At 63.3% G+C, this 113,148-nt stretch carries 97 protein-coding genes, 2 tRNA genes and 1 pseudogene (2 of these 100 only partly in view); 39 read left to right on the forward strand and 61 right to left on the reverse strand.

The window, feature by feature from the left end; all coding sequences use genetic code 11:
* On the forward strand, nt 1–1,282 hold the 3' portion of the coding sequence (locus ACSQ3Z_RS08045; RefSeq protein WP_436170772.1) for an MATE family efflux transporter. 50 nt of this gene lie to the left of the window's left edge; only the last 1,282 of its 1,332 coding nucleotides appear in the window; its start codon lies beyond the left edge, outside the window; the stop codon is at nt 1,280–1,282.
* On the opposite strand, the gene ACSQ3Z_RS08050 is transcribed toward ACSQ3Z_RS08045, so the two are convergent.
* A complete protein-coding gene (locus ACSQ3Z_RS08050) occupies nt 1,279–2,355 on the reverse strand; it encodes a quinone-dependent dihydroorotate dehydrogenase (RefSeq protein ID WP_436170773.1) in 1,077 nt (358 codons plus the stop codon). The genes ACSQ3Z_RS08045 and ACSQ3Z_RS08050 overlap by 4 nt on opposite strands.
* Nucleotides 2,352–2,702, reverse strand: a complete 351-nt coding sequence (locus ACSQ3Z_RS08055) for a DUF952 domain-containing protein (protein WP_436171866.1) — start codon at nt 2,700–2,702, stop codon at nt 2,352–2,354. Before ACSQ3Z_RS08055 ends, ACSQ3Z_RS08050 begins: the two co-directional genes overlap by 4 nt.
* A gap of 104 nt (nt 2,703–2,806) precedes the next feature.
* Here ACSQ3Z_RS08055 and ACSQ3Z_RS08060 point away from each other — a divergent pair, with 104 nt between their 5' ends.
* Nucleotides 2,807–3,235, forward strand: coding sequence for a hypothetical protein (locus ACSQ3Z_RS08060; RefSeq protein WP_436170774.1), 429 nt, complete (start codon nt 2,807–2,809; stop codon nt 3,233–3,235).
* Nucleotides 3,236–3,454: 219 nt separating this feature from the next.
* Nucleotides 3,455–4,114 carry a response regulator transcription factor gene (locus ACSQ3Z_RS08065; protein ID WP_436170775.1) on the forward strand — a complete coding sequence of 220 codons (660 nt, stop codon included), beginning with the start codon at nt 3,455–3,457 and terminating at the stop codon, nt 4,112–4,114.
* Between the two features lie 11 nt (nt 4,115–4,125).
* Here ACSQ3Z_RS08065 and ACSQ3Z_RS08070 read toward each other — a convergent pair whose 3' ends face one another.
* Complete coding sequence (locus ACSQ3Z_RS08070; protein ID WP_436170776.1) at nt 4,126–7,608, reverse strand: PAS domain-containing hybrid sensor histidine kinase/response regulator; 3,483 nt, start codon at nt 7,606–7,608, stop codon at nt 4,126–4,128.
* 238 nt (nt 7,609–7,846) lie between these two features.
* Between ACSQ3Z_RS08070 and mscL the strand changes: the two genes are divergently transcribed.
* Together mscL and ACSQ3Z_RS08080 are read left to right on the forward strand one after the other, a co-directional pair.
* The gene (mscL, locus tag ACSQ3Z_RS08075) at nt 7,847–8,269 is read left to right on the forward strand and encodes a large conductance mechanosensitive channel protein MscL (protein WP_436170777.1); all 423 of its coding nucleotides are present in this window, start codon (nt 7,847–7,849) and stop codon (nt 8,267–8,269) included.
* A 106-nt stretch (nt 8,270–8,375) separates the two neighbouring features.
* Nucleotides 8,376–9,542, forward strand: a complete 1,167-nt coding sequence (locus tag ACSQ3Z_RS08080) for a pyridoxal phosphate-dependent aminotransferase (protein WP_436170778.1) — start codon at nt 8,376–8,378, stop codon at nt 9,540–9,542.
* A 13-nt stretch (nt 9,543–9,555) separates the two neighbouring features.
* On the opposite strand, the gene hemA is transcribed toward ACSQ3Z_RS08080, so the two are convergent.
* Nucleotides 9,556–10,833 (reverse strand): 5-aminolevulinate synthase, encoded by a 1,278-nt coding sequence (hemA, locus tag ACSQ3Z_RS08085; RefSeq protein ID WP_436171867.1) that lies wholly within the window; start codon nt 10,831–10,833, stop codon nt 9,556–9,558.
* Nucleotides 10,834–11,111: 278 nt separating this feature from the next.
* Between hemA and galE the strand changes: the two genes are divergently transcribed.
* From galE to ACSQ3Z_RS08100, 3 genes are all read left to right on the forward strand, one after another.
* Nucleotides 11,112–12,110: a UDP-glucose 4-epimerase GalE gene (gene galE / locus ACSQ3Z_RS08090; protein WP_436170779.1), complete on the forward strand. Its 999-nt coding sequence runs from the start codon at nt 11,112–11,114 to the stop codon at nt 12,108–12,110.
* A gap of 106 nt (nt 12,111–12,216) precedes the next feature.
* A complete protein-coding gene (locus ACSQ3Z_RS08095; RefSeq protein WP_436170780.1) occupies nt 12,217–13,467 on the forward strand; it encodes a D-amino acid dehydrogenase in 1,251 nt (416 codons plus the stop codon).
* A gap of 2 nt (nt 13,468–13,469) precedes the next feature.
* Nucleotides 13,470–15,296: an alanine racemase gene (locus ACSQ3Z_RS08100; RefSeq protein WP_436170781.1), complete on the forward strand. Its 1,827-nt coding sequence runs from the start codon at nt 13,470–13,472 to the stop codon at nt 15,294–15,296.
* Here ACSQ3Z_RS08100 and ACSQ3Z_RS08105 read toward each other — a convergent pair whose 3' ends face one another.
* From ACSQ3Z_RS08105 to ACSQ3Z_RS08135, 7 genes are all read right to left on the reverse strand, one after another.
* A complete protein-coding gene (locus ACSQ3Z_RS08105; protein WP_436170782.1) occupies nt 15,297–16,664 on the reverse strand; it encodes an FGGY-family carbohydrate kinase in 1,368 nt (455 codons plus the stop codon).
* On the reverse strand, nt 16,661–16,975 hold the full coding sequence (gene rhaM, locus ACSQ3Z_RS08110; protein WP_436170783.1) for an L-rhamnose mutarotase: 315 nt from the start codon (nt 16,973–16,975) through the stop codon (nt 16,661–16,663). Before rhaM ends, ACSQ3Z_RS08105 begins: the two co-directional genes overlap by 4 nt.
* Entirely contained in the window at nt 16,975–17,976 is a 1,002-nt protein-coding gene (locus tag ACSQ3Z_RS08115; protein ID WP_436170784.1) for an ABC transporter permease, read from the reverse strand. The genes rhaM and ACSQ3Z_RS08115 overlap by 1 nt, the downstream gene beginning before the upstream one ends.
* Nucleotides 17,973–18,950 (reverse strand): ABC transporter permease, encoded by a 978-nt coding sequence (locus ACSQ3Z_RS08120; protein ID WP_436170785.1) that lies wholly within the window; start codon nt 18,948–18,950, stop codon nt 17,973–17,975. The genes ACSQ3Z_RS08115 and ACSQ3Z_RS08120 overlap by 4 nt, the downstream gene beginning before the upstream one ends.
* The gene (locus ACSQ3Z_RS08125; RefSeq protein ID WP_436170786.1) at nt 18,947–20,488 is read right to left on the reverse strand and encodes a sugar ABC transporter ATP-binding protein; all 1,542 of its coding nucleotides are present in this window, start codon (nt 20,486–20,488) and stop codon (nt 18,947–18,949) included. The genes ACSQ3Z_RS08120 and ACSQ3Z_RS08125 overlap by 4 nt, the downstream gene beginning before the upstream one ends.
* Before the next feature lie 186 nt (nt 20,489–20,674).
* Nucleotides 20,675–21,670 carry a rhamnose ABC transporter substrate-binding protein gene (gene rhaS / locus ACSQ3Z_RS08130; protein WP_436170787.1) on the reverse strand — a complete coding sequence of 332 codons (996 nt, stop codon included), beginning with the start codon at nt 21,668–21,670 and terminating at the stop codon, nt 20,675–20,677.
* 55 nt (nt 21,671–21,725) lie between these two features.
* Nucleotides 21,726–22,535, reverse strand: coding sequence for a DeoR/GlpR family DNA-binding transcription regulator (locus ACSQ3Z_RS08135; protein WP_436170788.1), 810 nt, complete (start codon nt 22,533–22,535; stop codon nt 21,726–21,728).
* Between the two features lie 187 nt (nt 22,536–22,722).
* On the opposite strand from ACSQ3Z_RS08135, the gene ACSQ3Z_RS08140 reads away from it, so the two are divergent.
* The 3 genes from ACSQ3Z_RS08140 to ggt all read left to right on the forward strand — a co-directional run bounded on the left by ACSQ3Z_RS08140 (nt 22,723) and on the right by ggt (nt 28,080).
* Complete coding sequence (locus ACSQ3Z_RS08140; RefSeq protein ID WP_436170789.1) at nt 22,723–24,825, forward strand: bifunctional rhamnulose-1-phosphate aldolase/short-chain dehydrogenase; 2,103 nt, start codon at nt 22,723–22,725, stop codon at nt 24,823–24,825.
* Between the two features lie 121 nt (nt 24,826–24,946).
* Nucleotides 24,947–26,239, forward strand: coding sequence for an L-rhamnose catabolism isomerase (gene rhaI, locus ACSQ3Z_RS08145; protein WP_436170790.1), 1,293 nt, complete (start codon nt 24,947–24,949; stop codon nt 26,237–26,239).
* 101 nt (nt 26,240–26,340) lie between these two features.
* A complete protein-coding gene (ggt, locus tag ACSQ3Z_RS08150) occupies nt 26,341–28,080 on the forward strand; it encodes a gamma-glutamyltransferase (protein WP_436170791.1) in 1,740 nt (579 codons plus the stop codon).
* Here the strand turns inward: ggt and ACSQ3Z_RS08155 are convergent.
* The 3 genes from ACSQ3Z_RS08155 to ACSQ3Z_RS08165 all read right to left on the reverse strand — a co-directional run bounded on the left by ACSQ3Z_RS08155 (nt 28,077) and on the right by ACSQ3Z_RS08165 (nt 31,805).
* Nucleotides 28,077–28,421: a hypothetical protein gene (locus tag ACSQ3Z_RS08155; RefSeq protein WP_436170792.1), complete on the reverse strand. Its 345-nt coding sequence runs from the start codon at nt 28,419–28,421 to the stop codon at nt 28,077–28,079. The genes ggt and ACSQ3Z_RS08155 overlap by 4 nt on opposite strands.
* A 160-nt stretch (nt 28,422–28,581) precedes the next feature.
* Nucleotides 28,582–29,937 (reverse strand): sigma-54-dependent transcriptional regulator, encoded by a 1,356-nt coding sequence (locus ACSQ3Z_RS08160; protein WP_436170793.1) that lies wholly within the window; start codon nt 29,935–29,937, stop codon nt 28,582–28,584.
* Nucleotides 29,934–31,805 carry a sensor histidine kinase gene (locus ACSQ3Z_RS08165; RefSeq protein WP_436170794.1) on the reverse strand — a complete coding sequence of 624 codons (1,872 nt, stop codon included), beginning with the start codon at nt 31,803–31,805 and terminating at the stop codon, nt 29,934–29,936. Before ACSQ3Z_RS08165 ends, ACSQ3Z_RS08160 begins: the two co-directional genes overlap by 4 nt.
* Nucleotides 31,806–32,040: 235 nt before the next feature.
* Here ACSQ3Z_RS08165 and ACSQ3Z_RS08170 point away from each other — a divergent pair, with 235 nt between their 5' ends.
* Together ACSQ3Z_RS08170 and ACSQ3Z_RS08175 are read left to right on the forward strand one after the other, a co-directional pair.
* Entirely contained in the window at nt 32,041–33,372 is a 1,332-nt protein-coding gene (locus ACSQ3Z_RS08170) for a dicarboxylate/amino acid:cation symporter (protein WP_436170795.1), read from the forward strand.
* 111 nt (nt 33,373–33,483) lie between these two features.
* A complete protein-coding gene (locus ACSQ3Z_RS08175) occupies nt 33,484–34,065 on the forward strand; it encodes a histidine phosphatase family protein (RefSeq protein ID WP_436170796.1) in 582 nt (193 codons plus the stop codon).
* Between the two features lie 29 nt (nt 34,066–34,094).
* Here the strand turns inward: ACSQ3Z_RS08175 and ACSQ3Z_RS08180 are convergent, their stop codons facing one another.
* Both ACSQ3Z_RS08180 and ACSQ3Z_RS08185 read right to left on the reverse strand, forming a co-directional pair.
* Nucleotides 34,095–34,844 (reverse strand): pseudouridine synthase, encoded by a 750-nt coding sequence (locus ACSQ3Z_RS08180; RefSeq protein ID WP_436171868.1) that lies wholly within the window; start codon nt 34,842–34,844, stop codon nt 34,095–34,097.
* A gap of 129 nt (nt 34,845–34,973) precedes the next feature.
* Nucleotides 34,974–35,117 (reverse strand): hypothetical protein, encoded by a 144-nt coding sequence (locus tag ACSQ3Z_RS08185; RefSeq protein WP_436170797.1) that lies wholly within the window; start codon nt 35,115–35,117, stop codon nt 34,974–34,976.
* On the opposite strand from ACSQ3Z_RS08185, the gene ACSQ3Z_RS08190 reads away from it, so the two are divergent.
* From ACSQ3Z_RS08190 to ACSQ3Z_RS08200, 3 genes are read left to right on the forward strand one after another with little or no spacing between them, the layout of a single operon-like run.
* On the forward strand, nt 35,116–35,985 hold the full coding sequence (locus ACSQ3Z_RS08190; RefSeq protein ID WP_436170798.1) for an ABC transporter substrate-binding protein: 870 nt from the start codon (nt 35,116–35,118) through the stop codon (nt 35,983–35,985). The genes ACSQ3Z_RS08185 and ACSQ3Z_RS08190 overlap by 2 nt on opposite strands.
* A complete protein-coding gene (fhuB, locus tag ACSQ3Z_RS08195) occupies nt 35,978–38,017 on the forward strand; it encodes a Fe(3+)-hydroxamate ABC transporter permease FhuB (RefSeq protein ID WP_436170799.1) in 2,040 nt (679 codons plus the stop codon). The genes ACSQ3Z_RS08190 and fhuB overlap by 8 nt, the downstream gene beginning before the upstream one ends.
* A gap of 24 nt (nt 38,018–38,041) precedes the next feature.
* A complete protein-coding gene (locus ACSQ3Z_RS08200) occupies nt 38,042–39,046 on the forward strand; it encodes an alpha/beta hydrolase (protein ID WP_436170800.1) in 1,005 nt (334 codons plus the stop codon).
* Here ACSQ3Z_RS08200 and ACSQ3Z_RS08205 read toward each other — a convergent pair.
* From ACSQ3Z_RS08205 to ACSQ3Z_RS08260, 12 genes are all read right to left on the reverse strand, one after another.
* A complete protein-coding gene (locus ACSQ3Z_RS08205) occupies nt 38,980–39,420 on the reverse strand; it encodes a hypothetical protein (protein ID WP_120018438.1) in 441 nt (146 codons plus the stop codon). The genes ACSQ3Z_RS08200 and ACSQ3Z_RS08205 overlap by 67 nt on opposite strands.
* Nucleotides 39,421–40,582: 1,162 nt before the next feature.
* Complete coding sequence (locus ACSQ3Z_RS08210; RefSeq protein WP_436170801.1) at nt 40,583–41,698, reverse strand: hypothetical protein; 1,116 nt, start codon at nt 41,696–41,698, stop codon at nt 40,583–40,585.
* Nucleotides 41,699–42,520: 822 nt separating this feature from the next.
* Nucleotides 42,521–42,596 (reverse strand) — tRNA-Phe (locus ACSQ3Z_RS08215).
* A gap of 260 nt (nt 42,597–42,856) precedes the next feature.
* Nucleotides 42,857–43,054 (reverse strand): DNA gyrase inhibitor YacG, encoded by a 198-nt coding sequence (yacG, locus tag ACSQ3Z_RS08220; protein ID WP_120018472.1) that lies wholly within the window; start codon nt 43,052–43,054, stop codon nt 42,857–42,859.
* Nucleotides 43,051–43,677, reverse strand: a complete 627-nt coding sequence (locus ACSQ3Z_RS08225) for a Maf-like protein (protein ID WP_436170802.1) — start codon at nt 43,675–43,677, stop codon at nt 43,051–43,053. The genes yacG and ACSQ3Z_RS08225 overlap by 4 nt, the downstream gene beginning before the upstream one ends.
* Before the next feature lie 24 nt (nt 43,678–43,701).
* Nucleotides 43,702–43,920 (reverse strand): translation initiation factor IF-1, encoded by a 219-nt coding sequence (infA, locus tag ACSQ3Z_RS08230; protein WP_006200926.1) that lies wholly within the window; start codon nt 43,918–43,920, stop codon nt 43,702–43,704.
* Between the two features lie 87 nt (nt 43,921–44,007).
* Nucleotides 44,008–44,460: a low molecular weight phosphatase family protein gene (locus ACSQ3Z_RS08235; protein ID WP_436171869.1), complete on the reverse strand. Its 453-nt coding sequence runs from the start codon at nt 44,458–44,460 to the stop codon at nt 44,008–44,010.
* Nucleotide 44,461: 1 nt separating this feature from the next.
* The gene (locus ACSQ3Z_RS08240; RefSeq protein WP_436170803.1) at nt 44,462–44,947 is read right to left on the reverse strand and encodes a UPF0262 family protein; all 486 of its coding nucleotides are present in this window, start codon (nt 44,945–44,947) and stop codon (nt 44,462–44,464) included.
* Between the two features lie 5 nt (nt 44,948–44,952).
* Nucleotides 44,953–46,245 (reverse strand): histidinol dehydrogenase, encoded by a 1,293-nt coding sequence (gene hisD, locus ACSQ3Z_RS08245; protein ID WP_436170804.1) that lies wholly within the window; start codon nt 46,243–46,245, stop codon nt 44,953–44,955.
* Nucleotides 46,246–46,254: 9 nt separating this feature from the next.
* Nucleotides 46,255–46,689 carry a DUF2948 family protein gene (locus tag ACSQ3Z_RS08250; RefSeq protein WP_436170805.1) on the reverse strand — a complete coding sequence of 145 codons (435 nt, stop codon included), beginning with the start codon at nt 46,687–46,689 and terminating at the stop codon, nt 46,255–46,257.
* A 152-nt stretch (nt 46,690–46,841) separates the two neighbouring features.
* On the reverse strand, nt 46,842–48,134 hold the full coding sequence (murA, locus tag ACSQ3Z_RS08255; protein ID WP_436170806.1) for a UDP-N-acetylglucosamine 1-carboxyvinyltransferase: 1,293 nt from the start codon (nt 48,132–48,134) through the stop codon (nt 46,842–46,844).
* Between the two features lie 140 nt (nt 48,135–48,274).
* Complete coding sequence (locus tag ACSQ3Z_RS08260) at nt 48,275–48,451, reverse strand: hypothetical protein (RefSeq protein WP_436170807.1); 177 nt, start codon at nt 48,449–48,451, stop codon at nt 48,275–48,277.
* Between the two features lie 161 nt (nt 48,452–48,612).
* Between ACSQ3Z_RS08260 and ACSQ3Z_RS08265 the strand changes: the two genes are divergently transcribed.
* The 4 genes from ACSQ3Z_RS08265 (at nt 48,613) to ACSQ3Z_RS08280 (ending at nt 51,489) form a co-directional block, all read left to right on the forward strand.
* Nucleotides 48,613–48,687 (forward strand) — tRNA-Thr (locus ACSQ3Z_RS08265).
* A gap of 176 nt (nt 48,688–48,863) precedes the next feature.
* Nucleotides 48,864–49,892: a hypothetical protein gene (locus ACSQ3Z_RS08270; protein ID WP_436170808.1), complete on the forward strand. Its 1,029-nt coding sequence runs from the start codon at nt 48,864–48,866 to the stop codon at nt 49,890–49,892.
* 416 nt (nt 49,893–50,308) lie between these two features.
* Entirely contained in the window at nt 50,309–50,800 is a 492-nt protein-coding gene (locus ACSQ3Z_RS08275; protein WP_436170809.1) for an NAD(P)H-binding protein, read from the forward strand.
* Complete coding sequence (locus tag ACSQ3Z_RS08280; protein WP_436170810.1) at nt 50,719–51,489, forward strand: complex I NDUFA9 subunit family protein; 771 nt, start codon at nt 50,719–50,721, stop codon at nt 51,487–51,489. The genes ACSQ3Z_RS08275 and ACSQ3Z_RS08280 overlap by 82 nt, the downstream gene beginning before the upstream one ends.
* A 317-nt stretch (nt 51,490–51,806) precedes the next feature.
* On the opposite strand, the gene ACSQ3Z_RS08285 is transcribed toward ACSQ3Z_RS08280, so the two are convergent.
* Both ACSQ3Z_RS08285 and ACSQ3Z_RS08290 read right to left on the reverse strand, forming a co-directional pair.
* Nucleotides 51,807–52,070, reverse strand: a complete 264-nt coding sequence (locus ACSQ3Z_RS08285; protein WP_436170811.1) for a hypothetical protein — start codon at nt 52,068–52,070, stop codon at nt 51,807–51,809.
* A gap of 1,546 nt (nt 52,071–53,616) precedes the next feature.
* A pseudogene (locus ACSQ3Z_RS08290) lies at nt 53,617–54,449 on the reverse strand (ATP-dependent DNA ligase).
* Between the two features lie 482 nt (nt 54,450–54,931).
* On the opposite strand from ACSQ3Z_RS08290, the gene ACSQ3Z_RS08295 reads away from it, so the two are divergent.
* A complete protein-coding gene (locus ACSQ3Z_RS08295) occupies nt 54,932–55,117 on the forward strand; it encodes a hypothetical protein (RefSeq protein ID WP_436170812.1) in 186 nt (61 codons plus the stop codon).
* A gap of 361 nt (nt 55,118–55,478) precedes the next feature.
* Here ACSQ3Z_RS08295 and ACSQ3Z_RS08300 read toward each other — a convergent pair whose 3' ends face one another.
* The 3 genes from ACSQ3Z_RS08300 to ACSQ3Z_RS08310 all read right to left on the reverse strand — a co-directional run bounded on the left by ACSQ3Z_RS08300 (nt 55,479) and on the right by ACSQ3Z_RS08310 (nt 56,977).
* Nucleotides 55,479–55,643, reverse strand: coding sequence for a hypothetical protein (locus ACSQ3Z_RS08300; protein WP_436170813.1), 165 nt, complete (start codon nt 55,641–55,643; stop codon nt 55,479–55,481).
* Between the two features lie 828 nt (nt 55,644–56,471).
* Nucleotides 56,472–56,597 (reverse strand): hypothetical protein, encoded by a 126-nt coding sequence (locus ACSQ3Z_RS08305; protein ID WP_436170814.1) that lies wholly within the window; start codon nt 56,595–56,597, stop codon nt 56,472–56,474.
* Nucleotides 56,598–56,629: 32 nt separating this feature from the next.
* Nucleotides 56,630–56,977: a hypothetical protein gene (locus ACSQ3Z_RS08310; protein WP_436170815.1), complete on the reverse strand. Its 348-nt coding sequence runs from the start codon at nt 56,975–56,977 to the stop codon at nt 56,630–56,632.
* A gap of 1,088 nt (nt 56,978–58,065) precedes the next feature.
* Here ACSQ3Z_RS08310 and ACSQ3Z_RS08315 point away from each other — a divergent pair.
* The gene (locus ACSQ3Z_RS08315) at nt 58,066–58,269 is read left to right on the forward strand and encodes a hypothetical protein (RefSeq protein WP_436170816.1); all 204 of its coding nucleotides are present in this window, start codon (nt 58,066–58,068) and stop codon (nt 58,267–58,269) included.
* A gap of 176 nt (nt 58,270–58,445) precedes the next feature.
* On the opposite strand, the gene ACSQ3Z_RS08320 is transcribed toward ACSQ3Z_RS08315, so the two are convergent.
* Nucleotides 58,446–59,222, reverse strand: coding sequence for a hypothetical protein (locus ACSQ3Z_RS08320; protein ID WP_436170817.1), 777 nt, complete (start codon nt 59,220–59,222; stop codon nt 58,446–58,448).
* Between the two features lie 511 nt (nt 59,223–59,733).
* Here ACSQ3Z_RS08320 and ACSQ3Z_RS08325 point away from each other — a divergent pair.
* Nucleotides 59,734–60,123, forward strand: coding sequence for a hypothetical protein (locus ACSQ3Z_RS08325; RefSeq protein ID WP_436170818.1), 390 nt, complete (start codon nt 59,734–59,736; stop codon nt 60,121–60,123).
* 97 nt (nt 60,124–60,220) lie between these two features.
* Here the strand turns inward: ACSQ3Z_RS08325 and ACSQ3Z_RS08330 are convergent, their stop codons facing one another.
* The 3 genes from ACSQ3Z_RS08330 to ACSQ3Z_RS08340 form a co-directional block, all read right to left on the reverse strand.
* Nucleotides 60,221–61,225, reverse strand: coding sequence for a L,D-transpeptidase family protein (locus ACSQ3Z_RS08330; RefSeq protein ID WP_436170819.1), 1,005 nt, complete (start codon nt 61,223–61,225; stop codon nt 60,221–60,223).
* Nucleotides 61,226–61,491: 266 nt separating this feature from the next.
* Complete coding sequence (locus ACSQ3Z_RS08335) at nt 61,492–62,247, reverse strand: GGDEF domain-containing protein (RefSeq protein ID WP_436170820.1); 756 nt, start codon at nt 62,245–62,247, stop codon at nt 61,492–61,494.
* A gap of 195 nt (nt 62,248–62,442) precedes the next feature.
* Nucleotides 62,443–63,081 (reverse strand): thermonuclease family protein, encoded by a 639-nt coding sequence (locus ACSQ3Z_RS08340; RefSeq protein ID WP_436170821.1) that lies wholly within the window; start codon nt 63,079–63,081, stop codon nt 62,443–62,445.
* Between ACSQ3Z_RS08340 and ACSQ3Z_RS08345 the strand changes: the two genes are divergently transcribed.
* Both ACSQ3Z_RS08345 and ACSQ3Z_RS08350 read left to right on the forward strand, forming a co-directional pair.
* Nucleotides 63,071–63,295 carry a hypothetical protein gene (locus ACSQ3Z_RS08345; protein WP_436170822.1) on the forward strand — a complete coding sequence of 75 codons (225 nt, stop codon included), beginning with the start codon at nt 63,071–63,073 and terminating at the stop codon, nt 63,293–63,295. The two genes, ACSQ3Z_RS08340 and ACSQ3Z_RS08345, sit on opposite strands and share 11 nt — an antisense overlap.
* 52 nt (nt 63,296–63,347) lie before the next feature.
* Nucleotides 63,348–63,884 (forward strand): hypothetical protein, encoded by a 537-nt coding sequence (locus tag ACSQ3Z_RS08350; RefSeq protein WP_436170823.1) that lies wholly within the window; start codon nt 63,348–63,350, stop codon nt 63,882–63,884.
* A 97-nt stretch (nt 63,885–63,981) separates the two neighbouring features.
* Here the strand turns inward: ACSQ3Z_RS08350 and ACSQ3Z_RS08355 are convergent, their stop codons facing one another.
* From ACSQ3Z_RS08355 to ACSQ3Z_RS08400, 10 genes are all read right to left on the reverse strand, one after another.
* Nucleotides 63,982–64,554: a hypothetical protein gene (locus ACSQ3Z_RS08355; protein WP_436170824.1), complete on the reverse strand. Its 573-nt coding sequence runs from the start codon at nt 64,552–64,554 to the stop codon at nt 63,982–63,984.
* Nucleotides 64,551–65,135 (reverse strand): L,D-transpeptidase, encoded by a 585-nt coding sequence (locus ACSQ3Z_RS08360; protein ID WP_436170825.1) that lies wholly within the window; start codon nt 65,133–65,135, stop codon nt 64,551–64,553. The genes ACSQ3Z_RS08355 and ACSQ3Z_RS08360 overlap by 4 nt, the downstream gene beginning before the upstream one ends.
* Nucleotides 65,122–66,285: an AAA family ATPase gene (locus tag ACSQ3Z_RS08365; protein WP_436170826.1), complete on the reverse strand. Its 1,164-nt coding sequence runs from the start codon at nt 66,283–66,285 to the stop codon at nt 65,122–65,124. Before ACSQ3Z_RS08365 ends, ACSQ3Z_RS08360 begins: the two co-directional genes overlap by 14 nt.
* Nucleotides 66,282–66,917: a TadE/TadG family type IV pilus assembly protein gene (locus ACSQ3Z_RS08370; protein WP_436171870.1), complete on the reverse strand. Its 636-nt coding sequence runs from the start codon at nt 66,915–66,917 to the stop codon at nt 66,282–66,284. Before ACSQ3Z_RS08370 ends, ACSQ3Z_RS08365 begins: the two co-directional genes overlap by 4 nt.
* On the reverse strand, nt 66,917–67,435 hold the full coding sequence (locus ACSQ3Z_RS08375; protein ID WP_436170827.1) for a TadE/TadG family type IV pilus assembly protein: 519 nt from the start codon (nt 67,433–67,435) through the stop codon (nt 66,917–66,919). Before ACSQ3Z_RS08375 ends, ACSQ3Z_RS08370 begins: the two co-directional genes overlap by 1 nt.
* On the reverse strand, nt 67,435–68,940 hold the full coding sequence (locus tag ACSQ3Z_RS08380) for a TadE/TadG family type IV pilus assembly protein (RefSeq protein ID WP_436170828.1): 1,506 nt from the start codon (nt 68,938–68,940) through the stop codon (nt 67,435–67,437). Before ACSQ3Z_RS08380 ends, ACSQ3Z_RS08375 begins: the two co-directional genes overlap by 1 nt.
* Nucleotides 68,941–69,012: 72 nt before the next feature.
* Nucleotides 69,013–69,294, reverse strand: coding sequence for a hypothetical protein (locus tag ACSQ3Z_RS08385; protein WP_436170829.1), 282 nt, complete (start codon nt 69,292–69,294; stop codon nt 69,013–69,015).
* Nucleotides 69,281–70,663 (reverse strand): type II and III secretion system protein family protein, encoded by a 1,383-nt coding sequence (locus ACSQ3Z_RS08390; protein WP_436170830.1) that lies wholly within the window; start codon nt 70,661–70,663, stop codon nt 69,281–69,283. The genes ACSQ3Z_RS08385 and ACSQ3Z_RS08390 overlap by 14 nt, the downstream gene beginning before the upstream one ends.
* A 102-nt stretch (nt 70,664–70,765) precedes the next feature.
* On the reverse strand, nt 70,766–71,806 hold the full coding sequence (gene cpaB / locus ACSQ3Z_RS08395) for a Flp pilus assembly protein CpaB (protein ID WP_436170831.1): 1,041 nt from the start codon (nt 71,804–71,806) through the stop codon (nt 70,766–70,768).
* An 88-nt stretch (nt 71,807–71,894) separates the two neighbouring features.
* A complete protein-coding gene (locus ACSQ3Z_RS08400) occupies nt 71,895–72,158 on the reverse strand; it encodes a Flp family type IVb pilin (RefSeq protein ID WP_436170832.1) in 264 nt (87 codons plus the stop codon).
* 474 nt (nt 72,159–72,632) lie between these two features.
* Here ACSQ3Z_RS08400 and ACSQ3Z_RS08405 point away from each other — a divergent pair, with 474 nt between their 5' ends.
* Genes ACSQ3Z_RS08405 through ACSQ3Z_RS08425 form a run of 5 tightly spaced genes read left to right on the forward strand, consistent with a single transcriptional unit; the run spans nt 72,633 to nt 77,103 of the window.
* Complete coding sequence (locus tag ACSQ3Z_RS08405; protein WP_436170833.1) at nt 72,633–74,018, forward strand: CpaF family protein; 1,386 nt, start codon at nt 72,633–72,635, stop codon at nt 74,016–74,018.
* Complete coding sequence (locus ACSQ3Z_RS08410; RefSeq protein WP_436170834.1) at nt 74,018–74,989, forward strand: type II secretion system F family protein; 972 nt, start codon at nt 74,018–74,020, stop codon at nt 74,987–74,989. The genes ACSQ3Z_RS08405 and ACSQ3Z_RS08410 overlap by 1 nt, the downstream gene beginning before the upstream one ends.
* An 18-nt stretch (nt 74,990–75,007) precedes the next feature.
* On the forward strand, nt 75,008–75,958 hold the full coding sequence (locus ACSQ3Z_RS08415; protein ID WP_436170835.1) for a type II secretion system F family protein: 951 nt from the start codon (nt 75,008–75,010) through the stop codon (nt 75,956–75,958).
* Nucleotides 75,959–76,014: 56 nt separating this feature from the next.
* Nucleotides 76,015–76,554 (forward strand): tetratricopeptide repeat protein, encoded by a 540-nt coding sequence (locus ACSQ3Z_RS08420; protein ID WP_436170836.1) that lies wholly within the window; start codon nt 76,015–76,017, stop codon nt 76,552–76,554.
* A gap of 9 nt (nt 76,555–76,563) precedes the next feature.
* The gene (locus ACSQ3Z_RS08425; protein WP_436170837.1) at nt 76,564–77,103 is read left to right on the forward strand and encodes a prepilin peptidase; all 540 of its coding nucleotides are present in this window, start codon (nt 76,564–76,566) and stop codon (nt 77,101–77,103) included.
* Nucleotides 77,104–77,118: 15 nt separating this feature from the next.
* Here ACSQ3Z_RS08425 and ACSQ3Z_RS08430 read toward each other — a convergent pair whose 3' ends face one another.
* The 4 genes from ACSQ3Z_RS08430 to ACSQ3Z_RS08445 all read right to left on the reverse strand — a co-directional run bounded on the left by ACSQ3Z_RS08430 (nt 77,119) and on the right by ACSQ3Z_RS08445 (nt 89,282).
* Complete coding sequence (locus ACSQ3Z_RS08430) at nt 77,119–78,093, reverse strand: phosphatase PAP2 family protein (protein WP_436170838.1); 975 nt, start codon at nt 78,091–78,093, stop codon at nt 77,119–77,121.
* 243 nt (nt 78,094–78,336) lie between these two features.
* Nucleotides 78,337–79,524, reverse strand: a complete 1,188-nt coding sequence (locus tag ACSQ3Z_RS08435; protein ID WP_436170839.1) for an ABC transporter substrate-binding protein — start codon at nt 79,522–79,524, stop codon at nt 78,337–78,339.
* A 31-nt stretch (nt 79,525–79,555) separates the two neighbouring features.
* Entirely contained in the window at nt 79,556–79,924 is a 369-nt protein-coding gene (locus ACSQ3Z_RS08440) for a hypothetical protein (protein WP_436171871.1), read from the reverse strand.
* A gap of 76 nt (nt 79,925–80,000) precedes the next feature.
* A complete protein-coding gene (locus ACSQ3Z_RS08445; protein WP_436170840.1) occupies nt 80,001–89,282 on the reverse strand; it encodes a DUF5801 repeats-in-toxin domain-containing protein in 9,282 nt (3,093 codons plus the stop codon).
* A gap of 423 nt (nt 89,283–89,705) precedes the next feature.
* Here ACSQ3Z_RS08445 and ACSQ3Z_RS08450 point away from each other — a divergent pair, with 423 nt between their 5' ends.
* Nucleotides 89,706–90,596 (forward strand): transglutaminase-like cysteine peptidase, encoded by an 891-nt coding sequence (locus ACSQ3Z_RS08450; RefSeq protein ID WP_436170841.1) that lies wholly within the window; start codon nt 89,706–89,708, stop codon nt 90,594–90,596.
* Nucleotides 90,597–90,620: 24 nt separating this feature from the next.
* On the opposite strand, the gene ACSQ3Z_RS08455 is transcribed toward ACSQ3Z_RS08450, so the two are convergent.
* The 5 genes from ACSQ3Z_RS08455 to ACSQ3Z_RS08475 form a co-directional block, all read right to left on the reverse strand.
* The gene (locus tag ACSQ3Z_RS08455) at nt 90,621–91,262 is read right to left on the reverse strand and encodes a ribbon-helix-helix domain-containing protein (RefSeq protein ID WP_436170842.1); all 642 of its coding nucleotides are present in this window, start codon (nt 91,260–91,262) and stop codon (nt 90,621–90,623) included.
* The gene (locus ACSQ3Z_RS08460) at nt 91,252–92,541 is read right to left on the reverse strand and encodes an HlyD family type I secretion periplasmic adaptor subunit (protein WP_436170843.1); all 1,290 of its coding nucleotides are present in this window, start codon (nt 92,539–92,541) and stop codon (nt 91,252–91,254) included. The genes ACSQ3Z_RS08455 and ACSQ3Z_RS08460 overlap by 11 nt, the downstream gene beginning before the upstream one ends.
* 46 nt (nt 92,542–92,587) lie before the next feature.
* Nucleotides 92,588–94,720: a type I secretion system permease/ATPase gene (locus tag ACSQ3Z_RS08465; protein WP_436170844.1), complete on the reverse strand. Its 2,133-nt coding sequence runs from the start codon at nt 94,718–94,720 to the stop codon at nt 92,588–92,590.
* A 30-nt stretch (nt 94,721–94,750) separates the two neighbouring features.
* On the reverse strand, nt 94,751–96,208 hold the full coding sequence (locus ACSQ3Z_RS08470; protein ID WP_436170845.1) for a TolC family outer membrane protein: 1,458 nt from the start codon (nt 96,206–96,208) through the stop codon (nt 94,751–94,753).
* Between the two features lie 410 nt (nt 96,209–96,618).
* Nucleotides 96,619–97,389 carry an SDR family NAD(P)-dependent oxidoreductase gene (locus ACSQ3Z_RS08475; RefSeq protein WP_436170846.1) on the reverse strand — a complete coding sequence of 257 codons (771 nt, stop codon included), beginning with the start codon at nt 97,387–97,389 and terminating at the stop codon, nt 96,619–96,621.
* Nucleotides 97,390–97,591: 202 nt separating this feature from the next.
* On the opposite strand from ACSQ3Z_RS08475, the gene ACSQ3Z_RS08480 reads away from it, so the two are divergent.
* Entirely contained in the window at nt 97,592–98,908 is a 1,317-nt protein-coding gene (locus tag ACSQ3Z_RS08480; RefSeq protein ID WP_436170847.1) for an NAD(P)H-dependent oxidoreductase, read from the forward strand.
* Nucleotides 98,909–98,912: 4 nt separating this feature from the next.
* Here the strand turns inward: ACSQ3Z_RS08480 and proC are convergent, their stop codons facing one another.
* From proC to ACSQ3Z_RS08495, 3 genes are all read right to left on the reverse strand, one after another.
* Nucleotides 98,913–99,728, reverse strand: coding sequence for a pyrroline-5-carboxylate reductase (gene proC, locus ACSQ3Z_RS08485; RefSeq protein ID WP_436170848.1), 816 nt, complete (start codon nt 99,726–99,728; stop codon nt 98,913–98,915).
* A gap of 73 nt (nt 99,729–99,801) precedes the next feature.
* Entirely contained in the window at nt 99,802–101,121 is a 1,320-nt protein-coding gene (locus tag ACSQ3Z_RS08490) for an O-antigen ligase family protein (RefSeq protein WP_436170849.1), read from the reverse strand.
* Nucleotides 101,090–102,088, reverse strand: coding sequence for a glycosyltransferase family 2 protein (locus ACSQ3Z_RS08495; RefSeq protein WP_436170850.1), 999 nt, complete (start codon nt 102,086–102,088; stop codon nt 101,090–101,092). The genes ACSQ3Z_RS08490 and ACSQ3Z_RS08495 overlap by 32 nt, the downstream gene beginning before the upstream one ends.
* 171 nt (nt 102,089–102,259) lie before the next feature.
* Between ACSQ3Z_RS08495 and ACSQ3Z_RS08500 the strand changes: the two genes are divergently transcribed.
* The 3 genes from ACSQ3Z_RS08500 to ACSQ3Z_RS08510 are packed head-to-tail and all read left to right on the forward strand — an operon-like array spanning nt 102,260 to nt 105,152.
* Nucleotides 102,260–103,435 (forward strand): glycosyltransferase family 4 protein, encoded by a 1,176-nt coding sequence (locus tag ACSQ3Z_RS08500; protein ID WP_436170851.1) that lies wholly within the window; start codon nt 102,260–102,262, stop codon nt 103,433–103,435.
* A complete protein-coding gene (locus ACSQ3Z_RS08505; protein WP_436170852.1) occupies nt 103,432–104,226 on the forward strand; it encodes a WecB/TagA/CpsF family glycosyltransferase in 795 nt (264 codons plus the stop codon). Before ACSQ3Z_RS08500 ends, ACSQ3Z_RS08505 begins: the two co-directional genes overlap by 4 nt.
* On the forward strand, nt 104,223–105,152 hold the full coding sequence (locus ACSQ3Z_RS08510) for a DUF6492 family protein (RefSeq protein ID WP_436170853.1): 930 nt from the start codon (nt 104,223–104,225) through the stop codon (nt 105,150–105,152). Before ACSQ3Z_RS08505 ends, ACSQ3Z_RS08510 begins: the two co-directional genes overlap by 4 nt.
* Here the strand turns inward: ACSQ3Z_RS08510 and ACSQ3Z_RS08515 are convergent.
* Nucleotides 105,149–106,444: a lipopolysaccharide biosynthesis protein gene (locus tag ACSQ3Z_RS08515; RefSeq protein ID WP_436170854.1), complete on the reverse strand. Its 1,296-nt coding sequence runs from the start codon at nt 106,442–106,444 to the stop codon at nt 105,149–105,151. The two genes, ACSQ3Z_RS08510 and ACSQ3Z_RS08515, sit on opposite strands and share 4 nt — an antisense overlap.
* Before the next feature lie 201 nt (nt 106,445–106,645).
* On the opposite strand from ACSQ3Z_RS08515, the gene ACSQ3Z_RS08520 reads away from it, so the two are divergent.
* The 4 genes from ACSQ3Z_RS08520 (at nt 106,646) to ACSQ3Z_RS08535 (ending at nt 112,921) form a co-directional block, all read left to right on the forward strand.
* Entirely contained in the window at nt 106,646–109,042 is a 2,397-nt protein-coding gene (locus ACSQ3Z_RS08520) for a Wzz/FepE/Etk N-terminal domain-containing protein (RefSeq protein WP_436170855.1), read from the forward strand.
* Nucleotides 109,043–109,250: 208 nt separating this feature from the next.
* The gene (folD, locus tag ACSQ3Z_RS08525; RefSeq protein ID WP_436170856.1) at nt 109,251–110,150 is read left to right on the forward strand and encodes a bifunctional methylenetetrahydrofolate dehydrogenase/methenyltetrahydrofolate cyclohydrolase FolD; all 900 of its coding nucleotides are present in this window, start codon (nt 109,251–109,253) and stop codon (nt 110,148–110,150) included.
* A gap of 17 nt (nt 110,151–110,167) precedes the next feature.
* A complete protein-coding gene (locus ACSQ3Z_RS08530) occupies nt 110,168–111,166 on the forward strand; it encodes a GlxA family transcriptional regulator (protein ID WP_436170857.1) in 999 nt (332 codons plus the stop codon).
* Between the two features lie 90 nt (nt 111,167–111,256).
* On the forward strand, nt 111,257–112,921 hold the full coding sequence (locus tag ACSQ3Z_RS08535) for a vWA domain-containing protein (RefSeq protein WP_436170858.1): 1,665 nt from the start codon (nt 111,257–111,259) through the stop codon (nt 112,919–112,921).
* 53 nt (nt 112,922–112,974) lie between these two features.
* Here ACSQ3Z_RS08535 and edd read toward each other — a convergent pair whose 3' ends face one another.
* A protein-coding gene (gene edd / locus ACSQ3Z_RS08540; protein WP_436170859.1) for a phosphogluconate dehydratase crosses the window boundary here: on the reverse strand, nt 112,975–113,148 show its final stretch. 1,650 nt of this gene lie beyond the right edge of the window; 174 of the gene's 1,824 nt are visible here — the last part of the coding sequence; its start codon lies off the right edge, out of view; the stop codon is at nt 112,975–112,977.

Raw genomic sequence — 113,148 nt, forward strand, 5'->3', positions numbered from 1 at the left:
GGTGCTCGCCATCGCGGTGCCGATGACACTTGCCTATCTGACGACGCCGTTGCTCGGCATCGTCGATACGGCGGTGATCGGGCAGTTCGGCGATGCAGCCCTGCTCGGCGGCCTGGCGGCGGGTGCGCTGGTCTTCGACGTCGTCTTCACCACCTTCAATTTCCTGCGCTCCGGCACCACCGGCCTCGTCGCCCAGGCTTTTGGACGCGGTGACGATCTGGAGGAGCAGGCGGTATTCTGGCGCGCTGTGCTGATCGCGGTCGTCGCCGGCATCGCATTTGCAGCGCTTGCGCCATTGATCGCCATTGCCGGACAAAAGTTCATGGGCGCTGAACCGCGCGTCAGCGAGGCAATGGCCGTCTATATCCGCATCAGATTGCTCGCAGCACCGTTCTCGCTGATCAACTACGCCATTCTGGGCTACGTGCTGGGGCGCGGCGAAGGCGGACTGGGACTGATGCTGCAGGCGGTGCTGAACGGCATCAACATCGTGCTCTGCATCCTGCTCGGACTCGAACTCGGCTGGGGCGTCACAGGTGTCGCATGGGCGACCGTCACCGGCGAGTTCCTTGCCATGCTGCTTGGGCTGGCGATCATCATCAGGCGGTTCCGGGCCGCACCCCGGCTGCCACGCCATCGCATCCTCGACATGACGGCATTCCGGCACATGCTGTCGCTCAACCGCGACATCATGATCCGCTCGTTTTCGCTGCTCGCCGCCTTTGCGCTGTTCACCCGCCAGGGTGCGCAGTTCGGCACGGTGACGCTGGCCGCCAATGCCGTGCTGATGAACTTCTTCCTCATCGCCGGCTATTTCCTCGACGGTTTCGCCACCGCCGCTGAACAGCTTGCGGGACGGGCCATAGGCGCGCGCGCCGCCGCGCCCTTCCACCGGGCGGTGCGGTTGACCCTGTTCTGGGGCTTCGGGCTGGCGGGAGCGGCGACGCTTGTCCTGCTCACGGGCGGTGCCGGTCTGGTCGCCCTGGTCACCACGTCGCAGGATGTTCGCGCCGTCGCCGACACCTATCTGCCCTGGGCGGCCTTCACTGCGCTCAGCGGTGTGCTGGCCTTCCAGATGGACGGGGTCTTCATCGGCGCAACCTGGTCGCGCGACATGCGCAACATGATGCTTTTGTCGTTTCTCGCCTTCAGCGCCGCGCTGCTCACTTTGGCGCCGGCCTTCGGCAACAATGGCCTGTGGGCGGCACTGCACGTTTTCCTGCTGGTGCGCGGCTTCAGCCTGCTGGCGGTTTTGCGGCTGCGGGTGCGGACCGCCTTTTAGAGCGGCTTCGACGCCCATTTGTCGAGGCTGATGTCGCGCAACGCCCGGATCGATGTGAGGCGTTCTCTGTCGGCAAAACGGATTATGCCGGAAAGAATGCGGCCGGGCAGTGCAGGGCCGGCATAGATCATGCCGGTGTAGAGCTGGACGAGATCGGCGCCGGCGCGAATTTTCTCCAGCGCCGTCTCAGCGGAATCGACGCCGCCGACGCCTATGATGGCGCGGCCTGGTCCGAGCAGCTTGCGCATCTTCGCCAGCACGATGGTCGAGCGCTCGAACAGCGGCTTTCCCGAAAGCCCGCCGGCCTCGCCGGCGACACTGGCGCTGCGCAGCGCCGGCCGTGAAATGGTGGTGTTGGAGACGATGACGCCGTCCAGTTGCTTGTCGGTGACCTCGGCCGCGATGTCTTCCAGCTCGGCCTCGACCAGATCCGGTGCAATCTTGAGGAAGACAGGCGGATTCGCCGGAGCTACCGCCCGCGCGGCCATCACGCGGGACAAAAGTTCGCCGAGCTGCTCGCGTGCCTGCATGTTGCGCAAGCCCGGCGTGTTGGGCGAAGAGATGTTGACGGTCAGATAGCTGGCGTATTTGGCAAACCGGGCCACGCCGCGTTCGTAGTCGCCGATACGGTCGGCGCTGTCCTTGTTGGCGCCGATGTTGACGCCGACGATGCCGCCACGGCCCTTGCGCGCGGCAAGGCGCTTTTCCGCGGCCGCATGGCCCTCATTGTTGAAGCCCAGCCGGTTGATCACCGCTTCATCCGCCGTCAGCCGAAAGATGCGCGGTTTCGGGTTGCCCGCCTGCGGCAGTGGCGTCACCGTGCCGACCTCGGCGAAGCCGAAGCCGAGGCCAAGCAGCGCGTCCGGCACCTCGGCGTTCTTGTCATAGCCCGCGGCCATGCCGAGCGGATTCGGGAAATCGATCCCGCAAACACTGACTTTCAGACGTTCATCTCGTGGCGGCCGCCCGGCAACCGGCAGGCCGCATCGCAGCGCGGCGATCGACAGCCCGTGGGCTGCTTCCGGATCGAACGTGAACAGCAGTTTTTGGCCAATCCGGTCGAGCACGCTCATTCGGCCTCCAGCGCCGGCAATTGGTGCAGGCCGTCAGTGCCGAGCGGCAGCGGACGGACCCAGATTACCGCCTCGAGATCCAGCGGGGCGTAGAGGTGCGGGAACAGCGCGCCGCCGCGCGACACCTCGTATTTCAGCGCGTCGTTGAGCCGGCTATCGTCGATTGCAATCAGCAAAAGGTCGGCCTGGCCGGCGAAGTGTTTGGCCGCCGTCTCCCGCACCTGCGCGGCGGTGGAGAAGTGGATGAAGCCGTCGGCGATATCGATCGGCGCACCGGCAAAACAGCCGTTTTTCTCGGCCTCGCGCCACAAGGCTTCGGGCGCGATCTTGTAGATAATCTGAGACATGGTTGCGCTATAGTCCGAACCGATCATGCGGGGAAGGGCAACTCTTCCCCATTTACGGCGCAAACCTGTGATAGGGTGCGCCTACTGGCTCGTGGAGGTTGAACATGCGTCTGCAGCACATACTGATCCCCGCCGCACTCGTCTCGTTGGTCGCGGCGTCGGCTTGGTCCGAGGAGACCAACCGCTACAAACTGGAAAAGTCGGCCAACGGCTATGTCCGCATGGACACCCAAACCGGCGCCATGTCGATCTGCGAGGAGCGCGCCGGCCAGCTCGTCTGCAAAATGGCGGCCGACGAACGCGCCGCCTTCCAGGACGAGGTCGACCGATTGCAGACTTCGATGAAGGCTATGGACGAGCGTGTCACCAGGCTCGAGAACTCGCTGTCCGCCCGCCTCGAATCGAAGCTCCCCAGCGAGGAGGATTTCAACAAGACGATGAGCTATATGGAGCGCTTCCTGCGCGGCTTCATGGGCATCGTCAAGGATATGGAAAAGGACGACGGCGCCCAGCTCAACTCGCAAAAGACCTGAGTTGGCCCAAGCATTTTGCCGCCAAATGGAATCATTTGGCATCCGCATAAATGCGGCAGAACAGGCGATTGGAGCGGTCGGCGGTTCTATCAAAACCTGAACCGCTCCAAGGAAAAATCCGAGTCAGGGCTTTGCCGCTTGAAAACAGGGCGCATCACCGCATAATCGTTCCGGTCCCGTAAAAGCAGTCAATCAGCAGCGGGATTTGGGGAGGACTATTTGCCGTCGGGCTACACGTTCGTCATCGCCGACGACCATCCGCTTTTCCGCGGCGCCCTGAAAGAGGCGCTTGCCGGCATCGGCGATGTCGCCGCCATTCACGAAGCCGGCGATTTCGAAAGCGCCAAGGCGCTGGTCGTGGCCAATGAGGATGTCGACATGGTGCTGCTCGACCTGTCGATGCCGGGCGCCAGCGGCCTCTCCGGCCTGATCTCGCTACGCGGTGTTCACCCGGCCGTGCCGCTGGTCGTGGTGTCGGCGCATGACGACCCGGTGACCATCCGGCGCGCGCTCGATCTCGGCGCCTCGGGCTTCATCTCCAAATCGGCCAGCATGGAGGAGATCCGCGGCGCCGTGCAGTCGGTGCTGGCCGGCGACATAGCGGCGCCCGTCGGCATCGATCTCGGCGTCGAGCGCGACCCCGAAATATCGGACCTGATCAAGCGCCTGCAGGCGCTGACACCGCAGCAGACGCGCGTGCTCGGCATGCTGGCGGAAGGACTGCTCAACAAGCAGATCGCCTACGAACTCGGCGTCTCCGAAGCCACGATCAAGGCCCATGTCTCGGCCATTCTGCAGAAACTCGGCGTCGACAGCCGCACCCAGGCGGTGATCCGGCTGGCCAAGATCGGCGGCGATCCGCTTCAGGCTGCAGGCTGACCCGGGTCGGACTATTCGGCCGCCGATGCCACCGACCTGACCCTGGCCATCATCGACCGCAGCACGGCCGGTTTCAGTGGCTTGTTGATCACCGGCACATCAAGCCCGCCGGCAGCAGTGCGGACCTCTCTGGAGCGGTCGGCCGTGACCAGAACGGCCGGCAAGTCATGGCCGTGAATTGACCGCAACGTCTCGATGGCACCCAGTCCGGTGCCGCCGTCGAGATGGTAGTCCGCAAGCACGATATCCGGCCGGCGCATGCCGGATGCCGCCTCGACACCCGTGATGGTGTCGACGCTGCAGCCCCAGCCTTCGAGCAGCAGCCGCATCCCGTCGAGGATGCGGGCGTCGTTGTCGATGCAGAGTACACGCAATCCGGCCAGCGAATTCGTCGCGCGCACTGGCGTCTTCGCCTCGACTTCGCGCCGGGGCGCCTCGGCCGCCACAACCGGCAGGATCACGGAAAAGCGCGTGCCCTTGCCCGGGTTGGAAAAGATCCGGATTTCGAGCCTCAGCACGCGAGCGATGCGGTCGACGATGGAGAGGCCGAGGCCGAGGCCTTCGGCTTCGCGCGCGCCTTCGTCGAGCCGGGTGAATTCGTGGAACACCGTGTTCAGCTTGTCGCCGGCGATGCCGATGCCGGTGTCGATCACCTGGATTTCGGCCAGCTCCCCGCGCCGCCGCACACCGACCAGGATGCGCCCGTGGCGGGTGTATTTGATGGCGTTGGAGATGAGGTTCTGGATCAGCCGGCGCAACAAATTGCGGTCCGTCATCACGGAGAGCGACGACGGCATGATGGTCAGGCCGAGCTTCTTTTCAGCGGCGAGCGGCCGGAAATCGTTGCCGATCTGGCGTAGCAGCCCGTCCAGGCTGAAGGCGGTGTCGTCCGGCTTCATTGCGCCTGCATCAAGGCGGGAAATGTCGAGCACTGCGCCCAAAATGGTCTCGACCGATTCCAGCGAGGATTCGATGTTGACCGCCGCCTTGCCGGCTGGACCCTTGCCGGCCTTTTCGATCAGCGACGAGCAATAGAGGCGTGCGGCATTCAGCGGCTGCAGGATGTCGTGGCCGGCGGCGGCAAGGAAGCGCGTCTTGCCGAGATTGGCCTCCTCGGCCAGCATCTGCGCCTGCGCCAGCTCCTCATTGACGCGTGTCAGTTCGATGGTGCGCGTCTTGACCCGCTGCTCAAGCGATTCATTGGCCCGCTTCAGCGCCAGATCCTGTTCGACGCGCCCGGAAATGTCGGCATAGGTGGCGACGATGCCGCCGTCAGGCATCGGGTTGGAGCGTAGCTCCAGGATGCGGCCGCTGGTCTTCAGCTCCATCTGCCACGGGCTGACGAAGCTGGTCAGGCGGTTGAGCATCGCCACCCGCTGGTCGGACGGAATGTCGCCGCGCTGCGCGAGATGGTGCAGGATGCGGTCGAGCGAGACGCCGACCTGGCCCATCTCGTCGGGCAGGTCGAACAGCGCCCGGTACTGGCGGTTCCAGCAGATCAGGCGGAAATCCCGGTCGAAGACGGTGATGCCTTGTTCCATCTGGTCGAGCGCGATCTGCAGCAGGTCGCGGTTGTGCTGCAGCGCCTCGGTGGCGTCGTCGAGCAGGCGGAAGGCATCCTTGGATTCGCGGTCGTTGCGGCGGAAAAGCAGCGACAGGATCAGCCGCGCCGACGAGGAACCGACGGCGCTCGCCAGCAATTGCTCGGAAAAACGGATGACGTCCATGCTCGCCTGCTCGTTGCCGTGCAGCGTGGTGCCGTGGGTCTTTTCGAAGGACTGGAAGGAGCGCTCGGTGCGCTCGACACCGAGATAGCGCGAGATCGTGTCCTTGAGGTCGTTGACGGTGATGGCGGTGCGGAAGCGGCGCAGGCTGGGCATCGGGCCAGCCTCGCGCGGCACGAAGATCGAGGCCTGAATGCGTTCCAGCGGCACAGACGCTCGGGACAGCGAGCCTAGGACAAAGAACACCGCGTTGATCGACAGGCTCCACAGCACGCCGTGGTTCAACGGTTCGGCAACGGTGCCGAACAGAGCCTGCGGCCGCAAAGCCTCGAAGCCGAACAGGCCGTGGACGAGAATGTCGGCATCGGGTGAGGCAAGCGAGGGCAAAAGCAGGGTGTAGCCCCAAAGGAGGATGCCGGCGACCATGCCGAGCGCCGCGCCCCTGCCATTGGCGCCGCGCCAGATCAACCCGCCGATCAGCGCCGGCGCGAACTGGGCGATGGCCGCGAACGACATCAGGCCGATCGAGGACAGCCGCGCGCTGTTGGTGCTCTCGCGATAGTAGAGGAAGGCGATGAACAGCATGACGAAGATCGCGCCGCGCCGGACATTGAGGATCAGCGACGACCAGTCTTCGCTCTCGGAGGTGGTGGTCTTGAGCAAGCGGCGCACGAACAGCGGGATCACGAGGTCGTTTGAAATCATGATCGACAGCGCCACGCTTTCGACGATGACCATGGCGGTCGCCGCCGACAGGCCGCCGATGAAGGCGGCCATGGCCAGCACATCATGGCCGCTGAACAGCGGCAGCGACAGCACATAGAGGTCGCTGCTGGTCCTGGTCCCGACCAGCGACAGTCCGGCGAAAGCTATCGGCAGCACGAACAGGTTGATCGCGACGAGATAGAGCGGAAACACCCAGGTCGCGGTGCGAAGTTCCGCCTCGCCGCGGTTCTCGACGATGGTGACGTAGAACTGGCGCGGCAACATGATGATGGCAAAGCCGCTGAGGCACGTCAGCACCAGCCAGGTGGCCAAAGAGGTGTTGTAGCCCATCGCCTGCCGCACCTCGCCATTCTCAGCGAGCTTGTCGAACATGTCGCCTGGTCCGCCGAAGATCAGGAAGGTCACCATCAGGCCGATCGCCAGGAAGGCGGCGAGCTTGACCACGGTTTCCACGGCCACCGCCAGCACCAGGCCGTCCTGGTGCTCGGTGGCATCGGCATGGCGGGTGCCGAACAGCACCGCAAACAGCGCCAGCAGCATGGCGACGACCAGCGAGATGTCGCTGACGAACGGATCGAACGAGGGTGGCGATCCCGTGTAGTGCTCGACCATCAGGCTGACCGAGCCGGAGATCGCCTTCAATTGCAGCGCGATATAGGGCACCGCGCCGATGGTCGCGATCAGCGTGGCGATCGCCGCGACGGTGAAGCTCTTGCCATAGCGGGCGCCGAGGAAGTCGGCGATCGAGGTGATCTTCTCGGTCTTGGCCAGCCTGACGATGCGGTTGAGCAGCGGGAAGCCGAACACGAACACCAGCACCGGGCCGGTATAGATGCCGAGGAATTCGAGGCCGCGTTCGGAGGACAGGCCGACCGAGCCGAAGAAGGTCCAGGAGGTGCAGTAGATGGCGAGGCTGAGCGCATAGATGAACGGACGGGCGCGGTCAGGCCCTGCCGTTGCCGAGCGCCGGTCGCCAAGGCTGGCGATGACGAACAGCAGCGTCACATAAGCGATCGCGATGATGACGATGAACCAGCCCTGCACGGCCCGAAAGTCCTCCTGGTACAGACGCAATCACAGCTTGGAGGTCGAGTCCATCGCGGCTTTCGGCGCATGGCGCCCGGGTTTGTCAGCGTATTCGGCCAATGACCCAAGGTAAGGCGAAACCGGTGCCTTTGCCATTTTCCCCGTTTTGCAACCAAGGGTTTTTGTTATGGTGGATGCGGGCCGGCGCCGAAGGGACGGGTGGAGGCGGCAGCGCGGCCATGGCACGGAGGGTCGAATGCTGAAGGAATTCCAGGAATTCATTTCCAAGGGCAATGTGATGGACTTGGCTGTCGGCGTCATCATCGGCGCCGCCTTTAGCAAGATCGTCACTTCGTTGGTCGACGACATCATCATGCCAATCGTCGGCGCGATCTTCGGTGGACTGGACTTCAACAACTATTTTTTTGGGCTTTCCTCGGCCGTCAACGCCCCGACGCTGGACGCGGCCAAGGGGCAGGGCGCGGTTCTGGCCTATGGCAGCTTCATCACGGTGGCGCTGAACTTCCTCATCATGGCCTTCATCATCTTCCTGATGGTCAAGGCCGTGAACGATCTGCGCAGGCGGCTCGAGACAGAAAAGCCGGCTGCGCCTGCCGCGCCGCCGCCCGCCGATGTCGCTCTGCTGACCGAAATTCGCGATCTGCTGGCCAAGAGATAGCCGGAGCAACGTTTCTGGACCAAAACCCCGGTCGCTTGCGGCCGGGGTTTTCTGTTTTCGCCTGCCTCAAAACAGGCTAGCTGTCGCGAAACCAACGGACATTTGCATGACCCTGATCCAGAATTTACGCGCCGAGGCCCGCGCCGCGCCCGAAAGTGGTATCGTCGCCGTCGTCAATCACGGCCGGCTGCGCGACGGCCTGATCCCGCTCTGGGCCGGCGAGGGCGATCTGCCGACGCCTGCCTTCATCAGCGACGCCGCTGCCCGCGGACTGGCCGCCGGCGAGACCTTCTACACCTGGCAGAAGGGCATCCCGGAGCTGAGACAGGCGCTTTCTCGCTACTATGACAGGCATTTCGGCAAGACCTTTGCCGCGGACGAGTTCATTGTCACCGCCTCCGGCATGCACGCCATCCAGTTGGCCATCGACGCGGTCGCCGGCAGTGGCGACGAGGTCGTCTATCTGTCACCGGCCTGGCCGAATTTCGCCGCCGCTGCCGGTGTCGCTGGCGCCGTTCCGGTTGCGGTCACACTCGACCAGTCCGGCAATGGCTGGTCCTGCGATGTTGACAAGATCGCAGCCGCGATCACGCCAAGGACCAAGGCGCTGTTCGTCAACACGCCGTCCAACCCGACCGGCTGGACCGCCGACCGGGAGACGCTGCAGGCGATCCTCGACCTCGCCCGCGAAAAGGGCATCTGGATCATCGCCGACGAGATTTATGCGTTGTTCCACTACAGTCACGGCCGTGCGCCGTCCTTCCTCGACATCGCGACGGCGGAAGACCGCATCCTGTTCGTCAACAGTTTTTCCAAGAACTGGGCGATGACCGGCTGGCGCGTCGGCTGGATCAAGACCCATCCTGCCTTGCAGCAGGTGTTCGAGAACCTGATCCAGTATTCGACCTCGGGCGTTGCCCAGTTCATGCAGCGCGGCGCCGTCGCGGCGCTCGACGAGGGCGATGCCTTTATCGCCGAGCAGGTTGAGCGGGCGCGGGCGGCGCGCGATCTGGTCTGCGGTATCCTCGGTGCAACCGGCAAGGCGCGTTTCACCGTGCCGCAGGGCGCGTTCTACCTGTTCTTCACGGTCGACGGCATCACCGATTCCCGAACTGCCGCCTTCGACATCGTCGACCAGGCCAATGTCGGGCTGGCGCCCGGCACCGCCTTCGGCCCCGGCGGCGAAGCCTTCCTTAGGCTATGCTTCCATCGCCGCCTCGACCAGCTCGAGGAAGCCGCGCACCGGCTTGCGAAGTGGATGAGGACGGTTTGAGGTCAGACGCCCTTCAGCCGCCTGACTTCGGTACCAATAGAGGGATAATCCGGTCGCTCTTGGCGACCGCGGGGCGGCCCGCCGCACCATAGGGGATGCCGAGTGCGTCCCACGTCTCGACCAGGGCGTCCTGCAGTTCGGCGATCAGTTGATCGGAATGGAAGGGCGTCGGCGTGATGCGCAGCCGCTCGGTGCCGCGCGGCACCGTCGGATAGTTGATCGGCTGGATGTAGATGCCGTGCACGCCGAGCAGGCGGTCGGTGGCCATCTTGCAGAGTTCGGGATCGCCGACCAGCAACGGTACGATATGGGTCGGCGAGTTCATCACCGGCAGGCCGGCGGCGCCGAGAATCTCCTTGGTCCGCGACGCCTGGCGCTGCTGCGCGTCACGCTCGGCCTGCGAGCGCTTCAGGTGGCGGATCGACGTGGTGGCGGCAGCTGCGATCGCCGGCGGCAGCGCCGTGGTGAAGATGAAGCCCGGCGCATAGGAGCGCACGGCGTCGATGACGGCACTTGTGCCGGTAATATAGCCGCCGAGCGTGCCGAACGCCTTGGCGAGCGTGCCTTCGATGATGTCGATGCGGTCGGCGAGCCCTTCGCGCTCGGTGATGCCTCCGCCGCGCGGTCCGTACATGCCGACGGCATGCACCTCGTCGATATAGGTCATGGCGTTGTAGCGCTCGGCGAGGTCGACGATCTGCTTGATTGGCGCGATGTCGCCATCCATCGAATAGACGCTTTCGAACACGATCAGCTTGGCGCGCTCGCGGCCGGCCGCCTGCAGCAGGCTTTCCAGATGCGCAACGTCATTGTGGCGGAAGATCTTCTTTTCGGCGCCCGAGCGCCGCACGCCTTCGATCATCGAGGCGTGGTTCAGCTCGTCCGAAATGATCAGGCAGTTGGGCAGCAGCCGCGCGATGGTCGAGATCGACGCTTCGTTGGAGACGAAGCCCGACGTAAAGACCAGTGCCGCTTCCTTGTCGTGCAGGTCGGCCAGTTCCAGCTCAAGCTGGACCAGCGGGTTGCTGGTGCCGGAAATGTTGCGGGTGCCGCCGGCGCCCGAACCCATCTTGCCGGCCGCGTTCTGGAACGAGGCGATGACGTCCGGATGCTGGCCCATGCCGAGATAGTCGTTGGAGCACCAGACGGTGATTTCCTGGGCGCGACCGTTGGAACGCCAGATGGCGCGCGGGAATTTGCCCACGATGCGCTCGAGGTCGGCGAAAACGCGATAGCGCCGCTCGGCATGGAGCTGGTCGATCGCTTCCTCGAAGAACCGCTGATAGTTCATGTCGACGTCCCAAGTTTTGCGCGGGATCATAGTCATTGCCCCCTTTGGCGTCCACCGGACCTTTTTGGTCAAAATGCCACGCCCCGAACCTGTTCCTAACGACCACGGTTCGTGGCCTATTCCCTTGATGTGGATCAATTTTGTTTCGGTATCATGCCGCAGGCCGGAGCGACTGTTACCGATTTAACATTGAGGGTTTTAATGGCCTTGCGGCGGGCTTTCCAGTAAGGCGCTTGTTGAGACAGTTTCCGATAAATCAGAAGGTGCGAGGATTCGGGATGACGGTTTTGGTAACGGGTGGTGCCGGCTATATCGGCAGCCACATGGTCTGGGAGCTTCTGGATGCTGGCGAGAGCGTGGTCGTGCTCGACCGGCTTTCGACCGGCTTCGAATGGGCGGTGGCGCCCGAGGCGAAGCTCGTCGTCGGCGATGTCGCCGACAGGGAGCTGGTCGGTTCGATCATCAGGGAAAACAAGGTCGACGCGATCATTCATTTCGCCGGCTCGATCGTGGTTCCCGAATCGGTCGCCGATCCGCTCGGCTATTACGAGAACAACACCTGCAAGACACGTACGCTGATCGAGACGGCGGTGCGCGAAGGCGTGCCCAATTTCATCTTTTCCTCGACCGCCGCCGTCTATGGCGGCGCCGGGCTGGAGCCGGTGCGCGAGGACGCCAGCCTGGCGCCGGTATCGCCCTACGGCCTGTCCAAGCTGATGAGCGAATGGATGCTGCGCGATGCGGCGATTGCGCACGGGCTGCGCTATACGGCGCTGCGCTACTTCAACGTCGCCGGCGCCGATCCCAGGGGCCGCACCGGCCAGTCGACGCCGGGCGCCACGCATCTGATCAAGGTCGCCTGCGAGACCGCGCTTGGCAAGCGGCCCTTCATGCAGGTCTTCGGCACCGACTATTCCACTCCGGATGGTACCTGCATGCGCGATTACATCCATGTCAGCGACCTGGCGGCGGCGCATCGCTTGGCGCTGCAGCGGCTGCGCGCCGGGGGTGCCAGCCTGGTCGCCAATTGCGGCTACAGCCACGGTTACTCGGTGCTTGAAGTCATCGACAGCGTGCGCCGCGCCTTCGGCCACGATTTCGAGGTGAAGATGGGGGACCGCCGCCCAGGTGACGCCGCCGCCGTGGTCGCCAATTCGGAGCTTGCACGTGCGGAGCTCGGCTGGGCGCCGCAGCGCGACGACCTCGACCTGATCGTCGCCGACGCGCTTGCCTGGGAGCGGATCCTGAGCAGCAAGAACTCGGCGCGGCTGAAATAGCCAGCCTATAGACCAAGGGCTCGTCCCGCGCTCGCAGAAGCGCTATTGAAGGGCTTCGCGGCGGAGCGTGGAGGCGCTTTGGCCATATTTGATCCTTGGGGGCGGCATGAAGGTTTTGGTGCTTGGGGCCGGTGTTGTCGGTACGGCCGCCGCCTACTATCTGGCCAACGACGGCCACGAGGTGACGGTGATCGAACGTCATCCGGCGCCGGCGCGCGGCACCAGCCAGTCGAATGCCGGGCTGGTGTCGCCCGGCGACGCCACAGCCTGGGCCTCGCCCGCGGCGCTGAAAACGTTCCTGCGCGCGCTCTACAACCACGATCTCGGCATCAAGGTGCGGCTGCGCTTCGATCCGTATTTCCTGGCCTGGAGCCTGCGTTTCCTGCGCCAGTGCACGGTATCGCGCCTGCGCGCCAACAGTCAGGTCAAATTGCGCCTGGCGCTCTACTCCCGCGACTGCATCAACGCGCTCTCGGCCGATACCGGCATCCACTATGACGAGCGCAAGAAGGGCATCCTCTATTTCTTCCGCTCGCAGCACAGTCTCGACACCGGCACCGACAACTACCGGTTTCTCGCCGAACATGGCCTGCCGATCGAGATCGTCGGTCGCGACCGACTGATCGAGCTCGAGCCCGGCCTTGCCGATGCGAAGGACAAGATCGCCGGCGGCGTCTATTCGCCGATCGACCAGACCGGCGATTCCCGGCAATTCGTCGAGAAGCTCGCCGCCTACGCAGCGGAAAAGCTCGGCGTGAAGTTTCTCTACGGCACGACGGTCGAGGGTCTCGACGTCGAAGGCGACCATGTGCGCGCGGTGACGACGTCGGCCGGCCCAGTCTCCGGCGACGCCGTCGTCATCTCGATGGGGCCGGAAAGCGGCCTGCTTGGCCGCCGCTACGGCATCGACCTGCCGGTCTATCCGGTGAAAGGCTACACCGCGACCATTCCCCTGGAGGACGAGAGCAAGGGGCCGACCATGGGCGGCGCCGACGAGGACCAGTTGATCGGCTACTCCCGGCTCGGCAACCGGCTGCGGCTTGCGTCCACGGCCGAATTCACCGGCTTCGACCGCACATTTCGTCCCAGAGACTTCGCCGCCATGTTCAGGACCGGCAAGGAGCTTTTCCCCGGCGCCTTCGACGAGAAGAAGGCCGAGCTCTGGGCCGGCCTCAGGCCGATGATGCCCAACTCCGTGCCGGTCATCGGCCAGGCCCGCTACACGAACCTCTATCTCGACACCGGCCACGGCCATGTCGGCTGGACCATGGCCTGCGGCTCGGGGAAATTCCTTGCCGACCTCGTCGCTGGCCGTAAGCCCGAGATCGACCCGCAAGGGCTGGTCTACAGGAACTAGCGATGTCCGGACCGCAAGTCGCCATCGATCTCGGCCGCATCGAGCGCAACGCCCGCACCATCGTCGAGCGCTGCGCTCAGTCGGGCATCAAGGTCTTCGGCGTCACCAAGGGCACCTGCGGCATGCCGCAGGTGGCGCGCGCCATGCTGCGCGGCGGTGTTTCCGGCATTGCCGAGTCGCGCTTCGAAAACATCCGCCGCTTGCGCGACAGCGGTATCACCGCGCCGATCATGCTCTTGCGCAGCCCGCCGGTTGCCCGCGTCGAGGAGGTGGTGCGCAGCGTCGACATCAGCCTGCAATCCGAACTCACCATCATCCGCGAGATAGCCCGCATCGCCGAGCGCATGGGCCGCGTCCACGACATCATGCTGATGATCGATCTCGGCGATCTCCGGGAAGGCATCTGGCCGAACGATCTGGTGCCCACGGTCGAGCAGATCCTGGAGATGAAGGGCGTGCGCATCGCCGGCATCGGCACCAATCTCGGCTGCTTCGGCGCCATCATGCCGACCGAGGAAAACCTGGGCCAGCTCGTCGCCCACGCCTACACGACCGAGCGCCTGTCCGGCAAAAGCCTCGACTGGATCTCGGGCGGCGCCTCGTCGTCGCTGCCGCTGCTGCTCGCGGGACGGCTGCCCGCCGGCATCAACAATCTGAGAGTCGGCGAGGCGATCCTGCAAGGCGGCGTCGAAACCTTCCGCGACACGCCCTGGGATGAACTCGAACCCGATGCCTGCCGCCTGACCAGCGACATCATCGAGGTCAAGCTGAAGCCGTCGCGGCCGATCGGCCAGTCCGGCTACGACGCTTTCGGCAACCAGCCGGTGTTTCCCGATGAAGGCGACAGGCTGCGCGCCATCGCCAATATCGGCCGCGAGGACGTGCTGGTCGAAGGGCTGGTGCCTATTGCCAAGGGTATTCGCGTGCTCGGTGCCTCCAGCGACCACCTGCTGCTCGATGTGCAGGACGCCGATCCGCCGCCCGCCGTCGGCGACCGCGTCGCCTTCCGCATGAGTTATGGCGCCATGCTGCTGGCAATGACCTCGGAATATGTCGAAAAGGCCCCGATGCACGATGTCGAGGACTATTCCGGCCGCAAGATGGTGTCGATCTCGGCCGAGCCGGCGGCGGCCGGAATCGTGGCGCGCGAGGCGACCGGCGCCCGGCTGGAGGCGATGAATTTCGACGTCGTCGAGCTCGCCGATGTCGAACGGCCGCCATCCGGTCTGATCCGGCTGAGCGTCGGCGCCGACCGCCGCGTCGCCCACAAGGCCCTGGCGGCGACAGCGCGTGCCACGCATTCCTTCGGCCTGATCTGGATCGATTCCATTGCCGCGCTGATGCCGGAAGACGAGGAGGGCATCGACCTGCCCGAGGTCTCCGTTCTGGCGCGGACGCTCGGCCTCGACCACAAGCCCGGCGCCTTGCAGCCGCAGCTGTCGCCGGAAAACGTCGTCATTGTCGGCCTTCGCCATGCCGATCCGGCCGAGGCGCGGGTGCTGAACGATTCGCGCGTTTCCGCCTTCACCATGACCGACGTCGACGCCATGGGCATGCGCGACGTCATGCGCGAGGCCATCCACATCGCCTCCTCCGGCACGCAAGGTTTTCACGTCAGCTACGCGCCAACGGTGACCGAGTTCGCCGGCTGGGCGGCTGGTTCCGGCGGCATCACCGTACGCGAGACGCATCAGGCGATGGAGACGATCGCGCTGTCCGGTGGGCTGCTGTCGATGGATGTTTCCGGGCTGACGGCCGAACTCGAGCCGCGGCTGGCGACCGAAACGATCAACTTCGTCATGTCGGCTTTCGGCAAGCGCATTCTCTGATCAGCTTGCGTCGACCGCCGTATGCCACGCGCGCGCATAGTCGACCCAGGCTGGATCGGCCGGTGGCTCGGTCTTTTCGCCCCTGCTTCCGACCGCGCCACGATCAGTTGCTAAAAGCGCGGCGCCGATGCTGGTGCCGGTCGCCGCTTCCGAGGCAATGACCGGCCGCGCCGTCGCGGCGGCGAGCATCCGGGTGAAAAGCCGGTTGCGGGCGAACGGGCCCTCGACGATCGCCGGACCATCGCCGCCGATCAGGCCGAGGCAGGTCGCCGTCATCAGCGCTAGGTAGAACGAGATGGCGGCGAAGCGTTGGCCTTCGGTGATGTCCTCAGCCGCGAGCCACTGTGCGGCATGATGCGGATAGGGCCCCGAGCCTTGCTGGGTCGAGGGCAGCAGCAATGTCCTGCGTGCCAGCACGGCGGCGACATCGGCGTCGCTCCAGTCCTGCGCGGAGCCCTCTGTCAGCAGGGAAAACTCGCGGCCGCCCATGAAGCGCGCTGACGGAACGGGATCGCCGAGCGCGTTGACATTGACCAGCGTGTCGCGCGCCGCATCGAGCGCCACCTTGTCGCCGCCCACCGCCATCGACACCACCCAGGTTCCGGTCGAGACGACCGAGAAAGGCGGCGGGTCGGCAAGCAGATGCGGCAGCAGCGAGGCGTTGGAATCGTGCAGCCCGCAAAACACCGGCGTTTGCGGGTCCAGCCCGGTTTGTTGCGCAAGCGCAGGCAGGATCGGCCCGAGTCGGTCCTTCGCCGGTCGTACCGGCGCCATCAGCCGGCGCCAGCCCATCTCGTCGACCAGCTGCGAGTAATCCGCCTTCCAGGGATTCCACAGATCGGTGTGGCAGCCGAGCGATGTCACTTCGTTGGCGGCGACGCCGGTCAGCCGCAAGGCCCAGTATTGCGGGTACATCAGGATCGCCGCCGCTCGGGCGAATTCGGTTGGAAAATGCCTCTGCTGCCAGAACAGCTGGGCGCCGATGTTGAGGCCGGCGGGCAGGCGCGGCGTGCCGGTCTCGGTAAAGGGTGGACGGATCGCATCATAGTCGCTGGCAAGCGCGTCGGGTCCATCGAATTCATAGTCGAGCACCGGCAGTGCCAGTTTGCCTTCGGCATCGACCAGCACCGCTGTCGCGCCATGGGTGGTGATCGATATGGCGTCGATGCGCTGCTCGCGGTGGATCGCGGCGAGGCTGTCGAGGATGAAGGCCCACAGGGCTTCGACATCGTGATGAGGGTAGAGGCCATTAGTGGAGGCCGCGTTGGCGGTGCGGCGCAGCGCTGTCTCGTGCATGGACGCAAGATCGACCAGCGCCACCTTGGCGTTGGTCTTGCCGATATCGATGACGGCGACGTGGCGCATCATGCCATATGGAACATGGTTTCCAGCGGCACCGCCACCGGCTCGTTGTCCGCCTTGGTTTCCATGACATCGGCCATGTGTGCCCACCAGCGCTGCATCACAGGGTGCTTGGGCAGGTCGGCCATGCCGTGATCGTCGCGCCGCCACAGCACGCCGAAGAGGATGTTGGTCTCTTCGTCGAGATGGATCGAATAGTCGGACACCCCGGCCTGTGTCAGCAGCGCCACCAGCGACGGCCAGATCTCGTCATGGCGGCGCTTGTACTCGGCCTTCATGCCGGGGTTGAGCTTCATCTTGAAGGCGTATTTCTCCATCAGGCGAAGCGCCCTCCACGCAGCCGCCGCCAGACGATCGGCAGCGCAATGACGATGATCAGCAACAGCCCGATGAAGATCGACATGACGATGCCCGGCACGTTGAGCAGGCCGAGGCCGAAGGTCACCAGCCCCATGATGAAGGCGGCAAGCACGACGCCGAGAATGCTGCCGGCGCCGCCGAGGATGCTGACGCCGCCGAGCACCACCATGGTGATGGCTTCCAGCTCGTAGCCCTGCGCGATCGACGGCCGGGTCGAACCGAGCCGGGAGGTGATCAGCACCGCGGCGATGCCCGACATCAGCCCGGTCAGGCAGAACAGGATGAACTTGATGCGGTCGACGCGCACGCCGGAGAACTGCGCCGCCACCGGATTGTTGCCGATGGCAAAGACCCGACGGCCGAAGCTCGTCCGGTGCAGCACGAACCAGTAGATGACAGCCGCCACCAGGAACAGTGCCAGCTCGAACGACACCACCCACCAGACATAGCCCTGGCCGAAGAAGGCGAAACTCGCCGGATAGCCCTTGTAGGCCTGGTCGCCGAGCACGATGAAGGCAATGCCGCGAAACAGGCTCATCGTGCCGATGGTGACGACGATGGACGGCAGGCCGAGCTTGGTGACGAGCAGCCCGTTGAAGGCACCGCAGCCAAGCCCGACGGCGATGCCGATCAGGACAAGAACCGGCGTGCCGGCGCCGGCCTGCACGGCCATGCCCATCATGGTCGAGGCGAGCGCGATGATGGCGGCGACCGACAGGTCGATCTCGCCGGAAATGATCAACAGCGCCATGGCGAGCGCAATCAGCGCCTTTTCGGTGAAGTTGAAGGTCAGGTCCGACAGCGACCACGGATCGAGGAAATAGGGCGACGCAAAACTGTTGACGGCAAAGATCGCGACCGCGACCACGACCAGCAGCGCCTCCCAGGAGAAGATCGCCGAAGAGAGCGGCTTGTCGAGCCGGTCCGGGATGTGGCGCGGGGCAGGGGTGTCGGTCATGCCGCTTCCGCCTTTCTGAGGATGATGCGGCCCTGCCGGCGTTCGCCGCGCGCATTGAGCACCACAGCCAGGATGATGGCGCTGCCCGAAATCGCCATCTGCCAGAAGGGCGAGATGTTAATGACCGGCAGCGCGTTGGAGATGATGCCGAGGAACAGCGCGCCGAGCACCGCCCCGCCGACCGAGCCGATGCCGCCGGCGATCGAGATGCCGCCGATGACGCAGGCGGCGATGATGTTGAGCTCATAGCCGTTGGCGACCTCGACCGAGGCGATCACATAGCGCGAGATCCACAGATAGCCGGCGAGACCGCCAATCATGCCGGAAATGCAGAAGACGATGAATTTGGTGCGGCCGACGTCGATGCCGGCATAGACCGACGCGGTCGGATTGACGCCGATGGCATAGATCGAGCGGCCGAGCGCGGTGCGTGTCATCACCAGGAAGAACAGCGCGATGACGAGGAGCGCGATCCATGACAGCACCGGAATGCCGAGGAAGGCCGCGCGCTGCAGATTGATGAAGTCGGGGCTCATCTGGTCGGCATTGACCCAGGCGCCGCCGGAAATGACGAAAGTGGCACCGCGATAGATGGTGAGCGTACCCAATGTCACCACGATCGAGGGGATGTTCAGCCGCCACACCAGCAGGCCGTTGATGGCGCCGAGCACCAGCCCGACGAGGAGTGCGATGACGATCAGCAGCGGGATCGGGATGGCCGGATGCGCGGCGTTCAGCATCGCCACCACCATGCCGGTGAAGCAGAGGTTGGAGGCCATCGACAGGTCGATCGAGCGCGTCAGGATCACCACCATCTGGCCCAGTGCCAGGATCATCAGGATCGAGGTGTCGTTGAACACCTGGCGCAGATTGGCCGGGTCTGCAAAACCGGGGAAGCGCGTCGAGATCAGGCCGATCAGCACGGCGATGGCCGCAAGCAGCCAGATCTCGCGGTATTTGACGACGTTTTTCATGCCGCGATCCCCGCTGCTGTCCTCACCAGCGTCTCGGCGTCGAGCCCCCTGTTGTCGTGGACAGCCGCGATGCGGCCTTCGCGCATGACGACGACGCGGTCGGACATGCCCAGGATTTCGGGCAATTCGGACGACACCATGATCACCGACAGGCCTTGCGCCACCAGTTCGGCCATGAAGCCATGCACGGCGGCCTTGGAGCCGATGTCGATACCCTTGGTCGGCTCGTCCAGGATGATCACCTTGGGCGCCGTCGCCAGCCATTTGGCGATGACGATCTTCTGCTGGTTGCCGCCGGAAAGCGTGCCGACATCCTGGCTGAGCGAGGACGCGCGCAGATCGAGCCGCTCGGTGTAGGAGCGGGCCAGCGCGAATTCTTCCGCAAGCCGAAGCATGCCGGATTTGGACGTGCGCTTCAGCGAAGGCAGCGAGACATTCTGGAAGATCGGCAGGCCGATCACCACGCCCTGCTTGCCGCGCTCCTCCGGCACGTAGACGATGCCGGCTTCGATCGAATCCGCGGCCGACTTGGGCGCGATCGCTCTTCCTTCCAGCGTGATCGTGCCCTTGCTGGTGCGGGTGATGCCCGATATTGCCTGCATCACCTCGCTGCGCCCGGCGCCGACAAGGCCGTAGAAGCCCAATATCTCGCCCTTGTGCAGTTCGAAGCCGATGTCGTCGAACTCGGTCGGGTGCGACAGGCCGGTGACCGACAGCACCGGCGCGCCGATATCGGCCTTGCGCTGCGGAAAGATGTGGTCGACGTTGCGGCCGACCATCATGCGCACGATCTTGCCCTGGTCGGCGTCCTTGAGCAGGCCTGCGCCGACCATCTCGCCATCGCGGAACACGGTGTATCGGTCGGCGATGCGGTAGATCTCGTCGAACTTGTGGCTGATGAACAGGATCGCCTTGCCTTCGCTCTTGAGGAATTCGATGAGCAGAAACAGCTCCTCGATCTCCTTCATCGAAAGTGCCGCCGTCGGCTCGTCCATGATGACGATGCGTGCGTCGATCGACATGGCGCGGGCGACGGCCACGAGGTGCTTGTTGGCGATGCCGAGATCCTTCAGCCGCGTGTCGGCGTCGATATGGCCGGCGCGCATCGTGTCGAGAACCTCGCGGGCGTTCTTGCGCATCGTGCGCCAGTCGATGGTGCCGAAGCGGGTGCGCGGCGCATGGCCGAGAAAGATGTTTTCGGCAACCGACAGGTCGTCGAACAGCACTGTTTCCTGGTGGATGGCGGTGATGCCATGGCCGAAGGCGGCGTGCGCACTGTGCAAGGCGGCGGCTTCGCCGTCGATGCTGATCGTGCCGGCGTCGGGCTGGTAGATGCCGGTCATGATCTTGACCAGCGTCGACTTGCCGGCGCCGTTCTCGCCGATCAGCGCCGTCACCTGCCCGGGATAGAGCGACAGGCTGACATCATGCAGCGCGCGTACGCCGGGAAAACTCTTGGAGATGCCTGACAGCGTCAGGCGCGGGGCGGAGGGCTCGGGCCGTTCCGTCTCCAATTTGTGTTGGGCTGTCGTGTCCATATCCGTATCAGGCCCTGAAGCTAGAGCAAATCCAGGAAAAGTGTGAAACGGTTTTCCGTCCGGAATTGCATAAAAACAAATGCTTAGAGCGGGTCGGCGGTTCTATCAAAAGCTGAACCGTTCCAGGTCCGTTTGAAGATGCGGCGGAGCGTGAGCCCCGCCGCGTCAGCTTGAAGGACGCCAGGATCAATAGATCTTGGAGAACTTCTCGATGTTGGTCTTGTCGAACTGGAAGGGCGGAGCCATTGCAGCCGAATTGGTGTCGTCGAGCGTCACCTTGCCGACGCGGCCGATCGACAGCGTCGCACCGGGCTTGGCTTCTTCCTTCTTCACCGCCAGGTCATGGGCGAGGTAGATGGCCGAGTAGCCGAGGTCGATCGGGTTCCACAGCGCCACCGCCTTGCTGGAGCCATTGTCGATGAACTTCTTGAATTCGGAAGGCAGCGCCAGGCCGGTGACATTGACCTTGCCGATCAGGCCTTCGTCGGTCACCACCTGGGCGGCGGCAACGACGCCGACTGTGGTCGGTGCGATGATCGCCTTGAGGTTCGGATAAGACTTCAACAGGCCCTTGGCTTCGTCGGTGCTCTTGGCTGAGTCGTCATCGCCATAGACGGTGGCGACAAGGTTGATCTTGGGGAACTTCTCCGGCAGCGCCTTCTTGGCTGCCTCGATCCAGGCATTCTGGTTGGTCGCGGTGGACGACGCCGACAGGATGGCGACGTCGCCGCCTTCCGGCAGGTAGTCGGCGGCGAGCTTGATGATGGTCTCGCCGATCAGGCCGGTGTCGGACGGGTTGAGGTGAAGCTGGCGGCCTTCGGGAGCGACGCCCGAATCCCACGAGATCACGGTGATGCCGCGTTCCATCGCCTTCTTCAGCGCCGGAACCAGCGCGTCCGCATCATTGGCCGAAATCGCGATGGCGTTGACCTTCTGCGCGATCAGCGAATTGACCACCTCGATCTGCGCTTCGGCGGTCGCCTTGGTCGGGCCGGTGTAGATGACCTCGACATCGCCGAGTTCCTTGGCCGCTTCTTCGGCGCCCTTGTTGGCGGCATCGAAGAAGCCGTTGCCGAGCGACTTCACCACCAGCGCGATCTTGACGTTTTCGGCATAGGCGGCATTCACGAACATGGCGGCGGAAAAGGCCGCCGTAACCAGCAGTTTCTTCAAGAAGCTCATCGAATATCCTCCCTTGAGCGTTGCATTCCATCGCCGCTGCGGGCGCGAGTTGGCCTCAGGCCTGCAGTGAAGATTCTTCCTTGTTGCTTGCCGGTTTGCGGGCGACGATCAGCGTCACCCCGGCGGTTTCCAGCATCTTGGCTTCGCGGTCCTCGATGCCGTCGTCGGTGATCACCGTGGCGATGCGTGTCAGACCGCACAGGATCAGGCTGGAGCGCATGCGGAATTTCGAGGAGTCGACCAGCACCACAAGCTCGTCGGCCTGGTCGATCAGCTTCTGCTCCGCCTGGATCAGCAGCGGGTCGCCCTCCATCAGGCCGAGCGGCCCCAGCCCCTGCGCGCCCATGAACATGCGGCGCGCGTAGAAATTGCGCGTCACGTCATTGTCGAAGGGCGACAGGATGATGTTCTGCTCGCGATAGATGGTGCCGCCCGACAGCATCACCGTGTTCTTGGAATGCTTGAGCAGGTGTTCGGCGATCGGGAAGGAATTGGTGAAGATCGGCATGCGGCGGCCGGTCAGGAAATGCACCATCTGGAAGGTCGTGGTGCCGCCATTGATGATGATCGGCTCGCCATCCTTGCAGAGTTCCACTGCTTCCCGGGCGATCGCCCGCTTCTGCTGGGCATTCAGCGTTTCGTTGACGGAAAACGGCCGGCCGGCAAGGCCGATGAACTGCGGCGGCGAGATCGCCTCGGCGCCACCGCGCACACGGCGCAGGCGCTTTTGAACGTGCAAGGCGGCGATATCGCGCCGGATTGTCGCCTCGGACGAGTCCGTCAGGTCGACCATTTCCTGCACCGTCACCACAGGTTTTTCCTGGACGGCGGACAGAATGATCCTGTGGCGCTCTTTCTCGTGCATGGTTCCTCCCTGCTTGGGCATCTAGGCACCCAAAACGCGCAGTGTCAATCATTTCCAATCATAAATTTTCATTGTGCAGTGCAATATGATCGGAGTTGATCGTTTGTGATTGACAATCTCGCCGCTAGCGTAGACATTTGGCCAAGCTCGACCGCACTGTTCGCGTGTCTCACGGGAGGATATTCAAATGCTCGACAAGCGCTCCGGCTCGCGCCTTGCCAATCTGTGGGACGACGCCAAGGCGGCGTCGATGAGCGAACCGGAACGCCTCGTCTATCGCTCGAACACGCTCGGCTCCGACAAGCGCGTCACCAATTATGGCGGCGGCAACACCTCGTCCAAGATCTGGCAGAAGGACCCGCTGACCGGCGAGAGCGTGGAAGTCTTGTGGGTCAAGGGCTCGGGCGGCGACAGCGCCTCGATCAAGCTGGACGGTTTCGCCACCCTCTACATGGACAAATTGCGCGCGCTGAAGGGCCTCTATCGCGGGCTTGCGCATGAGGACGAGATGGTGGGCTTCTTGCCGCACTGCACCTTCAATCTCAATCCGCGCGCGGCCTCGATCGACACGCCGCTGCACGCCTTCGTGCCGAAGCCGTTTGTCGACCATATGCACCCCGATGCCATCATCGCCATCGCCGCGGCCAAGGATTCCAAGGCGCTGACCAAAGAGATCTTCGGCGACGCCATCGGCTGGCTGCCATGGAAGCGGCCAGGCTTCGAGCTTGGCCTGTGGCTGGAGAAATTCTGTCTCGGGCATCCCGCCGCCAAGGGCGTCATCCTCGAGAGCCATGGCCTGTTCACCTGGGGCGACACGCCGAAGGAATGCTACGAGACGACGATCGCGGTGATCAACCAGGCGATGGAGTGGTTCGAGCGCCGGTCCGAAGGCGTGGCGATTTTCGGCGGCGAGATCGTCAAATCGCTCGATGCTGAGGCGCGTCGCACCGTCGCCGCAAAGCTGATGCCGCGGATTCGCGGCCTGATCTCGGAGAAGAGCCACAAGCTCGGCCATTTCGACGATTCCGCCGCCGTGCTCGAATTCGTCAATTCCAGGGATTTGCGGCCGCTGGCGGCGCTTGGCACCTCCTGCCCGGACCATTTCCTGCGCACCAAGATCCGGCCGCTGGTCATCGAGTTCGATCCCGCAAATCCCGATGTCGATGCCGTCATCGCGCGTCTCGCCGACGATATCGCTGCCTATCGTGTTGGCTACCAGGCCTATTACGACAGCTGCAAGCATGCAGACTCGCCCGCCATCCGCGATCCCAATGCGGTCGTCTATCTGATGCCCGGCATCGGCATGTTCACCTTCGCCGGCGACAAGGCGACGGCCCGCATCTCGGGCGAGTTCTACGTCAACGCCATCAACGTCATGCGCGGCGCCTCGACCGTCTCGTCCTATGTCGGCCTGCCCCCACAGGAAGCTTTCGACATCGAATATTGGCTGCTCGAGGATCTGAAGCTGCAGCGCATGCCGAAGCCGAAGGCGCTGGCCGGCCAGATCGCTTTGGTCACCGGCGGCGCCGGCGGCATCGGCCGCGCCACCGCCAACCGCCTGCTGCGCGAAGGCGCCTGCGTCGTGCTGGCCGATATCGACGAGACGGCACTCGCCAGCGCCAATGAGGAACTGGCCAAGGCCTACGGCAAGGATTTCGTGCGTCCGGTGCTGATCAACGTCACATCAGAGGACCAGGTAATCTCCGGTTTCGCCGAGACCGCGGTCGAATTCGGCGGCATCGACATTCTGGTGTCGAATGCCGGCCTTGCCTCCTCGGCGCCGATCGAGGACACGACGCTGGCGCTGTGGAACAAGAACATGGACATCCTGTCCACCGGCTATTTCCTCGTGTCGCGGGAAGCCTTCCGGCTGTTCCGCGCCCAGAAGATCGGCGGCAACGTCGTCTTCGTCGCTTCCAAGAACGGCCTTGCCGCTTCGCCCAACGCCGCCGCCTATTGCACCGCCAAGGCGGCCGAAATCCATCTCGCGCGCTGCCTGGCGCTGGAGGGCGCCGAGGCGCAGATCCGGGTCAATGTCGTCAACCCGGACGCCGTGCTGCGCGGCTCCAAGATCTGGACCGGCGAATGGAAGGAACAGCGCGCTGCCGCCTACAAGATGTCGACCGACGATCTGGAAGAGCACTACCGCTCGCGCTCGATGCTGAAGCGCTCGGTCTTCCCCGAGGACATCGCCGAGGCGATCTACTTTTTCGCCTCCGACATGTCGGCCAAGTCGACCGGCAACATCATCAATGTCGACGCGGGCAACGCCCAGAGCTTTACCCGCTAGTCGATCGCCGAGGGGCGCCAACGCCGAAGCGCTTCCCTTCTACCCGTCTCTAGACGGGGAGAAGGTGCCGGTAGGCGGATGAGGGGCGGCGCCGGCAGAACGCATATTGGGAGGAATTGCAGTGTCCGAATCCATCATCTCCGCCGAAATCGTCGACAAGGACAACGCCGTGCGCAAGGCGAACCTCGAGCGCGACTATCAATCGCTCGGCGAGCGGCTCGATCGCTTCGGTATCGCCATCGACGCCATCCGCGACAAGGTGGAAAAATTCGCGGTGGCGATCCCGTCCTGGGGCGTCGGCACTGGCGGCACCCGCTTTGCCCGCTTTCCCGGCGCCGGCGAACCGCGCGACATCTTCGACAAGATCGAGGACTGCGCCGTTATCCGCCAGCTGACGCAGGCGACGCCGACCGTCTCGCTGCACATCCCGTGGGACAAGGCCGATCCGAACCGGCTGAAACAGGCGGCCTCGCGCTTCGGCCTCGGCTTCGACGCCATGAACTCCAATACCTTCTCGGATGCCAGGGACCAGAAACTCTCCTACAAATTCGGCTCGCTGTCGCATGCCGATGCCGGCACGCGCCGCCAGGCGGTCGAGCACAATCTCGAATGCATCGAGATCGGCAGGACGCTGGGCTCGAAGGCGCTGACGGTGTGGATCGGCGACGGCTCGAATTTCCCCGGCCAGGTCAATTTCGCCAGGGCGTTCGAGCGCTATCTCGACGCCATGAAGCACATCTATGCCGGCCTGCCGGACGACTGGAAGCTGTTTACCGAACACAAGATGTATGAGCCGGCCTTCTATTCGACGGTCGTGCAGGACTGGGGCACCAACTACATGATTGCCCAGGAACTCGGCGACAAGGCCTTCTGCCTGGTCGACCTCGGCCACCACGCGCCCAACGTCAACATCGAGATGATCGTGTCGCGGCTGATCCAGTTCAAGAAACTCGGCGGCTTCCACTTCAACGATTCGAAATATGGTGATGACGATCTCGACGCCGGCTCGATCGATCCCTACCGGCTGTTCCTGGTCTTCAACGAACTGGTCGATGCCGAGCTTTCGGGTGCCGAGGGTTTTCATCCGGCCCACATGCTCGACCAGAGCCACAATGTCACCGATCCGATCGAAAGCCTGATGCTGTCGGCGGTCGAGGTGCAGCGCGCCTATGCGCAGGCGCTGCTGGTCGACCGCAAGGCGCTGGAAGGTCACCAGGACACCAATGACGCGCTGATGGCGACCCAGACGCTGAAAGCGGCCTACCGCACCGATGTCGAGCCGATCCTGGCCATGGCGCGGTTGAAGACCGGCGGCGCTATCGATCCGGTCGCCGCTTATCGTGCTGCCGGCTACCGAGCGAAGGTGGCGGCGGAACGGCCGGCGGTAGCTGGGGGCTCAGGCGGCATCGTCTGACACACCTGACATCTGATTTGATCCAGCTGGTCACCGTTGCTGGTGGACTCGGCCGCCCCAACCGGCTCTTCTAGGCGCACCCCACGCCCCGGAGCCCCGCCATGCCCTTGACCCGCCGGACGCTGATCGCCGTCAGCCTTTCGCTTGCAATCGCCTTCACACCATCCGCGGCCGCCTTCGCAGCCTCGCCCACACCGGCGAAGGGCGAACACGGCATGGTGGTGACGGCCCAGCATCTGGCGTCTGAAGTCGGCGTCGAGGTGCTGAAGAAGGGCGGCAACGCCGTCGATGCGGCGGTCGCCGTCGGCTATGCGCTGGCCGTGGTGTACCCGAACGCCGGCAATATCGGCGGTGGCGGCTTCATGACCATCCGCTTCAAGGACGGCAAGTCGACCTTCCTCGATTTCCGCGAACGCGCGCCGCTGGCTGCGACCAAGACCATGTATCTCGACAAGGACGGCAAGCCGGTGAAGGGCGCCAGCCTCGACGGCTACCTTGCAGTCGGCGTGCCGGGCTCGGTCGCCGGCTTCGAGGCTGCGCGCGAGAAATATGGCACGTTGTCGCGGCAGGATCTGATGGCGCCGGCGATTGCCTACGCCAAGGACGGGTTCGTCCTCAATCAGGGCGATGCCGGCTTTTTTGCCCGCTACGCAGACCGGCTGGCGAAGGATCCGGCGGCGGCCGCCATCTTCCTGAAGCCGGACGGCAAACCCTATGGCTTTGGCGAGCGGCTGGTGCAGGCGGACCTCGCCGCCTCGCTGTCTGCGATCTCCGAGAAGGGGCCTGACGCCTTCTACAAGGGCGCCATCGCCGACGCCATCGTCAAGGCAAGCAGCGCCAAGGGCGGCATCCTGGCCAAGCCGGATTTCGAGCAATACGCGGTGCGCGAGCTGAAGCCGGTGACTTGCTCTTATCGCGGCTACGAGATCATTTCCTCGCCGCCGCCAAGTTCCGGCGGCGTCATCATCTGCGAGATCCTCAACGTGCTGGAAGGCTATCCGCTGTCCTATCTCGGCGCCGGTTCGGCCGAGACGGTCCACGCCATGGTCGAGGCGATGCGTTACGCCTATGTCGACCGCAACTCGGCGCTTGGCGACCCGGATTTCGTCGACAATCCGGTCTCGAAGCTGCTCGACAAGGGCTACGCCAAGGACATTCGCGACAAGATCGATCCATTCCGGGCCGGCGTCTCGCAGGATCTGATGCCGGAGGGTTTTGGCGAGAGCAAGGAGACGACTCACTATTCGATCATCGACAATGACGGCAATGCGGTCGCGGTCACCTACACGCTGAACGGCTCCTTCGGTGCCGGCGTCGTCGCCGATGGTACCGGCATCCTGCTCAACAACGAGATGGACGATTTCACCCAGAAGCCGGGCGTGCCCAACCTCTATGGGCTCGTCCAGGGCGAAGCCAACGCCATCCAGCCGAAGAAGACGCCGCTATCCTCGATGAGCCCAACCGTGGTGGCCAAGGACGGCAAGCCGTTCATGGTCATCGGCAGCCCCGGTGGCTCGCGCATCATCACCATCACGCTGGAAGCGATCGTCAATGTCGTTGACCACGGTATGAACATCCAGGAGGCGATCGACGCGCCGCGCATCCACCATCAGTGGCTGCCCGACACGGTCTATGTCGAGCCGTTCGGACTGTCGCCCGACACCGAAAGACTGCTGGCCGGCATGGGTTATCACCTCGATCTCGGCGACACGACTTGGGGCCAGGCTGCCGGCATACTGGTCGGCGGCAAGAGCCTGGCGGAAATCGAGAAAGGCGGCGGCGCCCGCTACAACGGCGCCATCGACAGCCGCGCTGCATCCGGCGAGGCGCTGGGCTATTAGACGACCAACGTTATGGTCGACGCAATCAGCAACACGGCCGCGATGCCGACGAACAGGGCATAGAGTCGCGGCCGGTCAAGCAGCAGCGCATTGCCCGATATCCAGGCCGAGGTGGCGCCGCCAAGCGCGAACAGGAAGCCGTTGCGGTGCCCGAAGGTCATCGAGGCGGCCATCAGCCCACCGATGATCAGGGCGCCGAACACGATGATGACGGCGACGGCATATTTCTCGAAATCGTTTCCGCTGCCCATTGCCGGTCCGATCGTGTTCAGATTCGGCAGGTCGTCCGGATCGAAGGGGTTGGCCGAGCCATATTCGTCTTGACCGATGGATTCGCGCATCACTCGTTCTCCGCTGAGCGGCAACAAACCATCAACGCTTGCCGAGCGCAACCGGCAACGCCACCGCGGCGATATGTTCGCCGCCCTCTGGTGCCAACGTGCCACGGTTTGCCAGCCAAGCTCAACGGTCAGATGGGCGATCTGGTTCCACAGGCTTGATCTATTTGGAGAAATCGCTGCGCACGATGCCGTGCCGCTGCAACTTGTCGTAGAAGGTCTTGCGCGGAATCCCCAGCGCCTCGATCGTGCGCCTGACATCGCCGTCATTGCGGCCAAGCGTCTCGCGGATGATGTCGGCCTCGTAGCGCTCCAGCCGCTCCGGCAACGGCATGGCGTCGTCCAGATCCACAGGCGCGGCGGCCTGAGCCCTGCTGCCTTCCTCCAGACCAAGCACGAAGCGTTCGGCAAAATGCGCCAGTTCCCGGACATTGCCCGGCCAGTCGTGCTCCCTGAGATGGCGCTGGACTGCGGCCGGCACCGCCGGCACCGAACGCCGGAACCGCGTGGCCGCACGCTCGGCGAAGTAGCCGAACAGGAGAAGAATATCGTCGCGGCGCTCGCGCAGCGGCGGGATCGAGATCGTCACCACGTTGAGGCGATAGTAGAGGTCTTCGCGAAAGGCGCCGCGCTGGCTGGGATCGCCGAGATCGACCTTGGCGGCGGCGACGACGCGCAGGTCGACCGGCCGCACCTCATTGGTGCCGAGTGGCGTCACTTCGCGCATTTCCAGCACCCTGAGCATCTGCACCTGCGTCGACGGCGACATGCTTTCGATCTCGTCGAGGAACAGCGTGCCGCCGCTGGCATGCTCGATGCGGCCGATCCGCTTCTTCTGCGCGCCGGTGAAGGCGCCCGCCTCGTGGCCGAACAATTCGCTCTCGATCACGGTCTCCGGCAGCGTGCCGCAATTCAGCGCGACGAAATTGCCCTTGGCGCGGCGACTCCAGCTATGCAGCAGACTGGCCACCACCTCCTTGCCGGAACCGGTTTCGCCGGTCACCAGCACGTCGACATCGGTGTCGGCGATTTGCCTGAGCGTGCGGCGCAGCCTTTCCATAGCCGGCGTCTGGCCGATCAGCGGCAGGCCGTCCTGCGCCTGCTCGGCCGCCTCGCGCAAGGCTCGGTTCTCCATCACCAGCCGGCGCTTTTCCGCCGCGCGCCACACACTTTGCGCCAGCCGGTCGGCGGCAAAAGGCTTGGTGATGAAGTCATAGACACCGTCCCTGATCGCCTTGACGGCCATGGCGATGTCGCCGTGTCCGGTGATCAGGATCACCGGAATGTCCGGGTCCAATTCTAGGATGCGGTCAAAAAGCTGCAGGCCGTCGATCTCCGGCATCCTGATGTCGGACACCACGACGCCGCTAAAACCGGCGTCGAGCTCGGCCAGCGCATCGGCCGCCGCCCTAAAGGCCGATACCGAAAACCCGGCCAGCTCCAGCGTCTGCCTTGTGGCCTTCAGGAGATCGACATCGTCATCGATCAGGACGACCGGTGCGGGATCGTTGCTGGTCATGCTGCTTTCGCAAGATGGATGGTGAAACGGGTGCCGCGGTCGTCGCTCGCAACCTCGATGCGTCCGCCATAGTCGGCGACGATGTCCTTCGAGATGACGAGGCCGAGCCCGAGGCCTTTTTCCTTCGAAGTGTTGAACGGCGTGAACAGCGACTTGAGGATTTCGGGCGGAATGCCCGGCCCGTTGTCCGACACATTAACGGTCACGCCGTCAGCCGTCTCCTCGGCCGACACCTCGACCCTGGCGTTCTCGCGGCCGTCAAGCGCCTCCAGCGCATTCTGGAACAGGTTGATCAGCACCTGTTCGAGCCGGATCCGGTTGCCCTTCACCTTGAGGCCCGGTGGTGGTGGCGCGATATCAAGCGCGTCGAGCCGGCCGGCAAAGCGGCTTCGAAGCAGCACCACCGCACCTTCGATGACGCCGCGCAATTCGACAGGCTCGGCCGCAGTGCGGCCCTTGCGGGCAAAGGCTTTCAACTCCTCGGTGATGGTGCCGATGCGTTCCGTGAGTGCGGCGATGGCGCCGAGATTCTCTTCGGCCGGTACGGTCTGCTTCCTGTCGAGGAAGACGCGGGCATTGTCGGCATAGGCGCGGATCGTGGCGACCGGCTGGTTGATCTCGTGCGCGACGCCGGCCGCGACCTGGCCGAGGATGGCCAGCCGGTTCGCCTGCACCAGCTCTTGCTGCACCACCTGCAGCTTCGCTTCTGTGCTGCGATGCCCGGTGATCTCGGCCTGCAGCCGGTCGCGGGCGCGGCTCAGATCCTCGGTGCGTTCGACGACGCGGCGTTCGAGCTCGATGCGTGCCGCCTGTTCGGCGGCGATCCGCATCTGGGCTGACTGCCGTCGCCACAACAGGTAGGCGGCGAGGCCAATGAGTGGACCGATAATGCCGAGTGCCAGAAGCCGCATTTCGCGCTGAGCCGCAGCAATCGGCGCCTCCGCCGGAACGAGATAGTCGAGTCGCCACGGCGTCGATGCGATCGGGGTCGAGAGCCTGAGATATTCAGCTTCGCTGCCGCCCGGCGTGATGGCATGGACGAGCGCGACGTCGTCGCTCAAGGCTTGCGGCCGGTTGATCGGCAACCGCACCAGCGGCGCGTCGCCGAACTGCTGGCTGTTGCGGATTTCGCCAAGCACGGGTTGGCCAAGCGGCGCGGTTGTCATGAAACGCCAGGACGGCACGCTGGTGATCAGCACGACGCCATGTTCGTCGCTGACATAGGCCGGGCGGTTTGCCTCGTGCCAGTCGGCCTCGAGCTGGTCGAATTCCATCTTGACGACGACGACGCCGAGCGGTGCCGCGGCGCTGCCGACGCGGCGCGAAATGTAGAGGCCTGGACGCTTGCTGACATTGCCGAGCGCGAAATACTCAGCGGTTCCGGTCTGCATCGCACCGGAGAAATAGGCGCGGAAGCGATAGTCGTTGCCGACGAAGCTTGTCGGCTCGCGCCAGTTGCTGGAGGCGATGGCCAGGCCGTCAGTGCCGGTGACGTAGAGCACCGAAGCCTTGGTGCCCGAGACCAGCCCTTCGAGCTTGCGGTTCAAAACGTCGATCGTCGCCGGGCTCCGCTCGGTCAGCGCGTCACGCACCTGCTGGTCTTCCGACAGCAGCAGCGGCAGCGCGCGCGGGTTTTCCAGCACCGCGCGCAGCAACGCGACCTTCAGATTGGCGTCGGTGCGCCCTTGCGCCGCCAGTGCCTGGATTTCGGTGCTGCGGCCATAGAGGCCGGCGCCGTAAAGAGCCGCCGCGGTGATCGCGAGTGCCACCGCCGCGAACAGCAGCCAGGCACGGCGCGCCCGCTTGCCGAGTTGCTCGGGCGACGAAGACAGGACTTGAGCTGGGGCAGCGGCGGGGCGTTGCAGCATGGCCTATCTGTGCATGATTTCGCACAAAGCACAATTCGACTTATGCGGATGGCCGCACGTCGCGATATGGCGATGCATCGATCGGACACAAAATATTAAACAAAATCAAACGGAAGAGCTCACAAGCAGAAACTGGCACGCCTGTTGCAAACACCATTGCAGCAGCCGCGAGGCTGTTGGAGGTCAAACTGCCCCGGGAGGTCGAGCTTTCGATCGGGGCGCAATGGAGGACGTCATGCAGACAGCATTCGCTGCCGCCGAACCGCGCGGCAAAGTTCCCTTTTACCGGCATCTCTACGTGCAGGTGCTTACCGCAATCGCCGCCGGCATCCTGCTCGGCCATTTCTATCCCGAATTAGGCGCGTCGCTGAAGCCGCTCGGCGACGCCTTCATCAAGCTGGTCAAGATGGTGATCGCGCCGGTGATCTTCCTGACGGTCGCGACCGGCATCGCCGGCGTTTCCGATCTGCAGAAGGTCGGCCGCGTCGCCGGCAAGGCGATGATCTATTTCCTGTTCTTCTCTACGCTGGCGCTCGTCGTCGGCCTCGTCGTCTCCAACGTCGTCCAGCCCGGCGCCGGCATGCACATCAATCCGGCGACACTCGACGCCACCAAGGTGACGACCTTCACCGAGAAGGCGCATGACACGACCATCGTCGGCTTCCTGATGAACATCATCCCCGACACCATCACCGGCGCTTTCGCCAAGGGCGATATCCTGCAGGTGCTGTTCTTCTCGGTGCTGTTCGGCGTTTCTCTCGCCTTGGTCGGCGATCGCGGCCGCCCGGTGGTCGATTTCCTGCAGGCGCTGACCACGCCGATCTTCCGCCTCGTCGCCATCCTGATGAAGGCCGCGCCCATCGGTGCCTTCGGCGCCATGGCCTTCACCGTCGGCAAATACGGCATCGCCTCGATCGCCAACCTCGCCATGCTGATCGGCACCTTCTATCTGACTGCTTTCCTCTTCGTGATTGTGGTGCTCGGCGCCGTTGCCCGCTACAACGGCTTCTCGATCCTGGCGCTGATCCGCTACATCAAGGAAGAGCTGCTGCTCGTTCTCGGCACCTCGTCCTCGGAAGCGGCACTTCCCGGTCTGATGGCCAAGATGGAGCGCGCCGGCTGCAACCGCTCGGTGGTCGGCCTGGTCGTCCCGACCGGCTATTCCTTCAATCTCGACGGCACCAATATCTATATGACGCTGGCCGCCCTGTTCATTGCCCAGGCGACCGACACGCCGCTCACCTTTGGCGACCAGATCCTGCTCTTGCTCGTCGCCATGCTGAGCTCCAAGGGTGCTGCCGGCATCACCGGCGCCGGCTTCATCACGCTGGCCGCGACGCTCTCGGTCGTGCCTTCGGTGCCGGTCGCCGGCATGGCGCTGATCCTCGGTGTCGACCGTTTCATGTCGGAGTGCCGGGCGCTGACCAACTTCGTCGGCAACGCGGTGGCGACGATCGTCGTGGCGCGCTGGGAAGGCGAACTCGACCAGAGCAAGTTCGCCGCCGCGATGGCAGGCGATCTGCCGGAAGAGGCCGATCTCTCGCTGCCGGGCCTGCAGCCCGCCTGATCCTTCAAGGCCCAGACTCTGCAGGCCGCAGCCGGTCACCGGCTGCGGCCTGTTCTTTTCGCCGGCCGGCGCATAGGTTGATCTCAACCCGCCATGGCGAAAGGTCCGTGAATGAGCAGCGCGTTTCCCGAAATCTACCTGGTTCGCCACGGCGAGACGGAATGGAGCGCGTCGGGCAAGCACACAGGCCGCACCAACATACCCTTGACGGCAGCGGGTGAAGCCGCCGCACGCGGCGTGGCGGAGCGCCTCAAGGGCCTGTCGTTCCAGGCAGTCTGGTCGAGCCCCTCGCAGCGGGCCTACAACACCTGCACTCTGGCCGGCTTCGGCGCGACCGGCGTCAAGAAAGACGATCTGCAGGAATGGGACTATGGCGCCTATGAGGGGCTGACCACCAAACAGATCCTTGCCGCACGACCCGGTTGGAACGTGTTTCGCGACGGCTGTCCGGGCGGCGAGATGGCAGCGGATGTCGGCGCCAGGGCCGACCGGATCCTCGGCGGGCTACGCGCGGTCGGCGGCAACGTGCTGGTGTTTTCGAGCGCGCATTTCCTGCGGGTGCTTACGGCGCGCTGGCTCGGCCTGCCGCCGCAGGACGGCGCCTTGCTGGTGCTGGACACCGCAAGCCTCAGCACGCTCGGTTACGAGCACGACCTGACCGAGCCGGTGATCCGCAAGTGGAACCAGAAATAGCAGGCTGACGGCAGCCGCGTGCCCGTAGCTCAGTTCGCTAGCATCGCCCGTTCCTCGGGAGTGAGGTGCCGCGCCTTGCCCTTGGCGAGATCGCCGAGTTGCAAGTGTCCGATCGCCACCCGCACCAGCCGCAGCACCTCGACATCGAAGGCGCCGAGCAGCCTACGGATCTGGCGGTTGCGGCCCTCGTCGAGCACGATTTCCAGCCATGCCGTGCGGCCGCCGCTGCGCAGCATCTCGATCGAGCCGGCCGTCAGCAGCTCGTCGTCGACGACCGCGCCTTCGCGAAACCGCGCCAGCATCGCCTCGTCTGGCTGCGTGCCGATCTGCACGTGATAGGTCTTGGCGACATGCGAGGCGGGATCGAGCAGGCCATTTCCCCAATGCGTGTCGTTGGTCATCAACAGAAGGCCTTCGCTGGCCTTGTCGAGGCGGCCGACCGGCGACACGAAGGGCAGGTCGAGCCCCGCCAGGCAGTCATAGACGGTGCCGCGATCCTCGGGATCGTCGCGCGTGGTGACCAGGCCGCGCGGCTTGTTGACCATCAGATAGACCTTGCGCTCGGCAACGACGCGCTCGCCGTCGACGGTGATGCGGTCGCGGCCGGGATCGACGCGCAGCGATCCGTTGCGCACCACTTTGCCGCCGACCCGCACCCGCCCCTCGGCAACCAGCACCTCGGCCTGCTTGCGCGAGCACAGCCCCAGCTTTGACAGCGCGCGGCAAAGGCTGACCCCGGCAGGAGGTGGTCGGCGGGCGATGTTGGGCGGCCGTGCCATGCGTTGGTGGGTGTTCTTCCCGGTGGTCAGCGACAGATGCCATGCGCGGCGATCGTTGCGCAACCCGCTCGGGGCGTACCGCGAGAGCGTCGCGCGATTCCACGTCGCGAAGATTGTTGGCCGGTTTGGTCATCTTAAATGTTGACTATGAAAATCAGGTTTAATAGTCAGCTTGGCACCGGCGGCTGCAAGCCGGGTTTGTAGGATCGCGGCGCAGAGGGAGAGCAGGATCGTGCCGGAGAATGACAGGCGGGCGGCCAGGTGCGGCAGCATGACCCGGCGCGGCGCGCTCGGGCTTTTCCTGCTGCCCTTCGCGGGCTCGCTTTCCGCCGCGCCGCGCCCCTTGCGCATCGTCTCACTGGACGCCGGGCTGACCGAGACCTTGCTGATGCTCGGCGTCAGGCCGGTCGCCATTGCCGACCGCGAAATCTGGGAGAAATGGGTGGTCGAGCCGCCGCTGGCGCCGGAGATTGCCGATGTCGGCACGCTGCTCGAGCCCAACCTCGAATTCCTGCAGCAATTGTGCCCGGATATCATCCTGGCCATCCCCTATCTGGATGGCATCAAGCCGCTGCTTGAGCGCGTCGCGCCGGTGACGACCATCGGCATCTACACCGAGGAGGGCCGACCCTATCAGCTTGCCGTCGAGGCGACCCGGCAGCTGGCGCGGCTTGTCGGCAAGGAGGAAGAAGGCGAAGCGCTGATTGCGGCGACTGAGGCCGGTTTCCTGGAGATCCGGCAGCAGCTTGCGCCGTTGTCGGCGCGGCCGCTCTACATCGTCAACTTCATGGATCCGCGGAATGTGCGTGTCTATGGCCGGCAGAGCCTGTTCCAGGATGTGTTCGATCGCATCGGCATCCGCAACGCCTGGACGGGCGACACCAACTATTGGGGCTTTGCCACGCTCGGTTTGGACGGCCTCGCGACGGCAAGCGATGCGCGGCTGGCCTATATGGAGCCCTTGCCCGAGGGCGCCGGCGGCACGCTGACCGAAAGCCCGGTCTGGAACGCCATGCCCTTCGTGCGCAACCGCTCGATCATGCGCCTGCCGGCCGTGCTGATGTTCGGCGCGCTGCCGTCCGCGGCCCGCTTCGCGCGCGTGCTGGCCAAGGCGATGACCGGAGATAATTCGCATGACTGACGATGCTGCTGCCCTGGGTGGCGCGCGCGCCAGTGGGACATGGCCGCGCCGCCTGTCCGCCGGCCAGCCGCTCGGCGCCATCCTGCTCTGCGTGGTGCTCTCGGCCGCGGCGATCGCCGCCACGCTCTCCAATCTTGCCGTGCAATTGCCGCCGGCGCTCTGGCTCGATGCGCTCGGCACGCCCGATGTCGCGGATATGCGGCTGGTGCTCGTCCACTATGCCTTCCTGCCCCGGCTGGCCGTCAGCCTGCTCTGTGGCGCGGCACTCGGGCTCGCTGGAACCGTTCTGCAGCAGGTACTGCGCAACCCTTTGGCCTCGCCGGAAACGGTCGGCGTCTCGGCCGGCGCCCATCTGGCGCTGGCGCTGGCGACGCTTGCCGCGCCGTCCTTGCTCGCCTTCGGTCGCGAATGGGTGGCGCTGGCCGGCGCCTTCGTCGCGATAGTCGCGGTTGTCGCTCTGTCCTGGCACAAGCGCCTGTCGCCGCTCTCCGTCGTGCTCGCCGGCCTGGTCGTCAGCCTCTATACCGGCGCCATCGGTGCTGCCCTCATCGTCTTGCGCCACGAATGGCTGGCCAGCCTGTTCATCTGGGGCGCCGGCTCGCTCGGCCAGCAGGACTGGACGACGACACTCTGGCTGCTGCCGCGCCTCGGTGCCGCTGCCGTCGCCATCGGCCTGATGGTCCGTCCGCTGACTTTGCTCGGCCTTGAAGACGAAGGCGCCCGCAACCTTGGCCTGCCGCTCGGCGTCTACCGTGTCGCCGGGCTAGGTGCTGCGGTAGCGCTCATTGCTTTCGTCGTTGCCGCCGTCGGCGTCATCGGCTTCGTCGGCCTGGCCGCCGCTACACTCGCCCGCATCGGCGGTGCGCGCCGCCTCGGCCAGCGGCTGGTCATGGCGCCGTTTCTCGGCGCAGTGCTGCTCTGGGCGGCCGATCAGGGCGTACAATTGGCGACCGGGCCGCAGGGCGATCTGCTGCCGACCGGCGCCATCACAGCACTTCTCGGCGCGCCGCTTCTGCTGTGGCTGCTGCCACGCCTTGCGCTCGCCTCCGAAGCCCCGGCGCTGACCGCCGAGCATCTGCCCCGAAGCCGCCGGCCCGGCCTGGTGCTGGCGGCGCTCGGCCTGTCCTTGGTTGTACTGGTCGGGCTCGCCTTGCTGCTGGGGCCGGGGCCGCATGGCTGGAGTTTTGCAATAGGCGATCAACTGCAGCCCTTGCTGTCATGGCGCTGGCCCCGCGTCACCGCAGCGCTCGCCGCCGGTGCCATGCTGGCGCTGGCCGGGCTGATGATGCAGCGCCTGACCGGCAATCCGATGGCCAGCCCCGAAGTGCTCGGTATCAGCGCCGGGGCAGCACTTGGCATGGTGCTGGCGCTGTTTTTAGCCTCCGATCCCGGCCGCCCTGCCCAGACCGCCGCCGCCACCGCCGGCGCCTTCGCCGCCTTGCTGGTTACGCTGGCGCTCGGCCGCCGCGCCGCCTATGCGCCCGAGCGGCTGCTCTTGGCCGGCGTCGCGCTGACGGCGCTGTTCGATGCGCTGGTTCTGGTGCTGACCGCCACGGGCGATCCGCGCGCCATGCTGCTGCTCAACTGGCTGACCGGCTCGACCTATGGCGTCGATGTGGGTTCAGCTTTGCTGACCTCGGCCATCGCGCTTTGCCTGTTCCTCGTCGCGCCCGTTTTCATCCGCTGGCTGGATCTGCTGCCGCTCGGCGCGCCGGCCGTTCAGAGCCTTGGCATCGACCTGCGCAAGACGCGGCTGCTGGTGTTACTGATGGTCGCCGCACTCACCGCCGCCTCGACCCTGATCGTCGGTCCACTGACTTTCATCGGCCTGATGGCGCCGCATCTCGCCCGCCGGCTTGGGCTGGCGCGCGCGCTGCCGCAGGCCCTCGGCGCGGTGCTGGCAGGCGCCCTGATCATGGTTTGCGCCGACTGGATCGGACGCACCGCAATCTTCCCGCGCCAGATCCCGGCCGGCCTCGTCGCCACGCTGATCGGCGGCCCGGTGCTGATGTGGCTGCTGCGCCGCCGCTGACTCTTTGCTCCTCGGGAGATCTCCATGTTCCAGTCGATCGCGACGCCAGCCTTGATCGCCGACACCTCAGTCCACGATTTCGTTCCCGCCACGGGCGGCGAGCCCTGGCGGGTCTTCCTGCATGTGCCGCCCGGTGAAGCCCCCGAGGCCGGCTGGCCGGTCCTCTACATGACCGACGGCAACGCCGTCATCGGCACCGCCGTCGATGCGGTGCGCGCGCAATCAGGCTATCCCTCGGGCACCAATGTCGAAGACGGCGTCATCGTCGCCATCGGCTATCCCGTCGCCGGCGCCTACGATCCGCTGCGGCGCTCCTGGGATCTTGGCCCGCCGCCGGGCAAGACCTATCCGCCGTTCCACGAAGGCGGCCCCGAGGTGCGGACCGGCGGCGCGGAACAATTCCTCGCCTTCATCGAGGACGAGCTGAAGTCGTTCGTAGCCAGCCGCGCTAGGATCGATGCCGACAGGCAGGCGCTCTACGGCCACTCCTTCGGTGGCCTGTTCGCGCTCTATGCGCTGTTCACCCGCCCGCGTGCCTTCCGCACCTGGATTGCGGCGAGCCCGGCGATCTACTGGGAAGACCGCGCCATCGACCGGTTTCTCGAAGCATTCGAGACCGCCGTCCCGGACGGCTTGAGCGCGCAAGTCACCCTCTCGGCCGGCGAATACGAGACCGAAAAACTGGCGCCGTTCCAGATCGGCGCCGCCGACGAGCAAAAGCGCCTGGAGCAGAAGAAAGTAACCCGCACCGACGAATTCGCCCGCGCAATGGCCGAGCGTCTAAACGCCATCCCCGGGCTCGCTGCCAGCTTCGAATTGCACGCCGGCGAAAACCACATGTCGATCCTGCCGGTGACGGTCAACCGCGCGGTGCAAGCGGCGTTACTGTGCGAGGGCAAACGTCCACTGCCGGCCCGACCAAGGCCCGCTAGGCTAGCAGCGTTTGCAACGCGCTGCGATTGCTACCCGCCGCGAGCCGGTGGCAGTTCGAACAGCGTAGCGCCATTCTCCTGGCCGCGTTCGACATAGCCGATGATCCGGAACCATTTGGCGACGTCGGCTCTCTGCAGCCAGCTGCGCGAGCGAATGGGGAGGTTGCCGGCGAGCGCCTGGATATGGCGAATGTGCCGCTTGCAGAAGCGGATGGTCGCGGCGCTGAAGAAACCCTCCTGCGCGGCAAACAGCGTATCGGCCGCGTCGCTATGCTCATGCCAGGCGATGATCGCCACCGTCTTTTCGCCCTCGACAAGGGCATGGGCGCGGCCTTCCTTCAAATTCATCATCAGATTGTCGTAGGCAACCTTGCTGTCCTTGCCGGCCGCCACATACTCGTCCGAGATCCGCTTGGACAGACCCCGGAAAACACCCTCGAGATCGCCGACCGTAGCTGCGCGTGCTCTCATTTCTCCTCCTGCAGCCCCGGCAGGCAGTTTGCCCTAGGAATAGGGGATCACCAAGCAAATCAAATCCGCCAATCGGCCGATGCGAGCAAAGGCGTTTCGCTTGGCGAGGCCGGCGAATGCGAGACGGAAAGGCTGGCACCGTTTTAGATCGGCGCTGCGGACGAGAAAAAGCGTCTGGAGCAGAAGAAGCTGACGCGCGCTGACAAATTTCGCCCGCGCAATGGCGTAACGCCTCGACGCCATCCCCCGGTCTCAGCGCAGGAAACCGTTGGGAATCAAGGGTAGCCGGTCGCGTACCTTGTCGATCCGATGGCGCCAGTCCGGGTGCAGGGTGGCTTACCTTGGCCGTGCTGAGGGTGAACGTATCCGCCAACCTGGCGCTTGGGTTCGCGCAATCCTATCCGCCGGGCGAGCGAATCCAAGGCCGAACATTATGTCAGCCTGATCACTCTGCCTGCAGCGTCGAGGTGGCATCTGATTCGCGCCTGCCGGATCTCGGCGCCACCTTGCCTTGCATAATGTATGCGAACTGCAATCGGGGCCGAGACTGCGCCTCGGCTCAGACGGCGTAGGGACCCTGCGCTCATCGCACGTACATTCACGACACCAAACGGGATAGCGGCCAACTCAATCGCCTCACGGCAGGCGCGAACCATTGCACTCGGCGTGCCCGGTATCGCTTCAATTGTCGTCACGGCCGATGAGCGACCGCTCCCGTAGGGCCAGAGGATGCGTGGCAGGACGATGGATTTTGGTACGCTTGCGGCCGCGGCCGCGGCCGCCGTGGCGGCGGGGCCACTGGGGTTATCGCTTGGAGGGGCGCTTGCTGCGCTACTTTCGGACGAGGCGTCTTCCCTGCTAAGTTGGCCGCTCGCTCCAACGCTCGCGCCGCCGAGTTGGCCGCTGGCTCCAACGCTTGCGCCGACCGAGCCGTTGCCAGTTCCGACCGAAGCTCCGGCGCCTGCTCCTCCTACGCTACCGACGTCCGCGCCAACACCGATTGACGCCCCGTTCTGGCCAACGCCCACACTGGCGCCAACCCCGACATTTCCGGCCCGAGCGCCAACTCCCGCCTCAAGGGCCATGGCAGGCTCGATCGCTATCGCAATCGAGAAAGCGGCTGCGAGATATTTGCGCATCGCAATCCTCCGTTCCCCGGCTGTCATTGGCGGAATCCCTCAGCCGGCGGCCGCGTGGGAAGCAGCGCGTCTGGCAGCACGATCGTCATCAGCCGAGCGGCTCGCGACTTGCGCACTTCCGCGCTGCCGACTTCCTGCTGCCCCGAGTTAGGCGACGATCTGCGCTGAGACGCGCGCGCTCTCGCGCGATCGATGGGGCGTGCCTTTGTTGCGTTTTCGACATGCGAGGTGCGACGCTCAGCCGAGCGCTCAAGGGCGTCGATGTCCTTGCGTGCCGAAGCGAGGTCGCGGGCCAGGCCAATGGTCTTTTCGCGCTCCTGCTCCCACGCCTCTTTGAACGCCGTCAATTCCCGCTTTGCCGCGTCGCGTTCCCGCCGAGCGGTTTCAAGATCGCTGGCAAGCGAGTTTGCTCTTTCGCGTTCCCGTGCGAGCGCCTCGCCAACTTGCCTTGCAGCAGCTTCGGCAAGCTGCCGGCCCTGGATGGCGCCGGCCTGCGTTGTCGCTGCCAGCTTCGCGCTTGCCTCCAGCACTTCGCTGGACTGACGGGCCTCGGCGAAACCACGCTCCAGGAGCCCGACCTTCCGGCGCTCCTCTTCAAGCGCCTGCCTTGTCCCGGCCAGAGACGCCTCAGCGGTATTGCGCGCCGCTTCGGCAAGCTGCCGGCCCTGGATGGCGCTGGCCTGCGTTGTCGCCGCCAGCTTCGCGCTTGCCTCCAGCACTTCGATGGACTGGCGGGCCTCCGCGATATCTCGCTCCAGGAGCCCGACCTTCCGGCGCTCCTCGTCAAGCGCCTGCCTTGTCCCGGCCAGAGACGCTTCCGCGGTATCGCGCGCCGCAACGGCCTCGGCAGCAAGTTCCTGGCGGGCCGCCGCCAGTTCGCGGGGCAGATTTTCCTTATGCGCGCTGCTGGTCTTGATTGCATCGATTTCCTTACGTGGCGTGAGGAAACTCTGTTCATTTGCTGCGCGTTCGCGTTCAGCCAGGTCGTGCTCCTCCTTTGCCAGGACTTGCGAGGCAAGCGCCTGGGCGCGGGCTGCCTCGAATTCCATGCGAGCGGCGCTCAGACCACGCCTCAACGCGTCGACCCAGGATCGCTCCCGCTCGAGGGCGCGCTTCTGTGCCGCCGCAGCAGGCTCCATCGGGATGCCATTCGGCTGCGAGAGTTGGACGCGAGTGACGGGAGGTTTCGTTTCTGGCGGAACGAGTGCGATTGCCGCAAATCCAAACAGCACCAGGCAAATCGGAATGAAGGGCAGCGGGGCAGCGCCCGACTGTTTGCGGCCGTCATGAAGCAACACAGCTATTGTCGCGTGTGCTCGGTCAGGAGAGTGGCCGAGGGGCGTGGAAGCCCAGTTGGATCTCCGCCCGTGATCCATTGCGGATCCTCCATGGGTCGACCGCACTGGTGAAACGCTTGCCTGTGGCGTCAGAGTCGACGCAAACCCGAGCGCCCCGCGCTACCGCGCCAGGCAACCCTCAGGCATGTCACTCAAGCTATCAAAGGCATGTAGGGGCAGTAAGTACCGAATAAGGGTAGGGGGGTTCCCAATCTTCTCGAAACTGTCCGCACAGGGTCTCCTAAAGTATTAACTGCCATGGGCTTCGACGATCTCCCTTGTACGGCACACACAATGTCAAACCCTCAGCTCCGACGATTGTCGAGGACATGCGCTGCGGTGAGCACGCCAAAAGCGTCGCCCGGCATCCTCACCAGGCTCCGCGATCCAATGCATTCCGGATCCTTGGAGTTGCTGATTGCGTCTGTGACCCGAAGAAGCCGATCACAGACGCCGCAGCCAGGTCGCCAGCGCCGCCACCATCCTCGGCGATGAAACTACGAGGCGCGTTCGATCGCAGCCAAGCCTCTTCCGAGCCGCCACACTTGCGGTTTGCAACATGGAAACAGGTATGGGTACACCGCACCTGATTACCAAAAGCGTTGATTTTCTTGAGGGAAGTGATGGTGCCCAGAGGCGGATTCGAACCACCGACACGCGGATTTTCAGTCCGCTGCTCTACCAACTGAGCTATCTGGGCCTCGCCGGCAAACGAGATGTCGCTGACCGGATTTCAGGAAGGCGCCGTGGGCGCCCCTTGAAAGCGCGTGGGTTATAGCACGGGAATTCCGCCTGTCCAGCGCTTAAGCGTTGATTTCCAGGGCAATTGCATCGGGCAGATGATAGCGCCCTCGATACGTGTAATTGTCGCCGTCGGCGCCGCCCCTCATCCGCCTGCCGGCACCTTCTCCACGTAAACGGGGCGAAGGGGATTGGTCGCAGCGCCGGCGCCGAACAGCCCTATTTCGGCCCGTCCGTGTCCGGCTCTTCCTCGTCGTCGCGGGCCGAGATGACATAGGCGCCCTTCAGCCAGCGGTTGAGGTCGATGTCCTTGCAGCGCGTCGAGCAGAATGGATAGGTTTCGCGCGCCGAGGGCTTGCCGCATTCGGGGCAGGGGCGCTTTGGGCGCAGCGGCGTCACCTTGTCGTCCAGGCTCATGGCCGCGCGGTGAGCCAGCTGGTGTGGACCTTGAAGCCCTCGCCGGAAAGCAGCGCCACCGTCTCGTAGAGCGGCAAGCCGACGATGTTGGTGTAGGAGCCGACCAGCTTGACGACGAAGGAGCCGGCCAGGCCCTGCACAGCGTAGCCGCCGGCCTTGCCGCGCCATTCGCCGGAGGCGACATAGGCGTCGATCTCCTCGCGCGGCAGCCGCTTGAAGCGTACCCTGGTCTCGACCAGGCGCAGGCGTTGCTTGCCGCCAGGCGTGATCAGGCAGATGCCGGAATAGACCCGGTGCGAACGGCCGGACAGCAAGCCCAGGCAGTTCACGGCGTCGTCGAGCGTCTCGGCCTTGGGCAGTATGCGCCGCCCGACGGCCACCACCGTGTCGGCGGCGAGCACGAAGGCGGGCGCATGGTCGTCCTCGCTCTGCAGCGAGGCCAGCGCCTTCTCGGCCTTCTCCTTCGACAGCCGCTTGGCCAGCGAGCGCGGATGCTCGGCGCGCAGCGGCGTCTCGTCGACATCGGCCGGCAGAACGCGGTCCGGCTCGATGCCGGCCTGCTGCAAAAGCTCGATCCGGCGCGGCGAACCCGAAGCAAGCACCAGCTTCTGCAAAATGCTCATCGCGATTCCGGCAGGCTCTTGATCTTACTTGAAACGGTAGGTGATGCGGCCCTTGGTCAGGTCGTAGGGCGTCATCTCGACCAGGACCTTGTCGCCGGTCAACACGCGGATGCGGTTCTTGCGCATGCGGCCGGCCGTATGGGCGATGATTTCGTGTTCGTTTTCGAGCTTCACCCGGAACATCGCGTTGGGCAGCAATTCCGTCACGACACCCGGAAACTCGAGGACTTCTTCCTTCGGCATTCGATACCTTTGCTTGGATGGCAGTTCCAGCGCGCCGGCCGGAATTTTGGCGGAACCTATATGATAATCGCCCGCTTGTGAACACGCTTAATCCGCGGCGTTTTTTGCCCGTGGCGCCAGGAAACGGCCGGATATCCGCGCCTTCAGCCGCTCGCGCACGTCGCGATAGGCAGCCATGATGTGCTCGCGCGTGCCACCGGCGCCGGTCGGGTCCGGCATCGGCCAGTATTCGACGTCGACGGGGAGCGAGCGGGTGAGTTCGAGCGCGGCATGGTGCGCCTCCGGCGCCAGCGTCACGATCAGGTCGAAATAGTCGTCCTCGAGATCGTCCATGGTTCTCGGCTGCCGCTCGCCGAGCGTGAGACCCTCCTCGGCAAGCACCGCATCGACGAACGGGTCGCGCTCGCCGCCGCGCACGCCGGCCGAGGCGACGAAGGTGGCGACGGGCAGCATGCGCCGCGCCAATTGCTCGGCCATCGGCGAGCGCACGGCATTCATGCCGCACAGGAACAGGATCGAACGGGGCAGAGGGGCAGGCAGGTCAACCTCGCCAGTGCAGCACACAGACCAGCGTGAACAGCCGGCGCGCCGTGTCGAAGTCGATGTCGATCTTGCCGGCAAGCCGGTCCATCAGCGTCTGCGAACCCTCATTGTGCAGCCCGCGCCGCCCCATGTCGATCGCCTCGATATGGCTGGGCGTCGAGGAACGGATGGCGTCGTAGTAGCTTTCGCAGATCAAATAGTAATCCCTGACGATGCGCCGCAGCGGCGTCAGCGACAGGATGTGGGTGACGACCGCAGCGCCATCCTCGCGCGCCACCGCAAACACCAGGCGCGACTCGGCCAGCGACAGCTTCAGCCGGTAAGGCCCGGCGCCGTCGTCATTGACCGGCAGGAAGCTGTTTTCCTCGATCAGGTCGAAGATCGCCACCGCGCGCTCATGTTCGACGTCGGGCGTCGAACGGCCGATCGATTCGTCGAGTTCGACGTCGATCAGCCTGGCGCGGGTTCGATCGTAGTCAGACATGGTTGCTACATGTTCAGCCTGATGGCGACGGAACGTCCATGCGCATCCAGCCCCTCCGCCTTGGCCAGCGCGATCGCCGCCGGCGCCAGCGCCCGGAGCTGCTCCGGCCCGAGCTTCAGGGTCGAGGTACGCTTCACGAAATCGAGCACGGACAAGCCTGAGGAAAAGCGGGCCGAACGCGCCGTCGGCAGCACATGGTTGGAGCCGCCGACATAGTCCCCGATGACCTCCGGCGTATGACGGCCGAGGAACACAGCACCCGCATTGCGCATCCTGGACAGAAAGGCCTCCGGCTCGTCGATGGCAAGCTCGACATGTTCGGCCGCTATGCGGTCGACCAGCGGCAACGAGGCCTCGATCGCCGGCACCAGGATCACCGCGCCGAAGTCGCGCCAGCTCGCCGCAGCCGTCTCGGCGCGCGGCAGGCTCTGCAACTGGCGCTCGACAGCCTGTTCGACTGCGCTGCCGAAAGCCGGATCGTCGGTGATCAGGATCGACTGCGCCGACACGTCATGCTCGGCCTGGGCCAAAAGGTCGGCGGCGATCCAGTCGGGATCGTTGCTGCCGTCGGCCACGACCAGCACTTCCGACGGCCCGGCGATCATGTCGATGCCGACGGTGCCGAACACCTGGCGCTTGGCGGCCGCGACATAGGCATTGCCAGGCCCGACGATCTTGGCGACCGGCCTGATCGTCTCGGTGCCATAGGCGAGTGCGGCGATCGCCTGCGCGCCGCCGACGCGGTAGATCTCGGACACGCCGGCAATATCAGCCGCCACCAGCACCAGCGGGTTGATGACGCCGCCGGGCGCCGGCACCACCATGACGATGCGCTCGACGCCCGCCACCTTGGCCGGCACGGCGTTCATCAGAACCGAGCTCGGGTAGCTCGCCGTGCCGCCCGGTACATAGAGCCCGACCGCCTCGATCGCCGTCCAGCGCGAGCCGAGCTCGACGCCGGCGGCATCGGTATAGAGGTCGTCCTTCGGCTTCTGCCGCTCGTGATGGGAGCGGATGCGGTCGCGCGCGAAGCTCAGCGCCTCGATCGTCGCCGGATCGGCATCTGCATAAGCCTTGGTGATGTCGTCCCTCGAAACGGCAATGCCGAGCTTGTTCAGGTCGGCCTTGTCGAATTTCAGCGTGTAGTCGATCAGTGCCGCGTCGCCCTCGGCGCGCAGGCGCGCGATGATGGCGCGCACGGCGGCATCGACGTCCTCCGACACCTCCCGCTTGGTCAACAGGAAGGCGGCGAAACGCTGTTCGAAATCGGTTTCGGACTGGCGGAGCGTGATGGCCATCTGATGCGATCAGGCCCTGTGCACGGGGCGCGAGGTTGCTTCCCAGGCGCCGCTAATGTCGGCAAGGCGGGCCTCGATGCACTCGACATCGAGCATGATCGTGCCACCGCCCGCAAAGATCAGTTCGACGATGCCGGCCGGCTTGCTGATTTCGACGAAGCTGATCGCCAGCAGCGACAGCACCTCGGCCGGTTTGTTTCGGGCAATGCCGTTGGTCTTGGCGCCGAGCACCCGGTCGAAATGCAGCACCGCCTGCCGCCGCTCATTGTGCTGGCGGAACAGGCCGGATTTCGCCTCCCAGACGAAGCGGTTCATGGTCAGCACGAAGCGCTTGGCCGCCGGCAGGAATTCAAGGTCGCCGACCTTCATCACAGCATCCTGGACATGGGCCGAGACGATGCTCAGATCCTGATCGTCGAGGGCGACAAGCTTGAGGGCATTCATGCGGATTTCGCACCTGAAAGTTGACTGTTCCGCCTTCTGTTAGAGCATGATCCCGAAAAGTGGAAACCGGTTTTCGGAAAAGAACATGCTCAGGCAGGAATCTGGAGGTCTTCCAGTCCGTCCGACCGCTCGCCAGGCCTTGCGAAAATCGCCTACCCCGAAATCCGCTCGATCACCGCGCCGCAGCCGGACAGCTTCTCCTCCAGCCGCTCGAAGCCGCGGTCGAGGTGATAGACGCGGTTGACCGTGGTCTCGCCTTCGGCGGCAAGGCCGGCAATCACCAGCGACACCGAGGCGCGCAGGTCTGTCGCCATCACGGGCGCGCCCTTAAGCTTCGACACACCGTCGACGATCGCCGTCTGGCCGGAGAGCGTGATGTGGGCGCCGAGCCGGGCGAGCTCCTGCACATGCATGAAGCGGTTTTCGAAGATCGTCTCGGTGATGCGCGACTTGCCCTTGGCCATCGTCATGAGGCCCATGAACTGCGCCTGCAGATCGGTCGGGAAGGCCGGGAAGGGCGCCGTCGTCACATCGACCGGCGCAATGCCGGCGCCGTTGCGCCGCACACGGATGCCGGAATTGGTCGGCGTGATCTCGGCACCGGTCTGGGCAATGACGTCAAGCGCGGTCTGCAAAAGCTCGGGACGGGCGCCCTCCAGCACGACGTCGCCGCCGGTCATCGCCACGGCCATGGCATAGGTGCCGGTCTCGATGCGGTCCGGAATGACCCGGACGCGGGCGCCGGACAGCACCTCGACGCCGTCGATGGTGATGGTTGGCGTGCCGGCGCTGGAAATCTTCGCGCCCATGGCGTTGAGGCAGTCGGCGAGATTGACGATCTCGGGCTCGCAAGCGGCGTTTTCAAGCACCGTTTCACCCTTGGCCAGCGACGCCGCCATCATCAGCACATGGGTGGCGCCCACAGACACTTTCGGGAACACATAGCGGTTGCCGACGAGGCGGCCGTTCTTGGTCTTGGCGATGACATAGCCGGTGTCGACGTCGAGATCGGCGCCCAGCGCCTGCAGGCCTTCGAGGAACAGATCGACCGGACGCGTGCCGATGGCGCAGCCGCCGGGTAGCGACACTTTCGCTTCGCCCATGCGCGCCAGCAGCGGCCCGATGACCCAGAAGGACGCGCGCATCTTCGACACCAGCTCATAGGGCGCGGTGGTGTCGACGATGTTGCGGGCGGAGAAATTGATGGTGCGCGAATAGCCTTCCTGCTGCTTCTCGCGGCGGCCGTTGACCGAATAATCGACGCCGTGATTGCCGAGAATGCGGATCAGCTGCTCGACATCGGCCAGATGCGGCACGTTCTCCAGCGTCAGCGTGTCGTCGGTGAGCAGCGAGGCGATCATCAGCGGAAGTGCTGCGTTTTTGGCGCCCGAAATCGGAATGCTTCCGGCAAGCTTGTTGCCGCCGACAATTCTGATGCGATCCATGGAAGAACGTCCCCTCGGCCGAAAGGCCGGTTTCAATCGTTTGAGTATCGGCCCGTCTAGACCATTGGCCGGCTTGGTTCAAGGAATAGGATTTCCACAGCCTTGGACCAAGTGTGGCCGGCCAGTGTGGCTGATTTGAGTTAATCCTTTCCAGTTTTGCCCGACGCCTGCAGCCCTTCAGGCCGCTCGTCGGCCGCGCCGGTTCGCCGCGAGCGCGACTGCGCCTTGCGTTTCTGCAGATTGGCGCGCAACTGCTCGGCAAGCCTGTCCTTGCGGCTCGCGCCACTCTTTTTCGGTGGAATTGTCTTGTCGTCCATCGACCCGTCCCGGCCGGCGACCCGCCAGCCCGGCATTCAGGGATAGCCAACATTGTGGCGCCGCCATGTCATCAAAAGCTATCCGGCAAAGGCTTTCACAGATGCGTTGCGCTTGGCCTTGCGCTTGCCGGTTCGATATGGCAGAAGCCCCGCCATCGGCGGCTGCGGTAGCTCAGTGGTAGAGCACTCCCTTGGTAAGGGAGAGGTCGAGAGTTCAATCCTCTCTCGCAGCACCAGCCTATCCCCTTGAAATTGCTGAAACCCTTGACATATAAGGCTTCCTGTCCAATCTGATGTTACAAATCATGTAACAAAAGGGAAGGAATCGATGGCGGGGCGAGTTCTACATCTCCTGAATCGAAAGGGCCGCTACTTTGCTCGACTGGTCATCCCGAAGGAGCTTCGGCCCTTCATGGATGGCAAGATCGAACTGCGAACGGCGCTTGGTCCTGACTATAAGACAGCACTGAGGGCCCTTCCAGGCGCGGTCGCCAACCTCCAGCATAAAATAGCACTTGGCGAGCGCCGTGCCGCGGAGGCGGGCAAACCTTCCAAGGTGGTCGGCCGCTATCCGCTGTCTTTCGATCAGATCGCCCTACGCAATTACAACGATCGGCTCGCGCAAGACGACGCGCTTAGGAATGCCGGCCCGCAATGGGCCTCTATCTCCATCAACGACCTCGTCGTTGCACAGTTGCGGCGTGGGATTGCCGGGCAACTAAATGACGCTGACCTTGCCGAACTAGTTGAAAATCGCATCGCACGTTTTCGGCAAATTGGAAACACAACGGCCGAATTTGGGTCGAACGAATGGCGCGAACTCGCGCGCGCCATTTGCATCTCGGAATATGAGGCTCTGTCCCGCGTTGCCGAGCGCGATGAAGGCGACTACACCGGAAAGCCAGCACATCCTCTTATCTCTGAGACTGCGCCAGTCACCGACGAGCTTACGCCAGTTCCGCTGAAAGGGTTGCTGGTCGACTACCTCGAGGCCCGCAAGGCTGTGGGGAAGGGTAGAGAAGCCGAGCGACGCTGGACGCCGGTCTTTGCCGACCTCGCCAAGTTCCTCCGCCACGATGACGCCAGGCGACTTACAAAGCAGAACCTTTTAGAATGGCGTGACGCGCGATTGAAGACGTTGTCGGCTAAGACGGTTGCCGACGTTCTTCCGTTGGTCGCGCCGAGTGGGTGTAGCCAAGGTCTCAATTCCCGAGGCGACGGAGCAGCGTGCTACCCCCGGAGCCCGCAAGTGTGTGGGAAGACACCGGGATCGATCCCAAGCGTTTGTCTACTACAGCCTTCCACGACCTTGCCTATAGGTTGGCTAAGTGCCCTTAGCGGCGTCCTCGATCAGCTCGGCTACCAAGTTACGGAACCGCTCATCAGACCTATCGCCGATGTTTCCCACATCTTTCGCCACGATCCCAGGCGCGGACACTGAGACTCCTCCACTCAACTGAACGCTGACAGTGAACGTCCTTCTGATCTTCTTCTCCGGTCCTCGTTTCCTGTGGATTTGGAACCGAATTGACGGCGTTGACGCTTTGACCTGGCGGCGTGGGGCGGTGTCTATGTCGACAGTTATCTCGCCTGCCACGTCAGCCTTGGCCGCTTCCAACGACGCAACAACGACGTCATTTAGCCAAGTCCTGGCTTGCGCGCCGAAGTCCGCCAAAGGGGCCCCGTGCTCCGCCTTCTCATCGCGGGGATACTCCTCCTGCTGACGGCGAGCTTCCTTTCCGCGCTCAAGCGCTTCTTTGAACTTAGGCATCCTGGTTGCCTCCGATCCTTGTCGCCGAGCCGTCTGTTAAATCGGCCATAGCTCCTCCATCGAGTAGAACGCGCGCAATCGGCATTATGTTGCGTAAGCAGAAAGAGGGCGGTGTGCGCGGCCAGCTTCGTTCGGCATTGGAGGCGGGCATCGGCGAAAATGCGAATGCCTTTGGGGCGCGGCCTGGCGCGGTAGCGTTCCCCCGCTGCTCAATTGCTTTCTGGAACAAAAGCATTCCTGTGTTGTTCTCCAGCCGCCCCGATATTCGACGGGTTGAATCATACGCAAGCCTCGCGGCAAGCGTTCGGCAGGAATGCGACAAGGGACGGCGAGCCATGGATCCTGACGATCCCAACAAGGAACGGATCGTCACTGTGTTCGGCGGAACAGGCTTTCTCGGGCGCAGGATTGTGAAGCGTCTCCTGGAAAGGGGTTTCACGGTCCGCGCCGCAACCCGCCACTCGGCTCGCGTGGGTCCGGTCTTTTCATCGAATGGATGGATGCCCGAAGCAGTCGAGGCGGATATATTGGATGCGTCCTCGATCGGCTCGGCCATTGCCGGATCAGAACGATCGTGAATGCAGTCAGTCTCTATGTCGAGCAGGGCGTCCAGACTTTCGAACGCGTCCATGTGAAGGCCGCGGCTGATCTCGCCGCCGCGGCGCGCGATGGCAAGGTCGACCAGTTCATCCAGATTTCGGGGATCGGCTCCGATCCTCAATCGGATTCGAATTATATTCGGGCACGTGGGCGCGGAGAAGCGGCCGTGGAAAGCGCATTTCCCGGCTCTTTCATTGTGCGCCCCTCCGTCATGACAGGACCTGACGACGCTTTCCTCACGACCATTGTGAGGCTGATACGCCTCCTGCCGGTCTATCCGCTGTTCGGCGATGGTGGCACACGGCTTCAACCGGTCTACGTGGCAGACGTCGCAGAAGCCGTGAGCCGGCTGATCGACGGCCGAAACCACAAGGGTTCCTCAATATTCGAATTCGGTGGCCCGCGCATCTACACCTATAAGGAACTGCTTATTGAGATCGCCCGACAGCTCCACACAAACATTAAGCTGATGCCGGTGCCGTTTGCGGTATGGAACGCCTTGGCTGGCGTCGCGGAGCTCCTTCCGGCGGCGCCCATAACGCGTAACCAGGTCGATCTTATGCGTCACGACAACGTGGCAGCAATCGACGTGCCTGGCCTGAAGGAACTCGACATCGTGCCAAGGGACATCGACGAGGTCATCCGCTTGATCGAACAGCGCGCGTGACGCGGCTGCGCGCTCGGCCGGTGGCTATACCGATACGGTTGGCCCCCGCCCAACGGGTGCCGGCCATCTTTCTCCTGAAATCATCAAGCCCGAACAGCTACTCTGCGGGCGGCGCGTTCGGGTCTGGACAATCAGGGTTTGGCCATTCCTCACACGGAGAGGGTCGATCGCCAACGCCGCCATTACGTTCCACGAGTTTTGCCAATCCGTAGGCGAAGGCGAAAAGAAGCGCCAGGATAACCGCTATTCGGACGGCCATTCGGAATCATAGCAGGATCTCGCTTACGATTTGACCATCTGCAGGTAGAGGCGAGCGCCTAGCGCCTCTTGTCCGGCGTCACAGTATGGTTTGTGAAAACCAGGTTGCGGTCAGGGCGCCCCGCGTCCCGGCACGGCTGGCAGAACAGCACCTTGATCAAATCCCAATGCATACATCCATGGTCGTCGCCCAGGCGCCGGGCTAGCGCCGGCACGTCGAGCACGACATGACGCCGGCACGTAATGCAATCGACTGACAGGCCGGTGCCGATCGCGACTTTCTTGCCGAGCGTGTCCTCGACAAAGGGGTATTTCATGGTCATGGGAAAGGCGATCTCCGTTGAAGGGGTCGCCGCAACGGGAGGATTATATTCCTGATATCGATGGTGCTGGCAAGGGCCGCAGAGGGCTCTTTGCACACACGTCAAAGTTGTGAGATGCTGACCTTGGCCGGCCGCTGGGTGTGCCTAGCGGTCATTCATCGTTTATGAGATAGTCCCGCATCAGCCGTGTTGAGGGACGGCCAATGCCATTGCGACACTACAGCGGAGTGTTCGATCCTGCTGATCTGGACTTGCTCCAGCGGGTGTTCGACCAACTTTGCATGGAGCGTCGCCTAGCCAAAAAAGACACGGAACAGAGGGAAGACCTCGCTGAGGAAATCGTCAGCGTTTTCCGGTGCGGGAGCACGGAGGAAGCGGACCTATTAGAGGCCCTTTCTAAGCGCCGCAGGGCCTGATCCAAGAACTCTCTTCTGCGAGTCGTCATAACCGTTAATTTCGGATCGGTCGTCAGGTTCCCGCCGAAACGAGAGATTCAATTCCGGCTCATCCGATTTGAGAGGCAGAGGAGCTAGCTCTTTGGTTTTACTAAATTAGAAAAGACGTTATAATGGGTTATGCCGACAAAATCCCCTCTCATGTCGGCTAGGCCCGGCGGCCGAAACACCGCACCCAACCGCACCCAACCGCCCTCGACCGCCGGACCGCTGGGTGTGCCTTTTTTAGCATTCCCTAACGTAAGAGCGTCTCTTGGACGGTTCGGGAACGGAAGCAGGCCCGGCCAGCCGGCACCCTATTCGCTCAACGAAAAACCCGCCACGGGAGGGACCACGCGGCGGGCTCAATCGGAGCGGCTACATTCCTGAGAAATCGACCGCTACTGCCATAAATGCACGATAGGCGGGACGATTCCAGACAACTTTAACGATGGGTTTATTATATTAGTGATCTCTTAACTAAGCGGCCGGCCGCGCGTCAACGACCTGTGAAAAGGCCGGTGCAGCGCCCTTGCCAAGCCCCAACTGCACCGGCCCTGCGAGACTAGAAACCCGCTCTGGAGGCATTTTATAGCAGATTAGCAATCTCTCAATTGAGACTGAGGGCCCCAAGATCACTGGGCACAAAGACGCAAGGCGAGCCAGATTACCCAGCCGTAGGGGGACGAAACCAAAAGGCCCCGGCGCTTGGATCTGCGCCGGGGCCTTTGGCATATACGAGCTACACCAGCATGTCCGCTTATGAACGTGCGCTAACATGGTGAAGGAAAGGTGAAGCGCCTCTTCGGCAGCCGCGCCCGCGCCCTCAAAGGCTAGCGGGGCGCGGGCCGATTGGGTCACCCCCAACATGCAGCACCGGTTAGAGGCGATGCTGCTATGTGAACAGTTGTTGATCCGCGCAATAAGTTCAACCGAGCCCGGGCTCATCCGATTTGAGGGAGCAGAACGTGCGCCTTTTGGCCAAATACCAATAAGGCGAGGACGGCCTATAGTTCGCCCGCCGGCGAACTACCCCGTTTTCCGGTAGGCCCGGCGGTCAAAGCCCAAGCCACCCCAGCCCCCCGGCCGTCGGGCCGCTGCTACTGGGCTGTTCAATCCTCTTCCCTGAAATCCTGCAACGACGCGTGCCGCAAATCTTCCTCGCCCCGCAGGTGCTTCACACGGCCGATCAGCCCCGGCTTGACCCATTGCGTCGCCGGCCGCTTCATGCCCTTGGGCGCGGCGCCCGCATGCTCCTGCACGCGCTCCCAGAGGCGTTCGCGCATCTCCCGGTTTAAGGTGATGAAGGCCGAGCCGACATAGCGCCCGGTCCCGCGCTCGGCCATCAGAGCGAAGGCTGGCTTACCGGCCTCGCGTTCGACGCCTAGCAACTCGTATTCGTCGATTCTGTAGCATTTCACCTTCAGCCAGTTGGTCGAGGGGCCGCTTCGATATTTGCTGTCTTTGCGCTTCGATACCATGCCCTCCAGACCGGCCTGATCGACAAGGTGGAAGATTGCCTTGGCCTCGCCCTGCAAAGCCTGACTGAACTGAATGCGACCACCTGTAGAGATCATGCTGACAAGAATGTCGCGACGGTCTTCCTGAGACATGTCGCGCAGATCGTGGCCGTTCAGGTGCAGCAGATCGAAGGCGACGAAATAGAGACGTGCCGGCGCCGCGTGATGGCTTTCCGCAGGGCTGCGAAATCGGACAGCCCCACCTCATTGGTGACAATGATCTCGCCGTCAACGATGGCGTTTTGGACGTTCAATTCTTTAGCCGCATCAACCAAGTCTCGATATTTTGCCGACCAATCCAGACCACGACGGGTGAAGATGCGAACGTCCGCGTCGTCGATGATGATCTGTGAGCGGTAGCCGTCGAATTTGACTTCGTGAATCCAGCCCTCGCCCTCGGGAGGTTTCTCGACCAAGGTTGGCATCAGCGGAGGAATGACGACAACCGGACCCCGCCGGCACGCTTACGCATGGAATGCCCCGCAACATCGAATTTGATTCAATATCGCAGAGCTGTTTCCGTTCCGTTAGCTTTTGCTGAATTAACCAATCGTAGACCGCGCTGTCCTATTCTGAGACAGCGCGGTCAACTACTACCCCTGGCTGCGCTGGCGGCTCCGGCAACCCAGCCCCCGCCGCACTGTCGGAGCCGCTACCACACTTCTCTAAAATACCAGCAATGGTTGAATCAACTGTTACCGCACGTCCTTTCTAGTGCGCTTTCCCGATCGTTAGACTTTGATGCAACCGCCACAAGGATGCCCGCCAGCGCGCGTTCTGCTTGAGATGCGCCTTGCGCCTCCTGACGCGTTCCTGTGGGCGAAAGCTGCCTGCCTGGCGGCGACTGGTGCCAAAGTGACGTGACAAGCCGGACGCCTATATGCTTCGGCGGAATAGGGGAGCCACAATGGCCTACACTGTCAGCTGGTATGGAAGACAGGGCATCGTCGATAAGATGACTTTCGACGCCGAGAAGGTCGCGAAAGACCATGCAATCTCCATGTTCCAGACTCGAAACGGCGACGATGGGATTGTGTCCGATGAAGTTCGCAAGGACGACGGCGCTGTCGTCTTCAGCCACGCGGAGAATTAGGAAGGCCCGCGTCTCGCGCGGCCTGGCGCACAAGCCATTTGGCAGTTCTTCGAGGAGGGCCTTGCCCTGTTTCTGCTGGTCGCGTGTTCGCTTGTTGCAAACCCCGAAAACATAAGCCGCTTGAAATGCGAAGGGAGAAAGCCCGCTGCCTGGGGGGTGGGCTGTTGGGGCGGCAGCGGGCTTCGTTGCTAGCAACATCGAGACCATGAGCCGGCGCTAATGCGGAAGACCTTAACGGAACCCGGACAATTTTACCGATCGGTCCGTCGCCTGTGGATACTGGGCAAACGCTGTGTGGCGACCGTCTAGAGCCGCTTGATGCCGTAGCCGGTCGGGCTGGTGTGGGGAGTGTAGATCGTCCCTAGCGGCGCGTCAGGCCCGAACCGACCAGCGGCTCGACACAGCGCGGGCTGATGACCCTACGATCCTTCTTGTCGTCGCAGCATTCATAGCCGGTGACCGGATCATGGTAGCCGGAATACCAATTATGAGCGACGGCAAGCGCGATCAAAAAGAGGCTTAACATGGCGGCTGGGTGGCAGGCCACAACCTGGGCTACCCCGCTCGGTTGCCGGGCCGCCTGAAGGCAGTTAGCTGAACGAAAAACCTCGCCGCTCCATTCGCGAAGCGGCGAGGCCCCCAACCGCCCCAATTGCCGGGCCCCAACACCCGGCGCTTCTGACACTGCAATTCTGGTGCCAGCGGCAAATGATCCATTGTGGGGCAGCCCGGCGCTCGGCTTCACCAGCGCGTCTTTGCTGGCCGCTGCCCTACGTCGCAGAAGTGCCTCGCGCGTCCTGGGGGTAGCGGTGGCGCACCTCGGGTCTTTGTGCCTAGCGACCGTGGGCCCTCAGTCTGATTTGAGAGATTGCTCATCTGTTATAAAGTGAGTTTAGAGCGGGTTTCTAGTCTCGCAGGGCCGGTGCAGTTGGTGCTTGGCAAGGGCGCTGCACCGGCCTTTTCACACGGCGCACCTTTCAGATTAGCGATTGCTAAATTTCGAGACAATTGGATTGCCGAGGCTTAACTGCCGCATGCCATGATCAGGCGAGTTTCCGACTGGAGATGGTGCGATGCGTGCTCGAACTTGGGTCAGGGATGTGCGGCTCGGCGAGGCCCTCGAACTGAGAAAGCACATAGCGGCCCTCGAGCGAGAGCTCATCGCGGAGTCATCTGGCTCTGTCGGAATGTTGAAACTCGCCGAACTTGGCCAACAATTGCGTAGGCACAAATTTCGGTTGGAGGTGCTGGAGCGGTGCATATCCGGGCTCTCCGAACGAGCGCGGCCCGCGGAAATGGCGAGTGATGCACGAAAAGGCGCCCGCGACCCGGGGGTAAGAGGCAGTTCCGCCTGCTAGCAGCGGCTCTCTCCTACATGTTCATCACCCATGATCTGGCGACGGTTCGCGCGATCGCGGATGACGTCGTTGTCATGCATCGTGGTGAAGTGGTCAGGCAAGGCGAGGAGCCCGTTTTTCATACAGCCTTTCCACGACCCTGCCTACAGCTCGTCTACGTGCCTTTGGCGGCGTCCTCGATCAGTTCGGCTACCAAGTTGCGGAACCGCTCGTCAGACCTATCGCCTATGTTTCCCACATCTTTTGCCACGATCCCACGCGCGGACACTGAGACTCCTCCACTCACCTGAACGCTGACGGTAAACGTCCTTCTTATCTTTTTCTGGGGTCCTTGCTTCCTGTAGATTTTGAACCGAATAGACGGTGTTGACGCTTGGTCCAGGCGTGGGGCGGTGTCTATGTCGACAGAAATCTCGCCTGCCACGTCAGCCTTGGCTGCTTCCAACGACGCAACCACAACATCGTTTAGCCAAGCCCTGGCCTGCGCACCGAAGTCGGTCACAGGGGCAACTTGCTACGCCGTCTCGTCGTGGGCGTGCTCCTCGTGCTGACGCCGAGCCTCCTTTCCGCGCTCAAGCGCTTCTTTGAACTTTGGCATCATGATTGCCTCCGTCTTGTCGCCGCCTGGAGGCCGTCTGTTAGATCGGCCATAGCTCTTCCATCGGTAGAACGCGCGTGATCGGCGATATGTTGCGTAAGTGTATTCGGAAAGGACCGCTGCGACGAAGAGGTGTGTGCGCTGTGCCGCGGACCGATCGTGGACAGCTCGCGCTCCGACCTGCAGATTTTCCTCGTGCGCTGCATTGATGCTTAGAGACGTTGTCGGCGTGCCGATAGAGCACTGAAGAAGACGCTCTCAACTCCCTGGCTGCTGAGATGAAGGCCGATCGGGATCTTATTCAGATTATGCTGAGCGAGTGGCTATCCGCCGGTGCGAACGAGGAAGCGAGATGGACGGAAGCGCCTAGCAATGTTCTGCGATCACACCATACGTGCAGTCGGCCTGTCTGTTACTGTCTGGCGGCGGACTTGATTGCCCGCCTGGCCGACGCCCTTTACCCAAAGCCCCCGCCCAACGGGCGCCGGCCATTTCCCGAAATCGGAGGCTACTCTGCGGGCGGCGCGTTCGGGTCTGGGCAATCCAGGTTTGACAACTGTGCACACGGAGAGGGCTGATCGCTAACGCCGCCATAACGTTCCACGAGTTTTGCAAATCCGTAGGCGAAGGCGAAAAGAAGCGCCAGGACAACCACTATTCGGACGGCCATTCGGGATTATAGCAGGACCGCGCCTAGGATTTGACCATCTGCAAGTAGAAGGTGAGCGCGGCTGGGCCGCTATTTGCAGCAATTTAGATGATCGTTGTTTCGCGAGTCCGCTGGGAGCCTCTCGACCTCCTGCCTATATCGGTTTGGCACGGCACCATTTACCCGACGGCGAGGCCGGCATTATCGACAACAACAGGATGTAGGCGGTGCGGAGTTTTATCGTTTTACACAATCCCCAGTTGCTAGACTTGCGTGACACACCGGGAGTTAATTTTGCCTCAGCGTCAGGAGGAAAAAGGGCGCGAACTGGGAGGTGTAGTCCATGACTGACGATTTCGGCATCGCCAATCAATCTGAAAATCAGCCATATGAAGTTATCTCTTTCGCCCAAAAGCATGGCCTGACGATTCCAGCCGCGGATGCGGTTCTTTTCGCCAAGGGCCCGTCTCGCACGGCGTGCGACGCCGCCGCAATGGCCTTCCTCTGTGCAGTCGCCCAATACGCTAAGAAACAATCGGCCCGCTAGCTTTCCACGCCCATTCTGCGCATGCCGAGCAAGCCGAATTCGCCGCCCACGTTGGCGCTTATCGAGGTCGACGGCATGGCGCACCCGAAAAAGCCCGCCGGCCGAAGCCAGCGGGAGGGTCTGAGGTAGCCAGAGTGTGTCTGGCAGATTGCCAACGGTCTGCAGGGGCATTTGTTTCAGGATTTGCTAAAGCGGCTATTGGCCCGCCGCAGCGCGACCGCAGCAAATGCGGCAGTTGCGCTTCCCGAAAACCTGGCCGTCACGGATTGACGGAAGGTCGATTTTTTTGATGCATGGATGCCAAGGAAGTCCTTACCGCAAAGACCGTTGAAGTCCTCGGTGACATTGCTCAACGAACCGGATGTGGTCCCGGGAGCAATCAGCGATATGAGGGCGACGCCCTTGTTCGGAATGGTGATGGAAATGCTGAAGTCCCTTCCTGCGGCAGCGCTCACAGCCGGTATCTCGGAAGCTCCAGTCACGCGATAGACTTGGGTCGTGATCGACGGGTTGCCGCCGTCGAAAGTGAACGCGATATCTACTGATATGGTGTTTTCCAAAGCATCGCCGGTCCCAGCGGAAACCATCCAGATCTCAGAATTGGCGCTATCGGGCACCTCGTTGCTGCGGACCAGGCGCCTTGCCGGAACGCCTCCAACCGTGACGGCATTCAGCTCTCGCTCTTCGTCGGAAAATTTCCAGCTAATTGCGAGCCAGATATCCCGATTGGCAGCGACACCGCCGAGGCTCTTCGAAGGCGCTGTAACCGTTGGGCCAGGAACGACACCGCTGGAATTGAAGGACGAGACAGCCGAGACCGTGATCCGCGGCGAGGCGCGTCGCGGCTTCTCAAAGCTAAAGCTAAAGATCGCCGCCGTGATCGCTAACGCCGCCAGCAGAAGGGCAACGGCCTTCCAAACAACTGACTGCCTTCGATTTCGTCCCGAACGCATGTCGTCACCATCTGGAAACATCATGGAGGCGATACAGTATTTTGTCGAATCCTGGCGGCCTCAAGCGCCCGATCCTCGACGACTACAAAGTCCCGCCAGCGGGCGTTTTCGTCGGCCAAGCGCTATCGCCACCGCTGTCATGGCGGCAAGTTCTTGTATCGCGCAAAACCGATTCCCGCCCGCGGCCTCGGATTTGCTCCACTGTTCCCACCCGAACTTTTCCGCTGCCGATCTTAAGACGTCTCGGCACGTTCATCCTTGAGGAAGCGAAGTCGGCATTCTACCGGATCGGCACCGGTCGTGGCCGAGCTCATACATTGTCGATTCGATGGCGAACAAGTTGGCGGAACAGCGGGCCCTCCTTGCGAGTTATTCCATTAGGAGTGTCTAATATGAGATTCGTGATCGTGCAGGAGCCGACCGACACTTGGGCCGTATTTGACACCTTCGTGGACGTGCCGGCGGATTTCGCTAACCAATGCCTCATAGGGTTGACGCGCGATGGCGCCGAATGGTTCGCGGCAAGGTGCAATCAACAAATGTCGCGAAGCGCTCGGCGCGTTCGGGACACGCCGCGAAGCGTTGTCTCATCGATGCCCAATGCAGAAGCGGTTCGTCGACAGGCCACATGATGACCGAAGAAGCGCTGGCAGCTGTTTTGGAAGTGAGGAACAAGGAAGCCCAGATCCTGGGTGTGTTCGATAGCACCAACAAAACCGAGGCCGCTATTGACGTTTGCCGTTTGGGTGAGGCCGTCCAGTTTGTCGCCAATGCTCCAATCTTGGGCTACGATGTGCGTGCCGCAATGGTTGTATACGGCGACTTGGGAACTCCAACTCTTCGAGCCAGAGATTGCGAGCAGCTGTGGGCCAAATACGGAAAGGCCCCGCTCGCGTCTTAATGAGATAAGATCAGATCTTGCACGGGATACCCGTGCCCTTATTGGCCGCTGGAATGCGCGCTGCAAACACGCGAGCGCCGGCGTTCCGCGTATTGCGCTACTGAGGTTGCTTATCTCCAGCCTCCGCCGTTTCACCCTTGAAGGTAACTTTTGTCCCCTTCTCCACCATAAAGGCGAGGTCTTCTGCATCCCAGTTGGTCAGCCGGATGCAGCCATGCGAGAAGGTCGTGCCGATCTTGCCAGGTTCGGGCGTGCCGTGAATTCCGTAGCTTTCGATTGAAAGGTCGATCCAGATCGATCCCACGGGATTGTTCGGCCCGGCGGCAATGGTGAAGGGCCGCTTGGTGTTCACTCCCTTGAAAGCGAAGTCGGGATCGTAATGATAGGTCGGGTTGTGCACCACGCGTTTGATCTCTGCCTGGCCGCTCGGCGCCGGCTTCTCGTCGCTGCCGATCGAGGCGGGGTAGACTGCAAGCGCTTTGCCGGAAGGATCGAGAACGCGCACCAGGCGGGCGCCTTTGTCGACCTCGACGCCGGCAGTGGCGGCGGGAGGATCGCCCCGACCAACATCCGGCACCAGCAACCTCGTGCCGACCTTCCTGAAGCGGATGCCCGGATTGAGCCGTCCGAGCATTTGTTCGCTGACATGGAAGCGTTCCGCCAGCTTCTCCGTCGCGTTGTGATAGCCGAGCCTCGGCAGGCGGGCCATCCTCTCCAAGCGAGCCGGAATACGTCTGGTGAAAGGTCCGCGCACATCTTTGCGCGTCAGCTCATAGGCTACAAGAACTGGGCTGGCGGAGGTTGCCATCAGCTTGTCCCAGGTCTCCCGCGTGAGCTTGCCATCGGATGGGAATCCGTTCGCCGCCTGAAAAGCCCGGACCGCCTTGGTGAAGTTCTCTGAAACGCGGCCGTCGATCAGGCCCGGCGAGAAGCGGGCGCGATCCAGAACAATCTGCGCCTTCAGTATGGCCGGGCTGACGCCTTTCGGTTCGCCGGCGCTGAATTGGGCCTGATTGACGGCTGTAGAGTCCAGCTTTGCTGCCTCTGTCCCGCTGCATGCCAGCGCGAGCGCCGCGGCGACGCACAGAACGAACCTAATCATCGATGTGACTCCACGAGAACCTGCTTCTATGACGCGGCAGGGTCTATCTGGTTCCGTCCCTGGCAGCTGCAGGACAAACCGACCAGGCGGGGCATTCCCAGCGCCGAAAAGGCTGAGTGAATACGAAGGTCTATCGGTTCATTGTTATGACCGTCACAATGTTACAAAACGTCACGTAAGCCATTGAAATTATTGAATGAGACTAGAGTTCAATCCTCTCTCGCAGCACCAGTTCTCTCAACCATGACTCGACCAGATCCGTCGCTTCAGCTGCGGTCGACGCCTATGTGCGACAATTCCAGTCCGTCCCGGGATTGCGACAAACGCTCCTCCGCCGACCGGAACATGTCCTCGAAGGCGAGTTCGTGCTCGAACACGACGCCGCCGACGCTGATGGCCAGCACGGCTTCCGCGCCCTTCGGCGCGAAATAGACCTGCGCGACGCGGGCTCGGATGCGCTCGCCGATGTCCTTCGCATCCTGTTCGGTCGCGCCGGGCAGAAAGACGCCGAACATCGACGTGCCGATGCGGCCGACGAGATCTTCCTTGCGCACCGACGATTGTATGGTCGAGGCGATGAGCCGCAGGGCCTCGTCGCCCCATTCCAGACCAAAACGCAGATTGAGCGACCTGAGATGCTCCGGGTGGATCACCAGGAAGGCGCCGGAGCGCGGGCCGCTCTGCGCTGGCCTCGATGCCCGTCTTTCGACCAGCGACGTGAAAACCGGCCCGTTCAGGCAGCCGGTCAGCCTGTCATAGGTCGCGGAACGGTTGAGCTCCTGCCGGTAGCGGCGAAGCTCGATCTGCTTCCAGCCGATCACCATGAAAAGCGGCAGGCCGATCGCCAGGGGCAGAAGCGCTGCCGTGATCATGCTGCGTGCGAACGGCGTCAGCCCTTCGCTGAACAGAAGCAGATAGTTGAGGCCCAGCGAAAGGCCGAGACAGCCGGCGGTTCCCAGAAGGGTCAACCACGCGACTTCTTTCCACGCATGGGCAGCGCTGGTCGTCATTGTTTTTGTCACCGGCCAATCTCCTGTCGAATGCGCTGGCATAAGGCCTGTGTGTTGCAATTTCAGTTTCGAGGAACCGTACAATTTGATGAATGGGCCAAATGACGCCCCTGCCCGAGCCAAAACATCAATCCGCGCTTGCTCCAGGGGGAAAACTGCGCCGCAACGGTTAACAAAAGAAATATCCGGGGCTTCGCGGCCGGCCGACTATTGCGGCGGTCCGAATATGCCCATGCCGGCAGTCCTGGCTCTAGCCTCCGCCTTGCCGTAGATACCGCCGGGCGCCGCCATCGCCCAGCCATTGGCCACCAGCCAGGCGCCGACATCCTGCTTGCCGAGCTTGCAGGGCGCGGCGATGGCGAAACGTTCGGTCTCCGGCGGCACGAAGCACTTCAGCGCCCGCCCGCGCAGCCAGGCATTGAAGGCCGCGCGGGCACGCTGACCGCAAGGCCATGCCGCCTCGCCAAACGAACAGCTTTGGTCCGGATCGACGCCCAGCGTGCCGCTGATGGCCACCGTCCTGCCCATGGCCTCGACAATCGCCGACGAAGTGGCGATCGGACGGTAGAGCAGGGTCTCCCGCCAGTCGTCCGGCATCGGCGTTTCCGGCCATGAGGCCAGACCAAGCTCGCCAAGTGGGAGGCGGGGCTCGATCCGCTCGATTGCCGATACTTCGAGCGGCGGCGGTGCAATGAGGTCCTGGGCGATCTTGCGTGCCGGCTGTTGCGGTCCCGCCTCGGGAGCGCGCGCAACGTCTGGGCTCGGTGGCCCGCCGTCGACAGCCTGTGCCGGCGCAAGATTGGGCCGGTCGACCGCGAGCAGGGCGCCCGCCCAAATGATCAGCAAGACCCCAGCCAGCAGCCCGACGGCCCCGAACGCGATCGCCGGCCCGGGCCTCTGCGCCAGACCCGCGCCGCTCATCGGCCTGCTCGCCTGGCTTGCCGCCAAAGCCGATATCGCCTGGGAAAACGGCATCGATCGTTCGCTGAACCCGTCCGCGCCGGCGATCCTCGCCGTCGGTGCAAGCATATCACAGGCTTTGTGGGCCTGCCGCCGTTAAGCCTTGTGAAATCTCTGCCGCCTAATCTGCGCCTCGGATCGTCGAGGATGACATGAAGCGCAAACCGGTACTGCTCTTTGCCTTCCCAGCCCTCATGCTGCTCATTCTGGCGGCGGAGCGAACGGCGACGTTCCTGCTCGGAGCCTATCCGTCCAGCCCCGCAATGTGGCGGATCTGGCTTGAACTGCGCCCATTGGCAACGATGTTCTGGCAGCAGGTCGGCCTTTATCTGGGTGGCTCGTTCGCGCTTGACGCCGCCATGCTGGCCAGTGCGTCCATTCTTTGCTGGATGGCCTGCCGGGCGAGGGGATCGGCCGCCTTCTTCCTGGCCAACCATGTCGCCCTGCTTTTCGCCGGGATGATGATTGCCGTCGGCAGTCATTCGGAAACGGCGAGCACGATTGCCTCATTCACCGCGCCGAGAGGCATGCAATTCTCGCTGATGGTCGACTTCACCTTGAAAAACAGCCTGGTACTGGCCCTCGGCGCTGCCGCATGCGCCTATTGCCATGTCGCCTTCCTCAGCGAGGCCAGGCAGCGCACCGAAGCGCGCGCAATCCGCATCATGGCCCTGCAGCGGGATCTTTAGAGCAATTCCAGGAAAAGCGTGAAACGGTTTTCCGTCCGGAATTGCGTCGAAACAAACGGATAGCACTCTGCGCCACCAGGCCGGGTGACCTCCGACCTCAGTTGATCTTCCGATAATAGACCTTGCCGTCCGCCTGCTGGATGCGCTGGTAGGCCGGATTTGGCGGCGGCGCGGCGGCCGGGGCCCGCTTTCTCGGCGGGCGCGGCATCTCGATCGCGTCCGGCTCCGCCATGTTTTCGGCAACGGCAGGGGCTTCCTCCGCGGTGCTTGTGGTGACCACCGTCGGCTCGGCGGCGCTCATGCCTTCGTCGCTGGCGGCAAGCGGCGGGTTCTGCTCGAGCCGGGCAATGCCGCGGTCGATCTCGTTGAAATTCGCCTGCAGGTCGCTGTCCAGTTTTTCGAACCGGCTCTGGAAGCCGTTGTTGATCGTATCGAGGCGGGCGCCGATGCGCTGCTCGAACTGCCCGAGCTGCTCCAGCCGGGTTTCGACGACGCGCAAATCGTTCATGCCGCGGTAGAGGTAGACGGCGGCCGTCAGGTTCACCAGGGTGACCAAAGCAGCGCCCGCGACGACGACGCCTATGGTGCCTTTGCGGCTTGGCTTGCCGGCGGCGACTTCCTGCGTGCCGAGTTCGATCGCCGGCATGTCCGGATCACTGATCATAGTCATTCCACCACCACCTTTGCGCCCACCGCGACGCGCTTGAAGAGATCGATCACATCGGTGTTGGTAAGGCGAAAACAGCCCGATGTTCCGTCGAAGCCGACCCCCTTGGGATCGTTGGTGCCATGGATGCGGTAGAGCGTGTCGCGCCCGTCCCGGGAGAGGTAAAGCGCGCGTGCGCCGAGCGGGTTGTAGGGACCGGCTGGCACCATGGCCGGCAGCTCCGGCTGGCGGGCGCGCATTTCCTTGGGCGGCCGCCATTCCGGCCATTCCGTCTTCGCGCCGACCTTGACGGTCCCGGTCCAGCCGAAGCCGTCGCGGCCGACGCTGATCTGATAGCGCAATGCCTGCCCCTGGCTGGTCACCAGGTAGAGCGCCTTCTCGTCCTTGCGGATGATGATCGTGCCGGCCTGTTCGCTGGTTGCGAAGGCGACCGTCTTGCGCAGGCTGGGCCCCATGGCCGGCAGCGGCGGGCGGTCCAGAAGTGCCGACCGGGCCTCGGCGAGACCGCAGGTCGACGCCAGTGCCAGGCCCATCATGCAGGCGCCGGTGAACCCTTGCGCGAAGCGGTGGCTAGCGAGCGGCATCGTCCAGCCGTTCCTTGAACATCAGCTTCAGATCCTTGTTGAAGCGCGCCCGCCTGTCCACCTCCAAAGGCAGGATAGCACGATTGAGCGCATCGGTCAGAAGCGCGTTGTCGAGCGCGACCGATTTGATGTGCGGCGCCTTGAAGATCTTTTCCAGTTCGCTGCGCGAGAAGTGGTTCCCGAACCATTTGCGCTTGTGCTTGTTGGCGACCAGCGTGATGCTCACCTTATTGCCGCGCAATTCCCGGATCTTCTTGTAGAGCCGCTTGCCCTGGCGCAGCGAGGCGACGTTGAGCTCGAAGACGATGAAGATCTCGTCGCTCGTCGACAGCACCGAATTCTGCCAGGGCGTCTCGATGTTCGGCAGGTCGATGACGATGTCGTCGAACCGGTAGGCGACGAGGTCGAGCAGCCTGAACACGAAATCGGCGCCCTGCGGCTCGAACGGCAGCTGCGGCCGCTCGAAGGAATAGAGCGTCAGGCCGGACGGGCGCGACAGCTTGATGACGTCCATCAGCTCGACGTCGAGCCTTTCCGGCATGCCGATGATCCCGGCCAGGTCGAACTGGTTGAACTGGTTGAGATAGGCGCCGCAATTGGCGCTCTGGAAGTCGAGATCGACCAGGCAGGTCGAAGCCGCGCGCTCGGATGATTTCGACGCCAGGAATTCCGCCGCCGACAGGGCCAGCGTCGTCGCGCCGGCGCCGCCGCTGGCGCCGATGAAGGTGATGATGCGGCTCTTGGTGCCCTGGTTGCCGGTGTCGTGGAAGGTGACGGCGTTGAGCAATTCCTTGGCGTCGAGCGGCTTGTGCAGCCAGTCCGAAGCGTTCATGCGCACCAGCGCCCGCGTCTGCTCCGACGTCAGTTCGTCGGAGACCGCGATCAGCGGCACCGATGCCCATTTGGCGCGCGCCTCGACGATGCCCGGCTGGCCGAGCAGCTCGCCATGGCCAAAGTCGAGGATGACGATGCCGGGGCGCGTGTCGGCGGGCGGCCCCTTGAGGAAGTCGCCCGTATCGGAAATCCTGACATCGTAGATCGCCAGCGCCTCGAGCCGGGTGGCGACATCGCGCTTGAAGTTCGGATCGGACGAGAACAGGGCGACCTGCTTGCGTTTTGTCGGAAGGACCTTGGTGTTGATGGCATTCATGACGCGGTACTCTTCAAATCTTCGCCCGTGACCGTACTCAGCATGGAGGGCATTGTGAGGTTTCCGTATCCGAGCCCGCCCAGAAAGAAGAACTGGAAGGTTATGTTCTGAAGATTGACAGTGATGGTCGGCACTGGGCCGCCCAGGCGGGTCTGATAGCCGAGGCCGGTAGCGGAGTAGGTCACGACGACGTTGCTGCGCAGCAAGCCAGGGAAGAAGTGACACATGCCGGGTCGCTGGTTTGCCGAGAGAGGCGGGCAGGCATCGTCGTTGGTGACTGCTGTGTCCCCGCGAAAGATGCGACTGAAATTAGTGGCGTCGAATGCGCCGCTGTTGGTGCAGGAGCCAGTGGCGCCGGCATAGCTGCAGGCGAACGGCCCATAGGCGCCGGCAACCACCGGAGCGCCCGGCGTCGTGGTCGGTGCGGCTGTCGCAAGCGCGGTTGCAACCGGATTGGAAATGGATGCAAGCCGGGCGCCGATCTGCACGGCCTTGGTCGCGGCATTCCACTGATATAAGGCATAGCCGAAATCGACGAAGCCGAGGGTCAAGGTAAGCAGCAGCGTCATCGCGATGGCCATTTCGACCATCGTCGCTCCGTCTTCCGATGTCACGAACCGCTTCATCATCATCAATATCGGATGAACCGCTCCTGATGGCTGGCGGTGAGCGTGATCGGGCCGATGCCGAGCAGAGAGAGCATGCCGATGCCGCTATACGCATAAGTGCCGGAAGCCGTCACAACGCAGACTTGAGATGTCGTCGAGAGGTAGAGAACGACCCCGTTGACGTCGACCGTGTTGTAGCAAGTAGAAGTGTTGATGGTCACGCTTAAACCAGGGACGCGCTCAGTGCCCGTGTTAGAAATATTGCCGCGCTCGGCAATGTTTTCTGCAACGGCGGCACAGTCAATTGTCAGATTGGCTTGAGTGTAGATTTGGCTGTTGCAACGCGCGGCGAAACGCGCTGCATCGTCAAGGCCGGCTTCCATCAACAGCTTGTCATGGATGAGATTGCCGAACTCGAACACGCCAGCCGACAAAAGCAGCATCAGCGGTGCAACTATCGCCATTTCAATAAGCACCGTGCCGCGCTGGTCGCGCCTAAATCTCCGGAGATGGCGAGCTATCAGCCGAACCATTGTCGTCATCACCGGTAAAGCTGCGCTTCGTCGCGCAGGAAGTTGTCGAGCGTTCCTTGTCCGCCGCGGCCAGTAACGTCGACCAGCTCGACCATGACCGAGGCATCGTCAGAAGGCGAAGATACCGGCTCGGTGAGGAAGAAACTGCCGAACGCTTCGACCGGCAGATCGGTGCTGTGGCCAGACAGGTCATTATCCTCTGAGAGCTCGCTGCAATTCAGGATCGCACCATAGATCAGGCGTCGATCGACCGTGGTAACCGGTGGCTGGCAGGAATTCGGCGGCGTTCCGACCTCGCCGCCCGTCGAAGCCGTTCCGACAAGTCCGTTCGCTATCTCGTGCCTGTAGACCTGGTATCGGGTCGGCTTTGTCGTATTCCAGGAAGACGGGTAGCTGGTGGAACCGAAATTGGTGCTCCAGTAGCCGGACAGGTTCCAATCTCCGTCACCCATCCGTCCGCCCATGTAGGGCGTGGTGGCATCCCTGGGCAGGCCCATGTTGCCCGTTTCATTGAACGTCAACTGGTTATACTGAGGGCATTGATTGCCATTTCCGTTCCCGGACGACGCACCCTTGCGGACGTTGGCGGCAGGGCCATATTCTGGGCTGTTGAAATGGCCACCGGCGCTAATCCCAAAACGGACGTTGAACGCATCCTGGACCGGACCGGCATTCTGACCTGTCTTGGTGGTGACCCCTTCCGCGGAATAGCAACCGATGGGCCTGGATGTGGCAATGGTCTGCGCAAGCGCCTGCGCACCGTTGCCGACACCCTCCGGCGGCTCGAGAAAGCCAAAATTGCCAGGACCGGCTGCAGCCCCGTTCCCGACCTTGCGCAGTTCTATAAGTCTCCGGTGTAGTTCAGGGTTGGAGACAGCCTCTTCGAGGGTATGTCCATCAGGATCGTTTTCATAAGGATTGCAGATGAAAACGGGGGTGTAGTCGCAGACGCCGGAGGTGAAACCGGCCACCGAGACGGTGCTGAGATTGTAGCTGGCGTCGGCAGCATTTCCCGAGGAGGCAATCGAAACGGGGAAAAACGGCGTCAAGGTCTCCGGATGTGCTGTTACCTGAATGAACCGGGTCACGATTGCCGATGCGGCATAGTTGGCTGACGTAATCGGGTCGGAGTCGTTTGCTGGAATGGAGGCGAGGAAGCACCATGAAATCTGCCCTTTCGACCGGCACGCCGAATAGGTCGAGTCCACAGTGGTGGCTCCGGTGCCGGTGGTCAGCGGTACGGTGCCTCCATCCGAGAACCTGGTGCTGTTGGAAACGAGATTGGTCAGAGCGTTCTCGGCGCGTGTCCAGGCGTCGGACCGGCCGTTCAGTTCGGCCGCGGCGGCAAGAGCCAGTGCGTCGGTGCCTTTCTGCAAGTCGTTGTGCAGATTGTTCATCCGGCTCGCGTCGATCGCCAACAGCGAGAAGCCGATGATCGCCGGCAGCATGACGCTGACGAGGATCAGCGCTATGCCGCGTTGATCGTTCCAGAACGCACGAATGGTCCCCAACATGACCTTACTCTTAGCTCCCCTGGCGCCAGAACCCCTCGTTCGCCTGGCGCGTATAAAACCGCATCCTTCTGTTCAATTCGTGTTGCCGACATTGACCGTGATGTTCGGCGCCGGTGGTGGCGGTGGCGGAATCTTGTACCTTTGCGCGACACCGGCGGCGCGCGCACCGTCGCCCTCGATGGTGGTGTTCTTCGAATTCGGATTGAGCGGGTCGACCGTCTGCAGCAGCGAGTTGAATTTCTGCGCATCACCGGCTGCCAGCGTCACCGTGTCGTAATTGTTCAGATAGTCGGCGGCGCAGCCCGTCAGCGCGCCGGCGCTCAAGAGGAGGATCAGGACGCTATTTCTTGACATAGAGCATCTTGTCCTTCGATTTGAGGTCCAGCATGTGGCCATAGGGGCCGGTCACGCCTTCGCCGAGTTCATATTTGCGAACCATATCCTTGGTCACTTCCAGCTGCCCGAGGATGAAGAATTCCGGGTCGTTGGCCGGCCGCGTCTTGTCGAACTGCGTCGCCAGCTGTTGGCCTGGTTTTACCGGCCGCACAAGATGCGGGGTGACGATGACGACCAGCTCGGTCTCTTCTTTCTGATTGCTCGAATTGCGGAACAGCGCGCCGACAACCGGCACCTGGCCAAGCCAGGGCACCTGTCGCTGGAGCTTGGTGTTCTTGCTCGACAAAAGCCCGCCGACCGCGAAGCTCTGGCCGTCGCGCAGTTCGACGACGGTCGACAATTTGCGGTTGGTGAAGATCGGATCGCCGGCGCTGGTGAAGCCGGTCAGGTCGCTCACTTCCGGCGCCATAATGATATGGATCTTGTCGTCGGCGAGCACGATCGGCGTGAACAGCAGATTGACGCCAAACTGCTTGTACGTGATGGTGACCCCATTATCCTGGGTGAGGGTGCGAACCGGCACTTCGCCGCCCGCGTTGAAGCTGGCGGGCTCGCCGGAAAGCGTCGTGAGATTGGGTTCGGCAAGGGTGCGCACCACGCCCTTGTCTTCGAGCGCCTCGATGATCAGGTCAACCTTGATGTTGCTGTCGATGATTTGGGTGATCAGCGCCGCGAACGGGTTGGTGTTCGACAGCAGGCCACTGGCCAGATCTCCGGCTCCGAGCACCACCTTGTCCTTGTCAACCGCGCCAATGCCGGTTGCAAACTTGGTTGCATTGCTGCGGCCCACGAACGATACGCCGAGATCGCGGCCGGCATTGCGCTTGGCTTCGAGGATGCGGACTTCCAGGTTGACCTGCTGGCTGTCGTCGACGATGACGGAGTTGATGATGGCGTCGGGCCCATATTGCTGGGCCACCTCCATGATCGAGGCCAGCGTCGCAGCGTCCTTGACGTGGCCACCAAGCCTCACCTTGCCGTTGATCGAACCGATTTCGATGCGCGACTTGGGCGCCACCTGACGGATCGCCTGCGCCATGTCGCTGACGTCGACCCCGACCTCGACCTGGATGACGCCAAGCGAACGCTTGTCTTCGGAAAACAGGTTGACGGTTGTGGTGCCGGCATTCTTGCCGATGACATAGAGCGTCCTGTCGGTCATCGGCTGGGCGTCGGCGATCTTCTCGTCGCCGACGACAATGTCGCCGAGCGTCGCGTTCACCTGGATCGTCACCGATTGCGACGTGGGTATGAAGACACGGTGGACGCTGGGGTTGGACACGTCGATGTTGCGGTCCGCGGCATGTGTCGCAAAGCTGAGTAGCATTGCAAAACAAGCCAAAGCGGTCGTCGCCAGTGGTCCCCAGAACGCACGCATCTACGCTACCCCCTACCGGCTGATTCGGATTCCTATCCTAATATGCCGGTATTATTTCTGTCGCGGCACATCGTATGTTTCGAGCTTTATACCTCGAAAGACACCGACTGTCGCTCGAGCCGGCGGTTCCGGCTGTACATATTTGACCACTTCCTTGACGATTTCCTTCACTTGCGGCGCAGATGCCACAGCCGGGGCCGGCTTGATCTTGCTGAGATCGTCGAGCCTGCTTCCTACCCGATCGACTGCCTGGGCCAGTCCGGCCAGCTTGTCGTCGGCGCGCTTTCGCTCGGCTGCCGCCTCGGCTTCCATAGCGGCCTGCCTGTCAAGTTCCGCCTGCCGTTTGGCGACATCCTCGGGCGTATCGCCGGTCAAGTCCGCGAGTGTGACGCGTTCTGTGGTTTCGCCGTTGCTGGCCGCAGCCTGGCGAAGCGCGAGCGACAACTGGCCTGCGCCGGCTGCCAATGTCAGCTTCTGTGCATCCTTGGTGCTGACTTCGACCGTCACGGCCTTGACCACGGTCGGGCTGTCCTTGCTCTCGTCGGCCACCTGGTCGACGGCAAGCACCTTGACGCTCTGCAGCAGCACGTCGACGAAACTCTTGTCCGCCCCTCCGTCGCTGCGAACAGTCCGTGTCAACAGAACATCGACACGATCACCGGGGAAGACGAAGCCGGCAACGCCAAGCACGTCGTTGACCCTGATCGAAACGGCTTTCATGCCCTCGCTCAGCACTGCCGATAGCGTGGCGCGCTGGCCGGGGCCGGTGATCTTGGTGGCGAGAACAGGTTCGTTGGCCCCGATAGCCTGCAATGCCTGTTTCGTGCCTTCGCCGGAAAGAAGATCTTTGGTTGTCTTGAATGCGCCGACCGGAACTGCACCCACCGGCCATGCGATTTCTCGCAACTTGTCTGCGGTCAGTGTGTCACCGAATTTGAGCGGTACGCTCGCCACAACGACAGTGTCGTGCTTGACTCCGTCGGACTTCGCCAGCGCACTGCGCTGATTTGCTAGCCAGATATTGGCAAGTACCACCGCCAGTACGCCGAACACGCCGGCGAGGACGATCATGATGATTGTATTGGCGCGCATAGACCCCAAGCCCCAAATCTAGTGAATCGCCCGCCCTGGGCGAAATAGGGCCCGGGCATTGCTGCCCGGACCCTGGATACTTCTGTGGTTAGCTACCAGTGCCGGTGAGGCCGCAGCTGCCGGGAACGCCGGCGCCATTCATGGCATTGCAAAGGCCGGTGAATCGTCCCGTCACCCACAACCCGATGCCGACGATGATCAGAATAGATGCAGCGGCGATGATGCCGATCAGGATGGAATATTCGACCATAGCAGCGCCGTTTTCGTCGTCGCGGAACTGCCGGGCCATCGTCATGAGCTTCTTCATGCCAATTTCTCCCTTTGGAGGTTTGAACCCGACGAGACGAGCCAAGGATGAACCCCATACCCAGCATCCCCCGTCGACTTGATCTAAGTCCCGACAAAAAGCGAAGTCAAACGGGATTAACAGTTCCTTAACTTTCGAATACCTGATCGGAAGCAAGTTCGATTTCGACAAGGGATTGATTCGCTTAATTTTTCAAGCGTTCTTAACCATTCGTTCACAATTGTGTCTCACCCATGGCGAAAGCCCCATCATATTAGGGTGTATGCATAGTCCTTTATATGTAAGGGTTTACCGGGGTTCGCGGGCGGCACATTCACACGTTGCAGAGCGAAACGTTTCGTGAGGCTCGAGTTGAGGTGTGCTCCCGGATGCACAGTCTCAAAATAAAACGATTTTTTCGGGGTCTTGTCTTAACTATGTTGTAAGTATTCGACCTTCTCGGCCACCCGCGGCGCTTGTGCCCTGCGTGGTTAACGCTTAGTTTCTGGCCTTGGGGATTCCAAGGGGGACTAGGGCGATATGTTAGGCCGCTTCATCAAGGGACCGAATGAGCCGCGGGCGTTGCAGCCGACACCCGTCGTGGCGGCGTCGAATGGAGCGGCAATCGTTCCGGTGGCAGAGGCTGAACCGTATGGCGATGATTTTCTGACGCTGAAGGTCGAGCTGCACCGCCATCTCATCGACCGGTTCAACCTGACCGCCCTTGAAAGTGCCTCCAAGGACGAAATCCTGAACGAGATCAGGCCGATCGTGCGGGAATTTGTCCGCGGTCGAAATGTGCCACTCAATGCGCGAGAGCTCGATCAACTGACCAGCGACACCGCCGACGAGATGCTTGGATTGGGGCCGATCGAACCGCTGCTCAAGGACGATTCCATCGCTGATATCCTGATCAACACCCACAACCGCGTCTTCATCGAGCGCCGTGGCGTGATCGAGGAAACCGCGATCCGTTTCCGCGACGAGGCGCACCTGCTGCGTATCATTAACAAGATCGTCTCGGCCATCGGCCGCCGCGTCGATGAATCCGCGCCGATGGTCGATGCCCGACTGGCAGACGGTTCGCGCGTCAACATTGCGGTGCGGCCGATTTCGGTGGATGGCCCGCTGGTCTCGATCCGCAAATTCTCCAAGAATCCCTATTCGCTCGAACGCCTTATGGCATTCAACTCGATCCGCCAGCCAATGGTCGACATGCTCAAGATCGCGGTGCAGGCGCGCAAGTCGATCCTGGTGTCAGGCGGCACCGGCAGCGGCAAGACGACCTTGCTCAACGCGCTGTCGAGCTACATCCCAGCCAGGGAGCGCCTTATCACCATCGAGGACGCGGCGGAGCTACAGTTGCAGCAGCCGCATGTCGGCCGACTCGAGACGCGCCCGCCCAACATCGAGGGCAAGGGCGAGGTTCGCCAGCGCGAATTGCTCAAGAATGCGCTGCGCATGCGCCCCGACCGCATCATCGTCGGCGAGGTTCGCGGCGAGGAAGCCTTCGACATGCTGCAGGCAATGAACACCGGCCATGAAGGCTCGATGACCACCATCCATGCCAACACGCCGCGTGATGCGATTTCGCGCCTTGAGCAGATGGTTGGCATGGCCGGCATGCCGATGACCCATGAGTCCATTAGGGCGCAGATAGCTTCGGCCATCGACATCATCGTGCAGACGCAGCGTCTTTCCGATGGCGGCAGGCGGGTCATCTCCATATCGGAACTGACCGGCATGGAAGGCAATGTCGTCCAGCTCCAGGAAATCTATCATTTTGTTCGGCGTGATGTCGGTGCCGACGGTACGATCATCGGAGATTTCCGGGCAACCGGTGTTCGCCCGCGCTTTGCCCAGGAGGCGGCGACGCTGGGGCATCATTTTGCGAAGGATGCCTTCAATCCGCAGGCTGCGCTGTAATGCTGACCGGACAGACGGCGCTCTATTTCATCTACGTGCTGGCTGCCGCTTCGGTGATCCTTGCAGTCGAGTCTCTCTACGTGTCGTACTCGGCGCGGCGTGTAAGGCTCGGTGTCATCAATCGCCGGCTCAAGCGGCTTGGAGAGGAGGGGCCGGCGGAACAGGCCTTACAAGGTCTTTTGCGCGAGCGAGGCTTGAGCTCCACCGGCGACTACCTTTTTGGAGCAATAGGTCTAAACAGGCTTTATACGCAGTCAGGCACCACTGGGAATCCGATCCTCTTTGCGGTGATCTTCCTGCTTGCGGGACTGGTTGTAGGACTTCTCGCTACACTGGTCTTCAACCTGCAGATGGTTGTCGGGTTCATTGCCTTTCTCGTCATCGGCTTCGTGCTGCCCTTGCTGGTTCTGCGGCGAGCACGCAATAAACGAATCCTCAAATTCGCCCGGCAACTTCCCGACGCTCTCGACATGATCGTGCGGTCGCTCAGGGCCGGCCACCCGGCATCGGTGGCAATCAGCTTGGTTTCACGTGAGATGCCTGACCCGATAGGAACCGAATTCGGCATCGTGTCCGACGAGATCACTTTCGGTCTCAGCCTGGAGCAGGCAGTGCGAAAGCTGTCGGAGCGGGTCGGCTTCGAAGGGTTGCATTTGCTGTCGGTGTCACTCTCTATCCAATCCAAGACCGGCGGCAACCTCACGGAAATCCTGGCCAATCTTTCGGGGGTCCTGCGTGAACGGCAAAAGCTTCGCTTGAAGATCAAAGCGCTTACGGCTGAAGGCCGAGTGTCGGCCTGGATCATATCCTTGTTTCCTGTGGTGATGTTCCTGATCCTTCAGCTGACCGCGCCCTCCTACTATGGATTAGTCTGGAACAATCCGCTGATGTTGCCTGCGTTTATAATTTTCGGGGGTTGGGCGCTGTTGGGCGACTTCATCATGTATCGCATGGTCAACTTCGATATCTAACGGGGGCGAAGCACAGAATTGTTCGCGAACTTGCAGGACCTGAGTCTACTCATCTCCATTGCGGTCTTTCTGACCGCGGTAGCGCTTTTCCTTTTCGGAGCGCTCATCATGCTGCCGGCGCTGCAGACGCGAAAACTGGTGACGCAGAGCCTGATTGCCGAAGGCATTCCCAATCGCCGGTCCCTGCTGGGACAGGAGCAGCTTGCTAAGATCGCTGCCCAACGTCCTATCCAAGCCTATTTCCGGACTGTCGAGAAGGAGCACGGCGAACCAAATGCGCTGGAAGCCAAGCTTTTCCGCGCCGGCTTCTATCAAGCCGGCGCGCCGGTGATCTACACCTTGTCGCGGCTCACTGTCGTGTGTCTGGGCTTCCTGGGTTGCTATGCGATTCTGTCGCAGGTTCTGCCGCCATATTTGCCGGCTTTCTTACCCTTCGTCGTCTCCGCTCTGTTCGGTCTCGCCTGCCTGGTGATTCCAAGCGTCATGCTCGACCGCTTTGAAAATGGACAGAAGAAGATCTACCGGCGCGGCTTTCCCGACTTCATGGACATGATGATCACCTGCGCCGATGCCGGCATGAGTCTGGAGGCGGCGGTCGAGCGTGTCAGCCAGGAACTGGCCGGCACCCACAAATGGCTGGGCATTCAACTCGCGATCATGAATCTGCAAATGCGCGCCGGCAAGCCGTTGCGGGATGCGTTGCGTGAACTCGCCGACCGCCTGGGACTTGAAGAGGCACGGGCTTTGGCGGTGCTTTTCAGGCAGTCGGAAGAACTTGGCACCAGCCTGACCGACGCTTTGCGGGTTTACAGCGACGAGATGCGAAGCCAGCGGATCCTGCTCGCCGAGGAGCGCGCCAATTCCCTGCCGGTCAAAATGATGATCCCTTTGGGACTTTGCGTTTTTCCGGTTGTGCTTATGGTAATTCTGCTGCCTGTAATCATCCGGATGAAGGGCGTTTTCTTCTAGTTATGCGTACACTTTGATTCTAATGTGGCGTCGGGGAATCCCTAGGGGAAGTCTATATGAGATGGCAAAATGCGGCCGCAGCCGGCCTATTGATCATGGCGATCGCCGGCTGCCAGACGGACGCCACCGACGGTGTCGTTCGCACCAACGAACCCTCCAAGGGTGACGTGACGGCTTTTGGCGATGCATTCGACGGGCTGAAGACGGTCAGCGATGTCGAATACTATGCCTCCGACCTGGCCGTCGCCGAAGCCAGGAACCAGTTCCGCGCGGAAAATTACGGCAATGCCGGCGCGCTGTTCTACAAGGCGACGCAACTGGCGCCCAATGACGGTGTTGCCTGGCTGGGCCTTGCCGCCTGCAGCGACCGCATCCGGCGCTTCGACCTTGCCGACCGGGCCTATAGCCGGGCGTTCAAGCTGATTGGCGGGACACCCGAATATTACAACAATGTCGGCTATTCCTATCTGCTGCGCGGCAAGCTGCAGGACGCGCGCACCAACTTCCTCAAGGCCTACGAGCTGGCGCCCAAGGATCCGACCGTGGCCAACAATCTGAAGCTCCTCGCCTCCAGCGTGCAGAACGTCGAGCGGTAGAGCGCCTCGATGTTGTTTGCCGCATCGCTGCTGCTGAAGGCGTTGGCGATCCCTCTGCTTGCCAGGATCGCCTGGCTCGACTTCACCACCCAGAAGATATCCAACAGCAACGTGCTGCTCCTGCTTTGCCTGGGCGCCGGCTCACTGCTGTTGTTGGCCCTACCGTCCGGCTCCTGGTGGGACATGGGGCTGAGCGCGGTTGCCGGTCTCTTGCTGTTTGTCGTGCTTTTCCCGTTCTGGGTCTTGCGCAAGGTCGGCGCCGGCGATGTCAAGCTGATGGCGGTCATACCGTTCCTTGTCGGCGGCAGCGGCCTCGTCGTGTTTTCTCTGCTGCTCATGGTGTTCGCCGTGGCCATGGCCGTGGTGATGAAAAACCCGTTTCTGCTGCCGGCAGGCGCTTTTCGCCTCTATGTCCAGCACATGGACCGCAAGGGCGTCGTGCCTTTCGGCGTGCCGATTTCGGCAGCTGCGACTGGCGCTATCGCCTTCCAGATATACGGGAGTTGGGTGCTGGCCAGCAGTTCTGGAGTTCTGCAGCAGCTCAACTAATTCTTGGCTGTTCGCTTAGACCCATCGCCCGCTATATCGCCAGATCATCACAGTTGCGACGATCGCCAGATAGCCGTCGGTGGCGTAGTGCCATCCGAAGTAGATCGAGCCGAACATGATAAGGCCTGCGTAGATCCAGGCGATCAAGCCGGCCCATCGGTTGAGGCTCCAGAGGAAAAGGGCGTTCAGCACAGCGATGGCAACGTGGAAACTCGGCATGGCCGAAATACCGGTACCGATCGACGCTTTGTGGGTCGTGTAGGACGAATAAAGATAGTCGGCGATGAGGAGGATGTCGGGGCCAGCATTGCTCGCCCTTAGCGACGCCATGAGGTCTTCGAACCTGTCAGACCCAAACATCCGGTCGTAGAAGATCGGCCCAGCCGAGGACGCGGCCAACCTCACGATCACGCCCAGCACAATCACCGTGGCGATGAGCGACAGGAAGTAGCGCTGACGCTTCGCTGCATCGTCAAGCCAGGCTGCGACGACAACGATGCCAGCAAGCAGAACGAACCACAGATGTGCATAAAGGACATAGAGCGCCCGATCGGCGAAGGCCGGAATTGGCAGGGCGCGCGCCCATTGCCAAGGATCGCCGAAATGCAAGGCCGCGTCGATGCTCGCCAGGATCTGATCGGCGAAGAACGGCACCATCTGCGAGAATTCGTGCTTGAAGGTTGTGAACGCAGCCAGACAAAGGATGAAGATTCCGAGCGTGCACGCCGCTCCGATGCCTCGTGACTTCAGCTTGTCCCGCAACCAGCTGAGCGGGGAGCGCGGCCGGTTGATGATGGCGGCAATGGCGAGGCCGAGCAATATCAGGAAGGGCAGCATGAGGTAGAGAAGTCTCAGCCTGTAGGTGCCCAGCGCCGCAAAATAGGTGTCGGGATAGAGGTAGGCCGCGAGCCCGGCATAGCATAGGCAGAACACTGCGAGCTTTGCGGAAGCAGAGAAGCGCGGTCGTTCTAGGGCTAGATCAGGCGCCATTTCCATTGCCGCACCGGCTTCTTCTTGACGATGGGGAGAGGCGGTGGTTCGCCGGAGACCGTCGGCCTCGGAGGCTCAAGCACCAGGCGTTCGATGAGCGCAACAGCACCTGCGCTGATCGCGCCAACAAGCGCCACAATGAAAAGCCGCCTGAGAAAGTCCAAATCAGACCCCGCTCCCGACCGGAGAATGCGACCGGTTGCACCAAAACGCAACCAACTTCCTTCGGCTGGCCCGGCCCCCTCAAAACCCCGACGTCGACTTCTCCACCAGCTTCAGCGCGCCCTTCTCGACCCGGTAGAACGGCATCGAGCGCTGGCTGGATCCATCCGCCCTGAACCTGAACAGGCCGGTCGATCCGCGGAAGCCGCTCGGGTTTTCCAGCACCTGCTTGCTGAAGCCGTCGGGACCGACGGCGCTGGCGATGCCGGCGGTCAGCGCAACCATGTCATAGGCGTAGGCGACGTTGACGTCGGGCTGGTAGTTGTATGTCGTCTTGAAGCGGTCGGCGATCGGGCCTGTCTCGCCCTGGTCGAGCGTGGCGATGTAGGCGCTTTCGAACAGCGGATCCATCGGGTGCTCCAGCCAGCGGTCCGTTCCGATGAGCTTCGTCGTCTTGCCCGGGATGCCTTTCGATTTCAGCGCGGCAAGCAGCGGCGCCGGGCCGGCGTCTCCGCTGGCGACGATGACGGCGTCCGGGGCTTCCACCAGCGAGCCCATGTCGGCAATCGCCTTGGCACCGCCGTCGGTCAGCGAATAGGGCAGGGTGACGGCGAGCGACGCGCCATAGATGCTGAGGCTGTTGGCGACCCGCTTTTCGACAATGCCGGCATTGGCGCCCGACGCAACCAGCAGCACGAATTTCTTGGCACCCTTGGCGGCAATGGCCGCGGCACCCGCTGCCGCGCTGTCGGCTTCGGTGAGCCGCACAGCGTAGACGCCGGGGCCGCCGGCGAAATTGTCGGCCAGCGCCAGCACCGGCGGCCGGTTCGAGCCCGACAGCTTGGCGATATGCTGCGCGGCCGGCAGTTCGCTCGGGCCGATGACGACCTTCGATCCCGTCGTGATCGCCTTGACCGCCAGGTCCTTGGCGTAGCCCGAGTCGCCGCGCGTGTCCTCGACGGTCAGCGTGAGGAGGTTGTTGCCGAGGTCGGTCATCGCGAGCCTGGCGGCGTCGAACATCTTGCGGCCGTCCTGTCCCGCGGTTCCCGGGGCCGACAGTGGCAAGAGCATGGTGATCTTCGTCGAGCCCGTGCCGAGCGACTGCGTCGCCTGCGGCGGGGCGGCAGCAGCCATGCCGGCCGGCGCATTTGGCACGGCGATCTGGGCCGGGTCGAGCGCTTCGGTCACGCTGCCTTTCGACTGGCAGCCGGACAGGGTCGCCGCGATCGCCAGCGCGATCGCCCCCGACAGCTTTTTCTTGGCTCTCATCGACTGCCGGCCGGTGTCCTGGCCTTTCCGGTCAGTTCATGTATTCGACCATGCGATCGTGAAAGCACTCGCATTTGTTGAGATAGTCTTCGTCGCGATAATTCGTCTTCAGGTAGCCATAGGCCTTGCCGCAGGCGACCTTGGCTTCCGATGCCCAGACGAAGGCCGGGCGGGCCGAATGGATCCACTCCGAGCTGTTGGCGACGGCGACCGATTCGTCCATCAGCTTGACCACCTGGGTCTTGAGATCGACGATGTTTTCGGTCAGCACCAGATTGGACGTGCCCACGACACGGCAATAATCGCCCGTCGGTCCGTCGATGATGTCGGCGGCAAAGCCCGTCGATCCGGCCAGCAACAGCGCCGCGGTGGAAACCAGTAGTCTTGCAGAACGCTTCATCATGAATGCCCCTCCATATCCCAAATATTGGACCGTGCTAATGCATAGCACGGTCCAATGGTTTAGCGCCACGCCGTTACACCAGATTTGCAGTGGTCGTGTGCGTGGTTGTTCCGTCGTCGTAAAGCAGCGTGATCGTATTGGCCGCGGGCAGGTTCTGCAGCGTCGCAACGTCGACGAAGTTGGCGCCGTTGGCCGTGCCGTCGGCATCGACGCTGAGCGTGCCCGTTCCCGCATTGTAGTTGACGAAGTCGCCGACATTGGCGCCGCCGGGGGCGGTATCGAACAGGGCCGACAGGTCGATCTTGTCGCCGTGCCCGCCAAGACCGCTGTAGTCGACAATGAGATCCTTGATGTCCAGGCCGTCGAGCTTGAACGTGTCGGCTCCCGTGCCGCCGGTCATGGTGTCCTGGCCGAGACCTCCGATGAGAAGGTCGTTGCCGTCGCCGCCGTTCAGAATATCGACTCCGGCAAACCCTTGCAGGATATCGTTGCCGCCGTTGCCGGTCAGCGTGTCGCCATTGGCCGTGCCCTGCATGGTCTCGGCATCAGCCGTGCCGGTATAGGTAACACCGTTGACCACGTGAACGTCCAGTTGTTGTGCCGGTGACGTATCGCCGTCCGCGTCTTTCACGGTGACGTTGAAGGTCAGATCGGCATTCTGGGCCGTCGTCGTGGTGCTGACCAGACCGATATCGGAGATCTTGAACCCAAGATCATTGGTATCGGAGCTCAGGTTTTGGGTTGTGGTGCTCGCCCCGCCGGCACCGATGGCGCCGTTGAGATTGATGGCTGTGCCTGTGATGCCTTCATCGGTCGGTGTGATTTGGGCGCCCACCAGCACGTAGTGCTGACCAGCAGTGTTGTAGTCATTCGATTCGATGATCAACAGGCCGTCATTGTTGTCGAGCGTTACGCTGGAGTAGATGCCCGGACCAGGGCCCGCGCCCCTGAAGATGTCGCCGTTCTCGACATACATTGCCTTGGTTGTATAGGTGCCGGCAACCGTGTCGTAGAGTTTCAGGATGACGATGAAGTCTTCGGAGTTCCCGATGCCATCGAACTTCAGGAACATCGAACCGACCTGGGCATCGGGTGCCAGGCCCGTAAATCCAGTCGGGTTCGTGGTGAAGAAGTCCATGTCAATGACTTCTCCCTTGCCCATTGTATCGCCGGCAACGCCGTTAGCTATTCCGGAGATGGACACGAATGCCGAACTCTGGGTGAGCAGTTCTCCGTTCACATAAGTAAGCGTGCTGCCGTCAATCGAACCCGATTGCAGGTTGTTGGCTCCGGTGCCAGCACCCGGTTCCGAATAGCCGGTGAACTGGATGAACAGGTTTGTATTGACCTGGGCCACCGCCACATCCGGCTGGCTGTTGTCAACCGTCGAGGATCCCGGCTCATAGCCGACGATAGAAGACGAATTGCTCACAGTGCTGATCGTTACCGCGGAGATCGGGTCGGCCAGGTCCACGGTGTAGGTTCCGGCCACCTTGTCGAAAGTGATGGTGCCCGTTTCCGCAGTCGACACTCCACCCGTGAGATAGCTGAAGCTGACATTGAAGACGGCCTCCGTTGACGTCTCGGAAGCCCAGGTTACGGTCGGCGACGTGATCGCGTTCCCGGCCACAGTGCCAGCCAATGTGATGGCGGCAAAGTCGGAATTGACGCTGCTGTACGTCGTACGTCCGTCAGCACCGATGGAGTAGTCGAACACACCGGTTCCGCTGACGGTCCCGCTGTTGGCGAAATAGAGATCCGTCTTGTCGAGAACCGTCGGGCCATCGTCGAGGAAGGTCAGATTCTGGCCGATGTTGAGCGTGGCCGCGGAACTGTCGCCGTCCTTGTCGGTGATGGTTGCCGTCAGCGTCACCAGATTGTCGGTGTTCAGGCTGATCGGTTCGTTCGGGTCCGACGTCGGATGGACGACCGCCCGCTGCTGGTCGAGCGTCACATTGCCCGAGGCATCGGTCGAGACCGTGAACACGATCGGGCCACCGATACCGGCGCGGCCGACCACCTGGCCGCTCTCCAGGCTGAGCGCGACCGCCTGGTTCGTCGCCGTGTCGACCAGCCCGGTCGACCCGGCATTGAAGCCCAGCGCATAGGTGATGGCGCCAGCGCCATCGGCGCCGAAGGCCGAGGTGAAGTTGGAAGCGAAGTTCGCCGTCGCATTCGTCGCAAGCACCGTCTCGTCGACCGTCAGCACCGGCTGTGCCGCTGCCGAGGGCGCCATCGAGGGGCCATCGTCCTTGAACACCAGGTTCCGGCCGATGTCGACCGAGGCCGACTGGCTGTCGCCGTCCTTGTCGGTGATCGTTGCCGTCACCTTGATCAGGCTGTCGGCGCCGAGGCTGACACTGTCATCAGGATTGGCGGTGTTGGGATGGACCACGGCACGGAGTTGATCGAGCGTCACATCGCCATTGGCGGTGTTGACGGTCAGCGTGAACACCAGCTCATTGCTGCCCGCCGTGCGGCCTTCGACGACATTGCCGACGAGGGCGATGTTGACCGCCTGGCCGGTTGCCGTGTCGATCAGGCCCGAAGGCCCTGCCGTCACGTTCAGCCCGTAGACCAGCGTGCCGGCGCCATCGGCGCCGAAGGCCGAGGTGAAGTTGGAAGCGAAGTTCGCCGTCGCATTCGTCGCAAGCACCGTCTCGTCGACCGTCAGCACCGGCTGTGCCGCTGCCGAGGGCGCCATCGAGGGGCCATCGTCCTTGAACACCAGGTTCCGGCCGATGTCGACCGAGGCCGACTGGCTGTCGCCGTCCTTGTCGGTGATCGTTGCCGTCACCTTGATCAGGCTGTCGGCGCCGAGGCTGACACTGTCATCGGGATTGGCGGTGTTGGGATGGACCACGGCACGGAGTTGATCGAGCGTCACATCGCCATTGGCGGTGTTGACGGTCAGCGTGAACACCAGCTCATTGCTGCCCGCCGTGCGGCCTTCGACGACATTGCCGACGAGGGCGATGTTGACCGCCTGGCCGGTTGCCGTGTCGATCAGGCCCGAAGGCCCTGCCGTCACGTTCAGCCCGTAGACCAGCGTGCCGGCGCCATCGGCGCCGAAGGCCGAGGTGAAGTTGGAAGCGAAGTTCGCCGTCGCATTCGTCGCAAGCACCGTCTCGTCGACCGTCAGCACCGGCTGTGCCGCTGCCGAGGGCGCCATCGAGGGGCCATCGTCCTTGAACACCAGGTTCCGGCCGATGTCGACCGAGGCCGACTGGCTGTCGCCGTCCTTGTCGGTGATCGTTGCCGTCACCTTGATCAGGCTGTCGGCGCCGAGGCTGACACTGTCATCGGGATTGGCGGTGTTGGGATGGACCACGGCACGGAGTTGATCGAGCGTCACATCGCCATTGGCGGTGTTGACGGTCAGCGTGAACACCAGCTCATTGCTGCCCGCCGTGCGGCCTTCGACGACATTGCCGACGAGGGCGATGTTGACCGCCTGGCCGGTTGCCGTGTCGATCAGGCCCGAAGGCCCTGCCGTCACGTTCAGCCCGTAGACCAGCGTGCCAGCGCCATCGGCGCCGAAGGCCGAGGTGAAGTTGGAAGCGAAGTTCGCCGTCGCATTCGTCGCAAGCACCGTCTCGTCGACCGTCAGCACCGGCTGTGCCGCTGCCGAGGGCGCCATCGAGGGACCATCGTCCTTGAACACCAGGTTCTGGCCGATGTCGATCGAGGCCGACTGGCTGTCGCCGTCCTTGTCGGTGATCGTTGCCGTCACCTTGATCAGGCTGTCGGCGCCGAGGCTGACACTGTCATCAGGATTGGCGGTGTTGGGATGGACCACGGCACGGAGTTGATCGAGCGTCACATCGCCATTGGCGGTGTTGACGGTCAGCGTGAACACCAGCTCATTGCTGCCCGCCGTGCGGCCTTCGACGACATTGCCGACGAGGGCGATGTTGACCGCCTGGCCGGTTGCCGTGTCGATCAGGCCCGAAGGCCCTGCCGTCACGTTCAGCCCGTAGACCAGCGTGCCAGCGCCATCGGCGCCGAAGGCCGAGGTGAAGTTGGAAGCGAAGTTCGCCGTCGCATTCGTCGCAAGCACCGTCTCGTCGACCGTCAGCACCGGCTGTGCCGCTGCCGAGGGCGCCATCGAGGGACCATCGTCCTTGAACACCAGGTTCCGGCCGATGTCGATCGAGGCCGACTGGCTGTCGCCGTCCTTGTCGGTGATCGTTGCCGTCACCTTGATCAGGCTGTCGGCGCCGAGGCTGACACTGTCATCGGGATTGGCGGTGTTGGGATGGACCACGGCACGGAGTTGATCGAGCGTCACATCGCCATTGGCGGTGTTGACGGTCAGCGTGAACACCAGCTCATTGCTGCCCGCCGTGCGGCCTTCGACGACATTGCCGACGAGGGCGATGTTGACCGCCTGGCCGGTTGCCGTGTCGATCAGGCCCGAAGGCCCTGCCGTCACGTTCAGCCCGTAGACCAGCGTGCCAGCGCCATCGGCGCCGAAGGCCGAGGTGAAGTTGGAAGCGAAGTTCGCCGTCGCATTCGTCGCAAGCACCGTCTCGTCGACCGTCAGCACCGGCTGTGCCGCTGCCGAGGGCGCCATCGAGGGACCATCGTCCTTGAACACCAGGTTCCGGCCGATGTCGACCGAGGCCGACTGGCTGTCGCCGTCCTTGTCGGTGATCGTTGCCGTCACCTTGATCAGGCTGTCGGCGCCGAGGCTGACACTGTCATCGGGATTGGCGGTGTTGGGATGGACCACGGCACGGAGTTGATCGAGCGTCACATCGCCATTGGCGGTGTTGACGGTCAGCGTGAACACCAGCTCATTGCTGCCCGCCGTGCGGCCTTCGACGACATTGCCGACGAGGGCGATGTTGACCGCCTGGCCGGTTGCCGTGTCGATCAGGCCCGAAGGCCCTGCCGTCACGTTCAGCCCGTAGACCAGCGTGCCAGCGCCATCGGCGCCGAAGGCCGAGGTGAAGTTGGAAGCGAAGTTCGCCGTCGCATTCGTCGCAAGCACCGTCTCGTCGACCGTCAGCACCGGCTGTGCCGCTGCCGAGGGCGCCGCCGTCGGGGCATCGTCATTGAAGGTGATGGTCAGCGTGCCCGGTGCCGTCGAGCCGTCGGCATCGGTGATGACGTAGCCCAGATCGACTGTTGCGTTGTTCTCGTCATTGGGACCCTGGGCCTGAAGCACGTTGTTGAGCAGCGTCACATGATAGGTGCCGGTCGCCGGGTCAGTGATCTGGACCTGGAACAGCGGGGTGCCGATGCGATCGCCGCTGGTGGTCGTCGCCGTCAGCGTGTTGTTGAGGGAGTTCCAGCTATAGGTGACGTTCTCCTGGCCGATCGTGCCGCCGGCGCCGTTCAGCGTCGCGAAGGAGAAACCATTGGCGCCGGCACCGTCGCCGCCGACACTGCCGCCCAGCGTGCCCGAGAAGCTTGCTTCGCTGCTGGCGGGGCCGTCGGCATCGCCGATATTGGCATTTATATCGCCCGTCGTGCTCGCCGGATTGCCGCCGGCAAGCGCGTCATCGTCGACAGAGGCCGCCGCGGTGCCGCTCGTCGGCGTATTGGCGTCGGTCACCACAAAGCTGATGCCAGCGGTCGCGGTATCGCCGTCGCTGTCCGTCACCGTGTAGGTCGCCGATGCCGCACCCGTGCCGGCAACCGGACTGTCGGCCGTGAACGAGTAGCTGCCGTCGGCCTTGACCTTGATGAAGCCGTCGCCGATGTCGATCGGCTGCGAGTAGTTGCTGTCAGCCGGATTGAACACCAGCGGCGTGCCGTCGATATGCGTCACCGTGGCGCCGTCGGCGCCGGCCACGAAGTCCAGTGTGCCGGTCAGCGTCGCGCCTTCGGCGACGTTCTGCGAAGCCTCCACGCTCGCCGTCGGCACATCATCGACGATGTTGACCGACAGCGTGCCGTTGACGCTCTGCGCGTCCTGGTCTGTGAGCGTAACGGTGAAGCTTTCGAACAGGCTGTTCTGACCGAGGGCATTGGCATGCGCCTCGTTGTCGACCAGCGTGTAGGTATAGCTCACCTCGCCTGTAGCAGGATTGTAGGCCGTCACCGACAGCGTGTTGCCGAGCGCCGTGCTAAAGGAGCCGGCGGTGAACACGCCGTTGGTGATGAAGGTGTGGCCGTCGATGGTCAGCGCGGCGATGCCGTCGGGCGAGGAAATAGTGAAGGTGCCCGCACCGGTTTCGGCCGTGCTTGCCGGATTGGAGCCGGGTCCGCCCGGCGTGCCGACATTCAATGCCTCTTCATCCACCGTTACGTCGCCGCCATTGGCTTCCGGCGTCAGGTCGGTGATGACGGGCGGCGTGTTGCCGATCGAGATGGTCAGCGTGGTGTGCGAGGTGTCGCCGTCGCCGTCCTTGATGGTGTAGGTGAAGACGTCGTTGACGCCGCCGGGCGTGCCGGCATCGCGCACATAGGAGTAGGTACCGTCCGCGGCGAGCGTCAGCTTGCCGTAGGTGCCCTGGACCTGCACGCCGAGCGTGGCGGCATTGTCGACATCGGCATTGGTGTTGCCGGCCGCGACGCCAACCACCGCCGCGCCATCGGCGCCCTTGGTATCGGCATTGCCGTCCGTTGCGTTGGCGTCCGCGCCATCGGTTCCGCCGGCAAGCACATTGCCTGTCGCCGGGCCGAACTGGCCGGCCGCGATGCTGTCGATGTCGGCGACCGCCGTCGGCACATCATCGACGATGTTGACCGACAGCGTGCCGTTGACGCTCTGCGCGTCCTGGTCTGTGAGCGTAACGGTGAAGCTTTCGAACAGGCTGTTCTGACCGAGGGCATTGGCATGCGCCTCGTTGTCGACCAGCGTGTAGGTATAGCTCACCTCGCCTGTAGCAGGATTGTAGGCCGTCACCGACAGCGTGTTGCCGAGCGCCGTGCTAAAGGAGCCGGCGGTGAACACGCCGTTGGTGATGAAGGTGTGGCCGTCGATGGTCAGCGCGGCGATGCCGTCGGGCGAGGAAATAGTGAAGGTGCCCGCACCGGTCTCGGCCGTGCTTGCCGGATTGGAGCCGGGTCCGCCCGGCGTGCCGACATTCAATGCCTCTTCATCCACCGTCGCGTCGCCGCCACCGGCTTCCGGCGTCAGGTCGGTGATGACGGGCGGCGTGTTGCCGATCGAGATGGTCAGCGTGGTGTGCGAAGTGTCGCCGTCGCCGTCCTTGATGGTGTAGGTGAAGACGTCGTTGACGCCGCCGGGCGTGCCGGCGTCGCGGACATAGGAGTAGGTGCCGTCGGCGGCGAGCGTCAGCTTGCCGTAGGTGCCCTGGACCTGCACGCCGAGCGTGGCGGCGTTGTCGACATCGGCATTGGTGTTGCCGGCCTCGACGCCAACCACGGCCGCGCCATCGGCACCCTTGGTGTCGGCGCCGCCATCGCCCTCGGCATCGCTGATCACATTGCCGGTGGCCGGGCCGAACTGGCCGGCCGCGATGCTGTCGATATCGGCGACCGCCGTCGGCACATCATCGACGATGTTGACCGACAGCGTGCCGTTGACGCTCTGCGCGTCCTGGTCTGTCAGCGTAACGGTGAAGCTTTCGAACAGGCTGTTCTGGCCGAGGGCATTGGCATGCGCCTCGTTGTCGTTGAGCGTGTAGGTGTAGCTCACCTCGCCTGTAGCTGGATTGTAGGCCGTCACCGACAGCGTGTTGCCGAGCGCGGTGTTGAAGGAGCCGGGGGTGAACACGCCATTGGTGATGAAGCTGTGGCCTTCGATGGTCAACGAAGCGATGCCGTCGGGCGAGGAGATGGTGAAGGTGCCGACTTGGGTGGTGCTTTCCTTCGAGCTGTCGGAGCCTGCGGATTCACCAGGCGCACGGATGGCCAGCAGGTCGTCCTCGTTGACGGTGACGTCGCCGCCACCGGCTTCCGGCGTCAGGTCGGTGATGACGGGCGGCGTGTTGCCGATCGAGATGGTCAGCGTGGTGTGCGAAGTGTCGCCGTCGCCGTCCTTGATCGTATACGTGAAGACGTCATTGACGCCGCCGGCGGTGCCGGCATCGCGCACATAGGAGTAGGATCCGTCGGCGGCGAGCGTCAGCTTCCCGTAGGTGCCCTGGATCTGCACGCCGAGCGTGGCGGCGTTGTCGACATCGGCGTTCGTGTCGCCGGCCTGGACGCCAACCACCGCCGCGCCATCCGCGCCCTTGGTATCTGCGCCGCCATCGCCCTCGGCATCGCTGATCACATTGCCGATCGCCGGGCCGAACTGGCCGGCCGCGATGCTGTCGATGTCGGCGACCGCCGTCGGCACGTCGTCGGTGATGGCGACGGCGAAAGTGGTGCTGGCCGAATCGCCATCGACATCCGTAACCGTGATGCTGAAATTGTCCGGAACCGTGTCGTTGGGGTCGAACCCGTTTGTTTGCACGGGATGGGTAACCGACTCGGTCACCGTGTAATTGTATTCGATAGCACCGGTGATCGGATCGAAGGACACGATCGTGATGTAGCCGAACTGGCCCTGGATCTGCTGGCCGACGCCGGTCACGGTGTCGCCGTTGATGACGATCGAGCCGATACCGTCCGGCGCAGTGATGTTGATCGTTCCGATGCTGGACGTTTCCGCGTCGCTCGGCGCGTCGCTACCTGGCGATTGGGCCGGACCCCCGTCCAGGCCGGTTTCGCTGGCCGCCTCGTCCGGGGCGAGCAACGACGTGGCCACCACCGAGACTTGCCTGTCGGCAATCGAGGGAAACAGCTCGCGCCGGTCCAATTGCCCAAACTGCAAGGCAGTCGGGGGCAGCAAGGCCGAAAGGTCGAACCCGTCGCCGATGCCGCCGGGGGGAACTGAGAAGTTGCCGCCGGCGCTGTTCGGGCCGTTGCCAGGTCCGGCCGAGATCGAACCGTCGGCACCGAAGGCGACGTCGACATGGCTTGCTTCCAGCGCCGCGATCAAGGCAACGCGCGGCACCTCGACATCGCCGAGGATGAAGGTTGGCACGTTCAGGGCGCCGTCCTTGATGACGATCACCGAACCGTCGGGCTGTTCAAGCACCAGATTGTGGCCGTCGACACGGATGTTGTCGATCGAGACATTAGCCGGAAGCTTCACGACGTTGCTGGCGTCGGCCACATAGTCATGCGGCTGAGCCGCCGCCGCGTTTGCCGCAGCAGGTGCGCCTTCCGCTGGTGGATTTGCCGCCGCTGCCGCGGGCACTTGCGGCTGCACGGGTGCCCCGCTGCCGACATCGACCGGAACCGGATCGGCGACTGCCGGGGCTGGCTGCCCGGTTGCTGCCTGGGCAACCTGCATCTCTGCCGATGCCGTCGTGGCGGTGTGGTCGCTGGAAGCCGAATGCTCGTTCCAAGAACCCGAAACGTTGTGCGACTCGATATTGGTGGTCATCTCTGAAACCCCTCCGGTATTTCCCGGAAAGAGACAGGGGCGGCCTCTGCTTTGCAACAGTCTCTCAATCTATTTAATATATTGGAATATACAGGCGTGCGCATTTTTTGCGCATGGTAAACTGCTGCCATATAGCCACCTATATCTTGCCCCTCGCGGATCCTTTTTGACGGTGGTCGGGCCGCGATCTCTCAGTAAATATAAGTATAAATTAAATTAGAATTTTAAATAAATTAGACAAAACCAATTTCTGGAAACTTATCTACCTTCCTTTCCAATAATTTGAGACGAGACTGGTAGCGTCCACAGTCAAAGGTGGGCGTTATGACAATAAAAAAGGCTTCTCCGGCATCAGCCCCGTTCAAGATTCTCCTGCTGGCAATCGGCCTTGCGGGCGTGCCGTGTTCATCTTTCGCGAGCCCTATGTCGGGTGATTCGGCGCCTGCTGGCGTGCCGCTCGAAAGGCTCCAGGCGCCGTTCAGCCTTGGCGGCGTATCGCTGGCGCGGCCTCAGCCTTGGCGGCCTGCCGCGCCCTACCGTGTCGGCTCCGTCTCCGGCAGCTATGCTCCTGCCGGGGCGGATGGCGCAAACACCTCTTCGATGGCAGAAGCCAATGCCGGCATCGACCCGATGCAGACCGCGGCGATCATTCCAGGCGTGTTCGGGTCGGTTGCCCTTTCGATGCGCAACTTCCCGGTCGCGGCCCGCTGGGCGCCTGTCTACAAGGCGATCGTCGGCTGTTCGGCGGGCAGTGCATGCGAGCGCAAGAGCACGGCGTTCGTCGCGACGGTCGACGCGGCCAAGGACAAGGGGTTCAGCGACAAGCTGGCCTTCGTCAACACCAGCATCAACCGCCTGATCGCTTACCGGAAAGACAGCGCCGTCTACGGCAAGCTCGATTATTGGGCAAAACCTTCGGAAATCCTCGAGCGGCGCGCCGGCGACTGCGAGGATTTCGCCATCCTCAAGATGACGGCGCTGCTACAGGCCGGCATTCCGGCGCAGAGCATGTCGCTCGTTGTCCTTCAGGACCGCAAAAGGAAGTTCTTTCACGCCGTGCTGTCGGTGAGCACGGCCAGCGGCGCCTTCATCCTCGACAGTCTTGGCAACGCCGTCAGGCGCGACAGCGATCTCCCCGACTATGTGCCGCTCTACTCCTTCAGCATGGATCGGTCCTGGATCCATGGTTCCAGAACTGGTGGCGCCGAGATGGCCGACATCACGGGTGGTTTCACGACGGTCGCTCCCGGCGAAGGCTTGCAGCCGGATATGGCTTTTGCGGACACGTTTTCGGCCCGCCTCGGCCCGCAGTGAGCGGCGCACTTTTCCTGGAATTGCCTAGCCGTTGAAGACGAACGCCATCAGCAATTCCGGTTCGGCCACCGGTGCGCGCACCGCGCTCAGCTGACCCCGGTAGCGGCGCTCGCCGGCGCCGATGACGAAGCCGGTCGCGACCGGCGTTTCGCCGTTGGTCTCGAGCCGCGCGAATATGTCGGCCACATTGAGGTCCAGCGCCAGCTTGAGGTCGGGCCGCGCATCGTCATTTGGTGCTGTTGGCAACTGCCGCTTGACCAGCTGCTGGAACGGCGCGTTGAAGCTCAGGATCTTCTTCGACGACGACAGCGCGAAGGCCGGCGACGGACAGGCGACCAGTATGGCGTTGATGGTCCGGATCGAAGCGAGCTTTCGCAGCGCCAGGTTTTCTTCCGCCAGGCCGCGCATGCAGGCGACGCGGATCGCCGACGTCAGGTTCCCCTGATCGGCATGGCTTTCGGCGATCTCGTCGACCAGCATGCCAATCGTGCATTTGCGGCTTTCGGCCATCTGCTTGAGCGACACCCAGAAGGCGCGTTCCAGGCGAATGCCGCGGCGTATGCCGCCGCGTGCGACGACCCGGAATTCCGGGCCGAAATCATCGGCCGCAAGCGGCAGGAGCGGCCGCTCGCCTTGGATGGCGGGACGGGCGGCGCTATCGCTCACTCATGGCCTCCTGGCGTGCTTTGTTGATCGGCTTCAACAGGTAGTTCAGGATTGTCTTGCGCCCGGTCTTGATGTCGACCGAGCAGATCATGCCCGGAATGATCGAATAGGCCTTGCCGTCCCTTTCCAGCGTCGACGTGTCCGTCGCAACGCGCACCTGGTAGTAGGGTTCGCCCGTCTTCTGGTCGACCAGGCTGTCTGCGGTGATGTTCGAGACCTTGCCTTCGATGCCGCCGAAGATCGAGAAGTCGTAGGCGGTGACCTTGATCAGCGCGTCCTGGTTCTCACGAATGAAGGCGACATCGCGTGGCGAAACCCGCGCTTCGACCAAAAGGGTCTCGGAAGTGGGCACGATGCCGGCGACCACCGCGCCGGGCTGCACGAAGGCCCCGACCGTGTTCAGCTCCATCGTGTTGACGATGCCGTCCACCGGCGAGCGGATGTCTGTGCGCGCCACCTTGTCGGTGGCACCGCGAATGGTTTCGTCCACCACCGAAAGCTCGGCCAATGCCTGGGTCAGGTCGTCCAGCGCTTCCTGCTGCAGCTGGAGACCGAGTTCGTCGACCTGCAGCTGCGCTTCGGTGATTGCCGCCTTGGCCTTCTTTATGGTCTCGCCGGCGAGGTTCAGCTGGCCGTTGAGTTCAGCCTGCTCCCGGTCGACACGGATCTGCTCGGTCCTGGCCATCAGGCCTTTTTTGACCATCGCTTCGACCAGTTTTGCCTCCTGGTCGCTGATGGCAAGGTTCTTTGACAGGCGGTCGGCGTTGGCGGTTGCTTCGTTCAGCTCCTTCTCGCGCTGGTCGAGGCGCGATTTGAGCACCGACAGCTTGTTGTCGAAATTCCCGCGCCGGGCGATGAGCAGTTTCTGCTCGTTGTCGCAGATTTCCGGGGCGACCGACTGGATCTCAGCCGGACACGGAAAGGGGCCGGAAAGGGTGCCGGCCTGCTCGAATTTGAGCCTCGCGATGCGCACCTGTAGCGCGCGCGCCTTGGCCTGCTGCTCGCCGAGGCTGGAGGTGTTGACCGTGTTGTCGAGCCGGATGATGAGGTCGTTCTTCTTGACGATCTGGCCGATCTTCACCGCGATTTCCTGAACCACGCCGGCCTCGCTGGCCTGGATGATCTGGGTCTTGGATGCGGGTATGACCTTGCCGTCGCCGCGCGCGATCTCATCGACTTCGGCGAAAGACGCCCAGCCGACGAACGAGACGAACAGCGCCCCGATGATGAATATGGACGCCGACGCAAACAGCGGTGGGCGGTCTTCCCTTGCAAGCATTTCCCACGTCCCATTATATTGAAATGGTTCAATATAATCCGGTTTGTCAGGCGCTGTTCTTCTGCAGCGCCTGTATGACTTGTTCCTTCGGCCCGTCGGCGACGATCCGGCCTTGATCGATGACGATGAGGCGATCGGCGAGTTCGAGCATGCTGAAGCGATGGGTCGACACGATCAGCGTCGTGTTCCGCTCGAAAGCCACTTTGAGCTGCCTGATCAGCTGCCGTTCCGAGGCAAGGTCCATCGACCCCGACGGCTCGTCCAGAAAAACGATCTTCGGCTTGGTCAAAAGCAGGCGCGCGATCGCCACCGCCTGTCTCTGGCCGCCCGAGAGATTGGTGCCGCGCTCGCCGACATTCATGTCGTAGCCACGCGGATGACGGGAGACGAATTCGTCGACACCGGCAGCCTTCGCGGCTTCGATGATCTCATCGTCCGTCGCTTCCGGGGCCGCCATCAGGAGGTTTTCCTTGATGGTTCCTGAAAACAGGTCGCCGGCCTGGGCGACGATCCCGACCGCGGCGCGAACCTCCGAAGGGTGGTATTGGCGAATGTCGATGCCGTCGAGCAGCAGTTCTCCCGAGGTCGGCAGGAAAAGCCTGCCGATCAGCCGCCCCATCGTCGTCTTGCCCGATCCGATGCGGCCGATGATGCCGACCCGCTCGCCCGGTTTGACCGAGATGTTCAGCCCGCTCAGAACCTCGTTCTCCGAACCCGGATAGACAAAGCCGACATTCTTGAAGACCATCGCGCCGTTGCGGATCGGGCGGTTGACGAAGCCGACCGTATCCGGCCGGTCCTCCGGTTGAGACATGATCGCGTTGACTATTCGCAACGACAGCATGGCCTGGCGGAACCTGGACAGCGTGATGGCGATCTGGCCAAGCGGCGCCACCGCCCGGCTGGCCAGCATGACAGTGCCTATGATCGCGCCCGTCGACACATAGCCCGCGGAAAAGGCGTAGGCGCCGGCCACGACCAGCGCGACGGTCACCAGCTGCTGGATGGATCCGGTGATGTTGCCGGCGGCGGCCGAAAGCTGCTTGATCTTTTCCGACGTGTTGGCAGCATTCTTGGAGTGCTCGCCCCATTTGCGCAGCAGATAGGCCTCGGCGCGCAGCGACTTGATCGTCTCGAGCGTCGAAATGGATTCGACCAGCAGGGCCTGGCGCTGCGCGGCCTCGTTCATCGAGGCGGCGACACGCTTGCCGATGCGGCGCTGCGTGATCAGGCCGACGATGACGGAAATCACAAAGGCCAGAGTCGGTATGATCACCAGCCAGCCGCCTATCGCGTAGATGACCAGCAGGAAGATGAAGACGAAGATCGTGTCGATGAAGACGCTGATGGTGTTGGAGGTGAAGAACTCCCGCACGAACTCGTACTGGGTCACCCGGTTTGCGTACTCACCCGTCGAACTGGGCCGCGCCGACAGTGACGAATTGAGCACTTTCTCGAACAGCAGATACGAAATCCGCAGATCCGCCTTGCGCCCGGCATAGTCGATGAGCGAGGCGCGGGCCGTCTTCAAGAGCAGGTCGAACACGATGACGGCGCCGATCCCGAGCGCCAGGACCCAGAGCGTCGCGACCGCCTTGTTCGGCAGGATCCGGTCATAGACGTTCATGGTGAAGATCGGCGAGGCAATGGCGAGCAGGTTGATGAAGACCGCTGACAACACAACCTTCGAATAGGTGCGCCAGAACGCGCCCATGGTTCCAGTCAGCCAGTGCCGCCTTTCTATCTTCGCCGCCGAACCGACCTTCATTGCCTCGGTGGTGTTGGCATAGGTGATCGAGAAAGAGGCGCCGCCGCTGATGTAGCTTTCGATCAGCTCGGATTTACCGATTGTGGTGCGGCCGTTTTCCTGCGGAGCGGTCAGATAGTCGCCGCCTTCGATCTCCGCGAGCAGGGCGACTGGCAACTGGCTGGCGCGAAAGACGATGGCCGGAAGGTCGAAGCGACCGCGCACGAAATCGCGGTGGTTGAATTCCGCGACCTCCAGGCCGATGCGCTCGGCCAGATGCCTGATGTCGCCGGCCTCGATGCGCGTCTCCGCGATCGGGACACCGGCGAACAGCACTGTCTCCGCGCTCGGCCTGCCGAGATAGGCGGCAATCGCCGAAAAGCAGGCTTTGAAGGCCTCTTTGGGCGACAGGATATTGGGCTGCTGGTTCACGATCCGCTCCCGAAGGACCCGCGATCGATCTTACATCGGCTGCTTTTTCCTGACAGGGGCGAGGATGTCGAACGGCAGATCGTTCTTCTGTTCCGACGGCGTCCGTGCATAGGTTTCGGTGTCGGCGGTTGCCGGCACGGCGAATTCGGACCGCGCATAGGCCGCGGCCTGTTTGGCCGGCTGGATGTTCATCGTCTTCAGCAACTGTCCCGTTGCCGCCAGCAGCCGATACTGGGCGAAAAGCGAGGCGTAGGATGCGGTATCCGCCAGCGTCGCCGTGTTGAACAGCGTGTTCTGCGCGTCGAGCACGTCGAGCAGCGATCGCTGGCCAACCTTGAACTGTTCGCGATAGGACGCGACCAGGCTTTCGCTGGCGGCAGCCTGTTGCCGCAGCGTCTTGGCCAGGTCGGCTTGCCGGAAGCGGCGTTCCCATGAGATCCGCACTGCTTCCTCGATCTCGCGCAGGACCTGATGCAGCGCTAGTCGTTGTTCGCTGGAGCGGCGGATCTGTTCCTGTTCGTTGGCCTTGTCGATGCCGCCGCGGTAAAGGTTCCAGCGCAGCACCAGCCGCGCTTGCAGGTCGTTGGTGTCGCCATCGTCGCCATCGATGTCGGTTCCGGCCCGGGCGAGACCTTCGGCGATGATCGAGGGTCCGAATTTCGCCCGTGCTGCATCCACAAGGGAGGCCGCCGCGTCGATGTCGCTGTTGGCCATGTGCACGCGCGGATTGCTTTCCCGCGCCAGCCCGATTGCTTCATCGAGCGACCTCGGCAGTGCTGCGGAGACATCGCCCGGCCTTGAAGAGTTGGTCAGCGGCTTTCCGACGGTCTTGAAGAAGCGTATCTTGGCCGCTTCCAGTTCCTCGGTGGCTTCCTGCATGCGCGCCTTGGCGGCGAACAACCGCTCCTCGGCCTGTTGCCGGTCGGCGTCGTTCAGCGCCCCGCCTTCGATGCCCTGCCGGATATCGCCGAGTATAGCCTGGTGGAAGCCGAGGTTTTTCTTGGCCTCGACAACGATCGAAGCCTGCAGCATATATTCCAAATAGTCCTGGACAACGGAAAGCCCGATGAATTCGGACCGTTCCAGAACCCGGAACGACGCGCCGTCGACGCGCGACGCCTGACGGGTCAGTTCGGCTCGCCTTGCGCCGCTGTCATAGAGCGTCTGCGAAATCGTAAGATCGGTTTCAACCGGATAGAGCGCGTCGTCCTCGATGGAAAGCGCGCGCCGGGATGGATTGTCGAGGCGCCGGGCGCCTGCCGACGCTTCCAGATCGACGCTGGGAAGGTAAAGACCTTTCGCCTGGCGCAGCTCGAATTCGATTGCTTCGCGGTTTTCAATCGCCTGGCCGATCTCCGGATTGGATTCGACGGCGACTGCCATTGCTTCTTTGAGCGTGAGTGCGCCAGCGCTTCCGCAAGCCAGCATTGACACCGTCACGGCAAGCGCAAAGCGCCAGCCGACGGTCACTTTACCCGTCCTGTTCATGTCTACCCCGTGACTTTCCCCGCGCCTCTATATTTTTTTACAGCGCTTATTGCCCAAGCCTGCCACCAGAGCTTGCGGCGAGTATCTATCAGATTTTTGAAAGATGTGAGCACTTAATGATCTAGACGCCTCTAAAACCCGGAGTTCTCGCCATTAGTCCCGGTGGATGTAGCAAAAATGGCACATAAGCCGTGCGTCGCCGCACTGCCATTCAGCGCGAACCGGGCCAGAAGCACGAGTCTCTTGGGAAAACTGCAGGCGCACACCCGCGAACCCGCCCGGTCGCCGTTACTGGCCACGCTGCAGCATTCGGCAGTAATGCACCCCGTTGGTAAAGAAGTCGGGAGTGCAATGCTTTCTCTCAACGTCAGCTCAGTCCTTTGAAACGATTGGCCTGCGAGCCTGTTTGTTCAAGCCACCGACCAGCCGCCATCGACCAGTATGTTGGCGCCGGTGATCATCGACGCGGCTGGCGAGGCCAGGAACACCACGGTTCCCGCGACATCGATCGGATCGCCAATGCGGCCAAGCGGAATGTGCCCCAGCACATGCGCGTGAAAGTCGGGCTCTGCGAGCGATGGCCGTGTTCCGTCCGTCCAGATGAAGGTTGGCGCGATGCTGTTGACGTTGATCCGGTGCTGTGCCCATTCGGCGGCCAGGCAGCGCGTCAGATGGTTGATCGCCGCCTTGCTCATGCAATAGATCGCTTCGCCCTTCAGCGTCACCGTGCCGGCCTGCGAGCTGATGTTGATGATGCGCCCGGATTTCTGCGCGATCATCAGTTTTGCAACTGCTTGCGTGGTGAAGAACGTGCCCTTGAGGTTGACGTTGACGGTGAGGTCGAAATCTTCCTCGGTGACGTTCTCGGCGAGGTTTTCCGGCCCGAGCCCGACATTGTTGACCAGCACATCGATGCGGCCGAAGGCGGCGTGTGCCTCGGCGACAGCTTTTCGCACCGTCGCCAGATCGGTGAGATCCATCCGCACCGCCAGCGCCCGGCGGCCCATGCGCTCGATCTCGGCGGTCAGTTCGGTCCCGTCGGTCTCGCTGCGCACGCCGACGATCATGTCGGCGCCGGAGCCGGCGCAGGCCAGCGCGCAGGCGCGCCCGATACCGCGCGAAGCGCCGGTGACCAGCACCGCCTTGCCGACCAGGTCGAATTTTGGTGTGACCTCTGCCATCTCGTCCTCCCTGGATGGAAATCTCCCTTCCCGAACATTAACCGGTCGCGCTGCGAAAGCCAGAAGCCTGCAAATCGCTGCGCAAATCTGTTCGGGTTCTGCAAAGCGCGCGCAGGAAATTGCCACGAGCGGCTGGTTTTGTTGGCAAAGCAGGGCGGTTCCCTGTATTGCGGGCCAAAAGCAAAAGCGTGGACGTTCTTGTATGACAAATGTCGCCCTGACCGGGCTTGCCCGCGACCTCGCCAGGCGCGCCACCGAGGGTAAGCCGGTACGCATCGGCGTCATCGGCTCCGGCGAGATGGGCACCGATCTGGTGACGCAGGGCATGCTGATGCCGGGCATTTCGGTCTGCGCGGTGTCGACCAGGCGTCCGCACACCGCCCGTGACGCCATCCGCATCGCCTATGGCGACGAGGCGATGGCGGTGGAAGCGGACACGGCTTCGAAAGTCACCGCCGCAATCGAGAGTGGAAAAATCGCCATCACCTCGAACGAGATGCTGGTGACAAATCCGCTGATCGATGTCGTCATCGATGCCACCGGCAAGCCCGGCGTCGCTGCCGATTTCGATCTGAAGGCGATGGAACACGGCAAACATCTGGTGATGATGAATGTCGAGGCCGACGTCACGATCGGCTGCTATCTCAAGCAGCAGGCCGACCGGCTGGGCGTCGTCTATTCGGTCGGCGCGGGTGACGAGCCGTCGAGTTGCATGGAACTGATCGAGTTCGCCGCCGCACTTGGCTACACGATCGTCTCGGCCGGCAAGGGCAAGAACAACCCGCTCAACCATGACGCCGTGCCGGACGACTATCGCGAGGAAGCGGTCCGGCGCAACATGAACCCGCGCATGCTGGTCGAGTTCGTCGACGGCTCGAAGACCATGGTCGAGATGTGCGCCATCGCCAACGCCACCGGGCTGGTGCCCGATGTTCCAGGCATGCACGGCCCGAAAGCCGACCGCGATGAACTGGCCAAGGTGCTGATCCCGAAGGCTGATGGCGGCATCCTGTCGAAAAAGGGCGTCGTCGATTACACGGTCGGCAAGGGCGTCGCGCCCGGGGTCTTCGTCATTGTCGAGGCGACGCATCCGCGCGTCATCGAGCGCATGGACGATCTCCATGTCGGCCACGGCCCCTATTACAGCTTCTTCCGGCCCTATCACCTGACCTCGCTGGAGGTGCCGCTGACCGCCGCCCGCATCGTGCTCTACGGCCGGCCCGACATGGTGCCGCTGCCGAAGCCGGTGGCCGAGGTTTGCGCGGTCGCCAAGCGCGATCTCGCCGCTGGAGAGACGTTCGATGCGATCGGCGAGACCTGCTACCGGTCCTGGACCATGACCGTCCAGGAGGCCCGCGCGCATCGCGCGGTGCCCGTCGGCCTGCTCGAGGGCGGCAAGGTGCTGAAGCAGGTCAGGAAGGGCGAATTGCTGACCGCCGACAACGCCGCGCCCGACCAGACGACCAGGCTGTTCGCCCTGCGCCGGCTGCAGGACGAGATGCTGTACGGGTCAAATTGAGGGGTTACTTTCCCAGCTCTATCGACCGCAGCCGCGCCGCGTCCACCGCCTCGGTGAGGAGTTTGGTCAGCCGCTCCTCGCCCATCAGCACGGCAAGGGCTGCGGCCGTGGTGCCGTTGGGGCTGGTGACTTGCTGGCGCAGCAGGCCTGGCTCCTCGCCGCTTTCGGCGGCCAGCGACGCCGCGCCATAGACGGTCTGCATGGCCAGCAGCTTGGCGGTGTTGGCCGGCAGGCCGGCCTTCTCGGCGGCAACCGTCAGCGCTTCGATGAAATGGAAGATATAGGCCGGCCCGGAGCCGGACACCGCCGTCACCGCGTCCATCAGGCTCTCGTCGTCGATGGTGGCCACTTCCCCGCTCGCCGACAGCAGGTCGGCGACGAAACGCCTGGCGTCGTCGGAAACCAGCGGGTTGGAGAACACCACCATCATGCCCTTGCCGATGGCCGCCGGCGTGTTCGGCATGCAGCGCACGATCGGCGCGCGATGGCCCAGGATTGCCTCGAAGGTGGCGACTGGTGTGCCGGCGGCGATGCTGACGAAGGTGGTGCGGCCGTCGCCAAAGCGCTTGTAGGCGGCGGTCACGTCACGGATCACCTGCGGCTTGACGGCGATGACGACAAGCGCTGGCACCGCATCCGCCGGAATGGCCGCGGCATCGGCCGCAGCACCGCAGCCCAGTGCTTCGGCACGCTTGCGCAGGTCGGCGTTGGGCTCGACCACGAAGACCGCCTCCGGAGGAAGCTTGCCGGATTTCAGCCAGCCCGAAAGCATGGCGTAGCCCATATTGCCGCAGCCGGCGAGAACGAGCCTGATCGTCATTGAAGGACCTCCGCGAAGATGGCTCTCAATAGACGCTCGCGGCGAGGTGGGAAAGCCCTTGCCGACGAAGCGATCAGGAGGGACGCCGAACCGCGATCGGCCGCAGCGACACTTGCCGCAGGCCAAGCACGCCGAGCACGAAGAACAGCCAGACCGGGTCACCGCGATGGAAGAAAAAACTTTCCAGGAAGGCGTTCAGCGCCGCGAACAGCACCACCATCATGAAGAAGTCGCCGAGGTAGATGTTCTCCTTGCGCAGCGGGATGCGCATGTAGTCGCGCAGCGGCGCAATAAGGAAGGTGTAGACCGCAACGCAGAGCGCCGGGATGCCCATCAGCACGGCAATGTCGAGATAGCCGTCATGGCCGTGCACGATGGTGCGGATGTCCCAGGGCCGGTCGAAGGGCTGGTCCTGATTGAGCAGCAGCGGCGTGCCCCAGAAGCTCTCGTAGCCGTAGCCGGTCCAAGGCTTCTTCGCCAGCATGTCGCCGGCGAACTCCCACAGTGTGGCGCGCCCGGTATAGGTCAGGTCGGGAAAATAGATCGCCGCCAGATGCTTCACCGGCGGCAGGAAGACGATGCCCAGCGTGCCGACCGCCGTGGCGATGATTGCTGCCGCAAACAGGATCGGCGTGCCGAGCCGCATGCCGATCAGGCTCGGCAGCACCACGATCAGGATCGAGAACGGCACCAGGCCTGCCGTCGTCTTGGAGCCGGTATGCAGCATGAAGATCATCGCCGCGCAGAAGATTGTCGCGCCCCACCAGCGTTGCCCGCGCCGGTAGAGATAGAGGCCGGCAAAGCTGAAGCAGGCCATGATCGGCCCGGCGATGTTCTTGTGGGTGAAGACACCGCGCCACAGGCCGGCATGCTCCGGCTCCTGCGAGTCGGCCGTGTGCATGGCCTCGTGCGGAAAGACGATGAGGCCAAGGTAGGAGAGGCCCATGACGACGATGGCGGTGAAGATGATGACTTTCGAGAAAGCCTCGCCGTCGCGCGGCAGCACCAGGATCGTCGCCATCGTCAGGATGCCGATCAACGTAAAGGACGCCGCGCGCATCGCCGACGGCGGATCGGTCGCCAGTATGACCGACAGCATGAAGCAGCCCAGCATCAGCATCCAGGACGGGCTGAGCAGCGAGCGCACCACGCGCGGGTCGGCGAAGGCCATCAGCGAGAAGATCGAAATCGCGCCGAGCGACGAGAAGCCGAGCTGGTTGACGATGTCGCCACCTTCGCCGGTGAGCTCGGCGCCGGCCGGCTGGAAGGGCCGGAAGGACACCAGGATCATGGTGAACAGCAGCGCCGCGATCGCCGTCGCCACGCCCTCGCGCGTGAACGCCGCACTGAGCGGCGCGCGCTCAGTTCTTCTCAGGCTGCCGGTATTGCTCATTGGCATATCCGAATTCCGCAAGCACGCGGCCGAGCGCGACATGGATGGGATAGAGCGCCGTCGCCGGCGATCCGGTTCGCGCCAGCCGGACCGCGCCGCGCAGCGGCGAGGCGGCAAGCAGTGCCAGGCTCTTCGCAAACACCTTCATGCCGGCAAGCGGCGTGCCGGCGCGTTTCTTCTTTTCGACCAGGGTCGAGATCACGCCGTTGCGCAGGCTGCGGGCGCGGATCCAGTCGGCCTCGACACGCCGTGCCGGCACGGTTTCGTGTACCTTGGCCTCGGCGCACCAGCCAAGAACGAAGCCTCTCTGCGCTGCCCGGCTGAGGAAATCGGAATCGCCGCCGCCCATGAAATTGAATCTGAGGTCGAGGAAGGGCGGCCCCATGGCGGTCAGCACGTTGCGTCCGACCAGCAGGTTGCCGGAGGAATAGAGCGCCGCAACACGTCCGGTCTCCCGGTAGGGTGGCGCGAAGACCGGGTGTTCCGCCCATCGCGCATGCGCCGGTTCGGCAAACACGGGCACTTGCGGGCCGCCGACAATGTCGGCGCCGAGCGTCTCGGCCGCACTGCACATGCGCTCCAGCCAATGCGGGTCGGCGATCTCGTCGTCGTCGATGATTAGCAGGTGCCTGAAGTCGGGGAAATGCACGATCGCGCTCTGCCAGCCGGCATTGTAGGCGCTGCAATTGCCGCGCTCATGCGCGACGATCACCATGCCCGCAATATCGCCGCGCTCGAACAGCGGCAGCGCCGCCTTGGCACCGTCGCGCGCCTCGGCCTCGTTCTCCATGACGATGACGGCGAATCGCCTGGTGGTCTGCTGCGCCTTGAGCGATGCCAGTGTCGCCAGCACCTGTTCGGGCCGTTTGAAGGTTGGCAGCGTGACGACCGCTTCGACGGTCTCGGCGGCGAGCCCCGGAGACCGTCCCGCGATCGATACCGAACCGTCCGATGGCAATGGGATCATCCGTGTCCAGCCGCCTGGTAAATCTGGTTTTTCGATAGCACCCCGGTGATAACGTTTCGTTAATCACCTTTTGCGGCGAAGCCCGCAAAACCGAGACTCCCGGCCCCGATTGCGTTCACTTAATCAAGGGTTCACCCCGCTTTGCTATCTGGGCTGCACTGGATAGGTGAGATGCATCTGCTGTTCGCCACATCGATCGTGCCCGACGGCGCTCTCGCTTCGGGCTACGAGATCGCCAACGCTGCGATCATCGCTGCTTTGCGGCGCGCCGGCGCGCGCGTCACCGTGATCGGCTTCACCTGGCCGGGAGAGCCTGCCGCCGATCCGGAAAACACAATCGTGCTTGGCGCCGTCGACGTGCGCACGGAGAGCGCCTCGCCACTGCAGAAGCTCGCCTGGGTCGCCAGGGCGGTGCTGTCGGGTCTCACCTTCGCATCGGTCAAGCTGCGCGTGGTCTCCGACGCGGAAGTCCGCGCCGCCGTGGAACGTGCCGGGCCGTTTGACGGCTATGTGCTCAACTCGGTGCAGTTCGCTGGCGCCTTCGAAAAGCTGTTCGGCGACCGCCCCTCGATCTTCGTCGCCCACAATGTCGAGCATCGGTCGGCGCAGGAGAATGCGGCCGCCGCGGGCAGCGCTTTCCAGCGCCTGCTGTTTCGCCGCGAGGCGAGGTTGCTCGAGACCATGGAAGAGCGGCTCTGCCGCCGCGCGCGCTTCGTCTTCACCTTGGCCGGGGAAGACCGCGCCGCGCTTGGCGTCGCCACCGATGATCGCTCGGTGGTGCTGCCGCTGGTGACCCGCGCCGATGCGCCGGCAGGAACAGGCCAGCGGCGCCGCATTGAATGCGACGCAGCGCTGATCGGCACCTGGACCTGGCAGCCGAACCGCATCGGGCTCGATTGGTTCCTGGACAAGGTCGTGCCGCATCTGAGACGCGACTTCCGCATCAGGATCGCCGGCGGCATGCCGTCCGGCATCACGTCCACGCATCCCGGTGTCGAATTCGTCGGCCGCGTGCCGGACGCACAGGCCTTCGTGCGCACTGGCGCCGTCATCCCGCTGATCAGCACGGCCGGCAGCGGCGTACAGTTGAAGACCATCGAGACCTTCGAGCTCGGCCTGCCCTCCGTCGCCACCAGCCGTTCGCTGCGCGGCATCGATCACCGGCCGGACAATTGCGTCGTGACCGACGATCCCGTCGTCTTCGCCGCGGCGCTCGAAGTTGCCGCATCCGCTGTCAGGGACGTCGACGGCGGCGCTTTCCATCGCCGGCAGGTGAAGGCGCTCGACGCCGCGATAAGGCTTGGCATGAACAAGCTTGGTCCGGTCAGACAGGAGGTGTTTGCATGAATATGCACACCGCCCGCGCCGCCATCGGGCGCGACACGTTGAAGACGATCCTCGGCATTCCGGTTCTCGCCATCCGTTGGGACGACGCCATCGCCCTGCTTGCACGGCTGATCGCCGAGCGGCGCTTCACCAAGGTCAGCTTCCTCAACGCGCACAACGCCAACATCGCCTTTAGCGACCCGGTCTTTGCCGAAGTGCTCGACGACTTTCTCATCCTGCCCGACGGCGTCGGTGTCGACATGGCGTCCAAGCTGCTTTACGGCGCGCCGTTCCCGGACAATCTCAACGGCACCGATTTCATCCCGGCCTTCCTGCAGGCATCGTCACGGCCGTTGACCGTCGGCTTGCTCGGCGCGACGCGCGTCAACGCCGAGGCGGCATCGTCCAAGCTTTCGGCGCTGGCCATGCAGCACAAATTCGTGGTCATCCATGACGGCTATTTCTCCGCCGCCGAGGAGCCGTCGATCGTCGATGGAATAGCGAAACTGCGGCCGGACGTGCTGCTCGTCGCCATGGGCGTGCCGCGCCAGGAATTGTGGATCGCGCGCCACATAGATCATCGCCATTGTACTCTGCCGATCGCTGTCGGAGCACTGCTCGATTTCCTCAGCGGCACGGTGCCGCGGGCGCCGCTGTGGATGCGCCGTCTGCGGCTAGAATGGCTGTTTCGCCTGTGGATCGAACCGGGCCGCCTTTGGCGCCGCTACGTGGTCGGCAACCCGTTGTTCCTGTGGCGCGTCGTCGGGCAGAAGCTCTCGGGCGCCGGAGCAGGCCCCGGAGCAAACCATTGAACAGCCGGTTCGTGCCTGACGCCACCGCAGGGTCCGATCGGTTGCGGCGGACACCGACGGCCGCGGTCGTGACAGCCAGCTATGCGCCGGATTTCGAACGCTGCCGTCTGTTGTGCGAAACGATGGACCGCCAAGTCTCCGGTGTCGCGCATCACTACATCCTGGTCGAGCACCGCGACGTTGCGCTGTTTCGCCAATTGGAGACCGGCAGCCGCACCGTCGTCGACGAGCGGGATCTCCTGCCGCGCTGGCTGCGGGTCGTCGACGATCCGGCAAGCCTGTTTCGCCGCCGCATCTGGCTCAGCCTGAAGACCCAGCCGCTGCGCGGCTGGCATGTACAGCAGCTTCGCCGCATCGCCGTCGCGGCGCATGCGAAGGAGGACGTGCTAGTCTTCTGCGATTCCGACGTAGCCTTCGTCAAGCCGTTCGATCTCAGCGCCTTCTGGCACGACGGCAAGGTGCGGCTGTTCCGGCGCAACGGCGTCCTGGCGATCGACGGGCATGAGGAACACCGCATCTGGTCGCGCAACGCCGGTTCGGCGCTCGGCATCGACAAATCCAAGGTTTCGACCCACGACTACATCTCGACGCTGATCGCCTGGCGCCGCGAGGCCGTGACGGCGATGTGCGCGCGGATCGAGAAAGCCCACGGCCGCAACTGGGTCGAGGTCGTCGGCTCGAAAAGAAAATTCTCCGAATGCATGATCTACGGTCGCTATGTCGACGAGGTGCTGGATGGTGCTGGCCATTTCCACGGTTCGGAAGAGTTCTGTCGCGTCCACTGGACCGGCGAGGCGCTGTCGGACGACGAGTTCCGCCGCTTCGTCGCTGCCATGGCGCCGCAACAGGGGGCGATCGGCATGCAGTCCTTCATCGGCACCGATATCGGCCGCATTCGCCGTCTGATCGGGCTGGATAAGTCTTAGATCGCCTTCGCCGGCCTGCGCATCGCCGAATAGGTGAGCAGCGCCGAGGCGAGATAGAGCAGCAGGAACACGATGTTGAGCGACAGCACCAGATTGGGCGTGTCGGCGATCGCGGTCAGCACATAGGTCAAGAGCACCGCCTTCAGCCCGGCCAGCAGGCCGAGGTTGAGCGCCCTGACCGCCGTCTGGCCGCGCGCGAACAGAAGCTCGGCCTGGTATTCGACCAGATTGCGCAGTCCCGGAACGCAGATCGCCAGCACCACCAGCGGCGCCGCCTCCGCGACATTCCTGCCGAGCGCATTGGGAAAGAAATGCAGCACGATGCCGAGTGCTGCCAGCGCCAGCGTCGAGACCAGGAACACGCCGCCCTCGATGCCGCTCTTGACCGCCAGCCGCGACAGCAGTTCCGGCGCACGCATCATCCGCTGCACCAGCATCATCGAGAAGGTGCGGATCGGGATCGCCGTCAGGTCGACCAGCCGCATGATGATGGCGTAGATGCCGGCAAGGTGCGGCCCGCCGATGGCCAGCACCAGCAGCTTGTCGAATTCCATCTGCAGGTAGAACAGCACCTCGGCGCCGGCGACGTAGATCGAATCGGCAAGCCGCCTGAGATAGAGCTCGGTGCGCAGCCTCAGCCGCTGGCGCGGATAGAAGAAGCCGAAGGCAATGATCAGCGAAACGGCATTGGCGCCGATATAGTACCAGGACCAGACGCCGACCGTGTGTTGCGCCGAAAGCATGAACAGCACGGCGCCGGCGGCCCGCAACGCCGTCGCCAGGATTGCCAGCACGGCGGCGCGGCCGAATTTGCCGAGGCCGTTGTTGACGATCAGCACCACCTCGACCGGCCGCCACAAAAGCGCCTCGGCGAAGACGATGGCCGCGAAGGCCGACAGCGGCACGGTGCTGGCAAAGAAGACCAGGTAGACGCCGTACGAGGCGGCGGCCAGCAACGGCAACGACACAACGCCAAGCAGCAGGAAGCCGGCGGTGAAGGTGCCGATCAGATTGGGCCGGATCGTGGCGGTGCGGTACAGCGCCGAGATGAAGCCGAAGGCGAGGATGCGCGACAGCATGACGCCGGCCGCCGATGCGGTGGCGAACATGCCGAACTCGGCGATGGACAGCGTGTTGGCCAAGGCGATGAAATAGGCGAGCGAGAACACCAGCCGCCCGCCGGCGCCGCTGATGGCGGAGACATAGTCGATGACGAGCTTGCGCCGTGCGGCCACGAAGGTGCCGATCCGGGCGAGGGTCCGCCTTTGCGGTATGTCGCTGGCTTGGGTCATGTGTCCGGCAGAACATAGGCCGGAAAGCTTAACGTGCGGTTCTGGACGCCCGGATTGCGCTCGACAGGCCTGCAATCAAAGCGCGAAAACTCTGCCTTCCCCATCCGAAAATTAACCATTTGTTTCCTATGCCTGTTTAGCGTGGCTTAACGATTGGCCGACCGCCTTTCCCAAGCCGCCGAACAGTAAAGCTCCAAGAAAATGGTCGACAGGGAAAACCGAGACGACTGGAGGCGCGAGCGCTCCCTGCTGGCGCTCGGTCAGGCAATGCGTGGCGAGGACGAGGCCGACGCGTCGCTGGTGTCGATCGGCGACCGGGCCGACCCGGCATGGCGCGAGGATGCGGCCGCCCGCCACCGTCTCGCCCGTTCGCAACGCGAGGCGCGATCGAATCCCCTTTCGGCCGCCGCGGAGCCTGGCCGGTATCAGGCCGTCGGCGAATCCGTGTTGGATGAGACCTTGCCCGACGACGATTGGGGGGCTCGAAGCAGCCACCCGCAGACCGCACCGCACAAAGCACCCGCCGGTCCCTCCCAGGGCTTTCGCTCTAAAGCCGCCTTCGACCCTCGATACGCCGGCGAAGAGCGGCGGCCTGCCGGGGACGATGACGACGGACAGGAATGGAAGCCGCTGATCGATCCGGTTCAGGTCGTTCGCGGCATTGCCCGTTCGAAGCTGCTGATCCTCTCGACGACGATACTGGGCGCGGCGCTCGGCGTCGGCATCGCCCTGTCGACGCCGAAGAAATACGAGGCCACCACCGAGCTGATCGTCGACCCGCGCGACCTCAAGCTCACCGACCGCGATCTCACCCAGAACGTGGTCGCGTCGGATGCGACGCTCGCCATCGTCGAGAACCAGGTTCGCGTGCTTACCTCCGGCACTGTCCTCAACAAGGTCGTCGACAAGCTCAATCTCACCAACGATCCCGAGTTCAATGGAACGGGCAGTGGCGGCCTCGGCGTCATGTCGCTCATCCGCTCGATCCTGTCGCGCAGCGATGCCGGCGGGGCAGCCGACGACGCGCGGCGCCGTGCGCTCGCCGTCGGCAATCTCGCCGAAAGCCTTTCGGTCGAGCGCGGCGGCAAGACCTTCGTCATCTCGGTCAGCGCGACCACCCAGAATGGCGAGAAATCGGCCCTCATCGCCAACACGATGACCGACGTTTTCCTGCAGACCTTCGGCCAGATCCAGTCCGACACCGCCGGCCGCGCCACCGACGAACTGACGGCCAGGCTTGACGAATTGCGCAAGGGCGTGGAAGCGGCCGAGCGCAAGGTCGAGGATTTCAGGGCCACGCACGATCTTGTCGACGCGCAGGGCCATTTGATCAGCGACGATCAGATGCTGAAGCTCAACGAGCAGCTCTCCGTCGCCCGCGCCCGCACGCTGGAACTCAACGCCCGGGCGGCCTCGGCGCGTTCGATCAACGTGAATTCCGTTCTCAACGGCACCTTGCCCGAAGAGATCAACTCCAACACGATGAGCGAACTGCGCTCGCAATATGCGACGCTGAAGCAGGAGGCCGATCGTGCCGCGGTCCGGCTCGGCCCGCGTCATCCCGAACGTCAGGCGCTCGGTGCCCAGCTTGACGGGTCGCGCGAACGCATCGCCGGGGAATTGCAGCGCATCGCCTCGTCGCTGCAGGTCGACCTGAAGCGCGCGGTCCAGCTCGAACAGGACCTCGCTTCGCGTCTGGCACAGGCGAAGGTCCAGAGCGGTGACGTCAACAACAATCTCGTCACCATGCGCGAGCTGGAGCGCGAGGCCGCCGCCAAGCGCTCCGTCTATGAACAGTATCTGCTGCGCGCCAAGGAGACCGGTGAGCAGAAGGACATCAACACCGCCAACATCAACGTCATCTCCAAGGCTTTTGCCCCGCTCGAGGCCAAGGGGCCGTCGCGCGCCGTGGTGGCGCTTGCCGGCCTGCTGCTCGGGCTGGCCGCCGGCATCGGCCTCGGCGGCATGCGTGGCGCCTATGAGAGCCTGCGCGAAACCGCGGCATTCCGGTCCCGGAGCAAGACCGACAAAAGCAGGCCGGCTTTCGAGGACGAGGCTTACCGGGCCGCGCCGCCGCCGGCTGCACGTCAACCGGCTGCACCGCCGCCGGCTGCACCGCCGATTTTGAGACCCCAGCTGATCAACGATGGAACCGAACGGTCCGGGCCGATCGGCGCTCTGCTTTCAGCTATAGGCGGGCTCATGCCTAGCAGACAGCCGAAGCCTGCGGCGGAGATGCGTGCCGACAAGACCGTCTCGCCCCCCATCGCCCAGGCGACAAAGCCGGTACGGGACGCAGATCCGCAACCGAAGTACCAGCAGGATACTCAGCGCCAGTCGATGTATCCGGCTCCTCGGGCGGAGGCCTACTCCGATGCCAGCCAGCCCGACTATCCGCAGGATAGGCATGCGCAGACACCGCCAGACGGCTACTCCAATCAACAGCCAGTGATGCCTCCGGTTGGGCAGGAACCCTATCCTCAGGAACCGGACGCCGATCAGCAGACCCGGATCGATGAAATCCGCGACAGCCTGCGCGAATTCCGCGATGCGGTGCGCGAATTGACCGAAAGCCGTTCAAACCGCCGCTATTTCTAAAACTCCCGGCAACCGATAAAAGCGGCCGGTTTCGAGTTTACGGCATGTGACGGCGTTTTGACGGGATTGCCCGCTGGAATTTTCGTGAAAATGCCGCGCTGCATGGTGCCCGAAACTGCAAGGCGTTTTCGGGTGCGTCGATGTGCAACCAGAGATCGAGCGTCCACGGATAGGCGCGCTCCAGGCAGAACAGTGTTGAAGGTGGTCCATGGCCGAAGTGATTGACGGAAAAAGCGTCGCCGAAGACGTGGTTCAGAAGGTCAAGGCCCTGACCGCGGAACTGGTGGGCAAGGGTGCGGAGAGGCCTGGCCTGGCAGTGGTGATCGTCGGCGAGGATCCGGCAAGCCAGGTCTATGTCGCCTCCAAGTCGCGCACCGCCAAGGAATGCGGCTTTCATTCGCTCCAGCACACTCTGCCGGCCGACACCTCCGAACAGGCGCTGCTCAAGATCATCGGCGAACTCAATGCCGATCAGGCCGTCAACGGCATTTTGGTGCAGCTGCCGCTTCCCGGCCATATCGATTCCGGCAAGATCATCCAGGCCATCGCGCCGGAAAAGGATGTCGACGGCTTCCATTTCATCAATGTCGGCAAGCTCGGCACCGGCGAACTGGAGACGGCCTTCGTGCCGTGCACGCCGGCCGGCTCGATGCTTTTGATCGAGCGGGTGCGCGGCAAGGACCTGTCCGGCCTCAACGCGGTCGTCGTCGGCCGCTCCAACATCGTCGGCAAGCCGATGGCCAACCTTCTGCTCGCCGCCAACTGCACGGTCACCATCGCGCACAGCCGCACCAGGGACCTGCCGGCGCTCGCCCGCACCGCCGACATTCTGGTGGCCGCCGTCGGCCGGCCCGAAATGGTCAAGGGCGACTGGGTCAAGCCGGGCGCCACCGTAATCGATGTCGGCATCAATCGCATCGCCGCGCCCGAAAGGGGCGAAGGCAAGACCCGCCTCGTCGGCGACGTCGCCTATGCCGAGGCGGCGCAGGCGGCCGGCGCCATCACCCCGGTTCCCGGCGGTGTCGGACCGATGACCATTGCCATGCTGATGGCCAACACTGTAGCTTCCGCCTACCTCGCGGCCGGGATGAAGCGGCCGTCCTTCTGACCCGGAAAGCTTGAGCGTTGCCAAACCTTACTGCTTCCGTCGAACGGCCGCTCACGAACGATCCCGTTCAAGGCGGCCGGCAATTTGCCTTCCTGCTGGTCGACAAGTTTTCGATGTTTTCGCTGGCCGCGGCGATCGACACCTTCCGCTCGGCCAACCGCCTGCTTGGCCGCGATTTCTATGGCTGGACGACGGTCTCGGCCGACGGCGACGCCGTCATGGCCTCCAACGGCCTGCCGCTGAAGATCGATTATGCCGTCGCCGACCTGCCGCCGGTCGACATCCTGTTCGTCTCGGTCGGGCTCACCACCGAATTCCCCGGCAAGAGCAAGGTGCTGGCGGCGCTGCGCAACTGGGGCCGGCGCGGCAACGCGCTCGGCGCGCTCTCGGTCGGCTCCTACCTGCTCGCCGAGGCAGGGCAGCTCGAAGGCTATCGCTGCACCATCCACTGGGAGAACCGCGCCGGCTTCATGGAGCGCTTCCCCGACATCAACTGCACCGGCAACGTCTTCGAAATCGACCGCAAGCGCTATACATGCGCCGGCGGCACCACCTCGATCGACCTGATGCTGGAGATCGTGCGTGGCGATTTCGGCTCCAACCTCGCCAACGGCGTCGCCAATCAGTTCCAGCACGAGCGCATCCGCTCCGCTGGCGACCGCCAGCGCGTCGGGCCGGAGCGCGACCTGACCGGCAAGTCGGAGAAGCTGCGGCGCATCGTCGAACTGATGGCCGATCACCTCGACGAGCCGCTGTCGGCGGTGCAACTCGCCAAATCGGCCGGTCTCTCGGTACGCCAGGTTGAGCGCCTGTTCCTGCGCCATCTCAGCGTCACGCCCGGCCGCTACTATATGCGGCTGCGGCTCGAGCGGGCGCGCGAATTGCTGCGCCAGACCAACATGCCTATCCTCGACGTGGCGATCGCCACCGGCTTCACCTCGCACTCCTATTTTGCCCAGAGCTACCGGCTGCAATTCGGCCGCCCGCCTTCCGAAGAACGCCGCACGACGTATTGACGCGTGCTCCTTGCAGTCTCGGACTTGTGTCCTGACGCGGGGTCAAATACCTTTCCGGCGCGGACCAGAGGGCGATCTCAGGAGATTTTGATGGCGGGACTTTTGCGGAGCGTCGCTGCGGCGATCCTCCTTTTGTCGATGACTTCGGTTGGCTTTGCCGCCGGCAAGGTCATCATCGTTCTCGATGCGTCCGGCTCCATGTGGGCCCAGATCGACGGCAGGCCGAAGCTCGAAATCGCCCGTGAATCGCTGCGCAACGTGCTGCAGTCGGTGCCGGCCGACGCGGAAATCGGCTTCATGGCCTACGGCCATCGCCAGAAGGGCAGCTGCGACGACATCGAACTGATCGTGCCGCCGCAGGCCGGCTCGGCCAGCGCGATTTCGGCCGCCGCCGACAGCATGAAATTCCTCGGCAAGACGCCGCTCACCGCCGCCGTCAAGCAGGCGGCCGAGGCGCTGAAATACACCGAGGACAAGGCCACCGTCGTCCTCATCACCGATGGACTTGAAACCTGCGGCGGCGATCCTTGCGCGCTCGGCAAGGAGCTGGAAGCGTCCGGCATCGACTTCACCGCCGACGTCGTCGGCTTCGGGCTGACCGCCGACGAAGGCAAGCAGATCGCCTGCCTCGCGGAAAATACCGGCGGCAAATACATCCAGGCCTCCGATGAGAAAGCGCTGCAGGACGCGCTGGTCGAGACCGTGGCGGCGCCAGCACCGGCGCCCGAACCCGCGCCGGCCCCCGAACCGCCGCCAGCGCCAGAGCCTGCCAAGCCGGAGTTCAATTTCATCCCGACAGTCGTCATGGCCGAAGGTGGCGATCCGATCACCGACGGCAATGCCTGGGAGATCTACAAGGCTGGGTCCGACGGCACGCGCGGCGAGTCCGTCACCACCCAATATGGCGCCTACAAGGGCAATCTGGAGCTGGGCGACTACGTTGTCGTCGCACAGGAAGGCGAGGCCAGGGTCGAGCAGAAGATCAAGATCGAGGCGGGCCAGGTCTACAAGCCGCTCTTCACCTTGAATGCCGGCACGCTCATCATTCATCCGCGGCCGAGCCCGGGGGCGGATGTCGTCGATGGCGCGGCCGTCGTCATCGACTATCCAGGCGCCGATCACCCTGCGACCTACTACGGGACCACGAAAGTCGTGTTGCCGGCCGGCGACGAGAAGGTGACCGTCACGATCGGGCAGGGCGCGGTGACCGAGACGATTGCGCTGGCTGCCGGCAAGACCGTGGAAAAGGACATGATCGCCGGTGTCGGCCATGTCGTCGCCAACGCCTATTATACCGCCGGCGGCGACAAGGCGGACGCGTCAGGCATCGGCTTCAAGGTGCTCAAGGCGAAAAAGAAGATCGACGGAACCAGGGATGAGGTGACCTATTCCTACGGGCCCGACAGCAAGTTCGATCTGCCGTCGGATGACTATGTGTTGATTGCGACGGTCGATCTCGCCGTCGTTGAGCAACCGTTCACCGTCAAGGTCGGCGAGCTTCAGGATGTGAAAATTGCGTTGAATGCCGGCGTGCTGGCGATCACCGCACCCGGAGCCTCGAAGATCGAGATTTTCGAGATGGAGAAGGACATCAACGGCAACCGCAAGTCGCTCGGCTATGCCTACGACCAGAAGTATCAGGCGGCGATACCGGCGGGCGACTACACCGTCGTCTCGGAGAAATCGGATAACAGCTCCAAGGAAGGCACCGTAACGGTCAAGGCCGGCGAGCGATCCGAACTGACGGTGCAATAAGATCGCATGGGCGAATGAAAAAGGGCGGCCGCAAGCCGCCCTTTTCATGTCCTTCAAGCGGTCCCGAAGGCGCTGGCGCCATGGTCGGCGCGGCCGACCAGTTGCCGGAACCCAGCGAACAGCTCGCGGCCGAAACCGAATTCATTGCCGATCAGGTCGGCGTCCGCCGTGCGGCGCAGGGCGAATTCCGTCCCCGGCACCAGCACTTCCAGCGTGCCGGCATCGGC

The sequence above is a fragment of the Mesorhizobium sp. LjNodule214 genome, assembly GCF_964252735.1.
Taxonomy (GTDB): domain Bacteria; phylum Pseudomonadota; class Alphaproteobacteria; order Rhizobiales; family Rhizobiaceae; genus Mesorhizobium.

Excerpts from the sequence above, each read along its gene's own strand:
- ACSQ3Z_RS08355 (WP_436170824.1), bottom strand. The coding sequence starts at position 64,554 with ATGACTATGATCAGTGATCCGGACATGCCGGCGATCGAACTCGGCACG.
- ACSQ3Z_RS08345 (WP_436170822.1), top strand. The coding sequence starts at position 63,071 with ATGATCAGCAAGACCCCAGCCAGCAGCCCGACGGCCCCGAACGCGATC.
- yacG (WP_120018472.1), bottom strand. The coding sequence starts at position 43,054 with ATGAGCCTGGACGACAAGGTGACGCCGCTGCGCCCAAAGCGCCCCTGC.
- ACSQ3Z_RS08470 (WP_436170845.1), bottom strand. The coding sequence starts at position 96,208 with ATGAACAGGACGGGTAAAGTGACCGTCGGCTGGCGCTTTGCGCTTGCC.
- ACSQ3Z_RS08390 (WP_436170830.1), bottom strand. The coding sequence starts at position 70,663 with ATGCTACTCAGCTTTGCGACACATGCCGCGGACCGCAACATCGACGTG.
- ACSQ3Z_RS08050 (WP_436170773.1), bottom strand. The coding sequence starts at position 2,355 with ATGAGCGTGCTCGACCGGATTGGCCAAAAACTGCTGTTCACGTTCGAT.
- cpaB (WP_436170831.1), bottom strand. The coding sequence starts at position 71,806 with ATGCGCGCCAATACAATCATCATGATCGTCCTCGCCGGCGTGTTCGGC.
- ACSQ3Z_RS08320 (WP_436170817.1), bottom strand. The coding sequence starts at position 59,222 with ATGCGTTCGGGACGAAATCGAAGGCAGTCAGTTGTTTGGAAGGCCGTT.
- ACSQ3Z_RS08120 (WP_436170785.1), bottom strand. The coding sequence starts at position 18,950 with ATGAAAAACGTCGTCAAATACCGCGAGATCTGGCTGCTTGCGGCCATC.
- ACSQ3Z_RS08410 (WP_436170834.1), top strand. The coding sequence starts at position 74,018 with ATGCTGACCGGACAGACGGCGCTCTATTTCATCTACGTGCTGGCTGCC.
- ACSQ3Z_RS08480 (WP_436170847.1), top strand. The coding sequence starts at position 97,592 with ATGACAAATGTCGCCCTGACCGGGCTTGCCCGCGACCTCGCCAGGCGC.
- ACSQ3Z_RS08495 (WP_436170850.1), bottom strand. The coding sequence starts at position 102,088 with ATGATCCCATTGCCATCGGACGGTTCGGTATCGATCGCGGGACGGTCT.
- ACSQ3Z_RS08535 (WP_436170858.1), top strand. The coding sequence starts at position 111,257 with ATGGCGGGACTTTTGCGGAGCGTCGCTGCGGCGATCCTCCTTTTGTCG.
- ACSQ3Z_RS08205 (WP_120018438.1), bottom strand. The coding sequence starts at position 39,420 with ATGAGAGCACGCGCAGCTACGGTCGGCGATCTCGAGGGTGTTTTCCGG.
- rhaM (WP_436170783.1), bottom strand. The coding sequence starts at position 16,975 with ATGGAGAAATACGCCTTCAAGATGAAGCTCAACCCCGGCATGAAGGCC.
- ACSQ3Z_RS08440 (WP_436171871.1), bottom strand. The coding sequence starts at position 79,924 with ATGAAGCGTTCTGCAAGACTACTGGTTTCCACCGCGGCGCTGTTGCTG.
- ACSQ3Z_RS08260 (WP_436170807.1), bottom strand. The coding sequence starts at position 48,451 with ATGGACGACAAGACAATTCCACCGAAAAAGAGTGGCGCGAGCCGCAAG.
- ACSQ3Z_RS08200 (WP_436170800.1), top strand. The coding sequence starts at position 38,042 with ATGTTCCAGTCGATCGCGACGCCAGCCTTGATCGCCGACACCTCAGTC.
- ACSQ3Z_RS08125 (WP_436170786.1), bottom strand. The coding sequence starts at position 20,488 with ATGGACACGACAGCCCAACACAAATTGGAGACGGAACGGCCCGAGCCC.
- mscL (WP_436170777.1), top strand. The coding sequence starts at position 7,847 with ATGCTGAAGGAATTCCAGGAATTCATTTCCAAGGGCAATGTGATGGAC.
- galE (WP_436170779.1), top strand. The coding sequence starts at position 11,112 with ATGACGGTTTTGGTAACGGGTGGTGCCGGCTATATCGGCAGCCACATG.
- ACSQ3Z_RS08100 (WP_436170781.1), top strand. The coding sequence starts at position 13,470 with ATGTCCGGACCGCAAGTCGCCATCGATCTCGGCCGCATCGAGCGCAAC.
- ACSQ3Z_RS08210 (WP_436170801.1), bottom strand. The coding sequence starts at position 41,698 with ATGGAGCCTGCTGCGGCGGCACAGAAGCGCGCCCTCGAGCGGGAGCGA.
- ACSQ3Z_RS08370 (WP_436171870.1), bottom strand. The coding sequence starts at position 66,917 with ATGATGATGAAGCGGTTCGTGACATCGGAAGACGGAGCGACGATGGTC.
- ACSQ3Z_RS08185 (WP_436170797.1), bottom strand. The coding sequence starts at position 35,117 with ATGCTGCCGCACCTGGCCGCCCGCCTGTCATTCTCCGGCACGATCCTG.
- ACSQ3Z_RS08520 (WP_436170855.1), top strand. The coding sequence starts at position 106,646 with ATGGTCGACAGGGAAAACCGAGACGACTGGAGGCGCGAGCGCTCCCTG.
- ACSQ3Z_RS08170 (WP_436170795.1), top strand. The coding sequence starts at position 32,041 with ATGCAGACAGCATTCGCTGCCGCCGAACCGCGCGGCAAAGTTCCCTTT.
- ACSQ3Z_RS08225 (WP_436170802.1), bottom strand. The coding sequence starts at position 43,677 with ATGAGCATTTTGCAGAAGCTGGTGCTTGCTTCGGGTTCGCCGCGCCGG.
- ACSQ3Z_RS08325 (WP_436170818.1), top strand. The coding sequence starts at position 59,734 with ATGGTTCGCGGCAAGGTGCAATCAACAAATGTCGCGAAGCGCTCGGCG.
- ACSQ3Z_RS08490 (WP_436170849.1), bottom strand. The coding sequence starts at position 101,121 with ATGAGCAATACCGGCAGCCTGAGAAGAACTGAGCGCGCGCCGCTCAGT.
- ACSQ3Z_RS08180 (WP_436171868.1), bottom strand. The coding sequence starts at position 34,844 with ATGGCACGGCCGCCCAACATCGCCCGCCGACCACCTCCTGCCGGGGTC.
- ACSQ3Z_RS08165 (WP_436170794.1), bottom strand. The coding sequence starts at position 31,805 with ATGCTGCAACGCCCCGCCGCTGCCCCAGCTCAAGTCCTGTCTTCGTCG.
- ACSQ3Z_RS08435 (WP_436170839.1), bottom strand. The coding sequence starts at position 79,524 with ATGAGAGCCAAGAAAAAGCTGTCGGGGGCGATCGCGCTGGCGATCGCG.
- ACSQ3Z_RS08140 (WP_436170789.1), top strand. The coding sequence starts at position 22,723 with ATGCTCGACAAGCGCTCCGGCTCGCGCCTTGCCAATCTGTGGGACGAC.
- ACSQ3Z_RS08475 (WP_436170846.1), bottom strand. The coding sequence starts at position 97,389 with ATGGCAGAGGTCACACCAAAATTCGACCTGGTCGGCAAGGCGGTGCTG.
- ACSQ3Z_RS08350 (WP_436170823.1), top strand. The coding sequence starts at position 63,348 with ATGAAGCGCAAACCGGTACTGCTCTTTGCCTTCCCAGCCCTCATGCTG.
- ACSQ3Z_RS08105 (WP_436170782.1), bottom strand. The coding sequence starts at position 16,664 with ATGATGCGCCACGTCGCCGTCATCGATATCGGCAAGACCAACGCCAAG.
- ACSQ3Z_RS08275 (WP_436170809.1), top strand. The coding sequence starts at position 50,309 with ATGTTGCGTAAGCAGAAAGAGGGCGGTGTGCGCGGCCAGCTTCGTTCG.
- ACSQ3Z_RS08190 (WP_436170798.1), top strand. The coding sequence starts at position 35,116 with ATGACCCGGCGCGGCGCGCTCGGGCTTTTCCTGCTGCCCTTCGCGGGC.
- ACSQ3Z_RS08285 (WP_436170811.1), bottom strand. The coding sequence starts at position 52,070 with ATGACCATGAAATACCCCTTTGTCGAGGACACGCTCGGCAAGAAAGTC.
- proC (WP_436170848.1), bottom strand. The coding sequence starts at position 99,728 with ATGACGATCAGGCTCGTTCTCGCCGGCTGCGGCAATATGGGCTACGCC.
- infA (WP_006200926.1), bottom strand. The coding sequence starts at position 43,920 with ATGCCGAAGGAAGAAGTCCTCGAGTTTCCGGGTGTCGTGACGGAATTG.
- hisD (WP_436170804.1), bottom strand. The coding sequence starts at position 46,245 with ATGGCCATCACGCTCCGCCAGTCCGAAACCGATTTCGAACAGCGTTTC.
- ACSQ3Z_RS08330 (WP_436170819.1), bottom strand. The coding sequence starts at position 61,225 with ATGATTAGGTTCGTTCTGTGCGTCGCCGCGGCGCTCGCGCTGGCATGC.
- ACSQ3Z_RS08240 (WP_436170803.1), bottom strand. The coding sequence starts at position 44,947 with ATGTCTGACTACGATCGAACCCGCGCCAGGCTGATCGACGTCGAACTC.
- ACSQ3Z_RS08505 (WP_436170852.1), top strand. The coding sequence starts at position 103,432 with ATGAATATGCACACCGCCCGCGCCGCCATCGGGCGCGACACGTTGAAG.
- ACSQ3Z_RS08425 (WP_436170837.1), top strand. The coding sequence starts at position 76,564 with ATGTTGTTTGCCGCATCGCTGCTGCTGAAGGCGTTGGCGATCCCTCTG.
- ACSQ3Z_RS08280 (WP_436170810.1), top strand. The coding sequence starts at position 50,719 with ATGGATGCCCGAAGCAGTCGAGGCGGATATATTGGATGCGTCCTCGAT.
- ACSQ3Z_RS08250 (WP_436170805.1), bottom strand. The coding sequence starts at position 46,689 with ATGAATGCCCTCAAGCTTGTCGCCCTCGACGATCAGGATCTGAGCATC.
- ggt (WP_436170791.1), top strand. The coding sequence starts at position 26,341 with ATGCCCTTGACCCGCCGGACGCTGATCGCCGTCAGCCTTTCGCTTGCA.
- ACSQ3Z_RS08055 (WP_436171866.1), bottom strand. The coding sequence starts at position 2,702 with ATGTCTCAGATTATCTACAAGATCGCGCCCGAAGCCTTGTGGCGCGAG.
- ACSQ3Z_RS08305 (WP_436170814.1), bottom strand. The coding sequence starts at position 56,597 with ATGAAAAACGGGCTCCTCGCCTTGCCTGACCACTTCACCACGATGCAT.
- ACSQ3Z_RS08300 (WP_436170813.1), bottom strand. The coding sequence starts at position 55,643 with ATGTTAAGCCTCTTTTTGATCGCGCTTGCCGTCGCTCATAATTGGTAT.
- fhuB (WP_436170799.1), top strand. The coding sequence starts at position 35,978 with ATGACTGACGATGCTGCTGCCCTGGGTGGCGCGCGCGCCAGTGGGACA.
- murA (WP_436170806.1), bottom strand. The coding sequence starts at position 48,134 with ATGGATCGCATCAGAATTGTCGGCGGCAACAAGCTTGCCGGAAGCATT.
- ACSQ3Z_RS08500 (WP_436170851.1), top strand. The coding sequence starts at position 102,260 with ATGCATCTGCTGTTCGCCACATCGATCGTGCCCGACGGCGCTCTCGCT.
- ACSQ3Z_RS08060 (WP_436170774.1), top strand. The coding sequence starts at position 2,807 with ATGCGTCTGCAGCACATACTGATCCCCGCCGCACTCGTCTCGTTGGTC.
- ACSQ3Z_RS08375 (WP_436170827.1), bottom strand. The coding sequence starts at position 67,435 with ATGACGACAATGGTTCGGCTGATAGCTCGCCATCTCCGGAGATTTAGG.
- ACSQ3Z_RS08445 (WP_436170840.1), bottom strand. The coding sequence starts at position 89,282 with ATGACCACCAATATCGAGTCGCACAACGTTTCGGGTTCTTGGAACGAG.
- ACSQ3Z_RS08460 (WP_436170843.1), bottom strand. The coding sequence starts at position 92,541 with ATGCTTGCAAGGGAAGACCGCCCACCGCTGTTTGCGTCGGCGTCCATA.
- ACSQ3Z_RS08270 (WP_436170808.1), top strand. The coding sequence starts at position 48,864 with ATGGATGGCAAGATCGAACTGCGAACGGCGCTTGGTCCTGACTATAAG.
- ACSQ3Z_RS08295 (WP_436170812.1), top strand. The coding sequence starts at position 54,932 with ATGGCCTACACTGTCAGCTGGTATGGAAGACAGGGCATCGTCGATAAG.
- ACSQ3Z_RS08095 (WP_436170780.1), top strand. The coding sequence starts at position 12,217 with ATGAAGGTTTTGGTGCTTGGGGCCGGTGTTGTCGGTACGGCCGCCGCC.
- rhaS (WP_436170787.1), bottom strand. The coding sequence starts at position 21,670 with ATGAGCTTCTTGAAGAAACTGCTGGTTACGGCGGCCTTTTCCGCCGCC.
- ACSQ3Z_RS08315 (WP_436170816.1), top strand. The coding sequence starts at position 58,066 with ATGACTGACGATTTCGGCATCGCCAATCAATCTGAAAATCAGCCATAT.
- ACSQ3Z_RS08175 (WP_436170796.1), top strand. The coding sequence starts at position 33,484 with ATGAGCAGCGCGTTTCCCGAAATCTACCTGGTTCGCCACGGCGAGACG.
- ACSQ3Z_RS08365 (WP_436170826.1), bottom strand. The coding sequence starts at position 66,285 with ATGAATGCCATCAACACCAAGGTCCTTCCGACAAAACGCAAGCAGGTC.
- ACSQ3Z_RS08080 (WP_436170778.1), top strand. The coding sequence starts at position 8,376 with ATGACCCTGATCCAGAATTTACGCGCCGAGGCCCGCGCCGCGCCCGAA.
- folD (WP_436170856.1), top strand. The coding sequence starts at position 109,251 with ATGGCCGAAGTGATTGACGGAAAAAGCGTCGCCGAAGACGTGGTTCAG.
- ACSQ3Z_RS08430 (WP_436170838.1), bottom strand. The coding sequence starts at position 78,093 with ATGGCGCCTGATCTAGCCCTAGAACGACCGCGCTTCTCTGCTTCCGCA.
- ACSQ3Z_RS08385 (WP_436170829.1), bottom strand. The coding sequence starts at position 69,294 with ATGTCAAGAAATAGCGTCCTGATCCTCCTCTTGAGCGCCGGCGCGCTG.
- ACSQ3Z_RS08450 (WP_436170841.1), top strand. The coding sequence starts at position 89,706 with ATGTCGGGTGATTCGGCGCCTGCTGGCGTGCCGCTCGAAAGGCTCCAG.
- hemA (WP_436171867.1), bottom strand. The coding sequence starts at position 10,833 with ATGAACTATCAGCGGTTCTTCGAGGAAGCGATCGACCAGCTCCATGCC.
- ACSQ3Z_RS08515 (WP_436170854.1), bottom strand. The coding sequence starts at position 106,444 with ATGACCCAAGCCAGCGACATACCGCAAAGGCGGACCCTCGCCCGGATC.
- ACSQ3Z_RS08160 (WP_436170793.1), bottom strand. The coding sequence starts at position 29,937 with ATGACCAGCAACGATCCCGCACCGGTCGTCCTGATCGATGACGATGTC.
- ACSQ3Z_RS08115 (WP_436170784.1), bottom strand. The coding sequence starts at position 17,976 with ATGACCGACACCCCTGCCCCGCGCCACATCCCGGACCGGCTCGACAAG.
- ACSQ3Z_RS08135 (WP_436170788.1), bottom strand. The coding sequence starts at position 22,535 with ATGCACGAGAAAGAGCGCCACAGGATCATTCTGTCCGCCGTCCAGGAA.
- ACSQ3Z_RS08420 (WP_436170836.1), top strand. The coding sequence starts at position 76,015 with ATGAGATGGCAAAATGCGGCCGCAGCCGGCCTATTGATCATGGCGATC.
- ACSQ3Z_RS08155 (WP_436170792.1), bottom strand. The coding sequence starts at position 28,421 with ATGCGCGAATCCATCGGTCAAGACGAATATGGCTCGGCCAACCCCTTC.
- ACSQ3Z_RS08405 (WP_436170833.1), top strand. The coding sequence starts at position 72,633 with ATGTTAGGCCGCTTCATCAAGGGACCGAATGAGCCGCGGGCGTTGCAG.
- ACSQ3Z_RS08360 (WP_436170825.1), bottom strand. The coding sequence starts at position 65,135 with ATGCCGCTCGCTAGCCACCGCTTCGCGCAAGGGTTCACCGGCGCCTGC.
- ACSQ3Z_RS08380 (WP_436170828.1), bottom strand. The coding sequence starts at position 68,940 with ATGTTGGGGACCATTCGTGCGTTCTGGAACGATCAACGCGGCATAGCG.